The organism is Paenibacillus sp. FSL R5-0527 (assembly GCF_038008055.1).
Taxonomy (GTDB): Bacteria; Bacillota; Bacilli; order Paenibacillales; family Paenibacillaceae; genus Fontibacillus; species Fontibacillus macerans.
The window spans coordinates 115,343-230,685 of record NZ_JBBOYI010000001.1 but is presented as its reverse complement, the minus strand read 5'-3'; the positions used below and the strand labels follow the sequence as shown (position 1 = coordinate 230,685).

The window sequence follows — 115,343 nt, the reverse complement described above, 5'->3', positions numbered from 1 at the left end:
AATCCTCGCCTTTAAGAGTGTCCAGCGTTTCGATGAATTTGCTGGTGAGCGAAGCCACCTCTTGTCTTTGCGCGCTGCCGTCAGGTTTAAACGTGCCGTTGGGATAGCCGGAGATGAGGCCCAATTCAACGGCTGCTGCGACCGCATCTTTGGCGTAACCGGAAATGGAAGCTGCGTCGCTGAATTTCAGGTCCGCCGCTTTACCGGCCGCATCAACCCCAAGCGCCCGCACCAGAATAACCGCCAAATCCTGCCGCGATAAATTGTTGCCATTGCCGAAAACGCCGTTACCGTAGCCGTTTATCAAACCGGCTTTGACCGCGGCTTCGACGGCACTATAGGCATAATTGGCCGCGGGCACGTCCTGGAAGGTGGCCGACGCCGGGGGCGCCGACACATCCAGTCCCAGCGCTTTGGCGAGGATGATAGCAAAATCCTGGCGCTCAATGGTTCCTGTCGGATCGAATTTCCCGTTGCCCTTGCCGTTCAAAATCCCGGACTCCGCAAGCTTCACGATCGCATCTTTGGCATAGGAGCCGTCGATGTCCGTGAAAGTGGTTGCCGCATGGGCCGGCAGTGCGCAGGCGCTAAGCAGGGCTGCCGTGGTGATTACCTTGATATAAAGCTTTTTGCTCAAGAAAGCTCTTCCCCTCAACTTGTAATCTTTCATTTCCCCTCTGGCTGTCTGAAAGTCTAGTTAAAGTAAATATATAATAGTTCAAAAAATATGTAATCAAAATTTTGAATATATAAAAAGACCCTGCCTCCATGTTTGCTGAGGATAGGGTCTTTCTCTGCTCCTTTTATCCTAATAAATCGTAAAGCTACTATCTAGGAAGACCGATTGTTTATGGGGTTGTAACGGAGAAGGAGGAAATTCTATTTATCCATCAACCACTTTGAAAGGAAGGACTTTTTACAGATACGGATAAACTATTTTTTGATGAATTGCACTTGATTTCATTTGTTTGCAGGAATAACCTGTTTTTTTATTTGGTAACTGCTATTTATTCAATATAATTGTGAAATTGCTTTATTAATTTACAATATCCAACCAACCATCTAAAGTCAAAATTTCTGCGTTTTGAGTTATCACATTAATTCTTACTGGAAACTTACCATTGTCAGTTTCTATATACATATATTTATAAAAAGAAGGATAAATAAAGATACTAAAAAGTACAATTAAGGCAAAAATAGCTGCTAGTAAATAGATAATTCTTTTTTTCATAGGTAGCTACTCCTTCAAGGAATCTAAATTGATTTCGTAACGAAGGATATAATTTTGATTAAAGTACTCAATTTTTTTCAGAAGGACACCAGTATCTTGGTCATACCATAGCTCGGTTTTCACTGGAACATTTGTTTCTAGCTTAATGGTATTTTTTTTGTTTTTTCCATTTACATTTATTAACTCTTGACCATAACTTTCTAGGTATCCTGACGATCCATCTAAATCAGTATAAAAATGGTATTTTTCGTTACTTTGTTTCTCAAGATAAGAAAATAGCACATAATAAATTGACCCTTCTTGAAGATTAGAGTCTGGAGGCAGAACTAGTTTTCTATCTACGTTGGTATTATCTACTTGTTGTTTAAATTCGGTTATTGTTGATTCGACAATTTTGGCGCCATTAATATTGAGTACTTTCTTGATATCTTCATACCTCAAATTATCATCCAGATACTCCCTTTCGGTATAGCTTTGTAAAATCAATTTTTTAGAAAATTCATATTCTCTAATGTTTTTAATGTTCAATCCAATCCCTGGTAATTTATCTCCATCTAAAAATTTAACTTCTTTTATAATTGTTTTTTTATTGGAATCTCTTAAAGAGATTTCTAGTTCCCCAACCTTACTATTTTTTTCAAAAATTTTATATGTCACATAATGAAAAGGAAACTCTTTTTCTTCAAGATGAATATTATTTCCTGTTGGCTTACAACTAGTTAACATAAAAGTTATAAAGATAGAAATAACTATAATGATTAATTTTTTTTTCATTTTCACACAGCCTATCATAATTGTGGTTGACATAAAGAAAAGAATTTCAGCGAGGGTATTAAAAAGAATTTGTAAGGCTGACGGGTATAGTTTGTTAGCCTTACAAACTTAATTGTCTATTTAGTATAATGAGTGTGCTGAAAATACCAGATAGGTGTTTCTTGAGGTTGATAAAGCTGTCCCCAAGCTATAGCTCCGCTAAGATAAACAACGTCTGGATTTTTGATTGCTGTCCCATTCCAGGAAGCTTCAAACTCTAACTGATCTGCGTAGCCCGTTATTGAACCATTTTTCCCTCCAAATTCACCTGCTAGTTTCCCTAGAGAAAAACCTTTATAGCTTGGGTTTATTTCCCATTTTATAGTGCTGCCACTTGTTGTTTTTGTTGTTCCTTTCGGTGACCAATCTATTACCTCATATGCAGGTTCTCCAATCCAATGAGACTCTGTAAACCCAACTAAACTATATCCTGATTTTGGTTTCGCATTCGATTGAAACTCAAAAGTAATAATGTCATCACCTTTAGTTACAGACTTATACATTTTGTAAACTGCATAGGATTCTGCTCCAGTAGTTGTTCCACCTCCAGTAATTGTTTGTATAAGTTTATATTCAGAGGAGGCATAAGTTTCAGAATTAGTGAAAAAATCTGGATGCTCCGATAATGGAATCAGGCCATATCCTTGTTGTTCAGCAAATTTCTTGTTTAATTCTGGATCAAGGGACATCTTAATAACAGAGGTTGATTGAGAAGATATCTCAGAAGTCGGTTCCATGTCCCCATTTTGACTCCCCTCTGCAAATACAGTTCCTCCGTTAGAAAGCAGTAAGGTACAGGATAATAGTAATGGAAAAGTGAGTTTTAAAGATTTTAAAATGCTCATTTTTAAACCTCCTTACTTCTTTGATATAAACCGGCCGGATAGTTTTAATATAGCATAATTGTATATTTTATTCAATAATTTACCATGGATAAATTATGAATTGGAGTTAATGTTCGGTTTGTATTCAGATCCGTTGGTGGTATGCGGCAAGTGAGTACAACCGGATCATCCGTCGTTGCACCGCCAACTGGCTCCAGCTTACCGGAAATCCGGCGGAATGCGCCGGGCCACTCCGGTCGACATCGCCGCGATCACGATCGCCTTGCGGACCAGGGGGACCACCTGTTCGTTGAAAATGCTAGGAATGATGTACTGCTCATTCCGCTCCTCGTCCGTCACGGACGAGGCGATCGCCTCCGCCGCGGCCAGCTTCATCGCCTCGTTGATCCGTCTGGCCCGGCAGTCGAGCGCGCCGCGGAACAAGCCGGGGAAGACGAGCACGTTGTTGATCTGGTTCGGATAATCGCTCCGCCCCGTGGCGACCACGGCCGCGTGCTTCAGCGCTTCCTCCGGCCTGATCTCCGGCTCCGGATTGGCCAGCGCGAACACGATCGGGCGCTCGTTCATCGCCAAGATATCGGCGCCGGTTAGCAGGCCTCCGGACGAGACGCCGATGAACACGTCGGCCCCGGGCAGGACGTCTTTCAGCGAGCCGGCGCGTGCCTCCACCTGCGGCTGCTCCGCCAGCCACTGCCACATCGGGTGCTCGTATTTGCCACCGAACATGATAGCCCCGGCTCTATCCACCGGAACAAGCCGGGTGACGCCTGCGGCGAGCAGCATTTTGCAGATGGACACGCCGGCCGCACCGACACCGCTTACGACGACCCGCACCTCGGACATCCGTTTGCCGACCACCTTCAGCGCGTTGATCAGGCCGGCGGTGACGACGACCGCGGTGCCGTGCTGATCGTCGTGAAACACCGGGATATCCAGCTCCTCCGCCAGCCGCCGCTCGATTTCAAAGCAGCGCGGGGAGCTGATATCTTCGAGGTTGATGCCGCCGAAAATCTGAGCGACCGCTTTGACGGTGCGGATGATTTCCTCCGTGTCGCTCGTATCGAGGCATAGCGGAAAAGCATCCACCCCGGCCAACTGCTTGAACAGCATCGCTTTGCCTTCCATGACCGGCGCGGCGGCGTACGGGCCGATGCCGCCAAGACCAAGCACGGCGGTGCCGTCCGTGATCACGGCAACGGTGTTGCGCTTGATCGTCAACGAAAACGCCTTGGCCGGGCTTTCGTGGATCGCCTTGCACACTTTGGCGACGCCGGGAGTGTACACCTGCGACAAATCGTCGCGGTTGCGGATCGGCAGCGTCGGCTTGATGGAGATTTTGCCGCCGAGATGCATCAGGAACGTACGGTCGGACACATTGATCAGCCGGACGCCGGGCAGCCTGCGCAGCGCGCCTACGATGGCGGCTTCATCACGGTCGCCTATGTCCACGGTGATGTCGCGGATCGACGAACCTTTGGCCGAAGAGATAACGTCGATCGACGTTATGTCTCCGCCGGCCTGGCTGACCGCGGCGGCGACATCGCCGAAGCTGGCGTGCTCGTGATCCAGCTCCAGCCGGATAATGATCAGCGTAGTTGCCATAGTTAGATCCACCCCCGCCATTTTACGGCCTCGGCCATTCTTTTCAGGCCAACGATATAAGCGGCCAGCCGCATATTGACGCCCCGCAGCCTGGAGGTCCGGTACACCGTCTCGAACGCGGCGATCAGGATGTCGGCCAGCTTCGTGTTGATTTCCTCCAGCGTCCAATAGTAGCCTTGATTATTTTGCACCCATTCAAAATAGGACACGACCACGCCGCCGGCGCTGGCCAGCACATCCGGCACGATCAGGACGCCGCGCTTCGTCAGGATTTCCGTCGCCGCGTACGTCGTCGGGCCGTTGGCCGCCTCCACCAGCAGCTTGGCTTTGATGTCGGGGGCGTTCTCCTCCGTGATCTGATTTTCGATCGCCGCCGGGATCAGGATATCGCACTCCTGTACCAGCAGCTCCCGGTTCGTGATTCGGCCCGGGAACAGGTGGGACACGGTTCCGAACGAGTCGCGCCGGTCCAGCAGTTCGAGGATATCGAGTCCGTCCGGGTTGTATAAAGCTCCGCGCGCGTCGGCGATTCCGACGATCACCGCCCCGGCGTCGTGCAGGAACTTGGCCAGGTAACCGCCGGCGTTGCCGAAGCCTTGGATAATGACGCGCGAGCCTTCGACGGTCATGCCGGCTTTTTTGACCGCTTCTTGCAGCACGATCGTCACGCCGAGCGCCGTCGACGACTCCCGGCCCAGCGAGCCGCCCAGCACGACCGGTTTGCCGGTGATGAAGCCGGGCGAGTCGAACTCGCGGATGCGGCTGTATTCGTCGAGCATCCAAGCCATGACCTGCGAATTGGTATATACATCGGGCGCCGGGATATCCTTGGTCGGGCCGACGATTTGGCTTACGGCGCGGACATATCCCCGGCTTAACGCCTCCAGCTCGCGCAGGGACATGATGCGGGGGTCGCAGACGACCCCGCCTTTTCCGCCGCCGTACGGCAGGTTCACGATGCCGCATTTGATGCTCATCCACAGCGACAGGGCCTTGACCTCCTCCTCCGTGACGTCGGGATGGAACCGCACGCCCCCTTTGGTCGGACCCACCGCATCGTTATGCTGCGCGCGGTATCCGGTGAACACTTTGACCGAGCCGTCGTCCATTTTGACGGGAATCCGCACCGTCAGCATCCGCAGCGGCTCCTTGAGCAGTTCGTACATCGCCGCGGGCTCGTTCATCGTCTGCAGGGCAGTCCGGATTAATTGCTGCGTACTGGTAAACACGTTCCCGCTTTCCGCGTTAATGAGCTTCCCTTTCATGACGTCTATCCCCTTTTCATGTCCATATTTAAAGAGGTTGTTCAAAAAGTCCGCTTTTGATCACGAAGAGAATTCAAGAAGTAACTCGGCATCGAATCTTGAATTCAGCCGGACCCTCCGGTGCTCACGTACCCCAAACGTACGCTCCGCTCCTCGGCCCCTGGCTTCATCCAATCTTCTCGGTGCTGAAAACCGACCTTTTTGAACACGCACTTGAACTATATCCACATCGGCAATAGTATCGGCAACCGTATCGCTATTCATATCGGGATTCTTCGCAGCGGCGTTATTTTTTTCGCGAGGTCAGCTTGGCTTGCGTGAACAGCAGCAAATAATCGTAGCCTCCCGCTTTCGAGTCGGTGCCGGACATATTGAACCCGCCGAACGGATGGCCCCCCACCAGGGCGCCGGTGCATTTCCGGTTCACGTAAAGATTGCCGCAATGCATCGTTTCCAGCGCTTCGGAGATCCGGTTTTCATCCCGTGAGAAAAAAGCTCCCGTCAAACCGAACTCGGTGTCGTTGAACAGCCGGATCGCTTCCCGCCAGTCCTTCGCTTTGCCGATCGCCAGCACCGGCCCAAAAATCTCCTCTTGCATAATCCGGGCCTTGCCGTCGACGCCGGCAAAAACCGTCGGCTCGATATAAAACCCTTGCGCGCCGGCCACTTCAGCTTGGCGCCCCCCGGCCAGCAGTTCGCCCTCCCGCTTGCCGATCTCGATGTAGTCCAGCACCTTCCGGCAGGAGCTCTCGTCGATCACCGGGCCGATGGGGGAATTGCGCTCGGGCAGCCCGATTGTCAGCCCCAGGGTAAGCTCCACCACTTTTTCCACGACCTCGTCATACACCGCCTCCACGATCAAAGCCCGGGACCCGGCGGAACATTTTTGCCCCTGGTAGCCGAACGCCGAGGTGACGATCGCCTGGGCGGCCGCGTCCAGGTCGGCGGTTTCGTCCACCACGATCCCGTCTTTGCCGCCCATTTCCGCCACGACCCGCTTGATCCAGAGCTGCCCCGGGGCGACGCCGGCCGCCAGCTTGTTGATGTGCAGGCCCACTTCCTTCGAGCCGGTGAAGCTGATAAACCGGGTTTGGGGGTGCGCTGTCAAGTAATCGCCCACCTCCGCGCCGCTGCCCGGAATAAAGTTGAGCACCCCGGCCGGCAGGCCTGCTTCTTCCATTAACGCGGCGAACTTGGCGGCGATCACCGGTGTGTTGGAAGCGGGCTTCAGCAGGACGGTGTTGCCGGCGACGATGGCCGCCGAGGTCATGCCGGCGCAGATTGCCAGCGGGAAGTTCCAGGGCGGGATAATGACGCCGACGCCAAGCGGAATATACGTCAGCCGGTTCTCTTCGCCGGCCACCGGGGTCAGCGGCATCGTCTCGTTGATTTCGCTCAGCCGGATCATTTCCCGCGCGTAAAAATTCAGGAAATCGATCGCTTCCGCCGTGTCGGCATCGGCTTCGGCGTAGTTTTTGCCGGCCTCGAGGACCATCAGGGCGGAGTACTCGTGCTTGCGCTCCTGCATGATGGCGGCGGCTTTCAGCAGAATTTCCGCGCGCGTTTGCGCCGCTGTTTTTTTCCATGACTCAAACGTCTCCAGCGCCGTCTGCATCGCTTTTTCGGCTAGCGCCCGGTCGGCTTTGCTCACCCATCCGATGGTTTCGCCGGTTTGCCCCGGGTTGAAGGAACGGATCTTGTCTTCCGTAAAAATAAGCTCGCCGCCGATGCGCAGCGGATATTCGCGCCCCAGCTCGGACTTGACCTTGGCGATCGCCTCCTGCATGGCCCGCTTGCCGGGCTCCTGGCTGAAATCGGTAAAAGGTTCGTTGCGGAATACAGCGGGTTTTGCCGTTTTGTTCATGAGGGAAGTCTCCTTTTCAGAGGGATTATTTAAAAAGGTTCTTCAACACAAACCAGACATTGGCCGGACGCTCGGCGAGACGCCGCATGAAGTAGCCGAACCAATCCCGTCCGAAAGGAACGTAGATGCGCACTTTGTAGCCTTCGCGGGCGAGCTGCAGCTGGAGTTCCTCCCGAATCCCGTACAGCATTTGGAACTCGAATTGGTTAAGCGGAATATTCAGTTGTTTTACGAGTTGTTTGGTGAAGCCGATGATTTGCGGGTCATGTGTTGCTATAGCGGTATGGTTGCCGTTCTTGAGGTGAGTGGAAATGAGGCGTTTGAAATTTTCGTCGACGTCCGGCTTGTTCGGATAAGCCACTTCGGGCGGCTCTTTGTAAGCCCCTTTAACGAGGCGCAGGTTGGGCTTCAGTTCTTTGAGGTCTTCGAGATCCTGCACGGAGCGGTACAAATAAGCCTGGATGACGATACCGACATGGCCGAATTCCCGGCGGAGGCGTCTGTAGATGGCGATCGTTTTTTCGCACTGCGCGTAATCCTCCATGTCGATGCGGACGAACAAACCGTGGATGCGGGCGCGCTCCAGGATGTCCGTCATGTTGCGCATGCACAGCTCCTCGCCGATGCCGAGGCCAAGCGAAGTCAACTTCAGCGACAGATTGGCCCGCACTCCGGAGGCTGCGATCGCGTCGAGCGTCCTCAGGCACATCTCGGCGGACCGGCGGGCTTCCGCTTCGTTCGAAACGAATTCGCCCAGGTGATCGAGCGTCGCTTCCCGCCCGGAGCCGTTTAATCGGCGTACGGTTTCGATGGCCTGCTCAAGCGTTTCCCCGGCGACGAACCGGCTAGCCCCGAAACGGAGACCGTATCGGCGGGCCAGTTTGCTCACGGACCGGTTTTGGGCCAAGGCCAAAAACAGCGTTCTCATTAACGCATCCATGGCATCCATCCTTTTCCATATATCGTTGTACACAGAATATACAATATTTTAAATAAATGAACAATATGTGTCTGAAAAATAGACGGAATTTTATTGTGAAAATTTTAATTGTGTTCAAAAATGAACAATTTGAGCCTCCGGTTCCTGCGTCTTCTCCCCCTTACGCGTCAAGCTAATCTCGTTAAACGAGTATTGAAACGCCGCTTTTTTCATGTTAGATTTACAAATAAATTGCAACGACGTGCGAGGTAATCGAAATGTTCAATGTTGAACGGGAGCGGCTGATTCGCCGGGATTTCGTAGAACTGAAGCCGGAAGAAAAAGTTTCTGCACTACTGGCGGAGCTTCGGCAGGGCAAGATGGTCGTTACGGCGGCGGGGGACGGGGGAGTGTGCCTGTTTGCGCCCCGCGACGCCAGCTTGCTTGAGGAGGTGACGGGCCGCATCGGCGAGTATTTGGCTGCGCATGGCGCGGCTTTTGCGGCGGTTGTTGTCCAAGAGGTGGAGTTGAGCGTGAGCGGCCCGCTGCATGAGCTGATCGTCAAGCTGCCTGAAGCTGGCGGCCGGACGGCCATCGTTGTCGCGGACGAGAAGGGGCGGCCGATCGGATACTGCTCGTTTGGCGAGATGCTGCGGGCGGTGGGGGAGACCGGGCGGCAGACAGAGGCTTATTTCCGGACGCTGCTGGAAACGGTTAGCGACGCCGTGACGGTCGTGGACCGGAACGGGACGGTGGTCGGCTGGAATGCGGTGGCCGAAGAAGTGTATGGGATTGCCAAGGAGGACATTGTCGGGCGAACGATCGGGGAGCATTTCGCCCCGGAGGCGCTGGTCGTGCTGAAGATTCTGGACGAAGGCCGTCGGCTGCAGGGGGCGTATCACCGTCCGCGGCAGGACACTCACGTCCTGATCAATGCTTCGCCGATCGTAGCGGATGGCGGCGAAATCATCGGCGGGGTGGCGACCGAGCAGGACATCACGCATCTCGTCAAGCTGAACGACGAGCTGGGGGCCGCGCAATCGCGCCTGCTGACCCACAAAATGAGCGACCGGGATCCGTTTGCGCTGCTGCATGCCCGCGGCGAAAGCATGGGCAAGGTGGTGAAAATCGCCAAAAAAATCGCCGAAACCGATTCGCCCGTGCTGTTCATCGGCGAAACCGGCGCGGGCAAGGAACAGTTGGCGAAGGTGATCCACCGGGCCAGCCGCCGGAGCGAGGGGCCGTTTCTGTCGGTCAATTGCGGCGCCATTCCCGTCGGGCTGGCCGAGGCGGAGCTGTTCGGCTATCAGGGTGGCGCTTTTTCCGGCAGGCCGTCCGGTCAGGCCGGCAAGCTGGAGGCGGCCGACGGAGGTTCGCTGTTTTTGAACGAAATCGACCGCCTCTCACCGGATGTCCAGGATAAGCTGTGCCGGTTCATGAAAAGCCGTATGGTTGCACGGATCGGCGGCGGTGAGGAGACGCCCGTATCCACGCGGATTTTCGCGGCCACGGTGCAGGATCTGGAGCGGCTGGTGCAGGAAGGGAAATTCCGGGCGGACTTGTACTACGCCTTGAACGTTGTTTCGCTAAAGGTGCCGCCGCTCAGGGAACGCAAGGAGGATCTGTCCACTTTGATCCAGACGTATTTGCGCACCTTTTCGCTGCAATATCAAAAGCCGGTGCCGGTGGTGGCCCCGGAAGTGATGCTTGCCTTTTTGAATTACGACTGGCCGGGCAACCAGACCGAGCTGCGGGCGGTGATGGAGCGCTGCGTCATTTTGAGCGAAAACGACCGGATTACGCTTGAGCATCTGCCCGAGGCGCTACAGCAGCGGCAGGCTCAGTTGGAGCTTGACGGCGAGGGGGGTGGCGGGGAGGGTCTCTCCGCTTCCGGCCAGGTCATGGGGGTTCGCTCCGCCTCCGGCCGGGTTATGGGGGCTCATTCCACTTCCGGTCAGGCCGGAGGGCAAGGAATGGAGAAGTCGGGAGGATCAGGCTTTGAACCTCCGTCTAGAATGCTGAAGCCCCGGATTACGCCCGAGGAAGAAATCGAGCTGATGAAGGAGGCGCTGGAGCGCGCTGCCGGGAACAAAAGCAATGCCGCCAAGCTGCTTGGCATCTCCCGCGGAACCTTGTACAAAAAAATCAGGGACTACAATTTGGTTTAGTCTATAACTGCTGGTTAAGTCTGAAACAGTTGGTTTGTTAGAAGCAGCTGGTTTGTTAGAAATAGTTGGTTTGAAACTAGTTTTCGCTTCAGTAGTACATGGACCCAGCCGCTTGTTGGACCAATTGGCTTTTGAACTAATTAGCTTGTTGAATTAACTACTCGTGGAGATAGTTGCTTTTGGAAGTAATTGTTTGTGGAAGTAGCTGTTGGTGGAAGTAACCTCAAATATTAAGTAACTTCAAGTATAAGTAACTTCAAGTGTAAGTAACCGTATGTGAAAGCAACCGCATGAGGGCCAAATGCAAAAGTGCATCTCGTTTTCCGCGAATGCCCCCTTCAAGGATGATTCGCCTGCAAAAGTGCAGTTGTTTGGGGCCGTTCCAGAAATTTTCGATGTTTTTGGCGGAATTGAAATGCACTTTTGCATTTCGTTGGCCCATTTCGGGAGGTTTTGACAAAATCCGCATGCACTTTTGCATTTCGTGGAATTCTGCACCTCGCAGGATGTTACTACTTCGCAAGATGATGCTAATTTGCAGGATGATGGCTACTTTTCAGGATATTGCAATTTCGCAGTATGTTACTACCTCGCAGTATGTTACTACCTCGCAGGACGTTACTACTTCACAGGACATTTAACATTTCACTAGAATTCATATTTTGCTGGATATCACTCCCCTTATCAACTTCCGTCTTAACTCTTTCACCCCACTAACTACTGTTACCTCATTATTTACTGTTACCTTACCAGCTACTATTACCTCACGCTACCTCATTGCCGCCTTTCTGCAACCTCATTCCTATCTCACTCCTGCCGCATTCCTACTTCACTCTTACCTCACTGCTATCTTACTTCGACGCCAAACTTCGACACAAACCAACATCAGTAATCGCCATGGGTCGAACTCTTGCTTGGGCTCCTGCATAGCATATAGCACAATATGCTTGGAAAAGGAGCGTGACACCATGATGAGAATAGAGCTGTCGGCGATTCATTACGTGTATCTAGCCTTCATTGTGTTGATTTTGGCGCTGATGATCAAGCGGCGGGACACGACGATGATTTGCGTGGCTGGCATATTTACGCTCGGGCTGCTTGCGGCGGGAACGCTCAGCGGTTCGATTTCGGGCATCTTCAATTCGTTTATCTACGCCACTAAAGAACTGATGAGTACGATCATGATCATTTCGATCATCGTGGCGATGAGCCGGGTGCTGATGCGAACCGGTATTAACGAAACGATGGTGGCGCCGCTGACGCGTTTTTTGCGCACGCCTTCGATGGCATATTGGGGCATCGGCCTCATTATGATGGTGACTTCCTTTTTCTTCTGGCCGTCACCGGCGATCGCCTTGATCGGGGCCGTCCTGCTTCCGGTGGCACTTCGTGTCGGGCTGCCGGCACTTGGCGCGGCCGTCGCGATGAATTTGTTCGGACATGGCATCGCCCTGTCCGGCGACTATATTATCCAAGGCGCGCCGAAATTGACGGCGGATGCCGCCGGGCTCCCGGTCGGCAGCGTCATGGCGGCGAGCGTGCCGCTGGTGATCGTGATGGGCCTGGTGAGCACCGTCACGGCTTTTTGGATGATGCGCCGGGACATGCGCAGCGGAGTCTGGAGAGACGGGCTGGCAGCGGCGAAAAACGGTGCGGGCGGTGTGCTGGGGGATGAACATGCACCCGGCAAAGAGGAACCGGCCGCGCTTCACCCCAAAGCCCGCCAATGGCTCGCCATCCTGATTCCGCTGCTGTTCGCCGCCGACGTGGTGGCAATGCTCCTGCTCCACCTTCAAGGCGGCGATGCGACGGCGCTTGTGGGCGGGACGGCGGTGCTGATTTTGATCGTGGTGACACTGCTGGCTCACCAAAGCCGCGGCCTGGAGAAGGTCACGTCCTATCTGATCGACGGCCTGGTCTTCGGCTTTAAGGTGTTCGGTCCGGTCATTCCGATCGCCGCCTTTTTTTATCTAGGCGATGCCGCGTTTACGGAGCTGTTTGGCCAGGTGCTGCCCCAAACTTCGCACGGCATCGTCAACGACCTTGGCGCGGCCCTGGCCGGCGTCGTGCCGCTTAACGGCATCGTCGGCGCGATTACGCTGGCCGTCATCGGGGCGATCACCGGCCTGGACGGCTCTGGCTTCTCAGGCATTTCGCTGGCCGGCTCAATCGCGGGACTGTTCGGCACCGCCATCGGTTCGGGGACGGCGACGTTGACCGCGCTCGGCCAGGTGGCCGCCATTTGGGTCGGCGGCGGCACGCTGATACCGTGGGCGCTGATCCCGGCCGCAGCGATCTGCGGCGTCAGCCCGTTTGAGCTCGCCCGGCGCAATCTGAAGCCAGTGCTGATCGGGCTCGCCGTAACGACGGTTGTGGCGATATTTTTGGTGTAACTAATGGGCGTTTCTCCTGGTTCGCGTGGCGTGCTGCCCCACGACTGGTCGGACCGTACCGGTTGTGTCGGTTGGGAAAGACGGGAGGACGCCGGGGATGTCTATATCGATGTTAATTAAATCAAAATAAGGTCTATTCTGGTATCGGGGAGGCGTTTTTCTTATTTGTTGGTTCCTTCCGCATCAGCTTTAATATAGGAATGAAATATTTTCCTTACTACGATCTTGACTTTATGGAGTGCAAAATATTAATACGAATTTGTGGAGTGCAGAAAGTGAGGTGATAAGACTGAGTCCACGAACAGGACGGCCAAAAGTAGACAACCCTAAAAGTGTCAGCATAAAAGTTCGCTTTGATGAGGAAATGAACGAAGCACTGATTGCTTATTGTGCTGAACACAACATTTCTCGAACTGAAGCGATAAGACAAGGGTTGAAACTGCTTTTGTCCAGAGGAAAATGAAAAGGAAGCGGCGCATCTCGCAAAAGAACAACGCCACTTAAGAGGAATTTAAGGAACTGGAAGAACTGATAGAAATGCGATCTCAGGCGAATGATATGAACACAACCGCAACATTTATACATGGCTTCAAGCTGGGAGCGACGGTTCTGATTGAAGTTATGGCCGAAAGAGATGAACTTGTCCGTCGTTAAAATTAAGGATAAAATTGAACTAAAAAAGATGACCCGGAGCATAATTGGTGCTCCGGTTTTTTAATTTGATACACGGCCAGTACATGTAAGCAGGCGCAAGACAAGAAAAACCACCGGGATTAGATTGGCGCCATCTGGTGGTTTTTCTGTCCATTTGATTGAAAATCTCGCCGTGGTTGCCCATCGGTCCTTGTCTACCGCAATCCAGCATCGCGGTATTTTTCGTTTTGCGTATTTTCTAAGCACGTTATACCACAAGCAGGGGTTACAAAAAGCTTGATCAACCGCCTCTATGATTTCTGCCTCTGTCGGTTGGTTTGCCAAATATCTCGCATGCAACTTTTCCCCGTGAGCGAGTGTTTAATATAACGAGTCTAATTATAGGTTTGCCGCTTGCGGCGGCGGTTACACTTCACTGGGGAACGGTTCGAAGCTGCCGGCCTATACGCCGGTTAAGGTACATATCGATCAGGTGAAGCAGGTTTCCAGCGGCTATCGGCATACGCTCTTTCTGCATAACGACGGCACGGTATCGGCGGTAGGGGGCAATGAGCACGGCCAGCTTGGCACCGGCGCAAAATCGCAGGAGGTTGCCGTGGAGCCGGTGCAAGCCGCCGCTTTAAAAGATATCGTTTCCGTTTCCGCCGGAGACGGCTTTAGCCTTGCCCTTGATAAGGACGGCGCGGTATGGGCATGGGGGAACAACGAGCAAGGCCAACTTGGAAACGGTTTGCGGACCAGCGCCTTAAAGCCGATTAAGGTTGAGGAAATTCCACAGGCGGTGGCTGTGAGGCCGGGACTTACGTTGCCCTAGCGATTGATAGCGATGGCCAAATATGGGTATGGGGGCTGAAGCGGAATGCCGAGACAGAGGAGATTCGCAAACCGGCCAAACTCCAGGGAAGCGGGAAGTTTAAAGCTGCGGCGGTTGATTTGAAGACGGTGTCGCTTTGGATACCGATGGCGGCGTATGGACCTGGAAGAATTATTTCTGGATCGATGAAGCGGACAACACGTTAGCTCCTTCGCGAATTCCCGGATTGGCGGACGTTGTGTCGGTTACGAGAGATGCAGCGGTAAAAGCGGACGGAACAGTATGGACATGGACAAGGGACGGCGACGGGAAAATTAAAGCAACGCAAGTGAAAGGGATTTCCGGTGCGTCTCCATTACGGGAGACGTTCGGAATCATTATGTGCTTCTGACGGACGGCCATGTGATAGCTTGGGGATCCAACGAGTGGGGCCAGACGGGGCTGGGGCTCAGGGACACCGAAATCACTACCCCTCAGCTGGTGAAAAAATCGATCACGGTCATCCTGAACAGCACTGAAACGGAGCTGGCCATGCCCTCTTTGCTCATTAACGGCCGGGCCGATGTGCCGCTGCGCGGCGTTTTCGAACAGGCGTGCGTTACCCCGAAATGGGATGTTTCGACCAGATCGGTCATTGCGGAGAAGGGCGAAACGAAGATCGTTCTGAAATCGGTGTGGAATCTAAAATTTTTAATCATCCATTATCCATGATTTTTCCTGATCTTTCATGAAACTGGGGAAGATCCTTTACGTATCAATAGATAGTGTTGTTTTAAATAGAAAGGGTGAGTCGATTGGACCAAGGCATGAGCGTGAAATTATACGAGAAACTGCCGGACGGGGAGCTGCGGGAACTGGAAGAGCGCACCTGGAGCGTCAACATGGTCGCAGCGCTTGAGCATGTGAATTATCTTGTTGTCGGCAACCGCGAATATGAGGCGGTGGAAGGCCGTCTGAACGTCGACGAGGGGAAATTGGAGCTTCTGCTCATTCCGATTGCGCACGATTAAAGGATGCTTTCGTAAGGAGGGTTCGGATTTGGCGAAAGAAGAGGAAGCAGTAACGAAAAAGCAAATGCAACCGACGGAGATCATATCGCCATCGTCGCCACCGGAAGAGCCGGCCGGCTCTAGATTTTTCACACCGGACGGCAAACCGCTGCGCATATTGTCCACATCGCTGGGGATCGCTCTGCTGGCTAACGCCTTTTTGATTCCCGCTCCCGGGGTTTCGGCCACCAGCAGCGATTCGTCGGGGGACGGACCGAAGCTGGTCGAATGGTCGACGGATGAAGTGAAGCAGTATTTTGACAAAAACGTAGACTGGAGCATTCCGCTTCCGGCCGACGAAGAGCAGCAGGGTGGCGCTGAAGCCGGCGGCGGTGCGGGGACGGGCGGAACTTCCGGCTCCTCCGGCGGCACGACCGTCATTAACCATTACGGCTCGGGGTTCGGCTGGGATGATATGCTGCTGTATCATCTGCTGTTCAACAACGGTTCGTTTTATTCGTCCAGCCGCTGGTATGACAACCATCGCGGTTATTACGCGGGCACCAATACGCCGTATGCTCCGCGCACGTATTCCAGCGGAACGTTCCAAAACAAGCAGGTGGCCGGCTCCGTCGTGCGTCCGAAAACCTCGACCTCATCCACCGGGTCGATCGTCAGACGCTCCACCTCGTCGCCGGCCGGAGGGATTGGCGGCAAATCGAGCGGACTCGGCTCGTCTTCCGGCACGTCCTCCGGTTCCTCGTCGAGCAAAAGCTCGATTTCCGGCTCGAAGTCCGGCGGCGGCAAAGGGTTTTTTGGCGGATGAGCGGCGGGATACCCAACGGGGCGACTGGCGGAATGAATGGCGGAACGAACGAAGGAATGAACGAAGGAATGAACGAAGGAATGAACGAAGGAATGAATGACGGAACGTACGATGGAACGAACGGCGGCGTGTTCGAAGTGATCGGCCAGCCCCATCCGGACCGGAGCGAACGGGTGGAGCAGCTGCATGAGCTCGGATTTACATGGGCGGATATCGAAGAGGAGCAGTACTGGATCGATCAGATCGTCCTGATGCCCAAGGCTGTTTACGAAGAACTGGAGCAAGCGGCGGGCGCCATCTGGCGCATTTTGGACAAAACCGTCCGTTACGTGCATCGCCGCCGCGATTTGTATGAGCTGATCGGAATTCCGCCGATCCTGTGGAACATGCTCGATGATCTGCCGCTGCCGGAGCCGGGGCTCATCAGCCGTTACGCGCGGTTTGATTTCGCCGTGGCGAACGACGGCACCATCAAGCTGCTGGAGCTGAACGCCGATACGCCCACGGGATACGTGGAAGCCTCGATCGCCACGCCGTGGGTGCTGGAGCAGGCCGGGTACGCTTCGCCCAACATACGGATGAAAGAGCTGGTTAAGGAAGCTTGGGCGCTCGAACGCCCGGACACCGCAGCTTGTGTATGGTACGGCCGCCATCTTGAGGACTCGGGGACGATCGAAGCGTTGGGCAGACACAGCGGGCTGGAGCTTTTTTACGAGGATTGCCTGGAGCTTTGGGTGGATGAAGGCGTTCTGAAAAACAAAGACGGCCGCGTGATTGAACGGATGTTCGCCCTGTATCCCAAAGAGTGGATGGCGGTGGACGATGGGGGCGAAGCGTTGAGCTACGCGATCGAAACCGGACGGTTGACCCTGTTTAATTCGCCGCACAGCATTTTGCTGCAGTCCAAAGGCCTGCTCGCCGCGGCTTGGGGGCTGTATGAGCTGGGCCTGCTGTTCGACGCGGAGGAGCGCGAGGCAATCGCCCGCTATGTCCTGCCGACTTACAATAAACCGGTCTTTTCGGGCAGCTTCGTGTCCAAATCGATGTTTGGGCGCGAGGGCGGTTCCGTGCGCATGTTTGACGCGGAAGGGCGGCTCGAGCTGGAGGATCGGGAAGGCTTCGACAGCAGCGTGCTGTTCCCCTCGGTGTATCAAAAAAGAGCGGAGCTGGCGCGCATCGAAACGGCGGAAGGCGAACTCCATTTGCTGACCGGCCTGTTCGTCCTGAACGGAACGCCCTGCGGTTTGCTTGGCCGGGCCGGCGGGCCGATTACCGGCAACGCCAGTCATTTTATTGCGTTGGGAGTGAAATAAAATGCAGCTGCAAAATAAAGCCTGGGTCCGGCGTTTCCTGGTGGCGGCCATCGCCGTTTTGGCCGTGCTGGCGCTAAGCGCCTGCGGCGGGCAAAATAGCGTGTTATCCACGGATACCGGAGGGGCGGAAACGAGTTTAACGACGTCGCGCGTGCCGTGGGATTACCGGCTCGTCGAAGGAACGGTGGGCGATTTGGTCGGGAGCGATATGACGATATTACCCGATAACGATCTGCTGCCGAACGACAATAACTATGCGACGGGCGACAAGGTTTGGGTGCTCCAGTTTATGGATGCCGAGCTGACGACCGACGAGAACCAGAAAAACGAGGTGCGTTTGTCCTCCTGGACGACGCTGAAGTCTTACCCCGATCAGGTCACGGCCGAAAAAGACCTGGCCGAACTCAAGGTGTCCGTGACGACGGACGTTAACTTGGTCGGCGTGTACAAAACGGAATACAAGGGACAGACCCGGAATTTTGCCGTGTTGGAGCTGCCGACCGGCAACCGCATTAAGCAGCCGATCGACGACGCGCGGTATACGGCTTTGAAGCAGGCCAAGACCGCATCGGTCGTGCTGGAGGAAGTGCATGATTTTGCCGATTATGATTTGGCGTACGCGAAATTTCGGGGGTGGGCGAATTGACGGTAGTTATTAATCTTGTCGTGAGCGTGATCGTCATGATTTTACTCCAGTTGTTGGGGATGATCATTTTTAATTGGATGACGCCCTATCGCGACATGGAAGAGCTGAAAAAAGGAAATGTGGCCGTGGCTTTGGCGCTCGGCGGGAAATTCATGGGTACGGCGATTATTCTCGGGATAGCGGCCTATACGAACACCTCGATTTGGCACATGATGTTATGGTTTGCTGTGGGATACGTGTGCCTGATCGCTTCGTATTGGATTTTTGAATTGGTGACGCCCGGGTTCAAAGTCTCCGATCAGCTCAAGAAGGGCAACGTCGCCGTCGGAACGCTGCTTTGCCTGGTGTTCATCGGTATGGCTTTTGCCGTGAGCAGCCTGATTATTTAATAGGAGTTGGCTTCATTTCAGACAAAACGCCGTCAGGCGTTTTTTGTTTTTTTAGAAAAATATGTATTGCCGACCTCAAGACAAGTGTGCTACTATTGCGTTGTGACTGAAAACGTTACCGATAAGGATGCCGGAACGGTTTTCGGAATCGTTACCGAGAGCGCATTCATAATTGTTCGGAAGCGTATTCAATCCGCTGAAATTTATACAATTCTCTCAAGGGGGAACGAACATGAAGGTCGGAAAACTGTGGAGTCTTGTGCTGGCTTTGACTTTGTTCGCCGGATTGGCGGCAGGCTGCGGGGGCGGAAGCGGCCAAGCGGGCAACGGCGGAGACGGAAATTCGGGGAAAGCGGAAGAAATCTATTTCCTCAACTTTAAGCCGGAGATCGCCGCGATTTACGAGAAAATCGCCAAAGATTACGAGGCGGAAACCGGCGTGAAGGTGAAAGTGGTGACGGCCGCCGCCGGCACTTACGAAACGACACTGAAATCGGAGATCGCCAAGTCGGAAGCGCCGACGATTTTCCAAATCAACGGCCCCGTCGGCTATCAAAACTGGAAGGACTACACCCTGGATTTGAAGGATACGAAGCTGTACAGCTATCTGTCCGACCAAAGTCTGGCCGTCACGAACGATGGGGGCGTTTACGGGATTCCTTATGTCGTGGAAGGCTACGGCATTATTTACAACAATGCCATTATGCAGAAGTACTTTGCATTGCCGGACAAAGCCGTTTCGATATCGTCAATGGAGGAAGTGAACAGCTTCGATACGTTGAAAGCGGTTGTAGAAGATATGACGGCGAAGGCGGACAAGCTCGGCATCAAAGGCGTATTTTCCTCGACCTCCCTCGCTTCCGGCGAGCAGTGGAGATGGCAGACTCACCTGGCCAACTACCCATTCTTCTATGAGTTTAAAGAGGATACGGCTTTCGACAACCCGATTTTGGCGGGGATGTCCAAAACGGAAGTGGAATTCAAATACAATTCAAACTTCAAGAACCTGTTCGATCTGTACATCAACAACTCGGTGACGAAACCGACGATGCTTGGAAGCAAATCGGTCACCGATTCCATGGCCGAGTTCGCTTTGGGCCAATCCGCCATGGTGCAAAACGGCAACTGGGCCTGGGCGCAGATCAACGAAGTTGACGGCAACGTCGTGAAGGCGGAAGACATCAAGTTCCTGCCGATCTACACCGGGATGTCCGGGGAAGAAAGCCAGGGTCTGGCCGTCGGTACGGAAAACTATTTGGCGGTAAACAGCAAAGTGTCGCCCGAGAAGCAGCAGGCTTCGATCGCGTTCTTGGAATGGCTGTTCTCCAGCGATAAAGGCAAGGCGTACGTTACGAATGAGCTGGGGTTCATCGCGCCGTTCAATACGTTCAAGGACAACGAAAAACCGGCGGATCCGCTGGCGAAGGAAGTGTCCGACTGGATGAACAAAGACGGCATTACCTCAGTGCCGTGGGCGTTTGCGGCCTTCCCGAGCGAAGCGTTCAAAAACGTATTCGGCGATGCGCTGCTGCAATACGCGCAGGGCAACAAAACGTGGGATGACGTCGTCACGACCGTGAAGGACTCCTGGAAAGCCGAAAGAGCTAAATAGTAATAAGCATTGCAAGGCGGCGGCGCTTCCGGCTGGGTGCGCTGCCGCTTTAATCCGGGTAAGGAGAGAGGCCCATGCAAAAATCGATACAAAAATATTTCGCCCTTTTTGCATTACCGACCATACTGGCTTTTACCGTTATGTTTATCATTCCGTTTCTGCTTGGCATTTATTTGTCGTTCACGGAGTTTACGACCGTGACCGACGCCAAATGGGTCGGCCTTAGCAATTATGTCAAAGCTTTTTCCAATCAGGATTTTCTGAATGCGCTTTGGTTTACAGTCCGGTTTACTCTCGTGGCTGTCATTAGCGTGAACGTGTTCGCATTTCTCCTGGCGCTGCTGCTCACCCGAGGGAAGAAGGGCACCAATCTGTTCCGCACCGTTTTTTTTATGCCGAACCTGATCGGCGGCATCGTCTTGGGCTACATCTGGCAGCTCATTTTGAACGGGATTTTGTACAAGTTTGAAGTTACCTTGACCTCCAGCGCAACGTACGGGTTCTGGGGGCTTGTGATTCTGATGAATTGGCAATTAATCGGGTACATGATGATCATTTATATCGCCGGCATTCAAAACGTGTCCAAAGAAGTGATTGAAGCGGCCAAAATCGACGGATGTACCCGTTTCGGCATATTGAAAAGCGTCACTATCCCGCTGGTGATGCCATCCATCACCATCTGCTTGTTCCTGACGCTGTCGAATTCGTTTAAGCTGTTTGACCAGAACCTTGCTTTGACCGCAGGGGCACCTTCCAAGCAAACCTCGATGCTGGCGCTCGATATTTACAACACTTTCTATGGCAGCGTCGGCTGGGAAGGGGTCGGCCAGGCGAAAGCGGTCGTATTTTTCGTGCTTGTCGCATTGATCGCCCTGGTGCAATTGCTGGCTACGAGAAGCAAGGAGGTTGAAAACTGATGGCAAAAACAAAAGGAAGAGACGTGCTGCAATTTACCGTGCTGCTCGTTCTCGCCGTGCTGTTTCTATCTCCGATTCTGATCGTGCTGATGAACTCCTTTAAGGGCAAGTTTTTTATTAGCGATATTCCGTTTCAGTTTCCGAACGGCCAAACGTTCGTCAACCTGAAGAACTATACGGAGGGTGTGGCCAAAACAGGATTTTTCAACGCGTTTGGCATGTCGTTGTTCATCACCGTGTGCTCGGTGGCCGTGATCGTGCTGCTGACGGCGATGACCGCCTGGTATATCACCCGGGTGAAAACGAGATTTACGAAATTGATGTATTATATTTTTGTGTTTTCGATGATCGTTCCTTTTCAAATGGTGATGTTCACCATGACCAAAACGGCCAATATCCTGCATTTGGATAACCCCGCCGGAATTATCGTTATCTACCTCGGCTTCGGCGCCGGCTTGTCGGTGTTCCTGTTCAGCGGCTTCGTCAAATCGATCCCATTGGAAATCGAAGAGGCCGACCTGATCGACGGCTGCAATCCGGTGCAATCCTTTTTCCATATCGTTCTGCCGATTTTGAAGCCAATCGCGATCACCGTCTCGATTCTCAACGTGATGTGGATCTGGAACGACTATCTGCTGCCGATGCTGGTCATCGGGACCGAATACCGGACGATTCCGATCGCGATCCAATATTTGAAGGGCGGTTACGGCTCGATCGATATGGGGGCGATGATGGCGATGCTGGTGCTGGCGATTTTGCCGATCGTCGTATTTTACCTGCTTTGTCAAAAATACATTATCGAAGGCGTCGTTGCCGGCGCCGTGAAGGGGTAAACCGCACGGGGCAAGGGCAAGGGGGTAACGGGCGTAATAGGCTTTTGGGATTGGGGAATCTGAACCGGCCTTGCGCTACCTCTGTCCTCCCTTGTTTTCTACCAAGTATGTTGCTATATTTTGTAGAGAATAGCGGAAATTACGATGTAAGGGAAGATCGGATATGGCTTCAATGACAATTATCGATATTGCCAGAATATGCGGGGTTGGCGTAACGACGGTTTCCCGGGCAATCAACAATCATCCTGACATCAGCGAAGAGACGAAAGCGATGATTATGAAAGTGATCAAGGAGAACCACTACGTCCCGAACAACAGCGCCCGAAATCTGAAGCGTTCCGCCTCAAAAACGATAGCCGTTTTGATCAAGGGGATCACCAACCCCTTTTTTAACCGGATGATACAAGTCTTTGAAAAAGAAATTCAGCGCAAAAAATATTCGTTCATCCTGCAGCGGGTCGACGAAAATCAGGATGAAATCGAAGTGGCGATCGAATTGGAAAAAGAAAAGCGGCTGAAGGGCATCGTGTTCCTCGGCGGTTATTTCGCGCATGCCAAAGAAAAGCTGGAGCAGTTGACCGTGCCTTATGTGCTCAGTACGATCGGCATGACGTCGGAGTACGATCCGCAGGAGTATTCTTCGGTCTCCGTCGACGACTTTAAGGAAAGCTACAAGATGGTGGATTACCTGTGCAAGCTCGGCCACCGGAAGATCGCGATTATTTCCGCTCCGATGTCGGACGCCAGCATCGGCAGGCTGCGGTACGAAGGCTACAAAAAAGCGCTGGAGGACCACGGCCTGGAGCTGAACGAAAACCTGGTGCGCACGATGAAGGAGCATATCCAGAGCTATTCGATGGAAAACGGCTACGTCGTCACCAAGGAACTGCTGGAGTCGGGCGAAGACTTCACGGCGCTGTTTGCCATTTCCGACAGCCTGGCCGTCGGCGCCTGCCGGGCGATTTTTGAGAGCGGAAAATCGGTGCCGCAGGACTATTCCGTCGCCGGTTATGACGGCCTGGACATTGCCTATTATTATAATCCGTCGATCACGACGATCCAGCAGCCCGTGGAGGAAATCGCCGAAGAAACAATCAAAATCCTGTTTGATCTGATCAACAAAAAAATAACGCACGCCCACAAAATTTTCCCGGCGGAGCTGCTGATCCGCGAATCCACCATCCCTCCATCATAACGAAGCGGCGGGTATATATACTGTTAAAGATGACTTCTGTATTATTCAGGGTCATCTTTTTTTGTTTTAGATTATAAAATTTTTAACTCAACTGTCGCAGAACGAAAACAACTTAAAAGCTGGTCGAGCATGGGGTTAACAGCGCTGGAATGCAGGGCTTGTAGCCGCTAGGTAGAGGGGGGAAATCCCACGAAAGGCAAAAGTACAGGCGGTTTTTGTCGAAACTCCTCAAAACCGATGGTTCAAAGGTAAAAGTGCAGTTCATTTCCGGCCAAAAGCTGCTTTTTTATCCGATAGCCCCGAAAGAGATACACTTTTGCATTTCAATCGCTCAGGAGTGGTAATTTACGGAAAATAGAATGCACTTTTGCAGTTGATCCCATTAGGACGTCCTTCTTCCCATGAAAAACGGTAAACTCGGAAGAAAAACTCCCGCTATACGCGGTCTGGCTTCCTTGAAAGTACGTCGATAAACGTTTTTCTTATGTGCTGACGAACGGCGGTCCCAGCTATGTATCCAAAACACTAAGCATATTTATATATCAAGCTGTGTTCAAGGCGAGGGACATCGGCTAGGCGGCCGCTTCGTCGCTTGACGGCCCAGGCCAGCAGCAAAAATTCATATTGAATATTGAAGGAAATGTTTATGTTGATCGACAGCATGAAACACGGGCTTATCGTCTCTTGCCAGGCGCATTTCGACCACCCGCTCAATCGTGCGCCGATGATCGCCGCGATGGCCAAAAGCGCGGAGCTGGGGGGCGCGGCCGGAATCCGGGCAGACGGTCCGGAGCATATCGCGGAAATCAAAAAGCAGGTCGGCTTGCCGGTTATCGGGATTTATAAAGTTCATCAATATGATCACCGCTTTTTTATCACGCCGACCTTCGAGCATGCGCGGGCGATCGTGGAAGCGGGGGCGGACATTGTCGCGTTGGAAGCGAGCGTGCAGAACCAGCCGGATACCGAGGCGCTAGGGACACTGATCCGCCGCGTTAAGGAGGAGCTGCATGCGCCGGTAATGGCCGACGTGTCGACTTTCGCGGAAGGCGAACGGGCCTGGCGGCTGGGCGCCGATTTCGTCGGTACGACACTGTCCGGGTATACGGACGCAAGCGTAGGCCGTGCCCTACCGGACATCGCGCTGGTCAAGCAGCTGACGGAGGCGGGGGTGCGGGCGGTATGCGAGGGGCATGTCGGTTCGCCGGGGCAGGCGCTTGCCGCCATCGAAGCGGGAGCGTATTTCGTCGTGGTCGGCACGGCGATCACCGACCCGATCGCGATCACGCGGCAGTTTGCCGGCAAGCTGCAACCCTATCGGGCGGGAAGTGATCGGCATGCTCATCGTTAGCGTTGACGGGGGACAAACGAAAACGGCGGTCGAATTGCTGGACGAATCGGGCCGGCTGCTGGAAGAGTGGATGCTGCCGCCGGTCATCCATTACGCGAAGCCGGGCGGGCTGCGCAGCTACTCCAAAATCGCCGCCGAGGTTTGCGAGCGGCTGAATGAGCGGGCCACGGGCGTAGGCACGGGCGCGGACGCAGACGTTGGGCCGCCGGTCAGCATCTGTTTCAGCCTGAGCGGCTACCACGGGGATGTGGCGGCGATTCCGAAAGCGATTGGGAAGGCGATGAGCGGCCGCCGCTTTGAGCTGGCGAGTTTAAAAGTGGTCCCCGATTATTGGGGGAACTGGTACGCCGCCACCCGGGGCGGCCCGGGGCTCGTCATCATCTCCGGCGGCGGCACGGTCGCTTACGGGAAAAACGCAGCCGGGCGGGAACTGCGGCTGGGCGGCTGGGGCCATCAGCTGGGCGATGAGGGCAGCGGCTACTGGATCGGGCTCGCAGCGCTGAAAACGGCGCTGCGAGCGCAAGCCGGGCTGGAGCCGCCGACTGGGCTGACCCGCCCGGTTCTGCGCGCACTGAAGGGCGAAGAGGAGAGCATGCTGCTGGCCCGCTGCTATTCCGGCGAGATTACGGACCAGGACCTGGCCCTGCTGGTGCCGCTGGTCAATGAACTCGCCGAGGCGCAGGACCCGGCCGCTTTGCGCATCATGCAGGCGGCGGCGGGGCATCTGTGCGAGCTGGCCGTTGCGGCGCGCAGGCAGTTGGGCGACGTGCCCGTGTACTTGTCCGGCGGCGTGTTTAAAGCTTCCCGGCTGATGCACGAGTTGGAAGCCGCCTTGGGCGAAGCCGGGCTGGCGGGCTGCACGGAGGTCAGCTCCGTCCGCCCGGCGGAAGGTATCTTTTTGCTGGCTCTGGAAGGAGCGGAAAGACAACAAGGCCCGGAATCGAGCTGAAGGCCGAATAGGAAGCACGGGGCCGGAAAGGCACGGACATGAAGTAGTTGAAGGAGGTATGGAGGAGTTGAAGGCGCGAACGTGAAGCGTTTGAAGTAGGTCCAGAGGATGTTGAAGGTGCGGACAGGAGTGGTTGAAGTAGGTTTGGGTGGAGTTAAAGGTTTGGAAGGCGTGGCATGAAGTAGTTGAATTGATTTTGGAGGGAGTTGAAGGCTTGGCAGGCATAGATACGAAGTAGTCGAAGTGGTTTAAAGGAGGGAAATGATCAGGGCCCGGTCGGGCCTTTTTTACGTGCGTAAGGTAGCGTGAGATAGGTGAGATTAGGTAAAGGGAAGTGAGAGAGTGTGAGCTAGTGTGTGATACCGTGAGATAGTTTGAGATAGTCGTTGATAGTGTGTGATATTGGAATCCGGCCGCTGGAATGGCGCGGACACAGCCAACCGTTGGCTGGGACTTCAAAATAGCGGCACTTTATGTACTTATAATTCGGAGCCAGGCGTGTTTATCCCCATTAGCGGCATTTTATGTACTTATTTTCCCATGAACAGTCCAGAGCGCGGGATTTCCTTGCGATGGGTGAAAATAACGACACAAATTGTCTCTATTTCTCTCAAATGGATGGATATCGCCGGAATAACGACAATTACTGCTCTTATTTTTCGCTGGGGTGGCTCTCAAGGCCCACCGGATTCCCACAGGTTGCTTGGCGCATGCCTGATGCATGCCAGCCCTATGCCTGGTGTTATTGCCTGATGCATGCCAGCCCTATGCCTGGTGTTATTGCCTGATGCATGCCAGCCCTATGCCTGGTGTTATTGCCTGATGCATGCCAGCCCTATGCCTGGTGTTATTGCCTGGTGCATGCCAGCCCTATGCCTGGTGTTATGCCTGGTGCATGCCTGGTGCACGCGTGGCGTAATATTTCCCCCAGCGCGTTGTTTGGCGCAATAATTACTCAGCGCAGTTTATGCTCGGCGGAATATCACATCAATTCGTTCCGCTTCCGCAAATATGCGAACAATACGGCGCTGGCCAAGGTACACAGCAGCGCGCACACGCCGATAAAGCCGTATCCGGCCTGAAGGCCGCGCAGCAAGCCGAGCTCCGGGTCGCTGGCGTTCGCGAACAGCTTCTTAATGCCGTCGGTGATGGCGCCGATCAAATAATTGCCGATCACGCTGCCCACCCCCATCAGCGTCACGATAAAGGTGATGGCGGAGTCGCTGCCGGAGCGGTATTTCTTGGCGATCAAGGCCATCACGGTCGGGTAGATCGGGGCGATCCCGATCCCGGCGGCGGCGAACAGGAACGCTCCGGGCTCGCCGGCCCAGATGGCGGCCAGGGTGCACAGTCCGGAAAAGCCGGAGAAAAGAATCAGCGACAGCGTGAAGCCGATTTTATCCGTGACCGGTCCAAGCAGCAGGCGCGCGAACGTAAAGCATACGAAAAACGCCGACAGCATGCCTGAGGCGCTGGAGGTGTTCCAGTGGTAGGCTTTTTCCAGGAAGTTGACCAGCCAGCCGCCGACAGCCATTTCGGAAACGACGCCAAACGATAAAACGAGTACGATCAGCCAAATGGCGGGGTCCCGCATCAGCTGCGACACGGGCACGCGTTCGCCGCCGTGCTCTTCCTCCCCCGGAAACCGGCTCATAAACGCCGGAATCATCGGAATGACCGACAGCGACAACATGATCAGATACATGCCGCGCCAATCGAGCATGTGGCCGCCGATCGTTACGCTCATCAGCCCGGAGGCGATCATTGGCGCCACAATCGAACTAAGCCCGTAGAAGAAATGGGCGAGGTTCATCATCGTCCCGGTATTGCCGACGAAAATACGCGCCGCCAGCACGGCAAGCGCGATTTCCAGCATGCCGTTGCCGACGTACATGAAGAAGTAGGACCCGCTCAAGGCCGGGTAGGTGCGTGAAGCGAAGATAAGCACGCCGGAGGCGGCCATCGATCCGAAGGCCAGCAGGGTGACTGCTTTCGCTCCCCATTTGCGCGCCAGATAGGCGGTAAACGAGCAGGCCAGCAAATAGCCGAGCGAGTTGAGGGACAGCAGCGTTCCGACCTGCATTTCGTCGATGCCGAAGTCGGTTTGGATGCGCGGAATCGCGGGCCCTTTAATATTTTCGGAGAAACCAAAAATAAAAAAACCGACAAACACCGTCGCCAGCTGCAAATAATAATTCCGCTTCGCGAAACGTGGTTTGGCGCGGCCAGCTTCCGTACGGGTTGTTTCCGCGCCTTGCGCCGTGGTATCAGACTGCGCTTTCAAGTGACGCCCTCCCAATGTCGATCCGACAAGTAGTGTTATGAATGAGTTCATAAGCGAACAGAAGAATCGTAACACACTTTCGGGCGGGCAGCCATATAGCAAAACTCCCCTTCCATATAAAATTCCGGAAGAGAAGGGGAGTCCCGGTGCCGCTTAGTTTTGCAAAATTTGCTCCATGACGTCAAGCCCTTTGGATTGGCCCATGGCCAGCGGCCCGACGATTTCCGTGTCGATAACGTAAAGGTTGCCGTTTTTGACGGCTTTCAGCTGATTCCATACTGGGTTTTTGCCCAGCTCACCGAAAGACAGCTCCGCCGAACCGGTAAAATCCTCGCCGAGAAAAATATAATCCGGATCGATGGCGGCCACGCCTTCCAGGCTGATTTCGCTCCAATCCTGCATATCCGGGAATTTGGCAAAGCCCAGGCGTTCGTAATACGGCTCCATCCGCACGCCGCCGTAGTAATTGAACCCTTTGCCCCAGGTCATCATGAAAATCGCGGTTTTCCCTTTTACCCCGGACTTGTCCATATTCGCGGCCAGCGTGTCCAGCTTGGCGTCATAGCCGGCGATATATTGCTCCGCTTTTTCCTCTTCGCCCAAAACCGCGGCTACTTTCGTAATCGTGTCCTGCCAGTTTTCGGATTGATGGATCAGAATCGTGGGGGCGATTTGAGCCAGTTGGTCGTAAATTTTCAGATCGTCCTCCCAAGCGATGATCACGTCGGGGTCCAGCGCCAAAATGCTCTCCATATTGGCCGTGTCGCCCAGGTCGGCGATTTTCCCCTGCTTCGTGAAGCTGTCGTATACCGGGAAATTTTGCAGCGACTTCAGGCCAACCACGCCGGCCACCGCATCCTGCTCTCCGATAGCAAAAAGATGGTCCGCATATGGGAAATAGGTGATGGCGACCTTTTTCGGTTTTTCCTCCAGCACGGTTTCGCCCTTGTCATGGTGAATCGTAATCGGGAACTTGGTTCCTCCTGCGTCTGCGGTGGAATCGGTCCCGTTCCCGCCCCCGTTAGCCCCCGGCTGACCGGCCCCCGTATTGGCTTCGCCTGGGCTGGAGTTTTGCGCGGCTGCTGCGTCGTTTCCGTTCGGCGGGGTGGCAGCGGATGGCGTTCCGCAGGCCGCCGTGGCGACGATGAACAGGATGGCGATGATGGGCAGGACGCCCCAGCGTTTAAAGGATGCAAGCATCGGTTTTTCCCCCACTTCGTTCTACTGATAATGATTTTCATTTTCAGATCACATTATAATGAACGATCCCGGGGTTTGAAATAGACAATTGTCAAAAGACAGGTGGATTATTTCCGCTTTGGGAACGGAATTCGCTCGGGGAGCAGCCGGTATGTTTCCGGAATAACCTGCTGAAATAATGGGCGTCCCCGTAACCGACGCTCTCGGCGATCTCGCTTACGCTGCAGCGCGTGGCGACGAGCAGCTGGCGGGCCCGGCTCATGCGGTGCTGGATAAGATAATCGATGGGAAAAATACCAGCGTATTTGCGGAATGCGTAAGCGAATTTTTTGACGTCCATTTCGTATAAGCCGGCCAAGGTTTTCAGATTGAGCGGCTCCATATAATGCTCATGGATGTAGCCCAGGGCATGCTCGATCATGCTTCGGCTTCCGGCGTTCAAACGGCTGCGCGCGCAGCTTAGCATTTCATAAACCGTCCCGTAAAACAGCTCTTTGGACCTGACGGCCTGCAGAGGGCCGGGCGTCGTCATGGACGTTTGCAGCAGCCGCAGCAATTCCATGATCCGGGGCTGTTCGCCGGTGTCCAGCGAATAATGGGTCCGCGTATAAGCATCGGGGCTGCCCGCCGGCGAATCCAGCGTGTAGTGAATAAGGGCGTAGTCGAACCCGCCGGGTCCGGCCTCGACCTGCAGCGCCGCGCCCTTGGGGCCATGGACGATCAGGCCGGGCTGCAGCTCGTAAGGCGTATCGTCAAAGGTAAAGACGGCCTGTCCGCGCAGGGCGAAAACCAGGCCGGCATGCGGCGTCGGGCGGGATTTGGTATGTCCCTTGTAAATGCCGGGCTGCAATTGGGTGAAATAAATCCCTTGCAGGGAGAGCTCTCCTGCGGCAAATTGCTTCGCTAGTTCGTTCAGATCCACGACCGGCGTCACCTGCTTCCTGAAAAATAGGGGTGGCTGCAGCTCTATTTTACCGGAGGAACGGGGCTAAAGAAAGGAATGAACCTGCAAATTTATCCATAATATAAACGCTTCGTTTGGAATTCCCTTAAACCCGGAGGAGAAAACATCAATCGGGGACGGGGAGTTAATAGCCTAGAAAACACCCGTTCGCCGCCGGTATTTCAGCGGATGAACGGGTGCTTGTTTGGAGTGTGACTAGTGGTTGATATCGCATTTGTTCATAATGAACGAGATTTGATTTTCAATGCGGTTGATTTGCTCTTGCGTATGTGGATCGCCCGCGCCCGAGCCGCGCAGCTTGGCGAGCTCCTGTTTTAACGTATGAAGATCTTCTCCCGCGTGGGCGCAATCGTAATTGCTTTCGAGATTTTCCAGCATCAGCGAACCTCCTCCATTTCTCCGGGGGACTTCAGGCGGCCCTCCTATGGTTACTTCCCTATTATGGAGGATTTGGCTGAACTTATTCAGCCGATCCGATTTTGCGCAGAAAGTCGTTAATATGGTTGTGCATCTCCATGATCTCCTCTTTCGTCACCTTGGTGCCTTCGTAAAGCTTAAGCGGCACCTGCGCGGCTTGCTCTTGCAAAGCCCGCCCCCGTTCGGTCAACGCGATAATGACGTTGCGTTCATCCGCTTTATCCCGCGTTCTTGTGATCAGCTCCATATTCTCCAGCTTTTTGAGCAGCGGCGTCAGCGTTCCCGAGTCGAGAAACAGCTTTGCTCCCAGGTCTTTGACGGTAACGTTGTCCTGTTCCCATAAAGAAAGCAATGTAATATACTGCGTGTAAGTGAGTCCGAATTCGGCCAGCAGCGGGCGGTACAGCTTCATGATCTCCCGGGAGCATGTATAAAAAGCAAAACAGAGCTGATTGTCCAATTTCATCCATTCATGCGGCTGCATGAGAGTATCACCTGCCATTGAATTGTATGCAATTTTATTCGCGTAATTATAGCACCCGCGGGCGCGCAAGTCAAAAGTCCGGGAAGCACGAAAGCCCGAGCGGCAAAAGGCCGAAGCAGGGGGAACGCGAGAACGGCGGGGGTTACAGGGTAATACGGGCAAGAGAGTAATTTGACATCGCCAATTAGATTGTATACAATTTAATTATATAACATTTGTAAAAATGGAGGAGATCATGATGTCCCTATACGGAATAGAGGTTAAAACGATCAAAGGCGAGGTGCAGACGCTGGAGCCTTATCGCGGGCAGGTGCTGCTCATCGTCAATACGGCCACAAAATGCGGTTTTGCTCCGCAATTCAAAGGTCTGCAAAAGCTGCACGACACTTACAAGGATCAGGGTTTGGCCGTGCTTGGCTTTCCTTGCGGGCAATTTGCCAATCAAGAGCTGGCCACCGACGAGGAGGTTGCCCAATCCTGCGAGCTGAATTTCGGAGTTTCGTTCCCGCTCTTCGCCAAAATCGACGTCAACGGCAAAAATGCCCATCCTTTGTTCCGCCTGCTGGCGAACGAAGCGCCCGGTGTGCTCGGTTCCAAAGCGATCAAATGGAATTTCACGAAGTTTCTGGTCGACCGCAGCGGCAAGGTCGTAAAGCGGTTTGCCCCGGCGGAGGAACCGGAAAAAATCGAAAGCCATATCCGCGAGCTGCTTGGCGCTGAAGTACGGGCGTAAGCAGGAACAATAAAACCTCCACTTCCCGGGTGGAGGTTTTATTGCGTTGATCTAGGCAATCCATTGGATATTTCCAAGTTGCCCCGGGCCGCTACACCAGTTTTTTGCGCAGCGCGCCGGAGATGAGGTCGATGATCGTGATCATCACGATAATGCCGAGCATAATGATGCCTACGCGATCCCAATCCCGCGAGCTGAGGGCGAAAATAAGCGGAGTGCCGATGCCCCCGGCGCCGATCATCCCCAGAATGGTGGCGGAGCGGAGGTTAATCTCGAACCGGTACAGCGTATACGACAGAAATCCCGGCAGCACCTGGGGCAGCACGGCGAACCAAAGGATCTGCAGCCTTGTGGCGCCCGCAGCGGTTAGGGCTTCGGCCGGTCCTTGATCCATGTTTTCAATTTCGTCGGCGAACAGCTTGCCGAGCATCCCGACCGAGTGCAGCCCCAGGGCCAGCACACCGGCGAAGGAACCGGGCCCCACCGCTTTGATGAACAACAGCGCCATGACGATTTCCGGAAACGTCCGGACGAAGCTCAGCACTATTTTGCCCGGACCGGAAATCCAGCGCGTACGGCTCATGTTGGCCGCCGCCCAAAAGGCGAACGGAAGGCAAACGATGGTGGAAATCACCGTGCCCAAAATGGAGATCGCCAGTGTGTCGAGCAGTCCCCGCAGCAGGTCTTCGCCGTCCGGCAAATAGACGTAACCCCAATCCGGCGAGAACAGGCCGGCAAAAATCGACTTCGTAATCTGGCCGGCGGTTTCCTTAATGCCGTCAAAAGGAATGCCGGCAAAAGCCCAAATGTAAACGAGAACAAGCAGAACGTAGATGAGCCAGCGGTAGCGGTTTTTTTTCGGTTTGGGTATTTTTTCGCGCCATGTATTCGTTGTCATAACAATTTCTCCCGCACTTTCGCACTTAAATAGTCGATGATCAGCACGACCGCCAGCGTAAACAGGATGATCATGCACGTTTTGTCGTATTCCAGAAACCCTAGCGTCACCTCGTAATAATGCCCGATGCCCCCGGCGCCCACCAGGCCGAGCACCGCCGCCGCGCGGACGTTGATTTCAAAGGCATACAGCACGTAGGAGATGAAATGCGCCTGGATCTGCGGAACGACGCCAAAAATAATGCGCTGCGCCGGCGCGGCCCCCACGGCCGTCATCGCCTCCAGCGGCCCGCGGTCGATCGTCTCCAGCGCTTCGTACACCAGCTTGGCGATCAAGCCAAACGAGAAAACGGTCAGCGCCAGAATGCCGGCCAGCGGCCCGAGGCCGAAGATAGCCACGAAGATGGCGGCCAGCAGCAGGTCGGGAATCGTCCGCACCAGGTTCAGCACGAAGCGGACGGGCTGGCGGATCCAGGCGCTCGGGGTCAAATTGCCGGCGCACAGCAGCGCTACCGGGACGGCGAGAATAGCGCCGAAGGTAGTGCCGATCAGCGCCATGCGGATCGTCTCCAGCATCGCCGGTACGATGTTGTCGAAGTAGCTCCACTTCGGCGGGAACATTTCCCGCAGCAGGTCGAGCATGTTGGGCGCCCCTTTGATGAGTTCGCCGAACGTTGCTTCGGTTTTTGCCGCGCTGCCCCATAGCAGCAAAATAATGATCACGGCCGTCAAATAATGCTTCAGCTTGCTTGGGGCCTTCGGGCGCCGGGCAAGCGCGGCGGCTTGGGGTTGCTGGTTTGCGTTCGTATTCATCAGGCCCGCGCCCCCAACACCGCTTCGGCCGGCAGCCGGCTGGCGAGCAGCTCTTCCTTTTCGATCGGCCGGCCGTAGATCTCGGCAAACCGCTCGTCGGTTGCTTCCGAGACCGGGCCGTCGAAGACAACCCGGCCCGCTCTTAAGCCGATGATGCGGGTCGCGTATTGGCGCGCCAAGTCGATAAAATGCAGGTTGACGATCGTGGTGATGCCCAGCTCGAGATTGATGCGCTTGAGGTCGTCCATCACCTGCTTGGTCGTCAGCGGGTCGAGCGAGGCCACCGGTTCGTCGGCCAGCACGATTTTCGCTTCCTGCGCGAGCACGCGGGCGATCGCCACCCGCTGCTGCTGCCCGCCGGACAGCTCGTCGGCCCGGGCGTACGCTTTTTCCACGATGTTCACCCGATCCAGCGCCCCAAAGGCCAGTTCGATATCCTCTTTCGGAAACAACCCAAGCAGCGTGCGCAAGGTGGAGTGATAGCCGACCCGCCCGGCCAGGACGTTGCGCAGCACAGTGGAGCGTTTGACGAGGTTGAAGCTTTGAAAAATCATGCCGATATCGCGGCGGATCGTCCGCAGCTCTTTGCCCGCGGCATTCGTGATCGACTTGCCGCCGATGAGGATGTCGCCTTCGGAAATGTCGTGCAGCCGGTTGATGGAGCGGAGAAGCGTCGATTTACCGGCCCCGGACAGCCCGACCACGGCCACGAATTCGCCTTTTTCGATGCTGAGGTTGATTTGATCCAGCCCTCTGGTGCCGTTCGGATAAATTTTGGATATATTGCGAAGTTCTATCACGTGAATAACCATCCTTTAAATGAAATATCTTAAAAAACGCATAGCCAGCACGGGCCCGGAGGGGGCACCGACTGGCTTGCACTTTGGCTTGAAGACTTGATTGTTTGAGATTTAAATGTTCAAGACTTGATTGTTCGGGATTTGGGCAACCGCGGCGTCTTGAACTACTCGGTTTTTACTTTCTCGTTGTATTCGCGGACGATGTCGAACACGCTGTCGTTGGATTCGACGTAGCCTTCATGGGTGTAAATGTCGGCGATGATTTTATGGCCTTCACTGTCTTTGCCGATTTCGATGAAGGCGTCCTTCAGTTTTTGCACCCATTCGGCGCTCATATCGGAACGGACGGAAATCGTGTCGTTCGGGATCGGCTCCGTATAAGCGATGACGCGAGTATCTTCAAATACGTTCGGATAGTCTTTTTTCACGGTGTTGCGCGCATCCTGGAAGATGGCGGCGGCGTCGACGTCGCCGTTCAGCACGGCGATAACGGCTTGGTCGTGACCTTTCACCGTGATCGGTTGGACATCCGACAGCGGATCGATTCCTTTCTCCTGAAGAACAGCGGCCGGCCATACATATCCCGCGGAAGAGGTTACGTTCTGATAGGCGATCTTTTTGCCTTTGAGATCTTCCACCGATTGGATCGGCGAGTCTTTCTTGACGATAAACATCGATTTGTAGAAATCGACTAGCTCATTCGTAGGAGCGCCGGTGGCGTCGTCAACTCCGTAACGTTGCGCCTGCAAAATGACTTCCGCCGCGCCTTTTTCCTTCGCCAGCACGTAAGCGGTCGGAGGAAGGAAGCCAACGTCAACCTGCTTGGAAGCCATCGCTTCAATGATCGTGTTGTAGTCGGTCGACACGCTGACTTTTACCGGAATGCCGAGGCGGTCGGACAGCAGTTTTTCGAGCGGCTTGGCCTTGGCTTCCAGCGTGTCGGCGTTTTGCGAAGGCACGAACTGTACGGTCAGCGTTTCGGGAACGTAACCGGTGTCGGCGGGTTCCGCGGCTTTGTCCGTCTGGGCGTTTCCGCCGGCAGTTGCGGAGTTGGCCGGCTGGCTGCCGTCCGCCGAGGCGTTGCCGCTGGTGTTCGCCGGGGCGTTGCTTCCGCAGCCGCTGACGAGGGCAACCGTAAACAATAAAGGCAACATGAACTTAGCAAGCTTTTTCAAAACGTATGACCTCCACACATTCTATTTTTTGAATTCACTTGTTTAATATATAAGAGGTTTATTAACGGGCGGTCAGGGGATCGGCCGAGTTTTGTAAATTTTTGCAGAAATTTTTAACATGGCCCTAAAAAAGGCTTGCTAAAATAAGATCATGTGCAGAAGCCGGCTGGCGCCGGATCATGCGCAAAAATGGGGAATTTTGAAAAAGGATGGACGCACAAGATGAGCAAGCGTATAGAGTGGCGGCGGATAGATGCAGAAACGAGGCCGGATACCGGGGCGGACCTGCCGCGGGCCGGCAACGTGGAGGGGAGCAATGCGGAGGATAGCCAACAGGGAAGCTTGGGTGACGGTACGGTTTGCGAAACGGTCTGCGAAATTCTCGTCACAAGCGATGTGCACGGGCATATTTACCCGACCGATTACCGGACGCATGAGGAGCTTCCCTTGGGCCTGGCCAAGCTGGCGGCAATGATCCGCCGGGAACGGGAGCGGACGCCAGACCTGCTGCTGGTGGATAACGGGGATGTCATTCAAGGATCGCCGCTTTGTTCCTTCTATATAAAACAGCGTCAGGAAGAGTCGCATCCGGCGGTGCTTGTCATGAACGAGTTGGGTTATGACGCGGCGGTCCCGGGGAATCATGAATTCAATTACGGGCAGCGGGTGTTGCGCCGGGTCATGGAGGATTCGCGGTTTTCCTGGTTGTCGGCGGGGATTGTGGACGCGGGGCAAGGTGTGCCGGCCTTTGGCCGGCCTTATCTCGTCAAAACGACCGAGGCCGGCGTCAAAATCGCCGTCTTGGGCGTGACGACACATTATATCCCGCATTGGGAAAATCCGCGGCATATCGAAGACTGGAAGTTCCGGGACGCGCTGGAGACCGTAAAAACCTGGGTGCCCCGCATCCGCGAGCAGGAGCGGCCGGATCTGATGGTCGTAGCTTATCACGGCGGCTTCGAACGGGATTTGCTCACCGGGGAACCGGCCGAGCGGCTGACGGGGGAAAACCAGGGATACGCCATGTGCATGGAAGTTCCGGGGATCGATGTGCTGATTACCGGGCACCAGCACCGTTTAATCGCGGCCGAGGCCGGCGGGGTCACGGTGATTCAGCCGGGCTTGAACGGCCAGGCGCTGGGGAAAATCTCCGTTTGCCTCCAAAAAAGCACGGACGGAGCATGGGCGATTCGGGAGAAGAAGGCGGAGCTGTTGATCCCGGATGAAACGACCGAAGCCGACGGCAAGGTGCTGGATTTGGTCCGCGGACTTGAAGTGGAAACTCAAAATTGGCTGGATCAGCCGATTGGGGAAGTCAGCGGGGATATGGAAATCCGCAGCCCGCTGGCTTGCCGGCTGGCCGATCATCCTTTTATGGAATTCGTAAACAAGGTACAGATGGAGGCTGCCGGGGTGGGGGTGTCGAACGCGGCTTTGCTCAGCAATGCCTCGAAAGGTTTTCGCGGGAGCATTACGATGCGGGATGTGCTGACCAACTTCATGTATCCGAACACTCTGGCCGTGCTGCGGCTTAAGGGGAAGGATATCCGGGAGGCGCTGGAGCAGACGGCGAATTATTTCACCGTCGGGGAAGACGGGGAAATTGCCGTAAATCCGGCATATGTGGAGCCTAAGGAGCAGCATTACAACTATGATATGTGGGAGGGCATTGAATACGTGCTGGACGTGTCCCGGCCCCCCGGCCGGCGCGTGGCGCTGCTGAGTTACGGCGGCGAACCCTTGCGGGACGACGCGGAGGTCGATGTGGTGATGAACAGCTACCGCGCCGGCGGGGGAGGGGATTACGACATGTACCGGGGCAAACCGGTAGTCACAGAAATCCAGACCGACATGGCCGAACTCGTGGCGGAATATATCCGGGAGCGCGGCACCATTACGGCGGCCTGCGATCATAATTGGAAGGTCGTCGCCTCCAGCCAGTGAGCGGCTATTGCAGACGGTTGGGGCTATACGGAACAAAAAAATGGACAAATCCTCCGCGCTAAGCGCGGTTATATCCGTGGTCGTGTTTTTTTCAACCTCATAAAAACGTATATAATTGAAAGACGCAATAAAAAAACGGAAAGTTACATAAAGTCGAGGGGAAATTTCATGACCGTGCCAGCGAGTTCAATCCTGTCCGCATTACTTATGCTTTTTGTACTTTTGGCCATGTTGTCCATCGTATATAAAAGCTGGCGCAACGGGATATCGCCGATGCCCGCTTCGGCGGAGGTGCGCAGGGCTGTCGCCGCGGAACTGAACCGGCTGACTGGGGCGGCCTGCGGCAGGTACCCAAAGGGCAGCCGGATGCCGACGGATGGCCGGATGCCGGCGGGCGCCGAACCGGCTTCGCCGGATTTCGCTTATTCTATCGTGGAGGCGGGTTCCGGTTGGGGGACGCTCGCCTTGCATCTCGCCAAAAGCCGCCCGGACTGGCGGATCACCGGCATCGAAAATTCTCTGATTCCATGGATGGTTTCGCGGCTGGCTCGGCGTTTGAGCGCCTGCAGGAACACCGTTTTTCACAGGAGCGATCTGTACGATTACCGTTATGAACATGCCGATGCGGTAATCTGTTATCTTTATCCCGGGGCCATGAAGCGGCTTGATCCTCTGCTGCGCCGGCAGCTTCGTGCGGGGGCGCGGGTCGTCAGCATTTGCTTCGCCCTTCCCGGCTGGCAAGCGGAAAAGATCATCACCTGCCGGGACATGTACCGGACTAAAATTTACGTCTATCGGCAGATCAACATCCGCTGTCCGGACGCTTTGCACGATTATCCCGTTTGATCCGGAAGCATAGAGGAAGATAAGAGAGGAAGATAAATTCAGGAAAAGAAAAATAGGTTTGGGAGCAGCAGACATGTTCGAGATCGTTAGACAGGTTTGTAAGAAGGAGGTTTATGGAGAAGTGAAGCAGACCTGACGGGAGGAATGGGGCAAGACACCGGGAAAAATGAAAGGGCCGTGATTAGCCCCTACGCTCCACCCCCTGAACAAGAGGGATAATCGTGCAAAGCAGCATGCAGGGATACCAAGACACGAACGCTATCATAATTTATTTTGTCAAGCACTGATCTCGGTTTTGAGCCCAATAAAAATAAATTAATTAATTTTAATCAACTAACTTTAAAAATTCTAAAATTAGGAGTACCCTAGTAAATGGAAGTAAATGAAAGATTCATATGCTTCATAATTTGACTAGGAGATGAGTGCAAGTGAAAGCTTTGAGATGGCATGGCGTCAAGGATTTGAGACTGGAAAACATCGAGGAGCCGAAACCGGCTAAGGGTCAAGCGAAAATAAAGGTGGAATGGTGCGGCATTTGCGGCAGCGATTTGCACGAATATACGGCTGGCCCGATTTTCATCCCGCTTGAAACCCACCCGCTCAGCGGAGACAAAGCGCCGGTAGTAATGGGGCATGAATTTTCCGGACAGGTGGTGGAAGTCGGCGAAGGAGTGACCCGGGTGGCCGTCGGCGACCGCGTCGTCGTGGAGCCGATCTATGCCTGCGGAACCTGCGAGGCTTGCAAGCAAGGCAAATACAATCTTTGCGATAAAATGGGCTTTTACGGCCTGGCCGGCGGAGGCGGCGGTTTCTCCGAATATACGTCCGTGCCGGAAGGAATGCTGCATAAAATCCCAGATTCGGTTTCCTTCGAGCAAGGCGCTCTGGTCGAACCGTCCGCGGTGGCGCTGCACGCGGTGCGCTCCAGCAAATTGAAAGTCGGCGACAAGGCCGCCGTGTTCGGCACAGGGCCGATCGGCCTGCTCGTGATCGAGGCGCTTAAGGCTTCGGGGGCTGCGGAAATCTACGCGGTTGAGCTGTCGGAAGAGCGGAAACAGAAAGCCGCGGAGCTGGGAGCGATCGTCATCGATCCGAAGGAATACGATGCCGTCGAGGAAATTCACAAGCGCACACAGGGCGGAGTGGACGTAGCCTATGAGGTGACCGGGGTTCCGCCGGTGCTGACCCAGGCGATCAACTCCACCAAAATCGGCGGAGAAACGATGATCGTCAGCATTTTCGAGAAGGAAGCTTCGATTCATCCGCAAAACATCGTTATGAAAGAGCGCACCGTGACCGGCATTATCGGCTACCGCGACGTTTTTCCGGCGGTGATCAGCCTGATGGCTCAAGGTTACTTCCCGGCGGACAAGCTTGTAACCAAGCGCATCAAGCTGGATCAAGCCGTTGAAGAGGGCTTTGAAGGGCTCCTCAAAGAACGGAATCAGGTCAAAATCTTGGTGAAGGCCGAGTAAGAAGGCGTTCCGCGGGCGGGGGATTATACCCGGTAAACGGTAATTCCCCGCTCCTGGAACGGCTTGACGTCATATTCGGAGGCTTCGGTTCCGGTAATCAGCGTATGGATGGCGCTGTTCGGCGCGACCGTGTGCAGCGACAGCTTGCCGATTTTGGTGTGGTCGGTCACGACGATGATCTCCCCCGCCGCGGCGATCATGCCCTGTTTCGCCGGAACCAGCAACGCCTCGGGATGCATCAGCCCGTGCTGGGGATGCAGCGCCGGGGTTAACGTGGACGGGAGATGTGAACGTAGACGTGAACGCAAGCAGGGTGCGACGGAAGCCTAGCCGGGGGCCCCGCCGGGGCTTCCTCCTAAACGGCGGGATTCTGCCCGGAGAACCGCCGGATCAGCGCCGAGCGGGTCATCACCAGCCGCATCGGCACAAGCTTTTCCGTGTGGGGAACGATACGGCTGCGGTTGCTCGGGTGGAACACCGTCAGCAGCAGACGCAGATACGAAGTCGTCAGCGCGCGGAAGCTGCTGCTTTCCATCTGATGCGTTTCAAAGCCCAACCCGTGCGTGATGCCGCGATGCAGCAAAGTGACGCCCTGCAGCGCCTTGACTTGGCTCAGCTGCGGGTTTTTCACCATTTCCGCGCAAATCTGCCGCATGGTGCCCCGCATCAACCGGGCGATCATGAGCGCGACCCGGTTTGCTTCGTGGGACTGCAGCAGCGCGAGGATTTTCCGGTTGTCCAAATGCAGTTCCCCGATCCAGTCCCCGTCATGAATCCACGTTCCATCCTCGCACAACATACCCTTGCCGCGATACTTCGTGACGAACATTTTGCAGATGCCGTATTCCCCGGCATATTTGGAGCGGAGGCGGCTAAACGCCTCGAATACCCGCTCCCAGCCCATCCAACCCCATTGGACGGCCCGTTTGATTATCGGAACCGGACGCATTTCAACTATCTCCTTCCAAACGATTTATTAGAATTGTTCAATCGGGTGGAAATCCCGGCTGTTGAACATGAATTTTTTTGAACATGAACATGTATTATTCATTCAAGCGGCTCCCGCGAGCAACACGACAAGCAGCGCGGTCAGCGCCCCGATCAGGCCGCCGGCGAGGCAGTCCGAAGGATAATGAACGCCCAGATAAATCCGCGACATCCCGACGATAAACGCAAGCGGCAGCAGGATTTGAGCCAGGCCGGGGGCGGCGAACAGAAACGGAACGGCGACGGAAAACGCGGCCGTCGTATGCCCGGACGGAAAGGAGTAATCCTTAAGCGGGCGGATCGAGATCCGGGCTCCCCGCAGCGCCGCGTAGGGACGCGTCCGCTGAAACGTCCTTTTGACCAGGACGGCTGCCAGATGGCTGAGCGCCAGAGCGCACAAGCTCTTCCAGCCCGCTTTTTGCCAAGGTCCCGCCGCAAACAGGATCACCGCAAGGGTGACGGCAATCGTAAACGCCGCGCCGCCCAAATGGGTGATTCCCTTCAAGACCAGGTCGAGCGCGGGATGGCTGAGCTTATGATTGCACCAGAAAAACAGCCGGTTATCATATTCGCGCAGCCGCTCATAATAGCGATACCTCATGTAAAACACTCCACTCCCTTAAAAAAATAACGGACGTGTTCGTGCTGTGCCGTTTGAAAATTTCCCGCCCGCGCGGGACATTCAAACGAGCCCGCTATCCGCCGGAAATTTCCGGTTTATCACACGCTTAAACGGATGGTTTAATGCTCTTGCCCGTAGCGCTCAAGCATTTGTCCGGCCTGGTACCGGACCGGCCGGATCCAGTAGAACAGCATGATGCCGAACAACAGCAAAGCGCTGACGCCGACCGTGGCCGTTTCGCCGAAGCTTTCGGCAACCCACCCGCCTAAAATCGGCCCGATGATCACGCCAATTCCTTCGATGCCGGACAATACCCCCCAGCCGGTCGCTTTTTGCTCGGCGGGAACGAAGTAGGACTGAATGGCGTTCCAGGCGGGAAGCACGGCGGCATAAGCCGCGCCGAAGCCCAGGGCCAGCAGCATCGTGCTGATCATCTGCCGGGAATAAACGAGCAGCCCAAGGCAGGCGGCCAAAGCGCCGAAGCCGGCGACGAGCAGCCATTTGTGGCCCCATTTGTCGGCCAGGCGGCCCATGGGGATGAGAAGCAGCACCGTCATCAACCCTCCGCCGAGCAGCACGATCGAGTATGCCGAATAATCCAAAGCCAGATATTCGGAAGCGAAGCTCGGCAGCACGGGCACCAGCAGTCCGGCGGCCAGCGTCTGCAAAATCATGCCGGGTACGAGCGGTTTTATTTGCGACAGCTTTTGCTGCATTTGCCGCAACTGCTGCTTAAAAGGAACGGTTCGGATCAAATCCCTGGACCGGAATACGCCGCTCTTTACGGCCGCCAGCGCCCAGCCTCCCGCCCAAAGTCCGGCCAACAGCCAGAACGACAAGGAGTAGCTCCGGTCGATCAGAAAATTAACGGCAACCGGCCCGAGGCCGAGCGAAACGAGCCAAACCGTGTATACCGCGCCCATTTGCGAACCCCGGTGGTCCTCCCGGATTTCCGAGAGGCAGAGCAGCCAGATCGGGGACACGCCTATCCCGAGCAGCCCGGAGCCGGCAATGATCGCCCAGGGTGCGCTGATGCCGAAGGATACGAACAGCCCAAGCAGTCCGAGCAGCAAAAATGCGTTGAGGATGAGCCGCGCCGGAAACCGGTCAAGCACGTATCCTGCGACGACCTTGATCAGGGTGTCGGCCAAATAGTGGATCGACACGGCCGCGCCGACCGCCGCCAGCGTGATATGCCGGTCATTGGCATAGGCGGGCAGGAATGAAATCAGGAAAGCGCTGCGGGCCATTTCGGTCAGGAACAAAATAGCGGAGCAATGCAGAAAGGAAGGGGGCAGCTTGCTCCAAAATCCTCCTTGCGCGGAATTTTTCATCGTTTCGAACTCCTATACTATGAATTGGTTTTCCGCGGCGGGCAGTCCGCGGACCAGCCGCAGCACGTCCTTGACGATCATATCGGCGGCATGCCCGGCGGCGAGCGCGTCGCATTGCCGCATCATTTTGTCCCGGGTAGCTTCGGAGTCGAGGATTTCGCTCACCAGCGGGAGGAGCTGCCGCACGTGTTTGGCCACCGCCGCGGCGCCTTTTCGCTCCAGATAAAGGGCGTTCTCCCGCTCCTGCCCGGAGAACGGCTTGTAAACGACGATCGGCGTACGAATTTGGATCGCTTCGGATAAAGTGATGCCGCCGGCCTTCGTAATGATGCAGGAGGCGCGCCGCATGCGGTCGTGGACCGCGTCCACGAACCCGAACAGCCGCAGCCGGGGATGACCGCCGAACCGGCGCTCCAGTTTCCGCCGCAGCTTGTCGTTCCCCCCGCATACGATGTCGACCCGCACGTCCGGCAAAGACAGCAGGCTTGCCGTCAACTGCTGAATATCCGGCAAAGGCACGCAGGCGCCCATCATGACAAGAATGGATCGGGGATGCCGCTGCGCGTCCGGCGGCACCGGAAAGGGCGGCTCGTAAAACGGTTCCCGCAGCGGAATGCCGCTGACGGTAATCGTTCCCGGCCGTACTCCCCGCCGGATCATTTCTTGCTTGAGGTCATCGGTGGCCACATAAAACCGGTCCGGGCGGTTATGCAGCCAGCGGCTGTGCAGGCTGAAATCGGTCACTACGGTAAATAGCGGGATGTGAATACCGTGCTTTTGCAGCTGATGTGAAATTCCTCCGAACGGGAACGTGCTTACGATGGCGTCCGCCTTTCGTTCCTTCAGGACGGAGATCAATTTTTTCATTCCGAGCACCCCGGCCCACTTGGCCAAAGCGCTGGTCTCTTCGATATTCCGGGTGGCGTAATACGACCAGCCATAATAGTCCAGACCGTAATTGGAGAAAAAAGGGCTGTATAAATATAAATAACGGGAAATGGAATTCATGCCGGGGTGGGCTTCCCGATACAAATCGAGAATGCTTGCCGATGCGGCGCCGAGTCGGGCGAAGGCTTGCTGCAGCGTTCGCGACACTTGAATATGACCGTTCCCGTAACCGGCGGTCAGGATAACGATGCTAATGTCCTGCTTCATGGTTTATACCTGCCTTTTTTGCTAAAATCGTTCGCGTTTTTCCGTTCCTTTATTGCACTTCGCTATTCAGTATAAGGGAAGCGCGTGAGGAACCGAACTGGCCGCGCGTCGAGATTTCGCTTCCGACTTAAGTCCAGTAGCGGGCTGGACTGACCTCCGAACCGTCCGCCAAATCGCTCCGCCGAACATATTCCACTGTATTGTCCCAGTGTTTTCACGGTTTCAACAGAGCGCCCGATCTTTGTTAACAAAGGAGCGGACTTAACGGGACATTGCAGTTTTGAGTCTTTTTACACTGGTTAACAATGGAATTTATTAGGTATAATGGAAGTCGATTTTTTATCACTCTAGTCATTTGGTTGCAGACGGAAACAGGTTGGAGGTTGCGATGAAGGAATTTAGGGATCGCCTGGTTCAACTCCAGGAGGATCAGGCCAGGATGCTTAAAGAATACCAAGCGTTGGTCGAGGAATATGAATCCTATGATTACATACGCGAAAACGGCGCGCTCCGCCGGCAATACGAGGAGCTCAAGCGGCGGGCGGACGGGCTGGAGGAACGGCTGGGGCAGCTCGATCACGAGAACCGGGAGCTGCGCCGGGCGCTTTCCGAGCAGATGTTGGATGAAAAGCTCGGATTGCTGGCCTTATCGAGGAAGAAGCTGTACACCTATTTTTCGGAGAAGGTGATCGGACAAGGGAACCGGCTTGAAAGTCTGGAGAATTTCGCCAAACAAAGAATCGATCATTTGATCCATCAGGCTGACAGGCAACTGGATGCCGACCAAGAAGGAATCAAGGCCCGCTTGAAGCAATTTCACGAGGAATTGGAACAGCGCATGGCCGAGCACCGGAAGCGGCTGCTGATAGAGGAGAATCGCATTCGCCAGGAGACCTGGGCCGGGTACGAGAAGCTTGCCGCGGAAGGCGTCGATGAGGAAACGGTACAGCGCCGCAAGAAACAAAACCAGATCGAAATGAAGATCGGCTTGAACTGGATCAACAAGATCGGCATTTTGCTGATCGTTCTGGGGGTAGGCGCGGCGTTCAAATATTCCTATACGGCCTGGTTCAGCGGGTATATGAAGGGGCTGGTTTTCTTCCTGCTCGGGACGCTGATGATCGCGGGCGGGGAATGGCTGTTCCGCAAAGGGAAAAAGATTTTCGCCTTAGGATTGCTCGGCGGCGGGATTTCGGTATTGTACGGCTCGGTTTTTTACAGCTATTTTCTCCTGCACATCATCGGCATGTATGCCGGGTTTGCCGTATGCGTCCTGATTACGGCGGCGGCCGTGTTTTTGTCGCTCAGGTACAGGTCGCGGACGATTTGTTCCCTGGGACTGATCGGCGGTTATCTGCCCTTGCTATCATACATAAGCGCGTTTGGACTTGAGGGCGCCGCCGTTTATGCGGGCATGGGGTATTTGCTGCTGCTCAACGGCTTGATTCTGCTCGTTTCGTTCCGGAAACGGTGGCCTGCCGTCACCTATATCAGCTTTTTGCTTCATACGCCGTGCATGATCGCCCTGGCGGCGCTGGCGGAGCAGGCGTGGATCGCCATGCTGTACGCCGTTTGCATCTTTTTGATGTATTTGGGCATCACCCTTTGGATACCGTTCAGGCACAAGTCGAAGCTAACCTGGTGGGACTTCGCTTTGCTTGCGCTGAATACCGTCGTCAGCTGCGGGACTTTGTACGGTCTGATCGCCAAAGCGGAACTGACCGGATTCAGGGGGCTGCTGGCTCTGCTGTTCTGCCTGGTCTACACGGCATTGGGACGGTTTGCGCATAAGAAACTGCCGCAGGAACGGGCGATCCGCGTCCTGTTTTACGCCACGGCGCTGACGTTTGCGGTTCTGATGATCCCGTTCCAGCTCGATGTCCGCTGGGTCTCCATGGGCTGGCTTTTCGAGGGAATGGCCCTCGCCGTCTTCGCCGGACGCAGCCGCCTGAAGCCGCTGGAACGCGCCGGATGGGGCATTGTGCTGCTCTGTGCGGGCGCGTTCTTCTGGGTGGATTTTATCCGCTATTTGGTGGGTGTCGTTCGCCCGGGGGATTTCAATCTGCAGTACAGCTCCATCTCTTTGGGGCCGCTGTTGCTGCTGCTGTATTACGCGCTGCGTTTCCGAAACCCGGAGGAAAACGGCCGTTATCTTGGCTGGGAGCACACGTTCATCTCCTGGGTAAAATACGTCACGCTGTGCAATTTGTGGCTGTATTTGGTTTATGAAGCGGGCTTCGTCTACGATCGGCTCGTTCCGGCGTCGATGAGCCATGAAGCTTTGTACAAATGGCTGCTCATCGCGGCGGTGACGATGGTGCTGGCCTATGCGTTAACCAAGTTCATGCTGCTTTACGACCGGTTCGTCAAAATTTATACGCTGGTCTTGTATTCGATCAGCTATTTCATATGTTTCATTGTCACGGTGGCGCTGCCCGCGCTGCAGGAAGACGCGGCCCGGAACGGAGCGGCCGAGTATATTGCGCTGATCGTGCTGATCGCCTTTAATATTATCGTTTTCTTTAGCGGCAAAGACATGCTGTTTACGGCGATCCGCCGCGATTTCCGCAGCGCGGAATGGTACCCGGTCATCATGGGGGCGTACCTGTTTGCCGTCATTACCGCCTTCCTGAGCGTGCAGTTCCGGCTCGGAGACGCCGGTTTATGGTTCAGTCTGGTGTACCTGCTGCTGGCGATCGGTTACATCGTTTATGGCTTCCGCTACAGATACGTGTACATCCGGCGGATCGGCCTGGGGCTGACGCTGCTGTCCACCGGGAAAATGCTGCTGTACGACCTGTCGCTGCTGACGACGGGCAGCAAAATTCTCGCCTTTTTCGGGTTTGGCGTTGTGCTGCTGGCCATTTCCTACATCTATCAGCGGGTTTCCCTCCGGCTGGAGGGTGTGAAGGAACAAGGATCTCCGGAGGAATCGGCGGTATCGAATTCGGCGGAGTAATTGGTATAATGGTTTAAAAATCTGAAGGAGCTTGGCTATGGAATTTACCCCATCGGATAAAGTGCAGCAAATGGCCACCGGCATATTTACGGAATTGGCCCGGCGCAAACGGTCCGCTTCCCGTCAGGGCATAGAAGTTATCGACCTGAGCGTGGGCAGCCCCGATCTTCCGCCGCCGCCGCTGGTCGCGGAGAAACTTGCGGCCTCGGCGCAGCATGCGGAAAACTACGGATATGCCCTGGGGGGGACCCGGGAGTTTCATGAAGCGGTGAGTCATTTTTACCGCAGGCGGTACGGAGTGGAGCTCGATCCGGAGCAAGAGGTGCTCCAAACGATGGGTTCGCAGGACGGGCTTGCCCATTTGGCTTTGGCGGTCGTCAATCCCGGGGATTACGTATTGATTCCGGACCCGGGTTATCCGATTTACGAGGCGGGGGTGGTACTGGCCGGGGGCCAGGTGTATCCGCTGCCGCTTCGCGAGGAAAACGGGTATCTGCCGCGGTTGGATCAGGTTCCGGGTGAAATTGTGGCGCGGACGAAAATGATGATTCTCAGCTATCCCGGCAACCCGGTGCCGGCCATGGCGGACGTTTCTTTTTTCGAGGAAGCCATCCGGTTTGCGAAGCGGCATAACATTTTGATCGTCCATGATTTCGCTTATTCCGAACTGATTTTCGACGGGCGCCCCCGGCTAAGCTTTATGGCGGTTCCCGGTGCCAGGGAAGTGGGCATCGAGTTCAACTCGCTGTCCAAAACGTTTAATATGGCCGGCTGCCGGATCGGCTATGCCGTCGGTCACCCTGGAGTTTTGCGGGCGCTCGGCACGCTGAAATCGAACATCGATTACGGCGTTTTTCTTCCGGTTCAACAGGCCGCCGCGGCCGCGCTGATGGCGGACGATCGTTTGCTTGAGGCCCAGGTGAAAGAGTATGAAGCGCGCAGGGATACGCTGATTTCCGGGCTGGCGAAGGTAGGCTGGCAGGTGGCGAAGTCCCCGGCCACGATGTTTGTGTGGGCCCCAATCCCGGCGGGCTGGACTTCGCGCGAGCTGGCGTTCGCGCTGATCGAGCAGGCGGGCGTGGCGGTGGTGCCGGGCGATGCGTTTGGCCGTCAAGGGGAAGGGTACGTGCGGATCGCGCTTGTGCAGCCTTCCGGCCGGCTTGCCGAGGCGGCCGAGCGGATCGGCCGGTTTCTGCGGCGGCGGGACGGTCTTGGCAGTCAAAATCAACCATAGGGCGGAATATCCTCGAACATGTGTTAAAATAGGTGAAGGTCAACTTCTAAAATTTTAAAATATAGCGAAAGAGGATCGAGGATATTACGATGAATCAACGATATTCGATATATGGTTTGACCAAGGACCGGCTCGCCGCCTGGCTGCTGGATCATGGACATAAAAAGGGGCGGGCCGAACGGGTTTGGGATTGGCTGTACCGGCAGCGGGTCACCGATTTTCAGGCGATGGACGATGTAAACGCCGAGTGCCGGGCGGTGCTTGCCGAGCATTTTGCGGTCGAAACGCTGAAAGAACATACCCGGCAGGAATCCGTCGACGGCACGATCAAGTTTTTGTTCCAATTGCAGGACGGGAATCTGATCGAAACGGTGCTGATGCGCCATAAATTCGGCCTATCGGTATGCGTGACGACCCAGGTCGGCTGCAATATCGGCTGCAGCTTCTGCGCCAGCGGACTGCTCAAGAAAAGCCGCGACCTGACGAGCGGGGAGATCGTGGAACAGGTCATGAAGGTGCAGCTTCACCTGGACCGCAAGGGCCGGGGGGAGAAGGTCACCCATATCGTGGTCATGGGGATCGGCGAGCCGTTCGACAACTACGACAATATGGCCGATTTTCTGCGCGTCATCCAGGATCCGAAAGGGCTGGCCATCGGGCCGCGGCATATCACCGTATCGACGAGCGGGCTGGCGGACAAAATCATCGAATTCGCCGACTCCGACCTGCAGGTTAATCTGGCGGTATCCCTGCACGCGCCGAACAACGATCTGCGCACCCGGATCATGAAGATCAACCGGGCGATTCCGATCGAGAAGCTGCTGGCGGCGATCGACTACTACCTGGAGAAAACGAACCGGCGGATCACGATCGAGTACATTTTGCTGAAGGACGTGAACGACGGCAAAGAGCACGCTTTGGAGCTGGCGGAACTAATGGGCGATCGGCTCGTCAACGTCAATCTGATCCCGTACAATCCGGTGGACGAACACGCCCAGTATCAAAGAAGCGCCCAGGAATCGGTGCTGGCTTTTTACGATGTGCTGAAAAAACAAGGCGTCAGCTGCAGCATCCGGCTGGAGCACGGCACCGACATCGACGCGGCATGCGGCCAGCTGCGCAGCAAGCAGCTGAAGCTGCCGGGCTGAAGGGGCGGACGGCGTGGCGCCGGACCAATAAGGAAGGACTTGGAGCTGAGCTCCAAGTCCTTTTTTGAGTCGTTGAAGGCAGCGCAACTTGCCGAGGGAACGGCCGCTTAACCGGGCCAATTGCAAAAGTGCATTTGAAATGAGCCGAATTCCGGCCATTAGTGCGATGAGATGCAAAAGTGCAGTTGAAAATGGCCCGTAGAAACAAATTTGCTCAACATGGCGATACTGGCCTGCACTTTTGCATTTGACGGGTCATATTCGGGCCATTTCGACGAAAACCGCATGCACATTTGCATTTCATGGAATTCGGGAGCAGCTGCCGTCTGATGCCGTAACAAAAATCAGCTCTGCAACTGCCGCCAAACGCGGTCCAGGCTCCTCAAAACGGGGGATGGGGATAACGCCGAAATAACGGCGCTTTTTTCCTTTATATCATCCCTTGCGGCGGCCCGAACCCCTGGGGCGATAAATGCTTTAAATATGTCTTGCAATGACCGCTTCCAACTGGGCGGCTACCGATTGCGGACCGCGAAGGAGATCGTCTCTGGACAACCGGACCCGCACAAACCGCTCATCCAGCTCCAGCGCTTCGGCGAACAAGCCGCTTAAGCCGCGGGCGCGGCGATCGACCTGCAGTATCAGCTCGAGCGTATCGCCTTTCGGGAAAAACAGGATTTCCAACTCGTCCAGGTATCCGTAGAATCTGCCTCCGGGCGCGTATTCGAACTCCTGCACGAACGGCAGGGCCCCGCCAAGCCTCGGAGCGTAATCGTTCGTCACTTCGCGCAGGCGGAACCCGAGCAGCTCCACCGCGTCCAGCACGGTTCGCATTTTCCGGTCCGGTACGACGTGGATCAGGTCTTCGTCCTTCGGATCGACCCCCATGTCGATGTCGAGCCCGGTTTCGATCCAGATCGGTACGTTCCGCAGCGTCACCGGCATCCGGTCCGGCAGCCTGAAGCGGAACGGAATTTGCTTCCTCTCGCCGGCCTTCAGCTCGAAGCCCTGGGTCACCAGGTATTTGGCGATCGTGGCGGTTTCCCTGAGCTTGCTGTCGCCTTGCTCGCGTATGTAATGGGTCTTTAGCTTCAGATAAATGTTGTCGATGGACTGGTCGGCCTGTCCTCCCTCCAAATAGACGGTTCCGCCGATTTCCCCACCGACAGCGACCTCCAACGTATCCAGCTCCGTATTGATCCGCGCCGCCCCGATTCCCACGCTGGCCAACATTTTCTTAAAAAAGGACATGATATCAACCTTCCTTCAACATTTTTTCGTCTGCAGGATTATGTATGCAGCGGTTACGGAGGTTAATACGGTCTCTGGACGGTTGCGGTTTCACTTTTCCATACGGATTACCCGGCATTCATACGCGGCAACGGCGAACGCCCCGGCGGCGGTCTTGCGCCCGGTGACGGCATCCAGGCCTTCGCGGGGGAGGGTGACGGTTCCTCCCAAGCCGTCCATATTGATAATAACCCAAAGATCATGGCCGTCATCTCCGGTTCTGGGGACAACAAGCGTGCCGGGGGTGACGTCGCTCTGCAGGGCAACTCCCGCTTCGCCGGCATAATGCCCGATCAGCTTTTGCAGCAGCAGGTCGCCCGCTTCGCCGTACGGCAGGGAGCCGAGCATGACGATTTTGCCGCGCCCATGGCGGCGTTCGGTCGCGAAGGCGAGGCCGGGGGTCAGGCCCGCGGCGATGGTGCCGACGACGGCGGTTTCCCGGCCGGCCGGCGCAAAGACGGCGCTCCACAGGGAAAGCGGGGCGGTGACGCCGAAAGCTTCCCCAACCGAACCGGTCCCGTCCATCGGATACGTGTACACCGTTTTGACGCCGGCCCAACCCTCCAGCTCGCCCAAACCGGCCTCCGCCGGAATCGTATGCTCCGCCGTCCGTCCGCCGGTCAGCGGCCCGGCCACCCAGATGCCGCCCTCGGCAACCCATTTAAGCGCCCGCTGTAAAAATTCCGAAGACACGTACGGCAGGAAAGGGGTGAACAGCAGTTTATACCCCGTCAGCTCGCCGCCTTCGGGAACGACATCGCGATAAAGGCCCTGCGCTAAAATCCGTTTGTAAAAATCGTTCATCAACCCGCGGTAATTCAGCTTCCGGTGCGGCTCCGTCTGCAGGAAAGCTTTGGCGCGGTCGGAGTACGTGATCGCGACCTCGGCGCGCGCCGGCCGGCTCGCCAGCAACACCGGCTCCAGCTCCCGCCGCGCCGCCTCGGCTTCCAGCACGCTGCGGTAGCCGATCGTCGGCTCGCCCCAGGCGCTGACGACGGAGCCGTGCGGCTGCTCGCTGCCTGTGCGCTGCTGCCGCCACAGCCAGTAGCAGAACCCGCCCGCGCCCAGGGCGTAGGCGGCCGCCGCTTCGGCCTTGACGTACCCGATCGGGTGCGGCGAGGCGTAGCTCTCAAGCGACGCGGCGAACGACGGGCTCGTCTCCATCACCCAAAAGGCCTTTCCCGGCTTCAAGTTCCGCCACAGATCGCAGTTGAACAAATAGGCGTGGGCGTTCTCCCGGGAGGCGTACGAATCGAAGGAGGCGAAGTCGAGATTCCGGAACAGTCTTTCGTTGTCCAGATGAAACGGAATGTTGCTGTTATGGGTGATCGGCGCAGCGGAGTAACGGCGGATAATGGCCGCCTGCTCGTCGGCAAATTCGGCGATTTGTTCCATGGTGAACAGCCGGTACATCGTGCGCAGCGACGAGTTGTGCAGAAACGGCGTTGGGCCGGGCTGCGGCACCTCCTCAAAACGCCGGTACGTCTGGCTCCAGACGTTGGTTCCCCACGCTGCGTTCAGCGCTTCGATCGTGCCGTAGCGCCGCTCCAGCCAACGCTGCCACAGCTTCTTGCAGGACGAGCACAGACAGTCGGCGACATGCGCCTTGAACTCGTTGTCGAGCTGCCAGGCGATTACTCCGGGCAGCCGGCCGACGGTCTGGGCGATCCGTTCGGTAATGATCGCGGCCCGCTCGCGGAAATGGGCGTTGTTCGTGCAGACGTGCTGCCTAGCGCCATGGTTCATGACGATCCCTTGTTCGTTCACGTGCATCCGCTCCGGATGGCCGTCGCTCATCCAGATCGGCGGCGCCGGAGTCGGCGTGCACATCACCGTATCGATGCCGTTCGCATAAAGCAGCCCGATCACCTCCGCAAAAAAGCCGACATCGATGCGCCCCTCCTCCGGCTCCAGCACGGACCAGGCGAATTCGCCCATCCGCACGACATTGATGCCGGTCTCCTTCATGGCCGCGATATCCCGCATCAGCACGTCCCGGCTCCACAGCTCGGGATACAGGGCAGCGCCGTGATAAAGTTTGCCGTTGATCATCAAATCCACTCCTCTTTAGAAAAAAATCGCTTGGGCGGCGGGAACGTCGGGCGGACCTGGCGATAACCGGGAACTGGGCGGCAATACTCTTGGACGGTAATACTCTTCCTTACCCAGCGCCGCACCGCGTTTAGCAATCCGGTCTAGCGCCTTCTACCCGCATATCGCGCCGTAGTGCGTTCAGCCCCCTGTCAGCCGCCCGCTTCTCTCCCCGTCAGTCTGCGCCAGTTGCCAGGGGCGGCGCAATAGCAATCTTTTGCCGGGTTCGCACTTTTTTGAAAAAATGGGACCGTCCCCAGGCGGCAGGCGCGTTCAAGAAAGTCCAATTGCCGGAAAGGAAGGGCCGCTTCATAATGAGACTACATCGGTCGCAAACCGGCGGAGCAGCCTGCAGCCAAATGGCGGCAAAGCCGGCTTGACGATTCGGCAGAACGTCTTGGGAGGTGAACGGGGTGAAGCAAACGGCTGCGGCAAGCATCCGAATGAATCAACCGCCTTTACAAAGCAAACGGGAAACGAGATGGAGACGCCTCAGGCGCGACAAGTGGCTGTATCTGCTGCTGACGCCCGGGGTCCTGTATTTTATCATTTTCAAATATGTGCCGATGTGGGGCGTGCTGCTGGCTTTCAAAAACTATCAGCCGTTCCTCGGATTCTGGAAAAGCGAATGGGTCGGCTTCGAGCACTTCAGAGTTTTTTTTCAGAACCCCGACTTTTTTATGCTGCTGCGCAACACGCTGGTGCTGTCGCTTTACAACCTGATCTTTTTCTTCCCGGCACCGATCATTTTGGCCTTGCTCCTGAATGAAATCCGCCGGTCCTTCTTCAAACGGACGATTCAGACGATGATTTACGTTCCGCATTTTATTTCGATGGTCATTGTGGCCAGTTTGTCTTACGTGTTTTTGACGACTGAGGGCGGCATGGTTAACGAATTTTTGTATGCGTTTACAGGTGAGAAGATCGATTTCCTGTCCAGCCCGGACTGGTTCCGGCCCCTGATCATTTTGCAGACGATTTGGAAGGAGTGCGGCTGGGGGACGATCATCTTCCTCGCGGCGCTGGCCGGGGTGGACGTGGAGCAGTACGAGGCGGCCATTGTCGACGGGGCGAGCCGCTGGCGTCAGCTGTGGCATATTACGCTGCCGTCGATCCGCAGCACGATCGTCATCCTGCTGATCCTGCGCATGGGGACGATTCTCGATAACGGCTTCGAACAAATTTACCTCATGATGAACGCACTGAACCGCGAGGTGGCCGAAGTGTTCGACACGTATGTGTACACGCTGGGGATCACCCAGGGGGCGTTCAGCTACAGTACGGCCGTCGGCTTGTTTAAGTCGGTCATCGGCGTCACCCTCGTGCTCGGCACGAACTGGCTGGCCAAAAAATCCGGAGAATCGGGACTTTATTAAAAAGGAGGGACGCTTATGGCCAAACAATACAAAAGCACGGGCGAAAAGGTATTTGACGCGTTCAACTACGTCTTTCTCAGCCTCTTCGGGCTGCTGGCGATCCTGCCGTTCATCTTCGTCATCTCCGGCTCCTTCGCCACCGATGCGGAAATTACGAAACGCGCCGTGTTTCTCATTCCGCGCACGTTTTCTTTGGACGCGTACAAGTTTATTTTTTCGACGGACACGATCGTCCGCAGTATCGGGGTGTCCATCTATGTCACCTTGGTCGGCACGATCGTCAATCTGTTCTTCACGGTGACGATGGCTTATCCAATGGCCCGGCGCAACCTGATGGGCCGGAACTTGATTCTGAACCTGGTCATTTTTACGATGCTGTTCGGCGGCGGCATGATTCCCACGTACCTGGTCATCCGCGATCTCCAGCTGCTGGACACGCTGAACTCCCTTATCCTGCCCGGAGCGATCAGCGCTTTTAACCTGATTATCGTCAAAAATTTCTTCCAGGAGCTCCCCCCGGAGCTGGAGGACGCCGCCAAAATCGACGGCTGCAACGAGCTGGGCTTGCTGTGGCGCATCGTGCTCCCCTTATCCAAGCCGGTGCTGGCTACTTTTACGTTGTTTTACGCCGTCGGCCACTGGAACAACTTTTTTTCGGCGCTGCTGTACATCAACGATCCGGCGAAATGGCCGCTGCAGGTGATGCTGCGCCAGATCGTCATGCTGTCCCAAGCGGCGGGGGACATCAACTCCATGGACCCGACCTTCGTGCAGCCGCCGGAGCAATCGATCAAGATGGCCGTGATCGTCGTCGGCACGATTCCGATTCTGTGCGTGTACCCGTTCCTGCAAAAGCATTTCGCCAAAGGGGTGCTGCTCGGTTCGATCAAAGGCTGACCGGCTGCCGCCATCGCATCAACATTCCGCATCATTGAAAAACCTTTGTGTAAATTCATGGACTTTTCTTGAAAGGTCCGATGATTTTGCAATATATGCCGAACCAGGCTCATACCATTAAAAGGAGGTCAAAACGTATATGACTGTAAAATTGAGTTGGAAGCGCTGGGCCGCTTTGCCGCTGGCGGCGGCGCTGATGTTCGCGGCCGCCGGATGCGGGGGGAACGGCGGAAGCGGAGGACCGGAAGCGTCTCCGGCCGCCACCTCAGGCGGGGGAGGGAACGCCTCGTCGGAAGGGCCCTTGAGATTGTCGATCATGCTGCCGGTTTTCAAAACAAACTATCCGAAGGACGACGGTCCGGTCGTCGAAGAGATCGAAAAGCGGACCAACACGCAGATCCATTTCGAGTGGGTGCCGAACGCTTCCTACGCCGACAAGTTCAACATCACCCTCGCTTCCGGCAAGCTGCCAACCATCATTTACGTCGGGGACGTCAAGGGACCAAGCTTTGTGGGCGCGGCCAAATCCGGGGGGTTTTGGGAGTTGGGGCCTTATCTCAAGGACTATAAAAACCTGAGCGGGGCGAACCCGGTCATCATGAAAAACTCGTCCATCGAAGGCAAGAACTATGGGCTCTACCGCGGACGGGTGCTCGGGCGCAACGGAATCGCGTTCCGCAAGGATTGGCTCGATAAGGTCGGGCTGCAGACACCGCAAACGATTGACGATTTTTACAATATGCTGAAGGCCTTCAAAGAGCAAGACCCGGACGGGAATGGAAAAGACGACACGTACGGCATGGTTCTGGTCAAATGGACGGGGCAGTGGGCCAGCGGCTTCGACACCATAAAATTGTGGTTCGGCGCGCCGAACAAGTGGGGGGGAAAGGACGGCCAGCTCGTCCCCGAGCACGAATACCCCGAATATCTGGAAGCGCTGAAATTTATGAAAAAGCTGTACGACGAAAAGCTGATCAACTCCGACTTTGCCGTCATGGACAGCGCCAAATGGGTCGACCCGGTGGTCAACAATAAAGCGGGCGTCATCGTCGACGTTGTGGACGTCGGCGCGCGGATTGACGACAAAATCCACGCCGCGCTGGCCAAGGAGGGCAAAGACGAGCCGGAGAAGCATTATATCGACGTGACGGGCGGCGTCACGGGCACGGACGGCCAGCTCCGTACTTTACCGACCTCCGGGTATTCCGGCATTTTGGCGATCCCGAAATCGTCGGTTAAAACCGAAGCGGAACTGAAGCGGGTGCTCGCTTTTCTGGATCAACTGAACGAACCGGAGATGCAGACGATGCTTAACTTCGGTCTGGAAGGCGCCCACTACAACCTGGTGAATGATTACATCGAACCGATCAAGGATACGGCGAAGCTGGAATCGGAAGTTGAAGGTTTGAACCAGATGCTCGCGTTTATTCCCGAGGATCGTTCCAAACAGGTGAAGCAGACGCCGCTGCGCGTGAAGCAGGCGGAGGTGCAAAAGGCGAACGAGCAGTACATTGTTTCCAACCCGGCGGAGCCGTTCATTTCCACGGTATATTCGCAAAAGGGCCAGCAGCTCGACAACATCATCAATGACGCCCGCATCAAGTTTATCGTCGGCCAGATCGACGAGGCCGGGTTGAAGTCGGCCTTCGAGCTGTGGAAAAAGTCCGGCGGAGACGATCTCGTCAAGGAAATGAACGAGCTTTACAGCAAGGAGAACCCGTAAGCGCATCAAGCTCACCGCAAAAAGATCATCGGATGAAGGCGTGGATAGCGGCTGCCCCCAAGGTTCGTGACGAGCCTTTGCGGGCAGCTTCCCGCACTTATATTCCCAAAACATGTAACGTGCATTGCAATTTATCGTGTATGCGTTTACATTTTGGGTATATCTTATTTCGGTTGGTGAGGAAATGAAAATGGGGAAAGGGCGGTATTACCGCAAAAACCTGATCCTGATGCTGGTGGTTTCGGCCATTCCGGGAATCATCACCGGGGCGCTCGTCTACGGCATGATCGGCGGGCGGCTGGAAAACGAGCTGCTGCAGATGCATCACCGGCAAATCGAGCAGCGGGCCCGCAATATCGACGAGCAGCTGGCCAATTTGGAGCTGATGTTGTCCCATTGGGCGTTTGATCCGAAATTCGATTACAGTCTGAACGGACTAGACTTCACCATCGATTTCGAGCGGGCGCGGGACATTACGAAAACGCTGGTCGTCATGCAGGGCTCCAATACGATGATCAAGCAGGTGGAGCTGTATTTAGGAGGGAATGAGCCAATCCTGTTTGACCCCGAATACGGGGAGATCAAGTCCGCGGCGGTGACCGGCTTGTACGACAAGCTGGTCGGGACGCGGCAGAGCACCTATTGGACGGAGTGGGCCTTTGACCCGAGCCGCCCCGGCGAAAAGGAGCTGACGCTGGTGCACCACATCCCCGGCGGCAGCCAGGAGCCGTTTGGGGCGCTGCTGATTCGGATGGACACCGGGAAAGTGGCGGATATGCTGAAAACGATGACGCCTTATAACGTGGGGGAGACGTTTTTGGCCCAAACGACAGGCGGGCTGTTCGCTTCGGCTGGCGGAAGCGCGCCGGATTCGCCGTTCGTGAAGCGGCTGCGGGCCGAAATCCGCGAGCGGGGAAGCGCCGATAAAGCTTCTTTTGTCTTAGAGTGGGAGGGGAAAACCTATGCCGTCACGTACGGCGCGTTTTCCCGGATCGCCAATGAATGGGTGTATGTCTCCGCTTCACCGATTTCCAGCATCACGGCGCCGGTGATGTTTGTATCCAAGCTGATTTTTATCGTGAGCTTCAGTGCCTTGGTGTTGGCCGCGCTGCTGTCCTGGCTGGCGTCCAGGCGGATGTACTCGCCGATCCGGCGGCTGTTCAAGACGCTGCTGCCGGAGCATGCGGCGGTGGAGGGCCAGGAGGACGACGAATTTGCGCTGATCGAGCGGCAGTGGCTGAACTTGCACTGGGAGAGCCACGACCTGCAGCGGAAGCTGGCGGAGCAGCTTCCCCATGTGAAGGAGAGCTTTCTTCACCAGCTGCTGCACGGTCATTTATACGCCTATTCCGAGCAGGAGCTGCGCGGCCGGATGGAGCGTTTTAAATGGGAGGTGGAGAACCGCCGCTTTGTTTTGCTGTATGTCCAGCTGACGGGCATCACGAGCTTGGGCGGGAAATTCAAAAACGGCGACGAAGGACTCGTATCCTACGCGGCGGCGAACATCATCAGCGAGCTCGCCGCGCAGCGCTTCAGCCAGTGCGATACGATTCATTTTCACAATTTATCGACCGGGATTGTGCTGATGGTACCGAACGAAACGTCCTACATGCCAGAAGTTCAAGCTTTTAGCGAAGAGTTGATCCGGACGGTGAACCTGTTCTTGAAGATGCGCGTCACAGTGGCGGTTAGCCGGGCCGTGACCCAGGTTACGGACATTCCGTTCGCGTTTGAGGGAGTACGGCAGGCCGCCAGCTACCGGCCATTTGACGGGGAGAACCAGATCATCGAGATGGAGAAGCTGGACCGCGAAGGGGCCGAGGAGGGAGAGCCGGCCTATTCGTTTACGCTCGAGCGGGAGCTGATTCAGGCGATGCGCACCGGCCAGGAGGAAGACGCGTACCGGCTGCTGGGCGAATTCCTCGCCGCCTTGAGCGCAAGAGGCGCCAAGACGATCGACGTGCAGCAGGGGATGCTGCAACTGCTCGGCCATATCCAGCACGCCATCATGCAGTCCGGCATTCATCCGAACCGCCTGTTTAAAGGTGTCAATCTGTACGAGGCGCTTTCGCAAATCCGCGAGCCGGAGCTGATCCTGACCTGGTTCCGGGAAAAAGTGCTCGCCCCCTATCTCAAAGAGCTGTCCCTCCGTGCAAACGCGGGGGTCAAGCTGCTGATCGAGCAGGCGATGATTTATTTGCAGCAAAACTACATGAAGGACATTTCGCTCGACAGCTGCGCCGATCACATCGGCACGAACCCGTTTTTTCTGAGCAAATCGTTTAAGCAGGTGACGGGCCACAATTTCATCGATTATTTGACCGAGTTGCGGATGGAGAAAGCTAAGGAGCTGCTGCGCGACACGGGCCTAAGGATTTGCGATGTGGCCCAGCAGGTTGGGTACCAGCACAGCTATTTCAACCGGATTTTCAAGAAGCTGGAAGGGATGACGCCGACCCGGTACCGCGAGCTTAGCCAGTAAAACGGCACTAGCGTTGCATAAACTTTTGCATAAGACAAGTTGTAGCCCTGATACTTTCCGGATTTCCGCAATGGCTCAGGTTTTCGAAGCGATATTGTCGCCCGCCAGAGAATCTAACGGTTGCTAGCACTGCTATTTTACGAAAAAAGGCGCTTTCTACACTGGTGTTGCATTAGCGCCTACACAAAATCTCAGGTACACCTTGCCCGCTATTCCATTTGAGATCACGCCAAAATCTAACGGTTGTATTAGTGGCTATTTTGCCAAAAAAGACCCTTTCTAAATTTTAACGGTTGTGAGCGCTGTTATTTGCTCAAATCAGAGCCCAAATAGCCGGGTTTTAGCTAAATAAGCACTATGGCAACCGTTAGAATTTGAAAACAGGGATATTGGAGCAAATAGCGGCTGTGGCAACCGTTAGAATAGTTACGTGCAACGCTAGTCGTAAAACGGTGGAATTCCGGGGGCGCAACAAAGTCCAAAGCGAATAAAAATGTGCAATCCAGCTCATTCCGGCGGGCCGGGGACAGGGGAAGCGCGGGCAAAAATGTCTCATTGCCGGCAAACCGGCTTGTGCCTACAATCAGGGCACATACCAGAAAAGGAGATGATTGCCGTGTCTGGAGCTTTGCCTGGAGGTTTGTCTGAAGCGGGGCCGGTCCATTTGCGGTGGCTAAGCGAGCGGGGCGAACCGGAACTGCCTGTCGGTATCACCTGGGGCGTCCCCTGGAAAAAAGGCGCGCTCGCCCGGGAGGAGGTGCCGGGGCTTAGGCTGGGCTGGGTTGGCAGGTCCGACGGGTACGGCGGGCTCGGCCGATCCGCTGAGACTGCCGGGTCTGGCAGGCCAGCGGTGTTTGCCGAGTCCAACGAGTCTGTCGTGTCCGGCGGGTTTGGCGTGTCTACTGGGTCTACCGGGTCCGACGGGCACAGCCGCTCTACTGAGACTGCCGGGTCTGGCAGGCCAGCCGTGTTTGCCGAGTCCAACGAGTCTATCGTGTCCGGCTGGTTTGGCGTGTCTGCTGGGTCTACCGGGTCCGACGGGCATAGCCGCTCTACTGAGACTGCCGGGTCTGGCAGGCCAGCCGTGTTTGCCGAGTCCAACGAGTCTGTCGTGTCTAGCGGGTCTACCGTGCCTACCGAGCCCTCCAGGCTTGCCGAGTCTGCGGGGGGAGGATGTGCGGGCAGTTTGGACAACGCAGGCTGCACCACGGGCGGTACCGCGGGTAGCATGGTTGGCTTGCCGGTGCCGGGCGTTGCCCCGGGAGCTGTGCTGGTCCGGGCACATGCGGCGTGGGGGGAGCTGATCCCGGACGTGATCCCTGACGAAGAGCTTGTACCCCTGCAAAGCTGGCCCACGGCCTTCTGGCCGGACGGAAGCGTGAAATGGACCGCCCATGCGGCGGTGTTCGGAAAGGGCGGAAGTGTGAGGGACACGGCATTGGCGGCGGGAGGTTCCCCTTTGGGCGGTACCGCCGAGCGGCTGAACCCGGATGGACAGCACCCTGCCTTAGCGGCAGGCAGCGCGCTGTCTGTCGAAGAGCTGGAGGATGCAATCCGCGTAGATACGGGAGCTATCACATGCCTGATCGGCACGCGGGGCCAAAAGGTGATCGGCAGCATCATGCGGGGCGGGGCGGAGCTGTGCAGCGGAGGAACACTCGTCTGCCTCCGCGAAGCGGAAAGCGCCGCAAGCGGGGTGCGCGCCCGGCGTGAAGAGCCGTTCGCCGGCCGCATTCACCGGGCCAAGGTGGAGCAGGCCGGTCCGGTCCGCGCGGTGGTGAAGCTGGAGGGGCGGCATGCGGCGGCGTCCGGCGGGAGCAGGGAGTGGCTTCCGTTCACGCTGCGGTTGTATTTTTATGCCGGGCTGGAGTCGATCCGCTTCGTCTATACGTTCCATTATGATGGCAACCCGCATCAGGACTTCATCAAAGGGCTGGGCATTTCCTTTGCCCTGCCGATGCGCGGGCCGCTGTACAACCGGCATGTGCGTTTCGCCGGCGGACGCGGCCTGTTCAGCGAGTCGCCGAAAACGCTGCATACGCGCCGCACGAAGGGGCGTTACCGCGAGCTGTTTGCGGAGCAGACGGCGGGGCGGGCGATCGCGTTTGACCCGGAGCAGGACGCTTATTTCCTCGGCCTGCTGGACGACTCGGCGACCTGGGACGCCTTTAAGCTGGTGCAGGACTCTTCCGAGCACTACCGCATCGCCAAGAGGACCGGGGCAGGCTGCAGCTGGGTGAAGGCGGCGGACGGCCGGCGGGCCGGCGGTTTGGGATATGCCGGGAGCGAGGGTGGCGGACTTGCCGTTGGACTTAAAGACTTTTGGCAAAAGCATCCTTCCGCGATGGAGGTCTCCAGCATGGCCGGAGAGGAGGCGAACTTCACCGTCTGGTTCTGGTCGCCGGATGCGGGGGCCATGGATCTGCGGCATTACGATACGAAAACGCATGTGGAGTCTTCGTATGAGGGCGCCGAGGAGCTGCGGGCCACGCCCTACGGCATCGCCAACACGAGCGAACTGACGGTGTGGTGCACCGGGGGGACGCCGGAGCCTGAAGCGCTTGCCCGTATGACGCGCGAGGCCGGCGCGCCTTCCCGGCTTGTTTGCGGGCCGGAGTATACTTACGCGGCGGGCGCGTTCGGCATATGGAGCCTGCCCGATCGGAGCACGCCGGCCAAAGCTTATCTCGAGGACCGTCTTGACGGGATCATCGCTTTTTACCGGCGGGAGATCGAGCAGCGGAAATGGTACGGCTTTTGGGATTACGGTGATGTTATGCATAGTTATGACCCGGTCCGGCATGTGTGGAATTACGATCTCGGCGGCTGCGCCTGGCAAAATACCGAACTCGCTCCGAATATGTGGCTGTGGCTTACGTTTCTCCGCACGGGGCGGGAAGACGTGTTCAGGATGGCGGAGGCGATGACCCGGCATACGAGCGAGGTGGACGCGTACCATTTCGGCGAATACGCCGGACTCGGCTCGCGCCACAACGTCGTTCACTGGGGCTGCGGCTGCAAGGAGGCGCGGATCGCGATGGCCGGGCTGCACCGGTATTACTATTATTTGACTGCGGATGAGCGGATCGGGGACATGATGGATGAGGTGAAAGATGCCGATTACTCTACCGTAACGTTGGATCCGATGAGGGCGTATTTTCCGAAGGACGAACACCCCACGCATATCCGCGTCGGGCCGGATTGGGCGGCTTTCAGCTCGAACTGGATGACCCGCTGGGAGCGCTTTGAGGACGAAGTCTACCGCGACAAGATCATCACGGGGATAGGCTGCCTGAAAGCGGCCAACTTTCGGCTCATTTCCGGACCAACCTACGGGTACGACCCGCGGACCGGCGTGCTGACCGGCATGGGCGACGACAATTGGGGACGGCATTTGGCGATTTGCATGGGCGGCCCGCAGGTATGGTTCGAGTTGGCCGGGATGCTGGAGGACCCGGAGTGGGAGGAAATGCTGGCGGAGTTCGGCCTGTTTTACAATTTGCCGCCCGAGGAAAAGCTGGCTCGCACCGGCGGGGCGGTCGGCGGCGGCCGCCTGCGGTTTGAGCACCCGGTGCTGAGCGTCGCGATCGCCGCTTACGGGGCGTATTACCACAATGACGCGGCGACGGCGGCGTTGTGCTGGTCGATTTTGCTGGAAAATGACTTCGGGCGCGTCGATCTGAGCCGGGCGGAGGTTCCGGCGCTGCATGCGGAAGAAGTGCTGGAAGTGGACTGGATGAATACGAACGAGGCTTCGCAGTGGTCACTTAATGCGATCATTAGCTTGGAGTTGATCGATCAGTTTTTGCCGGAGCAAATCACGGATGAGTCTGCTAACGCGGCAACATAACGAACAATGAGCCAGGGGGCGGATGAAGGCATGAGGATGCCGAACATTTATTTTTGCTTTCCGGGAGGGAAGCACAAGGCGCTGACGATGAGCTACGATGACGGGCGAAGGGCGGATGAGAGGCTGGTCGGCATTTTCAATCGCCATGGAATTCGCGGGACGTTTCACCTCAATTCCGGTCTGCTCGGGGATAAAGATCGCCTGACGGCGGAGGAGGCGGTGGCGCTGTACCGGGGACATGAAGTTTCCGCGCACACGGTGTGGCATCCGACGATGGCCCGCTGCCCGATGGTGCAGATCGTCGATGAGGTGATGGAGGACCGCCGCAACCTGGAGCGGCTGTTTCGGACGACGGTGCGGGGGATGTCGTACCCGAACGGCTCTTACAGCCGGGAGATCAAGGAGCTGCTGCCGCATCTCGGGATCGAATACGCGCGGACGGTGAAGACGACCCGCGGCGGCTTCGGATTGCCGGAGGATTGGCTGGAATGGGAGGCGACCTGCCACCATAAGGATCGCTTGTTGGAGCATGCCCAAACCTTCATCGGGCTGCACAAAACGCAATATTTGTATTTGATGTATGTGTGGGGGCACAGCTACGAATTCGATAACGACAACAACTGGGAACTGATCGAGCGGTTTTGCGAGACGGCCGGCAAACGGGAGGATGTTTGGTACGCGACCAACATCGAAATCGTCGACTATATGAAGGCCTGCAAATGGCTGCGGTTTTCCGCGGGGCGGGAGTTTGTGCAAAATCCTGGGGCGTCCCCGGTTTGGCTCAGCATCGATGGCGGTATCGTCGAGGTGCCTGGCGGTGGCTTGGTGGAGCTGTGCTGAAAGTTTGTTGAGGTGCCTGGCGGTGGCTTGGTGGAGCTGCGCTGAAAGTTTGTTGAGGTACTTGGTGGTGGATAGGCGGAGCTATGCTGAAACTTTGAGGCGGGGTGTGTGGCGGGAAATTGGGCTCAACCTGGAAATCGGAACTGGCAACCGGCTGTTGGAACAACGAACCGTCGCCTGGCTGGAATAGCCAACTGCCGGCTGCTTGAACAGCCAACCGTCAGCAGCGCAGCTGAACCGTTCAAAATAGCGGCACTTAATGTACTTATTATCCGCAGCCAAGCATGTTCATCCTCATTAGCAGCATTTTTTGTTCTTATTTTCCTATGAATGGTCTGGGACACAGGCATTTCCTCAAGAATCTGGAAAATAGCGACATAAATTACCTCTATTGCACTCAAAATGGGTGATATTGCCGAAATAGGGACACTTTTTGCTCTTATATTTTTCACTGGAGTTTCTCAGACAGCCTGGATGTTATGGATTTTATCTAAATTGTTTGTCAAGTGTGGTTTTGGGTTTAAGCCGGAACTTGTGATGAGAATTTGTGGTGTAAGTTTGCGGTTTAAGTTTGGGTGTAAGTTTGCAGTGTAAGCTTGCGATGGAAGTGTGTATGGAAATGTGCATGGAAATGTGTGATTGAGATGTATGATGGAAATTTGTGCAGGAGCGGTTTTTAACGTGGAGCGGAGGTAGAGTGAGATGGGACTGGAACCTGTGAAGCAGAGAGCGATGGATGCAGGGAGAGCGGGTACGGTGGATAATGCGTCGTGTACACGCTTGGAGGCAGAAAAGCAGGGCGAGGAGAAAGCGGCCTGTCCAGAGGCTTGCCGGTTAGCCGGAATCGATATCTCGGCGGCCGGCCCGCGCTGTAAAATGCTGCTGGGCGATTTAAACGGCGACGGCCGGATGGAGCTGCTGCTCGTCCAGCCCGACAATCGCCAGGATGTGCGGTATATCCCCCACCAGGTGCAGTGCCTGACGGCGTTTAACCTGGACGGGAGGCTGCTGTGGCAGCACGGCAAACCCGATCCCGGGGCGGGCAGTCAGGGTTCGGATTATCCGGTCCAAATTTATGATTTGGATGGGGACGGCAAGTTGGAAGTGCTGTGCGTGATGAATGGGCGATTTTATATGCTGGCCGGAGAGGACGGTTCGGTGAAAAGGGTTTACGATTTGCCGGACCCCGAAGCGCATGACTGTATCGTTATCGCCAATTTGAGCGGCGGGGAGCGGGCTGCCGATATTCTTTTGAAAGACCGTTACCGGCGCATATGGGCGCTGAACCATGATTTTGAGCTGCTGTGGACGCATAAGGGGAACACGGGGCATTACCCTTGGGCTTGCGACTTGAACGGGGACGGATACGATGAGGTGATGGCGGGGTACGATTTGCTGGATCACCAAGGCCATGTGTTGTGGAGCTGCCGGGATTTGGAGGATCACGCCGACTGCATTTGGGTCGGGGACGTGAACGGCGACGGGGCTCCCGAACTGGTGATCGGCGGCAGCGTGACGGTGATGTACAGCCGGGACGGCAAAGAGCTGTGGCGGTACGATGGCTCGATCGAGTCGCAGCACATTGCGCTCGGCAAGTTCAGAAGCGACCTGCCCGGCCTGCAGGTTGCCGGATTGGACCGTATGGTCCGGGAGGACGACGGCAAAGGCTTAAAAGGCAAGGACGCCTTGTTTATGCTGGACGGCGAAGGCCGGGAATTATGGAAAGAGGAGCGGCAAACCAGCGGCTGGCTGACGATCGCCGAAACGTTAAGCGGCTGGTATCCGGGAGCGCCGGACTATATTTTGGCGTACCGCCGCGGCGGAGGCGTATTCCCGGCCCTTTATGACGGGGAACTGCGGATCGTCGCCCAATTTGGCCATGAAGGGTATGCGGTGCATGGCGATCTGCTGGGACGGGGTACGGAGCAGGTGATCATTTATGACGATGAACTGGCCGTTTTGTTTGCGAGCGAACCGCTGAAGTTAAGCGGGGCTTTTGCCGCCGGTTCTGAAAGCTTTGATTCCCCCTCGGGGGAAAGCCTTGTTCAAGGCTCACGGCCGCCTGGCCCGCTGCCGCAACCGAAACGGCTTTACAATTCCACCTTGTACCCGGGAGGAGAAGTCGATTGGAGAAAGGGGTGAGGCATTGGTGCCGCCTTATTTTCATGAGTACGATGCGATAGCGCGGGTTGCGGCGGGCCGGGTGGAGCCGGTGCTGTCCGCCGTGGCCGGCAGGTTTGTTGGAGCGAACCCGCCGCGGCCCCCGGTGTACCGTGTGCACTCGCGGCGCGGGTTCAAGCGGTTGGCGGACTGCCGTTACGATATGGATTTGGTCCGGCGATGGCCGGATTTGACGCCTGGACAATTTGTATACGTGTGGGGCATGCTGTGGTGCGAGCAGAAAGGGGAGACGCCCTTTTCCGTCAGCTGTTACAGCCCGGTCAAAGTTTATGTCAACGGCGCGCTTGCCTTTCAATCGAATTTAAATGATGACGTGTTTCCCGACCGGAAAGCCTTCTTCCGCGCAAAGACGGGGAAAGGGCGGAACGATATCGTGCTGGAATTCACGGCGGCCGGTACCGGCTGCGGCGGCGTGTTCGGCACGGGCAGCGTGAAAGGAGCGCCCTTGCATTTCTTGAATCCGACGCCGGAGGGGCGCGGTTGCGAAGGGTGGGTGTACAGCGGGCCGCAAGCGAAACGTTGGGATCGGCTGCCGGGAGCGGTTGAAGGCGAAAGGTGGGGCGGTAGCCGCAGCAGCGGGAAGCGAGAGGACGCTGAGAACGCCGAGAACGCTGGGAACACTGGGAACACTGGGAACACTGAGAACACTGAGAACGCCAAGAATCACGAAAACTGCCAGAACCTTGTTGGCATGAACCAGGGCTGTATCTATGGCGCGTGGCATCCGCAGGACCGATGGTCGCCGCAGGAGCTGGAAGCGGGCTGCTTCGCCCGCCTGTTTGGTTCGGAAGCAAAGTCCGGCGACAAAGTGTTTGCATGGTGCAAGCTGGAGACGCGAAAGTTTCCGGCGGCGAACGTGCGGATCGCCGGACATTATGAGGGCGCCGCAACCGTGTATATCGACGGCCGCCCGGTTTTCCGCGGCACGGAGGAACGGGGCCGCTTCGGGATCGTTTTGCGCGGCGTCGATTACGGTACGCATGATCTGGTGGTGGAGTCGGTTTGGGGCGGTGGCAGCTGGGGATTTGGGATCGACAAGGTGCGGGAGTTGGAGGAGGGCGAAACGGGGAATGTCTTCGGGGAAGGCGCAATCGCCACGGCCCAAGCTACCGAGCATCGGCGGGCCTCGGAGGAAACGCCGGCTTTTTCGGGCCGGAATCGCGTCCGCCTGATGAGGCCCTATCCGGTGGATGGGATGACGGAAACCTGGCTGTATGCCGGTCCTTTTTCCGGGGAAAACGCCCCGCAGGCGGCCGCGGTGACCGTTATGGATACCTTGCTGGGCCGAGGGGAAGAAGCAACGTTTTGGCGGATTGACCGGCCGGATTGCTGGATTAGGCCTTTTACGGAAAGTCCGTTGTACGGCCGATGGAATTATCCGCTTGGGGTGACGCTTTACGGTCTGCTGAAAACGGGGCGCGTCCTGAAGTCCCCGCATTTTACCCAATATGCGGCCGAGCATATTGAGGAGTGCAGCAAACTGCATGAGTACGCGCTTTGGGACCGGGACCGCTACGGTGCTCCCGGCATCAACCACCAGCTGGCGATGATCGATTCGCTGGACGATTGCGGTTCGTTTGGCGCCGCGATGCTGGAGGCGAACAAGCTGCGTCCGATCCGGGGAGCCGCCGAGGCAGCGGCACATATTGCTCGTTACATTAGTCATGTGCAGGATCGCCTGTCGGACGGGACGCTGTACCGGGCCCGGGGGACGACCGACTTTATGAAAGACACCCTTTGGTGCGACGATTTGTACATGAGCACGCCATTTTTAAGTAAGTATTACGAATTGACGGGAGAAGAAGCCTGCCTGGAGGATGCGGCCGCACAATTTTTGCGCTACAAGGAAAGGCTGTTTATGCCCGAACTCCAAATTATGCACCATGTCTACGATATGAAGTTTGGCCGGCCGAACGGGGTGGCTTGGGGAAGAGGGAACGGCTGGGTCGTTTTTTCGCTGGCGGAACTGCTGTCGGCTATGCCCGAGCGGCATGCGCTTCGCCCCGAACTTCTGGCGTTCTATCGGGAGCTTTGCCATGGATATTTGCGGCTGCAAGGTAAAAACGGGCTCTGGCATCAAGTGCTGACCGAGCCGGACTCGTATGAGGAGGCGTCCTGCACCTCGATGTTCATTTACGCGTTCGCCCGGGGCCTCCGGCGCGGCTGGCTGGAGGAGCCGGAAGCCTACCTGGAGTCGGCCCTGCGGGGCTGGCGGGGGTTGACCGAGAGCTGCATCGACAAGGACGGCAACGTCTACGGTGTATGCCGCGGGTCCGGGTATTCTTTTAACAAATACTATTACAAGGATGAATTAACGTGGCAGTTGAACGATACTCACGGAATCGGCATCGTGCTGCTGGCGGGGATTGAGGCCCTTCAACTGCTGGGTGGAAGGGAGGTTGCCGGTTTTGGCGAATGTTGATCCTCCTATGATGGAGAGCGGCTTGTTCATCCCCGAAGGTTGGCGTTTATTGTACAGCAATCCGCTGCAGTCTTCGCAGGATACGGCGGGATTTAGGATGGAAGGGGACGGGGCCGCGACTTTTCCCCTTGGACGGCTGCGCCTGGAGAGCAAGCGGAGTGCGGAGGAAGGGCAAAAAGCCAACCTGGTGTACTGGTGTCCGGAGGAGTTTTCCGCGGATATGGCGGTGTCCTGGCGGTTCCGGCCGCTCCGGGAGCCAGGGCTTGCGATTTTGTTTTTTAGCGCCAGGGGGTCGGAGGGAAGGGACCTGTTCGATCCGTTGCTGCCACCGCGCACAGGTGAATACGACCAGTACCACCATGGGGCGATGGATGCCTTCCATGTTTCTTATTTTCGCCGCATGTGGGCCGAAGAGCGCAGCTTTCATACCTGCAATTTGCGCAAAAGCTACGGCTTCCATCTGGTCGCGCAGGGCGCCGACCCGCTGCCCGGGGTTGCCGACGCCGCCGATAGCTACCGGATGCTGATCATCAAAAAAGGCCCGTCCATCACGTTTGCGATCAATGAATTGATCGTGTTTTCGTGGCTGGATGACGGGCTTTCCTACGGTCCGCTGCTGGCCGGCGGAAAAATCGGCTTCCGCCAGATGGCCCCGCTGATCGCGGAATATGCGGATTTGGCGGTGTATGGGCCTTGATTTAGGCGCTGACGCAGGCCGCGGTCATTCCGTTCCTTGCTTGCGCTCCTGCGTGTAGCTGACGGCGCCGATCACCAGCGCGAGGACCACGATCAGCGAGCCGACCCAAGGCAGCGACGTTAGGCCGATATGGCTAATGACCAGGCCGCCGATGAAGGCGCCCATCGCGTTGCCGAAGTTGCCGGCAGCGTGGCTGGAGGTGGAGGCCAGCGCCGGAGCCGCTTTGGCGAGGTTCATGATCCGCACCTGCATCCCCGGCATAACGCCGAACGAGGCCATGCCCCATAGGAAAATCGTAATGACGGCCAAAGCAGGGCTGTGAACGGTGAAGGTGAAAATGCCCAAAATGACCGCCACGGCCAAAAACAGACCAAGCAAGGACGGCATCAGCTTCCAGTCGGCGAGCTTGCCGCCGATCATGTTGCCGAGCGTGACGCCGCAGCCGAAAATAACGAGAATCCAGGTCACGTTATGCTCGGCAAAGCCGGTGATGTCCTGAAGCAGAGGTGCGATATAGGTGAAAACGGCGAACAAGCTCGTATTTCCCAGCGCCGCGATCAGCAGAAACAGCAGCAGCTTGGGGCGGAGCAGCGCGCGGATTTGCCGGCCCACGCCGCTCGGCTCCTCCTGGCGGAGGCGCGGAATGAAGCGGAGGATACCGCCGAGGGCGATCAAGCCCATCAGGGCAATGGCGCCGAAGGAAGCGCGCCAGCCGAGCTGCTGGCCGACAAACGTGCCGAGCGGAACCCCGACGATGTTCGAGATGGTCAGTCCGGCCATCATGATCGATACCGCGCCGGCGCGTTTCTCCGGCCGGACGAGGCTGGCGGCGATGACGGCGCCGACGCCGAAGAAGGTGCCGTGCGTCAAGGCGGTCAGAATCCGCGCGGCCATGAGCACCTCATAGGTGGGCGCTATGACGGAGATGCCGTTGCCTAGGATGAAGAGAAGCATCAGCAGGCAGAGCAGGCCTTTTTGCGGAATCCGCTGGGTGAGCAGCGTCAAGATCGGTGCGCCGATCGCCACGCCCATGGCGTAAGCGGTAATCAACTGCCCGGCGGTGGAGATGCTGACATCGAGGTCATTGGCCACATTCGGCAGCAGCCCCATAATGACGAATTCGGTCATGCCGATGGCAAACGAGCCGACGGTCAGGGAAAGGAGCGCGACGGGAAACGGTTCTTTTGCGGTGGTGGCTTGTTTATGTATGGCCGGAGATGTATTCATGCTGTACAACCTTTCTGAAGTACAAGTCTTCGAATGGATTCGCTTAAGTCCAGTTTCCTATTATTAGGGGTCGGCGGATGAAGATCAAGCACTTTTTTCTGTAACCGTTTTCGCGAATAAAGCCTCCAAAACCGCTTAACGGCGGTACTTGGAGGCTTTTTTACGCAGTTTGATGCACTTTCAGGAGATGTCTTCTGGATATCTATTTTCCGAAGCGATAAAATAGCAGCATATAGGCGAGGGGAGAATTGTCGATTGATGAAAATAAGATTGCCAAAGTACATACGAATCGTTATGGCCATGTTGACCGCCGTCATTATTCTGCAGGGGACAGACCCTTTGACGGGGGCTTCCTCGGCTTCCGCACAAACCGAAACTCCGAAATGCGGACAGGGCTGCAGCCGTTATGACGTCGTCCTGATCGGCAGCGAAATCGAAGGGGTTTTGCTGGCCAAGGCGGCCCATGATTCGGGATTAAGCGTGCTCATTCTGGATCCGCGCGGCAAACCGGGCGGCGAATTGATCCAGGGGCAGATGCTGGTGCTGGACGAGCCGAACGACAACCGCAAGCGCAGTTTGGTGCAGGGTGAGCTGAAGCCGCTGTATGACGGATACAAAGCCGGAAAGATCCGCAAGCTGCCCGCCTTTGAACGGTTTTACGGCCGGTTGATCCAGGGCATCCCGCTGCGCAGCGGCATCGCGATCGAAGGGGTGGACATCGTCCCCCAAGGCAAGGGGAAATCGCTCAAATCGCTGACGTACCGGGCGAGAGATGGAAAAAGGTATACGGTTGAAGCCGGTTATTTTGTGGAAAACACCGATTTCGCCGCCCTGACCAGCAAGCTTGGAAACAAGCGGATTCCCGGCATGGAGAGCATCTATGGCGGCAAGAAGCCGGATTATATGGCGGCCACCTACATGATTCCGGTCAAAAACGTCAATTGGAACAAGCTGCATCAAGCCGTGTTGGAGGATTATCCGCTTTCGAACGTCCAGGAGAAATACGGTCCCAACACTTATGTGGATTGGCATTTCGCCACGGGGTTCAGCAATCTGACGTTTAAATATAAGCCGCGCGACTCGCATCTCGTGCTCCGGGGGCTTAATGCGACGTATCAAAAAGACGGCGAGGTGATCATCAACAGCCTGCTGATATACGACGTGAACCCGGCGGACCCCAAATCGGTAACGTCGGCCGTCAGCCGGGCCAAAGCGGAAGCGCCTGATATCGTCAAATATTTGCGCAAGCATATTCCCGGTTTCGATAAAGCCGAGTTGAACGGGTATCCGGAATATTTGTACATCCGCGACTTCGACCGCTATGAAACGGAATACGTGCTGGATTACCCGGATTTGCAGTCGAGCCGGATGTTTTGGGATAATGTCAGCGTCGGCGGATATCCGATCGATTTGCAGGGCACCCGTGCCATTGCGAAGGGGATCGGTTACGGCAAACCGGACCGGTACGGGATCCCGCTGCGCTCTTTTGAATTGAAGTCTTACGACAACGTGCTGGTGGCCGGGAAAAACATCGGGGCCAAGATTAAAGCCTACGGCAGCGCCAGAGTCATTCCGACCACCGGTTTGGCCGGGGAAACGATCGGCATCATTCTCGGGCATGAATGGAAACAGAAGCATAAGCGATTGAATCAGCTGACGCCGGCCGATTTTGAGCGGATTCACGATTATTTGGCCAAAGATTACGGCATCGTCCTCACCGGGAAGTAACGGTCATTTTCACGAATATTCCTGCCGATTGGGACATATTTTTGAACAAGCAAAAAATTGACCAAGCGGGAGGCATGGCCGTGGGGATCGCGTATATTAGAATTTCCGTCATTTATTTTGTCGCCGGGGTACTGTTGGGCATGTATATGTCGATGGGGCATGCGCATGAACTGGAGAGTGTGCACGCGCATGTCAATTTGCTGGGATGGGCTTCGTTTGCGCTGGCGGGGCTGATTTATGTGCTGTTTCCGGAGGCTGGAGAGAGCTTGCTTAGCAAAATCCAATTTTGGACTTATTCGCTCGGCCTGCCGGTCATGATGATCAGCCTCGCCTTTCTGGAGCTGGGCTCGGAGCAATTTGAGCTTCTGGTGGCGATCGGCGGAATGTTGGTTGTGCTCGGCGTCGTTCTGTTCGCCGCCAATGTATTGCTGCATGTGTATCCCAAGGCGTCCGGCGGCAAGCAGTGATGCTGCTGGACTCCTTTGGAGATAGCAGGGCAGGGGACAGGACGTGACAGGACAGAACAGAACAGGACAGGACAGGACAGGACAGGACAGGACGTGACAGTTGGACCAAGCGCAAAAGTGCATGCGAATTTTGTCAAAACTTCCCGAAACTAACCGGCGAATTGCAAAAGTGCAGGCCATTTTCACCCTTTTGAGCAAATTTGTCTCTAAGTCCCATTTTCAACTGCACTTTTGCATCTCATCGCTCTAATAACCGGAATTCGGGCTCATTCCAAATGCACTTTTGCATCTCGCGGTAATGCTTCAGCTTCTTTTAAACAGAAAGGCTTGACATCGCCAAGATAATATCTTAATATTAAGACAAATAGATTTAAGATTCTTAAAAACTTATAGAAATCGTGTATCATCTAAGAAAAATGTATCTGCATGAACAACTGTTTGGAGGTGAACCGGCGTGGATAGAGTGCAAAACGAGGCTTTGCATCTGTTGGTCGTACTATCCCGGGCAAGCCAGTGGGTACATGCGCACAGCGACAAATCGATCCGCGAGTACGGGTTGACCCGCACCGAATTCGGCGTGTTGGAGCTGCTGTACCACAAGGGGCGCCAGCCGACCCAGCAGATCGGCAACAAAGTGCTGATGAGCAGCGGCAACATTACGTATACGGTCGACAAGCTGGAGAAGAAAGGGTTTGTGGCCCGCAAAACCTGCAAGGAAGACCGGCGTCTGGTGTATGCGGAAATTACCGAGCGCGGCAAGCAATTTATCGAAGAAGTGTTCCCCCGGCATACGAAACTGATTGAAGAGGTGATGGGAGGGCTGTCGCCGGAGGAAATGCAAACGGCCGCTAAACTGTTGAAAAAGCTGGGCAAGCATGCCGAAGACAGCTATAAGGAAGATGGCCTTAAATAGACGAGAATCGATCGATGGGTTTGATGGTAAGGTGAAACGATAGGTTCGTTGGATAGGATCGCTGAATTGCTGAATTGCTGGATAGGATCACCGAATTGCTGGATAGGATCACCGAATTGCTGGATAGGATCACCGAATCGCTGGATAGGATCGCTGATCATTGGATAGGTTTACTGAATGGGATTGGCTGAATAGGTTTGCCGGATTGGTTCGTTGTATAGGATTTCTGGGGCGTCTTTTGGATGACCCCGGCCTGCTGCCTTTCCAATATCTTAATATAGAGATTCTTTAAATGTATACACTTGACATTTCCAAGGTGAAGGAGGAGCAAGTATGGCTGATCATGACTTTACATCATTACTTAAATCCCGCCGTTCGGCGAATAAATTTATCCCGGGGGTGGAAATGGATAACAAGGAGTTGGACGAGATGTTCAACCTCGTTAAATACGCCCCGTCGGCGTTTAATCTGCAGCATGCCCATTACGTGGTGGTGAAAGACCCCGATCTGAAGGAGAAAGTATACGAAGCGGCGGAAAAACAATACAAAGTCCGGACCGCGTCGGCGGTGATCCTGGTGCTGGGCAAACTCGACGCCCACAAGGACGCTGCGGCGATGAACGAAGGGCTGCTTAACCTGGGAGTGCTCGGCAAGCAGGAATACGATCAGCTCGTCTCGTCCACGATCGGTTTCTATGAGAGCCGGGGCGAGCAATTTATGCGGGATGAAGCGATCCGCAGCGCCAGCCTGTCGGCCATGCAGTTTATGCTGATCGCCAAAGACAAGGGCTGGGATACGTGCCCGATGATCGGCTTTAACCCGGACGAAATGCGCAAGCTGCTGCAGGTCCCGGACAATTACGTCCCGGCCATGCTCATCGCAATCGGCAAGGAGGATACTTCCAGCTTCCGCCCGCGCGGTTACCGCAAACCGGTTGGAGAGTTTGTCAGCTACGACAAGTTTTGAAATAAGCGTACCCACAAAAAAGGAGTGATCAGTCATGATTCAACCGACGACAGGGATTCACCATATTACGGCTTTTGCTTCCGATCCACAGAAAAATGTCGATTTTTATACGGGTGTGCTCGGATTGCGTCTGGTCAAAAAAACGATCAATTTCGACGCGCCGGAAGTCTATCATCTGTATTTTGGCGATGAGGCGGGCAGTCCGGGATCGATTATGACCTTTTTCCCGACGGCGGGAGCCCGGCGCGGCCGGGTCGGAGCCGGTCAGGTGGGGGTTACCGTGTACGCCATTCCGGAGGGCGCGATGCCGTTCTGGCGGGAACGGCTGCGGAAATTCGGCATTTCCACGACCGACACGCAACGCTTCGGCGAAACATATTTGCATTTCCGCGATGGCGACGGGCTGCAAATCGAGCTGGTCGAACGGGCGCCAGGACCGCTCAGCACCTGGTCGTTCGGTGGCGTTCCGGCGGATAAAGCGATCAAAGGCTTTGGCGGCGCGGTGCTGTACAGCGCGGCTCCGGGCAAAACGGCCGGGCTGCTGGAGCATGTGATGGGCCTGAAAAAGCTGGGCGAAGACGAATTTTATGCCCGCTTTAAAGCGGAGGGAGACCTGGGCGACGTCATTGACGTGAACGTGAAGCCGATGGAATACGGCGCGGGCGGCGCCGGCACGGTGCATCACATCGCCTGGCGGGCCCGGGATTTCGCCGAGCACGAAGAGTGGAGAGAGCGGGTCGCCGAGCATGGGTACCGGCCGACGCCGATCGTCGACCGGCAGTATTTTCACGCACTATATTTCCGGGAGGAGGGCGGCATCCTGTTCGAAGTCGCCACAAACCCGCCGGGCTTCGCGAATGACGAAGATCCGGAGCATTTGGGCGAAAAGCTGATGCTGCCGGCCTGGTACGAGCCGCAACGCGAGGCGATCGAGCAGAACTTAACTCCGATCGAAGTGCGGGTGCTTGAGGAGGATCTGTGATGAAGCATATTTTCAAGCCGGGTATGGGGAGCGGCGAGCGGACGGCTCCTCCGCTGCTCCTGCTTCACGGCACCGGCGGGACGGAAACGGATCTGCTGCCGCTGGCCGAGCTGATTTCGCCCGCGTCGCCGGTGCTTAGCGTCAGAGGCAACGTGCTGGAGAACGGGATGCCGCGGTTTTTCCGGCGGCTGGCGGCCGGCGTTTTCGACGAGGAAGATCTCGTGCTCCGCACGCGGGAGCTCAACGACTTCCTGGACGAAGCATCGGAGCAATACGGGTTTGACCGCCGCGCCCTGGTCGCGGTCGGTTACTCGAACGGGGCGAACATTGCGGCCAGCCTGTTGTTCCATTATCCGCAGGCGCTCGGAGGGGCGATTTTGCACCACCCGATGGTGCCGCGCCGCGGCGTCGAGCTGCCGGACATGGCCGGGCTGCCGGTCTTTATCGGGGCGGGGCGCTACGACGCCATGTCCCCGGCGCGGGAAACCGAGGAACTGGAGCGGCTATTAAGCGGGGCTGGGGCCGACGTGCACGTGCATTGGGAACCGTACGGCCATCAGCTGACGCCAACCGAAGTGGATGCCGCTGCCGCCTGGTTCCGGCAAAACTTTTCGTAATTGATATCAATTTGATCCTCTTCCGTTTTAGGAGAGGATTTTTCTTATTTCGGGCAAGGAGGGGGTAGGGGTGCATGGTTATGATTGCGGATGCTGCCCGGAACCGCAGCAATAGCGGTAAATAAGGGTGTTATTTTCGGCGAAAAAGGGGGTTCAGGGAAAGTAGAGGAATTTTTTACCGCTAATTGTGACCGATGAGCTGACAAAGGCGCTTTTCCCATGCTTGGCAGAAGAATAGGGACAAAAAGTTCCGCTATTTCGCGAGTGAAGGGTGAAGCTTAAGAAATAGGTACACAAATTGCCGTTATTTCCGTACGCCGATAAATTTTCGTACGCCGACAAATTTCCGTGCGCCGACAAAATTTCCATGCGCTGGGCGAGCCTCAGTGTCATAGCGGGCCCCTCCATCGGAGGAGCCGTGATTTAGGCCGGATACAGCCTTACATCACCTTTATGGGTTGGCTTTACTTTTACCGAATACGGGTCTTCACGCTCCAAAGATACAAAGGCCCGGCGCCTGTGTAAAGGCCGAGCCTTTGCTAATTTTAGAGATTTGCCGCTATTTTACATCCACCTGGAATTCCAGCTCGCTGAGGTATTTCTTTTCGTAGAATTTGCCGGAAAATTTGTCTTGGTTCAGCACATAAGGCTTGATCGCAATCGATTTCGGCGTCTCTTTAAACGGCGTGAAATTGTAGTCGAGCACATATTGCCCGTCAATAAAGTTCATATGGTTACCCGGAAGTTCCTCCAGCAGGTTGTTGTTCTCATCGCGGATATCGAATCCAAACCGATATTTGCCGGCGAACAGATCTTCAGCCGGAAGTTTGTACTCTTCCCCGAGGCTGGCTAGCTCCCCGCTGCCGGTCATGGTCAAACGCGTCGTGATCGGCGTCAATTCCAGCTTGTCCAGAGCAAAGCGGAATCCGTCATACGATTTAACCATTTCCGGCTTCAAAACGACGTTTTCGGTGTTTTTCTTCACCGGGAACGTCAACAAATAAGGCTGATCAGAACCGGTTAAGGTCGCTTCAAGCTTCAATTCGAAGGAATCGCCCAGCGGTTCAGGCCGTCTCACCAGATCCGGATCAGCATTAGGCAGGGTGATAGGAGGGGTGTCGTTAAATTCCAGAATGGCCGTATCCCGGGTATCTCCGTCCGTCAAAGTATAACCTCCCGGATAGTACCGCTCGCCGTTAATGTACATACTGATGTCTTTAAGGACGCCTTTGCCGCTGCTGTCCGTGTCACCGTTGTCCATGCGCTCGCCAAGCAGTTTGGCGTCCGCTTGACCGTCTCTTTTTAGGGCAATGGAGATGCGGGTTCCATCATAAACATATCCGGTGCTTTCCAGGGTCATATCGTTGTGGCTGTCTTTAGCTTGAACGGGCTGATACAATCCGTTGGCCACGCTTGCCTGCAGCCCGGTGTCCCCGTACTGCTGAAAGATGTTGCCGATGAGCGGAACCTGGCTCAGCGCGCTGGCCATGACCGGGGATACGAACCCGCTGCCGATGATCCCAAAACCTAAAGCCGCGGCTATCCCCGAGACCGCCACCGTTCTTTTCATCCGGTTGCTTTTACTGCGGCTGCGACGATGCAACTCTGTATTTGTACGGTTCATTTGTTCAACAATCCTTTCACCCAAGTTTAGTTCCGGAACTTCCGTATTTTGAATCATATATTCCAGGTTGTCAGTAACCTGCTTTGCTGGATCGGATATTGGCTTCAATTTTTGGGCCTCCCTTATTCCGTTTGTATTGGACCAGTTTGTTGCGGATGCGCTCATATTGTTTCCGTAATGTGGCCGGCTTGCAGTCCATAATTTGCCCGAGTTCCTCGAAAGTGTACTGCTCCACCGCTTTTAACAGCACTAGATTCCGTTCGCTGGGGGTCAGCGGATCCAGCAATTCCATGACGGCGGATTCCTGTTCGGAGTAGGTGAATAATTTGGCTTCGTTCTGGTATCTGTCCGCAATTCGTTGGTGCCGTTTTTTCTTTTTCAGCACATCCATGCTGTGATTGTAGGCGATTCTGTACAGCCATGCCGAAAATGGGGAGTCCCCGCGGTAATCGCCTATATTTCGATAGGCCCGGATAAAAATGTCCTGAAGCGCATCCTTGGTTTCCTCGCGATCCCTAATCAGGTAATAACAATAGATATACAGCTCTTTTTCGAAGTGGCGGGTGATCTCGATAAACGCTTCCTGAGAGCCCGCTTGCGCCTGGCGGGCCCATTCGTCAATCATAGCCCTTCGCTCAGCCCGGTTTATCGAAGCCGCTGTTTTGCTATCCAATTCATCACCTCCCTGTGTTTTAACTTCGCTTATACGACTGCCGTTTCTTAACGATTTGTGACATGAAATATAAAAAAATGCAAGCTTATAACCGGAAGGCTGGCGGCCGCTGTGGGATTTTTTGGTTTCCACCTTCCGGGAGTTATGCTAAATTATTTCATGAACACGCTTACAAGCTTGGCTGACTCAGCATTGACATAAGAAACAAGAAACGTTTGAAAAGAAGAAGGAGCGATGCGGTATGCTGCAGGTACTGCTTGTGGATGATGAGCCATGGGTGCTGGAGGGGCTGCGCACAATGGTGAACTGGGAAAAGCACGGTTTCCGGGTTTGCGGGGAAGCCCTGGACGGCCCGGGGGCGCTGGCGATGATCGAAGAGCTCCGGCCGGAGCTGGTCTTCACGGACATCCGCATGCCGGCGGTCACGGGGCTCGAATTGATCGAAAGGAGCCGGCAGACGCTGAAAAGGCCGCCCGAGTTCGTCATTTTAAGCGGCTACGACGATTTTAATTACGCGCTGACGGCCATGCGCCAACGCGCCGTGGATTATTTGCTTAAACCGATCGACGAAGAGGAAATCGAGGCCCTTCTGGCCAAGCTCGGGCAAAAGATTACGGATGAGCTGGCCGCGGAGCGCAGCCTGCCCCGGAAGCGGTCGCTGTTCGTAAACAATCTGCTCAACCGATTGATTCAGGGGGAAGGCGATCCGGAACTGCAATCCGAAGCCGCGAGGTCGCTTGGCCTTCCGGGAGAGGCGGAGCTGCGCTGCGCGCTGATCGATACCGGGGCCGATGGGAGCGGCCTAAGCCAGCGGATCGGCGCCTTTTTCGCGCAGGATGCCGGCCGGTTTTTTCAGGACCGGGCCGGGCGGACAGGCGTGATCCTGCGCGCGGAGGACATGACGGATTCCCGTTTGGAGGAGACCGGGCTGGCCGTCAACCGCGAGCTTGCGGAGCGTAAGCAGCGGGTCCTGGTGACGGTCAGCGGCATCGCAAAAGGGATGGGGGCGATTCGGAAGCTATATTTGCAGGCGCTCGATCTGAACAGAGCAAAACGCAGCCAGGGGAAAACGGGGCTGTTTTTTCATAACGGCCCAGCCTCGGCGACTTGGCAAGATGCCGCCTATAAGGGCTGGTTCCGCCGTTTGCCCGAGCTGGTGGAAGCCGGCGCGCCGGAGATGATTGATTCCGCGATCGAGGAGGCGTTTGCGGCGCTAACCTGCGGTCAGGCGGACATCGAAGCGTTACAAGCGGGCGCCGCGAATCTGGAGCTCACCCTTTGCCGGCAAATGGCCGGATTCCACGGCGATCCCGACGGTTTCATGAAACGTATGCAGGCGGAATACGGAAGCCTCGGCGGCATAGCCGACTACGCAGCGTTGAAGCGGTATGTGCGCCGGCTGTGCCTGGAAGCGGCGGCTCAGATCGGCGAACTCAAGCGGCGGAGCGAGGGCAATACGATTTTTCAAGTGATCCGGTATGTGGACGGGGCGTACAGAAGCAAGCTGAAGCTGCAGACTTTGGCGCAAAAGTTCCATATGAACCCGGCCTATTTGGGCCAATTGTTCAAAAAGGAGACGGGCAAACCGTTCAACGAATATTTGAACATGAAGCGGATCGAAGAAGCCAAACGGCTGCTGAAGCGCACCACGATGAAAATTTCCGAGATCGCCCTGCAGGTCGGATATCCGAATACGGACTATTTTCTCAGCAAGTTCAAGCAGGCGACCGGGGTGCTGCCTTCGGCTTACAAGCGGGAGCCCGATCGCGAGCGGGCGGATTAATTGGGGGACGATGCGCGCATGGCAAGATTGAAATTTCGGGGAAAAGTGAACGATATTCCGCTCAACTACAAGTTTTTGCTGATTTATCTGGTTGGCGTGCTGGTGCCGATTTTGGTCATCATTTTACTGTTTATGACCCGGATGTCCGATTTCATCATGGAGCGGGAGGAGCAGAACCTGGAGATCTCCATGGAGCGGGCCCGAAAAGACATTCACGATTTTATCGACGGAGGCGTCGCCGTCAGCCATGCGCTGAATACGGACAAAGCGCTGTACGAAATGCTCGACCGGGAATACTCCGGCCAGCTCGATTTTTACGCTACGTTCGACGAGCAGCTGCGCAACCGGGTGACCAGCTACATTCCGGTCAACAACCAGATTTTGCGGATCGGGATTTATACCGCCAATCCGACCATCGTTCCCGGCGGCAATTACCATATCATCGACGAGCAGGTGAAAAACAGCGACTGGTACCGCCTTTGGCAGATCTCCGGCGATAAGGTCTCCGTCGCAGCGTACCGGGCGGCCCAGGCCAGCAATTGGGCGAACACCGAGCCATATTTGAGCGTCATCGAACGCATGGATTCCTATGATTCCTACGACGAATACGATAAGCTGTTGCGGATCGACATTGACCTCAGTAAAATTTATGACGTCATCAAGCGGGAGCAGGATTATCTGGACTTGTATCTGGTCAACGGGGAGGACGAAGTCATCATGTCCGCGGCCAGCGGCTACCAAAACGGGGACGCAAACGGTTACGCCAAGTTTGCATGGACGGAGGAGACGCGGGAAAAAGGCGTCAAAACCGTGGCCATCGGAAGCGCGCGCTATGTCAAAGGCTGGCGGCTGATCGGCATTCCGCAGGGAGTCCGGGTCACGAACGCGATGCTCGACATGCGGATTTTTGTCGGGATACTGGCTGCTGCTGCGGCCTTTTTTACGGCAGTGTTTATTTACGTCATGCTCCGGTCCTATCATTACCGGGTTAAGCGGCTGGCGCGGCATATGCAGAAGGTCAGCAACGAGAAGTTCGATCTCATCCGGATCGATGAGGGGCGCGACGAAATCGGCGGGCTGATCCGCCATTTCAACCGCATGACGGCGAGGATCAATACACTGATCAACGATGTCTACAAGCTGGAAATCCAAAAGAAAAGCCTGGAGATGGAACGGGTGCGCGCGGAGCTGAATTTTTTGCAAAGTCAAATGAACCCGCATTTTCTGTTCAACACGCTCAACGCGATCCTGGTCGTCTGCACGAAAAACAATTATTCGGACGTAACGGACATCATCAAGAGCTTGTCCAAGCTGCTGCGGCGGCTGCTCAGCTGGAAGGAAGACCTGGTGACGCTGCAGGAAGAAATGATGTTTATCGACATGTATCTGAAAATCGAGAAATTCCGCTTTCGGGATAAATTCGAATACCGGTTCGACCTTGCGGAGGAGGCGCTGCACTACAAGATTCCGAAAATGAGCATTCAGCCGCTTGTCGAAAATGCCTGCAAGCACGGGATTCAAGCCGTGCAAGGGCTCGGATTGGTTCAGATCAAGGCGTACGTGGGCGACGGCAGGCTCCGCATCGTCATTTCCGACAACGGCAAGGGCATCGAGCCCGGGCAGCTGCGGGAAATGCTGGTGGCCGTGCGCAGCGAGAACGCCTCCGGGAGCAGCATCGGCATCCGCAACGTTTACCGCCGGTTCGAGCTTTATTATCGCGATCAGGTTCGTTTTGACATCAGCAGCAAACTCCACCAGGGAACGGAGGTCTCCTTCGCAATCCCGATCAAGCTGTTGGAGCATCAAGAAGAATTGGACAGGGAGGCGTGAACATGGCTTTTAAAGTGCTGTTGATCGACGACGAGCCGGGCGCGATCGAAGGGATGCAGCTGTGGATCGACTGGCGCGGGCTTGGTTTCGACGTTTGCGGAACCTGCGCCAATGGCGCGGAGGGGCTTGAAATGATCGAAAAGCTGCAGCCGGATCTCGTCGTGACGGACGTGCGGATGCCGGTGCTTGACGGGCTCGGGATGATCGAGGCGTGGCAGCGGGGCGGCTCCCGCCCGGTGCGCTTCGCCATCGTCAGCGGGTACAGCGACTTTCAATACGCGCAAAGGGCGATGCGGTTCGGGGTTAATCATTATTTTTTGAAACCGATTGATGAAGCGGCGGCCGCCAAGGAACTGGCGGTGATTTACGGGGAGCTTTTGCAGGAACGCGAGCTGCAGCGCATCAGCCGGATCGCGTCCCTGGAGGAGACGGTATCCCGGATCAAGAAGCTGCTTACCGAACCGCCCGGGTTGCCGCCCGAGCCGGAGCCCGATGCCGAGGGGGCTGCAGAGCAGCTTGCCTCGGCCGGGGGGCTTGAAGCTCTCTCTTCCCTTCGGGAGGCCTGGAATTTCTGCCTGATCCGCACTGTGCCGGGCAGACGCGCGGAGCTGCGGGAAATCGCGGCTTCGCTGGCCGCCGGGGAGGAAGCGATGGTGTTGGTGGACCTGGAAACGGGCGATTTCGGTCTGGTATTCGGCTACGCTCCCGGCCCGGACGGAGAAGACGGCTTTGCCCGGATGCGGGAGCTAGCGCAGCGGTATGCCGGGTTGCCCGCGCTCCTGGCGCTGGGAGCCGGCGCGCCGTCCCTTGACGGGCTCCATGCCTGCTTCCGCAGCGCCCTTGGGGCGATGCCGCATAATTTTTACGCCCAGGCTTACCCCGCGATCGCCCGGTACCTGCAGGTACACCTTCGTTCATTTGACTCCCGCTACGATCAGGCGGAGTGGATTGACCGCGTGCTGGAAGCCGTTCAGCTGCTTGATAAAGCCGGTTTGCGGAAAGCCGGGCAAGAGGCGGCCGTCCGTTTTCGCGAGCGGTACACCGCCCCGGACATCGTGATGAAGCTGGCGATCCACCTTTTTTACAACATTGCCGAACAGCTGCGGGAAGCCTTGGGCGACAAGGCTGATCCCCTCATCGGCCGCTGCGGGCCGCCCCGCGCCCAGGAGGCGCTGACGGTGGAGGAGCTCCTGACGGCGCTGGTCTCTTTTGGCACGGAAAGCATCGATTTGCTGCTCGAGGAAACGACCCGGAGCTCCCAGGGCATCGTTCAGGACATCAACCGCTACATCGGCGAGCATTACCGGGAAGGGCTGACGATCAAAAAGCTGGCCGAAGTTTTTTATCTCCATCCGGTATACCTGGGGCAGCTGCTGATGAAGAAAAACGGGGTTCATTTCAACGAGATGATTCATAATCTCCGCATTGAGGAGGCGGCGCGGCTGCTTCGGGAAAACAAACTGAACAACAGCGAGGTGGCGGAACGGGTCGGTTATGCCAACTACGGGCAGTTTCTCAAGCAGTTCGAGAAGCGGCTGGGCCTGTCTCCGAATGAATACAGAGGCAGGAACTAAAATTTTGAAGGGTAATGCTTTAATTGTGATATAGTTTCGGCCGTGGCAGCGCTTTTACAATAAAGATGGGTTTCTTGTAAGGGCTTCCAAACCTTGACAAGCAACTAAAACTTTACGGAGGTGCTTTACATGGGGGGCAAGTCAAAGTCGGTTCTCCGGCTCGGCATCCTGCTGCTGCTGTCGCTTAGCATTATTCTGTCGGGGTGCGGCGGAGGCAACCGGACAGAGGGTACCGGAAGCCATGCCGATAATGGGTCCGGAAATGCCGGGGACAAGGCGGAACCGTTTGAGATCACCGCTTTTATTGGCGAAGCGGGGCAACAGCCGACGCCGGACAACAAGATCTACAAGAAAATCAAAGACGAGCTGGGAGCGACGTTCAAATTCGAGTTCCTGGCGGGCGATATCAATCAGAAGCTGGGCGTGATGATCGCCGGCTCCGATTACCCGGATATCATGACCGGGAACACCAAGCTGACCGCGGCGGGCGCCTACATTCCGCTGGAAGATCTGATCGAAGAGCATGCGCCCAATCTGAAGAAGCATTACGAGAAGTACTGGAACATGATGAAGGACCCGAACGACGGCCATATCTACATTTTGCCGAACTACGGAGCTTTCAACGGCGAAGTCAGCAGCACCTATTACTCGGGGCCGGCCTTCTGGATCCAAAAAGCGGTGCTCAAGGAATTCGGCTATCCGCAGGTGAAAACGCTGGACGAATACTTCGATTTGATCGCCAAATACAAGGAGAAATATCCGACGATCGACGGCAGCCCGACGATCGGCTTTGAAATATTGAACTACGACTGGAAAAACTGGGGGCTGTTCAACGCGCCGCAGCATCTGATCGGGCACCCGAACGACGGCGGCGTCGTGGTGAACGACGGCAAAGCCGAGATTTTCGCCGACAAGGATTATGCGAAACGGTATTATCAAAAGTTGAACGAAGTCAACCAGCTCGGGCTGATCGACAAAGAGACGTTCACGCAAAACTTTGACCAGTATTTGGCCAAAATATCCAGCGGCACCGTGCTTGGGATGTTCGACCAACACTGGAACTTCCAGACTGCGGAGAATGCCCTGATCACGCAGCAGAAGCTGGAAAGAACCTATGTCGGGCTCCCGCTCGTTTACGATACGAGCACCAGGGATTATTACCGGGACCGTCCGCCGCTCAACCTAAACAACGGTTTCGGCATCAGTGTTAATGCGAAGGAACCGGTCAAGATCATCAAGCTGCTCGACCGTTTGATTCAGGAGGATTGGCAAAAGGTGCTCTCCTGGGGCATCGAAGGCGAGGATTATATCGTCAATGAGGAAGGCCGGTTTGTGAGAACGCAGGAACAGCGCGATAAAACGACCGACGCCACTTGGAAGCTGGCCAACAAAGCGGACACGTTGTTTGGCTTCATGCCGAAAATGGAAGGTTACTACAGCGACGGCAATGCGACCGACGCCGCCGCGCAACCGGAAGAATACCAGGCCGGCCTGAAAGACTACGATAAGGAGTTTCTCGCGGCTTACGGTTATGAGAGCTACGTCGACTTCTTCAGCGATCCGCCGGAAAATCCGATTTATTACCCGGCTTGGTCCGTGGATCTGGTGGAAGGCTCGGAAGCGAAAATCGTCAGTACGAAGCTGAACGACCTGTCGACCAAGCACTTGCCGCAAGCGATTCTGGCGAAACCGGGAGAGTTCGACAAGGCCTGGGACGCTTATACATCCGAAATCCACAAGCTGAACGTAAAAGCTTACGAGGACCGGATCAATGAAGTGCTGAAGTGGAGAATCGATACCTGGACCGTGAAATAAAGCAGGGAGAACAACTTTATGAATGAGACCTTAATGGAACGAAGCACCGTCCGGAAAACAAAAAAGGGCAAGCAGCGCATCACGTGGAACCTCATCAAAAGCCAGCGGCAGCTGATTTACATGTCGGTGCCGCTGCTCGCTTACATTGTTTTGTTCGCGTACGTGCCGGTGTGGGGCTGGACGATGGCGTTTCAGGACTACAAGCCGGCGCTGGATTTCAGCGAACAGAAATGGGTTGGCTTCAAGCATTTCAAATTCCTGTTCGAGGACGACAATTTTTTGCGCATGCTGCGAAACACGTTGGGCATGAGCATCATCAACCTGGTTCTCGGATTTGTTACCGCGATCATTCTGGCGCTGCTGTTGAATGAAATCAAGAAGGTGTTCTGGAAAAGAACCGTGCAAACCATTTCCTACCTTCCGCACTTTTTGTCCTGGATTATCGTGACGGGGATCGTGGCCACTTCTTTGGCTTCCGACGGGATTGTCAACGATTTGCTGATCAAGCTGCATCTGATCGATGAACCGATTCTCTGGCTCAGCGAAGGGAAATACTTCTGGGGCGTCGTCGGGGCGTCCCATGTTTGGAAGGAGGTCGGCTGGAACACGATCATTTACCTGGCGGCCATGGCCTCGATCGACCCGGCGCTGTATGAAGCCGCGGATATGGACGGAGCCAGCCGTTACCGGAAAATGCTCCACGTGACGCTGCCGGGAATCAAGCCGACGATCGTCATCCTGCTGATTATGTCCATCGGGCATATTTTGGAGGCCGGGTTTGAAGTTCAGTATTTGCTCGGCAACGGGCTGGTCGTCGACTGGGCGGAAACGATCGACATCTTCGTGCTGAAATACGGGATTGCCCAAGGCAACTACTCGTTAGCTACAGCCGGCGGCATCTTTAAAACGATCGTAAGCGTCATCATGCTGCTCATCGCGAATTGGACCGCGAAGCGGCTCGGGGAAGAGAGGCTGTTATAGCATGGCAAACCAAACGGCAAGTCCGCAGCGGGTTCCCGCTGCGGCCGTGAACCGGCGTCTGGGGACAGGCCGCGTTGAGCCCGTTCTGTTTCATACCTTCAATACGCTGTTCATGATTTTTCTCGTTGTCGTCACGCTGTATCCGTTCCTGAATACGATCGCCGTGTCGCTGAACGCGGGCAACGATACGATCCGGGGCGGGATCTACCTGTGGCCGAGGCAATTTACGCTGCAAAATTATAAGGCCGTCTTCGTGTCGGGGACGATTTACGACGCCTTTTGGATTTCGGTGGCGCGTACGGTGCTGTCCACCCTGCTGAACATTTTCCTGACGACGATGCTGGCCTATACGTTAAGCCGGCGGGAATACGTGTTCCGCAAACCGATTACGTTTATTTTCGTATTGACGATGTATTTCAACGCCGGTTTGATTCCTGGCTACTTTCTGATGAAGGATCTGCACCTGATCAACACGTTTTGGGTGTACGTCGTTCCTTCGATGGTCAGCGCGTTTAACCTGATCGTTATCCGCACCTACATCGGCACGATTCCGGAAAGCCTGATCGAGTCGGCCAGAATCGACGGGGCCGGGGAGTTCAAGATCTTCTGGCGGATCATTTTCCCGCTGTGCAAGCCCGTACTGGCCACGATTGCCCTGTTTGTCGCCGTCGGCGCCTGGAACTCGTGGTTTGACGCGTTTCTGTACACCTCCTCGCGGCAGGAACTGAGCACTCTGCAATACGAGCTGATGAAGCTGCTGTCTTCGAGCATGAACGCGAACAGCAATCCGGCCGTGGCCGCAGGGGCGGGAATGACCAAGGAGTCGGCGGCCTCCATGGTAACGCCGCTGTCGATCCGGGCTGCAGTGACGATCGTGGCTTCCGTGCCGATCCTGCTGGTGTACCCGTTTATGCAAAAATATTTCGTCGTGGGGCTGAACGTGGGGAGCGTCAAGGAGTAGGGGATAAGCATGCGCGTTTGCATGGGCCGCTTGCATGGGTTGTTTGCGAGTGCAGGCTGCTGGTTGGGCAGTTTGCGAGTGCAGGCAGTTTGCAAGTGCAGGCCGTTGCGTTTGCAGGCCGTTCCGTGGCTGTTGCGTGAGCTGTTTGCATGTGCAGGTGAATGCTTGAGCTGCTTGCATATGCAGACTGTTGCATGTGCGGGGCGTTGCGTGGGCTGTTTGCACCCACCGTTTGTATCTGCGGGATGGCCGGGCAGGGAACTAATTTTCCTTGGTAATCTAACGGTTGCAGCAGCCGCTATTTTGCGAAAAATGCCCTTTTCTGAATTTTAACGGTTGTGAGCGTCGTTATTTGCCTGAAACTGGCCCCCAATAACCGGATTTTAGTCAAATAAGCGCTATAGCATCCGTTACAATTTGAAATCGCCGTTGCTGGGGCAAATAGCGGTTGTGGCATCCGTTAGAATAGTTTTGCGGAAAAAAGCATCTATCTCCACAGTCGAAAAAAGACGTAAATCGTAGGGAGGGAAAGGAAACGATGCGGGAACATGTAGAGCCGGCGCTTAAGGAGCTGTTCGCGGCTGATTTCAAGATCGGGGCTGCCGTAAATCCGCTTACGATCGGTACGCAGGAGCTGCTTCTGGCCCGTCACTTTAACAGCATTACCGCGGAGAACGAGATGAAGTTCGCCAGCCTGCATCCGGAAGAAGGGACCTATACGTTTGAGGAGGCCGACCGGCTGGCGGAGTTCGCCCGCAAGCACGGGATGGCGATGCGCGGGCACACGCTCGTTTGGCATAACCAAACGGGCGATTGGCTGTTCCAAGACAGCGGGGGAGGCCCCGTAAGCAAAGCGGTGCTGCTGGAGCGGATGCGCGAGCATATTCATACGGTCGTGGGCCGGTACAAAAACGACATTTACGCCTGGGACGTGGTCAATGAGGCGGTTGCCGACGAGGGCGGGGACTTGCTGCGCGCCTCAAAGTGGACGGAAATTGCCGGAGCGGACTTGGATTTCATCGTCAAAGCTTTTGCGTATGCCCATGAAGCGGATCCGGACGCCGTGCTGTTTTATAACGACTACAACGAATCTCACCCGCAAAAGCGCGATAAAATTTATGCGCTGGCGAAATCGCTGCTGGAACGGGGCGCGCCGATCCACGGGATCGGGCTGCAGGCTCACTGGAATCTGTTCGATCCGTCCCTGGACGAGATCCGGGCAGCGATCGAGAAGTACGCGTCGCTCGGGCTGCAGCTGCAGCTCACGGAGCTGGACATGTCCGTCTTCCGTTTCGACGACAGACGGAGTGATTTGACCGCGCCCGAACCGGGGATGCTGGAGCGCCAGGCCGAACGGTACGAAGCCGTTTTCCGGCTGCTGAAGGAGTATCGCGGCGTCATCAGCGGAGTCACCTTCTGGGGAGCGGCGGACGATTATACGTGGCTGGACGATTTTCCGGTCCGAGGGCGGAAAAACTGGCCGTTCCTGTTCGATGAGCGGCACCGCCCGAAACCGGCGTTCGACCGCGTGGCGGGGGTAGCGTTAGGATAAGCCGCATAGTTTGCACAACCGAACATATCCGCGGGGCGTATTGAAAACGCGGCTGCTTCAGAAAGACGATTCACTCGCAAGCATTTTACACGCAAGCATTTTACTCGCAAGCATTTCACGCACAAGCATTCCATTCACAAGCACTTCATTCCCCTAGGCTTCATTCCGCTGGGGGATGGAGTGCTTTTTTGCGCTAACGGACCTGAGAAACCCTATTTGTCCCAAAATGGAGGAGCAAAAATTGTAACGGACTCAGTTGGCTTATTCCCTTCAAATCAGCTCAAATTGCCTCATCCGGGGGCAAATAGCACCTGCTGAGTCCGTTTCAGCGGGAAATACCCGGGAAATGACACTGGCGTTGCATTAACTTTTGCTAAATATTTCCACATAAAGCTACCCTGAGAAATTTAACGGTTGTAGCAGCGGCTATTTTCCCAAAAAAGACCTTTTCTAAATCCTAACGGTTGTAAGCGTCGTTATTTGCCTGAATCTAAGCAAAAATAGCCGGATTTCATGAAATAAGCGCTATGGCAACCGTTACAATTTGAAATCAACGTTTTTTGGAACAAATAACGCTTGTGGCAACCGTTAGAACATTGGTGTAGCTAGAAAATGTATCTTGTCAGATTTAATGCAACGCCAGTGGGAAATGAGCGAATAACGTCATTACGGTCCGTTACGGTTCCGCATTCAGGTTCCTAAGTGTCAGATAGCGAGCTTAAAGTGGTGGACAAAGGGTGCAAAACACAGATACGATGGACGGTTGAAACCCGGGGCCATGCCGTTGAACGTCTCCGCTGTCGCTGGATGTCCGCAACCGCTGGGGTACCCGCTCCGCTCGATATGTCCGCAGCCGCTGGGGTACCTGCTGCCGCTCGATATGTCCGCAGCCGCTGGAGTATCCGCTGCCGCTCGATATGTCCGCAGCCGCTGGGGTACCCGCTGCCGCTCGATATGTCCGCAGCCGCTGGGGTACCCGCTGCCGCTCGATATGTCCGCTGTCGCCGGACGTACCCGCCAGCCTCTGGACATACCCGCTTCCGCGCCACAGCCTGATATTTTGGTGAAAAATAATGGGCGGGTCAATTACGCCCGCTGCCCGGTGGAGCGACTGTCCCGATTTAGGGTGAGCAAGGGGGAGGAGTCGAAGAAAGAAGGCGAGTAATTCCCCGGGGGAAGGAGTCGCCAGCGTCAGCGCCGGGAGGCTCGATCCCGAGGAAATGGAAAAAAAGCCTTAAGCCGGGGGATTCAGGCTTTGCGGGAGATTTGCTCGCGTTCGGCGGCGGCCGTTTGCGTCAGCCGCATCGCCTCCTGCCAGAGGCAGTAGGCGTCCCAGGCTGCGCCGCTGTCGAGCAGCGCTTTGCAGGTGTAGACGCCCTCCTCGACGGAACTGACCCGCTCGGCCAACTCCAGGCGCACGGCTCCGTTCAGCAGCACTTGGTTGACGAAAGCGGGATGGGCTTCGCCGCGCAGCACGGCTTCCGTGACGCGCAACTGCTGCTGCGCCGACCATGGCGTGTTCGTCTCCGGGAGCGGCGTATCCAGCCCGTACGTTTCCGGGTCGATCACGCGCAGCTTGGCTGATCCCTGGTCCACAACGTATGTTCGGGTCGGCCGGTCGATAAACAGGTCTTCCGATCCTTGCGTCCCCTGGACGATAAGCGCCTGGCGGTAGTCGAGCTCCTGAATGAGCTGGGCTATCCGGTCAAATACGGTGTTGTGGTATACACCATAAACCAGACAAGGAGATTGGCTGAAATCGAGCAGTTTTTCGATCGTATTGAGGATCGACCGCAGCCCAAGTTCTTCACGGATCGGCCGCAAACGGGCCAGCGGCGGGCACCAGACTTCCGCAGGAACAAACCGGACCCCGGCCGCCGTGACAGCGCCGCCTGGTCGGACTCCGGCTACCTCAGCCGCACCGGCAGGTCGGACTCCGGCCGCCTCGGCCGCACCTCCTGAGCGGGCAGCGCCGGCTGGTTGGGCCGCAGCGGGCGGTTCCATCTTTTCGGCATGAATGCCCATTTCACCCAGCAAGTCCGGCAGCGTGACGCCCCATTTAGGGGGCAGCGATTTGGTCCCGTGCAGCGTCACCGGCAGCTCGCATGCGGCCAGCAGGAAGGACGTAGCGAAAGTGGCCATAAAGGAATTGGTTCTCCCGTCGTAAGGGCCGGCGCAGTCAAGGCCGCCCGGTACCTCTGACCTGTGCGCATGGCGGCGAAACACGGTCACGAACGCTTTTAGCTCATCCACACTTTCCAGTTTGATACGCTGCGCCATAAAAAACGCGCCGATTTGCGCGGGAGACGCGTCGCCGTTCACGATTAGCTCTGCGGCGGCCAGCGCCTCCTCATAGTTTAAATCTCGGGCGCCTCTTTTTCCCCGGCCCACTTCCTTCAGAATATCCGTCATCAACATCAGCAGCCCCTCCTTTTCTAGAGAATTCCGTTTAAAAACCAGTTTTTCGGCACCGAAACCTATGCTGCCAAGGTGCGTTTCTTTAAAAATAACGGAACTCTATGGTCTTATTTTCAGGACTAAGCCTGTTCATCATCATTAGCGGAATTGAATGGTCTTATTTCACGATCAATGATCCCCCAAGCGTCACTTTCCCTCGCTCCAAGAAAATAACGACATAAAATTCCTCTATTTCCTTAAAAATGGGTAATCTCGCTGAATTAGCGCCGCTCTTTTCCCTTATATGATTGGCCCGAGTAAGACCGGCTCAAAATTTTAATTGCTGGTGCGCCCTAACGACCGAAGTCGCCACATCGACCATCCGTTTTCGTTCATTCATCGCCCGCTTGCGCAGCATGTCGTAGGCTTCGGCTTCGGACACCTTGTTCACGTCGCATAAAATGCCTTTGGCCATGTCGATCCATTTGCGTTCTTCCAGGCGCGAGACCAGTTGAGCGCGTTCATCCATCCACGCCTGGCGCTCAAAAAAATGCTTGGCGCCGATTTGCAACGCCCAGTGCAGCTCCCGCGCGGACATCGAGGGAGTCAGGATGCCGTCGATCGGAACGTCGGTTTCGCAAGCTTCCAGGGAAGCGGCGGCGGCTTCCGCGCTGCACCACCACAATAGCGGCAGGGGCTTCCATTTCAGCAATAACCCGCCCCAGCGCCGGACCGTATCGATCGGCATATCGAGAACGGCGGCGTCGACCTCTCTGATCCGCTTGCGGATTTGCGCTTCCTGCCTGGAGGCGAGGACGAGATAACCGCTCGTTTTCAGCTTTGCCTCGGGATCGGGGAGGGGCGGAATCACGTCCGGCGCCCCCGGCCCGGCATCGGTATAAGAAGTATCGCGTATGACCAATAAAAAGCGCATCGAGAGGCACTCCCTCCTATCCATGACGATCTTTTCAAACTTATTGAGGTAGTTCAAAAAAGGCCGCTTTTGAAGATATAAGAAAGCGTTGACTACTAAGAATCAGCTCCCTTATATCGCAAGAAAAACTATTGCTAATCGCGATCCGTTTTCTTTGAATATACGTGAATTGACGTTTTCCTTATCACGAAGTGAATTCAAGAAGTACCTCGGCATCGAATCTTGAATTCAGCCGGGCCCTAGCATATGCTTCGGCGCTGAAAACCGTCCTTTTTGAACATGTACTTATTAAGAAGGCACAAGAACGCCCGCAGCAAGCAAGGAGCAAGGCGATGGAGAGCCGTTTGCAACGGAAAGAAAACTGACATGGAAATGAGGTGTGAAAATGATACATGTATTTTCTCGTCTTTTCCCCAAAAAATCAATATAAATGTTAAAAAAGCTTACATTAAAAAATTATTTATTAAATTTTATGTAATAATTATTGACATGGACGCAAAGCTTTTATATAGTAAATGTCAATCAATCACATTTTTAAATTTTGTTCAATTCAATATTGAAACGTCGGGTACAATGGGGTATCCGAATGGAAGCGGCAATGGAGCCTGTCTTCGCAATCCGTAAGAAAAGCGTGTGTTTTTCTATGGGCGAAGCGGGCTTTTTCTGTTTTTTAGGGCGATTACGCGAAAGGGGAGAGTGGAGATGAACCACAAGAAAAAAATGGTGCTTGTCGGAAACGGGATGGCGGGGATGCGCACGATCGAGCATGTGCTGAAGCTGGCCCCGGAGGCTTATGAAATTACGGTGTTCGGCGCCGAGCCTTATCCGAACTACAATCGGATCATGCTGTCCTCGGTGCTCGCCGGGGGAGCCGATATGAAAGAAATCATCATTAACGACCTCGATTGGTACGCGGAAAACAACATCAAGCTGCATCTCGGCGACGCGGTGACCAAGCTCGATACGGCGAATAAACGGGTCGTCTCGGCGTCCGGCGTTCAGGCGGAATATGATGCGCTGATTTTGGCGACGGGCTCCGATCCGTTTATGCTTCCGCTCCCGGGTGCGCAAAAAGAAGGCGTGATCGGCTTCCGCGACATTAAAGACTGCGAGCTGATGATTGAAGCCTCCAAAAAATATAAGAAGGCAGCGGTGATCGGCGGCGGGCTGCTTGGCCTGGAAGCGGCGCGGGGGCTGCTGAATCTGGGGATGGACGTATCCGTCGTGCATATCAATCCCTTCTTAATGGAACGGCAGCTTGACGAACCGGCCGCGCGGATGCTGCAGCGCGAGCTGGAGGCGCAGGGGATGAAGTTTCTGCTGCAGAAGCAGACGGCGAGCATTTACGGCCATCGCCGGGCCGAAGGCCTGGAATTTGCCGACGGCAGCCGGCTGGAAGCCGACCTGGTCGTGATGGCCGTCGGCATCAGGCCGAACGTGGAGCTGGCCAAGTCGGCCGGACTGGAGGTGAAGCGGGGCATCATCGTTAACGATGATTTGGAAACGAGCGCCCCCGGCGTGTACGCGGTCGGCGAATGCGCCGAGCACCGCGGCATCGCTTACGGCCTGGTGGCCCCGCTGTACGAGCAGGGCAGCGTCCTGGCCAAGCGGCTGGCCGGCGTGGAGACGGCCGGCTACGAAGGGTCCGTCACCTCGACCAAGCTGAAGGTGTCGGGGGTGGACGTTTTTTCCGCCGGTTATTTTCACGATGCTCCGGGAACGCGTTCGCTGCGCATCCAGGATGAACTGGAAGGCACCTACCGCAAAATCGTCCTGCAGGACGACCGGATCGTCGGCGCGGTGCTGTTTGGGGACACGACGGACGGCGCCTCGCTGTTCGCCAAAATCAAAAGCGGGGAGTCGGTGGCCGGAAAAGAAAAGGAGCTGCTGCTCGGCTATGCGCCGGGGCAGTCTTCCGGGGCCTCCCCGAACGCCAGGCTCGCCGCGATGGCGGACGACGAGATCATTTGCGGCTGCAACGGCGTATCCAAAGGAACGATCGTCGACGCGGTGAAAAACGGCTGCACCAGCGTCGGCGAGATCAAAGCCTGCACCAAGGCGTCAGGCTCCTGCGGCGGCTGCAAGCCGCTCGTCGAAGGGCTGCTGCACTTATACGCCGAAGGCGATATCGGCGAGCCGGCCAAGGAAGGCATCTGCGGCTGCACCTCGCTCAGCCGCGACGAAATCGTCGAGAGCATCAAAACGATGGGCCTGAAGAGCGTCAAAGAAGTCATGAACGTGCTGGAATGGAAAGAGCCGGAAGGCTGCTCCAAATGCCGGCCGGCGCTGAATTACTATTTAGGGATGCTCTGGCCTGCGGAATACGTCGATGAAAAAGAATCCCGGTTCGTCAACGAACGTTACCACGCGAATATTCAAAAGGACGGAACGTTTTCCGTCGTGCCCCGGATTTACGGCGGCGTGACTTCCCCGGCCGATCTTAAGCGGATCGCGGCGGTGGCCGAGAAATACAACGTACCGATGGTGAAATTTACCGGCGGGCAGCGTCTCGACCTGCTTGGCGTCAAGAAGGAGGATCTGCCGAAGATCTGGGCGGAGCTCGATATGCCGTCCGGCTATGCCTACGGAAAGGCGCTGCGCACGGTGAAAACCTGCGTCGGCTCGACCTTCTGCCGCTTCGGCACGCAGGACTCGATCGCGATGGGGATCCGCATGGAAAAAGCGTTCGAACGCCTGAACACGCCGGGCAAGGTGAAGCTGGCCGTATCCGGATGCCCCCGCAACTGCGCGGAAGCGACGATCAAGGACCTTGGCGTCGTCGCCATCGACGGCGGCTGGGAGCTTTATATCGGCGGCAACGGCGGCGTGAAGGTGCGGGCGGCGGAACTGCTCTGCAAGGTGAAAACGGAGGAGGAAGTAATGGAGTGGACGGCGGCCTTCCTGCAATATTACCGCGAGCAGGCGAGCTGGAACGAACGCACCGCCCAGTGGGTGGAGCGCGTCGGGCTGGACGCGATTAAAGCGGTGCTGGAGAACGACGGGGAGCGCAAGGCGCTCGCTGCGCGCATCGAGGAGACGCTCAGCGGCACGACCGATCCGTGGAAGGAAATCTTAAACAACGAAGAGCTGCGCAAGAACTTCGAACCGCTGCAAAGCGCACAGCTGCAGAACTAACTGATAAGGGGGAAACCACCATGCTGACAAAAATACAGGTTGCCCGACTGGACGAGATCGATCGGCTGGGGTCGCGGACGGTAACGATCGGAGATAGAGAAGTGGCGATTTTCCGGCTCAGCGACGGCACGGTGCGGGCGCTCGAAAACCGCTGTCCGCACAAGGCGGGACGGCTGTCGGAAGGGATGGTGTGCGGCGCGGCCGTACATTGTCCCCTGCATGACTGGAAGATCGATTTGATCAGCGGGCAAGTGCGTGAACCGGATCATGGCCAAGTGACCGTATATGAAACCGAAATCGATGAAAAAGACGGAGCTATCTATATTTCGCTGTAGAAGGAGAGACGCACCATGGACTACGTAAAACCCGGTGAAGTGCTGAATGCGATGATTGAAACGGGAGAAAACAAAGCCCGCCTCAGCATTCTGCAGATGCTGGCCAAAGGATTTTTGGGCGGGGCGATTCTCGCCTTCGCCACGACGCTGGCTTTTACGGCCACACAGCAAACGTTGCTTGGCATTGTCGGGGCGCTGATTTTTCCCGTCGGCTTTGTCATCATTGTACTGCTTGGACTTGAGCTGGTGACCGGCAGCTTTGCTTTGATCCCTTTAGCCGTCCTGGAGCGGCGGGTCCCGCTCTCCCGGATGCTGGCCAATTTCGGCTGGGTGATCCTCGGGCATCTGATCGGCTGCGCGGTGTATGCGATCCTTTACGGACTGACGATTACGAAAATGGGCACGGATTTCAGCCACCCGCTGATCCAGACGATCATCCAGACGAGCGAAGCCAAAACGATCGCCTACAAGCATATGGGCGGCAGCGGGCTTGCCCTCGTCACCATTAAAGCGGTGCTGTGCAACTGGATGGTCACCCTGGGGGTGGTGATGGGGATGACTTCACGTTCGACGGCGGGAAAAATCGCGGCGATGTGGCTGCCGATTCTGATTTTTTTCGCGCAGGGGTTTGAGCATGCCGTTGTGAACATGTTTGTCATTCCGGCGGGGATGATGCTGGGCGCGAACGTCAGCTTTGCCGACTGGTGGGTGTGGAACCAGATTCCCGTGCTGATCGGCAACTTCCTGGGCGGCGTCGTGTTTACGGGACTGCTGCTTTACGTGTCGCAGAAAGGAAGCAGCTTGGCTGCGCAAGACAAGGCGCGGGCGGCTACGACGGGCCCGGAGCTGCGGCGTATTACGGGATCATAAATTTCTGATTGGATATATCCAATAGAATTGGAAATACAGTGGCAAATACAGCAGCCAGATTGGATATTTTCCAATAGATTGGGCTCAGGCAGAGGCAAACGGGCGATTTGAGCGAATTCTACTGGATTTTTTTCAATGAGAGCTCAAAATGGCATCCGATTTCCTTCAATCTATTGGATATTTCCAATGAGCCTAACGAATATGCTGCGGCCGAATGTAAAAAATAGCCGGATGCAGGCGGTTTTCCGCACCCGGCTTGCGTGTATAGACCAGACATCTTCCTTTGGCTTAAATTGAATTTCGCCGCGGCGCTTGCTTTGCCATTACGGCATTGTTGCGCCGATATTCTTACCGCTGGGCGTTCCCGACCCGATCAGGTCGCTGCCGGCGGCCAGCTTCAAAAAGTTCCCGAGACTGAAGGAACCATCGGCGTTTCTGGTGACGGACGGGGTCAGGGAGACGAAATCCGCATCGCTGGCCACCAGGCCTTTGGCGTTGGTGCTTTTTTTGTTTTTCCACCAGACGTTGCTGCTGTCGACATCGGTTCCGCTCGTTTTGTCGCTGGCTCCCCCGGAGTACGACAGGTTGTTCGTGAACACGTGCGTGCCTTTGTCGAAGGCGAAATTGCTTTGTCCGTTGCTCCAGGAGGTATTGTTCGTGAGTGCGATGGAACCCGGGTTGCTGTTGTAGGTGAAGCCGTGTTTTTTGTTCTGGAAGGCGACGCTGTTTTGCACGATATGGTTGACGGCGATTTTATCCCCGCCCAGCTTAAAGCCGTTGCCGTCGCTGTCCGATGTCGAGTTGCCGTCCGAGGTTTGGCCGTTTTTGTAGGCGATGCTGTTCTTGATCGTAACCGTTCCGATCGCTCCCGTTTCGGACTTGGTGTACAGATCCCAGCCGTCGTCGGTATTCCAGGCGGCGATGCAGCTATCGAAAACATTGCCCGGGCCGATCGTCAGCTTGGCGGCAAAGCCGTCCGCGTCTTCGCCATTGTCGGGGTCGAAATTGTCATGGGAGTAAACCCGGATAATCTGGTTATAGCTTGGCCAATCGGCGATATCCGACAGGGAGGAGGAATAACGGCTGATCTGCAGCCCGGAGTCGCGGTTGTGGTGGGTTTCTACATTTTCGATGATGTTGTAATTTCCCCCGATGAAGATCCCGTTATCTCCCGCTCCCCGCACTTCCAGCCCCTTGACATGCCAGTAATGCCCGAAAATTTGCAGTCCGCGTTGGTCGGAGGCGAAGGCTTGCGCATAGAAATCCAGCACCGGTTTTTCGCTCCCGTACGCGGCGATCGTTTTGTATTGGCCTGCGCTGCCGCTGTTGTTCCGTTCGATGGTTACCGGAGCGGAAAAGTTGTAGGTGCCTCCGCGCAAATATATGGTGCCGCCGGGCGAAACTTTGGTGATGGCCGCGGCCAGCGTGGTCGGACTATCGATCGTCCCCGAATTGCCGCTTGAGCCGTTAGGGGAGACATAAATGACATTCGCCGCCGCTGTCACGGACTCTTCGCTCCCGTCAGCAGTGAAGTCCCCGGTTGCCGGTGCAGCGGACTCTTCGATCCCGGCAGCGCCGGATTCGTCGTTCACCGCCAGCGAGGCTGGTAAACCCCAAGTCAGCGATCCGCCCAAGGCAAGACAAAATGTAAGCGCAACCACTATTCCGCGTGAACCTAATTTCGATTTTTTCATACAAACAGCTCCTTCATGGGAATTTTGCAAACCATAAACAAACAGGTTAATACTTACGCAAAAACCAAGGTTGGAAAAATAACGGCACAAACAGCGGCACATTTTGGAAGTGAAATCCGTTCATGGCATACCCCCCGTCGCAAAAAAAATTTCAGGGCGTCATACCTCAAACCTGGGAGAAAAAGAGTGGAATTGTTTCTAAAGTGGCGTCCTCAAATTAACTATATAGTAAATAAATGTAATGTATCAATGAGTCTTTTCGACTATTTTCCACAAATTTCTTTATTTATTTAGTAACAGGAAGTTAAGACTCGTAATCAAACATCTAAACTTTTCAAGGTAAAAGCTTTAATTTGGGTAATTCCAGATATTGCTAAACAATTATAATATGGAAATGTAAGCGATTGCATATCCAAATTTGAAGGGAGGGACTGGTCCCGATCATCAGATCAAATACCACGTGTCGTCCAGGTGAAGATTTCTAGTAAAAAAAATCAAGGAGGAATCATGATGCTTAAATCAAGGTTCATGATGGGGCTTGCCGCTTTTGTGCTGCTGGGCTCCGTGCTATCAACCGCGTTCAGCGGGGAAGCGCAGGCCGGATTGGCGAGCGGAAGCAAGTTTTTGGGCAATATTGTAGCAAACAGTGTCCCCTCCAACTTTTCAACCTACTGGAATCAGATTACACCGGAAAATTCGACAAAATGGGGAGCGGTTGAGGGAACAAGGAACAGCATGAACTGGAGCGCCGCTGATACGGCTTACAACTATGCCAGAAGCAACAACATGCCGTTCAAATTTCACACGTTGGTTTGGGGCAGCCAAGAACCCGGCTGGATCAGCGGTCTGTCGGCCGCAGAGCAGAGGGCGGAAGTCACGCAGTGGATTCAGGCGGCGGGGCAGCGGTATGGAGGCGCGCAATTCGTCGATGTTGTTAATGAACCGCTGCACGCCAAACCTTCCTATCGGAACGCGATTGGGGGAGACGGAGCTACGGGCTGGGATTGGGTCATTTGGTCTTTTGAACAAGCCAGACAAGCTTTTCCCAACTCTAAGCTGCTGATCAACGATTATGGGATCATCAGCGATCCGAATGCGGCGGCCAATTATGTAAAGATCATCAATTTGCTGAAAGCGAGAGGCCTGGTCGACGGGATCGGCATCCAAGGCCATTATTTTAATATGGACACGGTGTCGGTCAGTACGATGAATTCGGTGTTGAACACGCTGGCCGCTACCGGATTGCCGATTTATGTATCGGAACTGGACATGACCGGCGATGACAGTACGCAGCTGGCCCGATACCAACAAAAATTCCCGGTGCTTTGGGAGCATTCCGCGGTGCAAGGGATCACGCTGTGGGGCTATATTGAGGGCCAAACCTGGCAAGCGGGCACGCAATTGATCACCAGTTCGGGCACCGAACGGCCGGCGCTGCAATGGCTCCGGCAGTATCTTGGCGGAGGCGGGGGCAACCCCGGCGGCGGTTCCGACGGAGCTTATGCCGACTTTGAAACGGGCACCGACGGGTGGAGCGGGGGCAATATTGCCGGCGGGCCTTGGTCCACCACGGCCTGGAGCGCCAAAGGTTCGAGATCTTTGCAGGTCGACATTGCGATGTCGAACGGCAGCCAGCACTATATGTACAAGAGCGGCAGTTTCGATTTCTCGGGCCATTCGCAGCTAAGGGCTACCGTGAAGGGGGCAAGCTGGGGGAACTATGGCTCCGGACTCGGGGTCAAGCTGTACGTGAAGTACGGTGACAACTATACGTGGAAAGACAGCGGCTGGCGGACGATCAGCGCCGGCGGAACTTTGGACTTGAGCCTGGATCTGTCGGGGGTCGATAAGTCCAACATCAAAGAATACGGCGTTCAATTTATCGACGCCAGCAACTCCTCGGGCCAAACCTCGGTATATGTAGATAACGTATATTTGCAGAATTAAGCGAAAAAGGCAAGAGAGCCGCAGGTATGGTGCAGTTCTCTTGCCTTTGCGTCTTTTGCGCCTTTCAGCCACAAGCCGATATAGTCGGGTGGGGGTTACTGCGGCTCGCGGTTCTCCTAATCAACGTCCTCGCTCATTTCAAGCAGCTCACTCACCGTCACGAGCCGATACCCTTCCTGGGTCAGTTCGGAGACAAGAATCCGTACGGCCTCCACCGTTTGCGAGCGGTCATCGAAGCCGTCATGGAACAGCAGCACGCTGCCCGGCGCCAGCGCTTCCCGCGTTTTATCGACGATATTTCGCACTCCGGGCATCTCCCAGTCGGTGGCCGCGCCATTGACCGCTCCGATGGCGTGGTAGCCGAATTCGCCGGCCGCAATCGCGGCCACCTCAGCGTTGATGGCAACATAAGGCGGACGAAACACGCGCGGTTTCGAACCGGTCACCCGCACGATCAGCTCCTCCGTTTGCGCCAGTTCCCGGCGGCATTCATCGGGACTGACTTCAGGCAAAGCAGGGTGCGTATATGTATGATTTCCGATCTCGTGGCCCTGCTCATGCACGGCTTGCGCGGTGCCGAGGCTTTTTTTCATCTGTGTTCCAATCATAAAAAAGGTGGCTTTGGCCCCCGCTTCCCGGAAAATGTCGAGAACCTGCGGCGTAAATTCCGGGTTGGGGCCATCGTCAAACGTAAAGGCGACGGCTTTTTCCCGGACGGTAATCCGAGAAATTATTTCGTGACTTGGCATGTCAGGACCTCTCCTCCAGTTAAATCTGTTAGCTAGGTTACTAAATTTATTCGTGGTTTGAGGATAGAGTCCTTTTTTTGTTTACAAAAGTGACATGTCTAACACTTATTATATATCCTCAATGGGTCTTAAATTAATTAGGATAAAAAGATGTATAGCTTCCTAATTCGTCAGAGGCTTTAATTTCTGATGGAAGTATATATCTTATGCTATTGTCGTCTATATCTTCTCCAAGAATATCCTTATTTGTTCCGTAAAAGAAAGCTTGCCAAACGAATTTTGAACAATAATTATATTGTGTATTGGATAACCATATATTGAATAGATAGCCGTCAACATTATCTATGTTATTTCTTGCCCATTTGCCTGCTTTTGTGTTTTGAGAGGAAGTATAGTGGGTACGCAAAACTGTAAGTTTATTGTTAGTATTAAATCTACCAAGGAAGTTCTCAATAGAATCATCACCTCTTCCATAAGGTTCTGCTGGTGTTACATGGTAAATTCGGAAGTCATCCCCCACAATTGCTACATGTCCAACAATAATACTATCCCATGAATTTTTTGGACTGTAAATGATATCCCCAGGCATCATTTCAATGTTCGTTCCAGGGTATAAGGGGTTTCCTATATCATACGGAGCAATTTCATAGGTAGATTGAGTGACAGATGTAGAGTTTGGATCAAGAGTTGTCAATATAAATGTGTTGTTTTGGAAGGGAGTTTGGGTTGTTGAGCTATTTGCACTTGCTTGTGATGAAAAGATAGCCATTGAAAAAAACAACAGAAAAAAAGGAAGTAAAAAAATAACTTTTTTAAACATATTATACCTCCTATATGATTATTATGGTAATAATAGTAAATCGGAACATATTGTTTTGTCAAGAATAATATGGTAATTTTTATATTAAAAGGAGGTGTGTTATGAAAGTCAAAAAAATTGCACTATTGGTTGTTTGTCTGTTAGTTATCGGCATGTTTTCTGTACTTTCGGTCTTTAAAATTATACAGACTTCCCAAGTCAGACAATACTTATATTCACAGGGGTATAATAATGAAGATATTAAGTTCATCAGAACAAAAGTTGGGAAGGCACCTTTATTTAAAACAATGGTTATATTCAAAGACGAGCCAGAGGCGTCGTATTATTATAGAGTTAGGGACGGGGAAGTTTTACAATTTACTCATTCGGTCGTTGAAGGGGTATCTAATCAAAGAAAACCCGAAGGGGATTACAAACATATCGACAAGAGGTAGAACATTTATAGATCAAGGTAGTTGACTTGCAGAAAAAAACGGGCCGGCTACAAGAAAAGAAATCTCTTGAAACCAACCCTTTATTCATGCCTGACTCCCCGTCATTTTGCCTTGTTTGTTCCCTCTAAGCGCAGAGGCGAAACTCCCGCGTTCTCTTCTTCAATAGGAAACAGTTCATACAAATTGTTCATCTCTTTTGTACCTAGCTGTTCGATCGTTCCATCCGTATGGATGCGGCCGTATTGCGCTTGCCCGGCGTGCGTGGAGATATTATAAAAGATCAAATTTGTTTTTATTTCCGGGCGGGTTCCTTGCTCTTTAATGATCCCTTTAGCGTAAAAAGTCGATTCCTTGCTTTGCTTGGCGTCGAGGGCCGCCTCCCAGATTAACTGAGCCGCGTTATCGGTAATCCGATAGTAACTGATGACTTCGTTCGAGACGGTGAAGAAGCTTTTATATTCTCCCTCAGGAAAATAAATGCTCCAGGTCCCCAGGCTATCACCGGAAAAATCAAGGTCAGGCAGAGAAGATATTTTCGGCAAGTTCAAAGCCGCGAGCCGTGCCGCCGTCAAATCCCCGCTGTGCAGGCTTTTTTTCTGCTGCTCCGTGGTTTTGGCGACGTAAACCGTCTTGCTGTCCGGATTCCAGGCAACGTCGGCAGCGAATGCTTCCGCTACAAACCGCAAAGGCACCATGACCCTGTTATTTATGACCTGCGCAGGTTGAGACATGCCGATCGTTTTCGCTCCCTTTTTGGCCGTTTTTTCACCGACTTTCAGGGTAAGCGTTGCATCCGTTCCGCGCTGGGCGATCGTTAAGGTTTTGGAGGCATTGTCCCAACGGCTTATCGTTAAGCCTTCGATTTCCTCAACAACACGAATGGGTACGTATACCGAACCGTCTTTGTTCACGGGTCTTGCGGGTGTATCGGCAAGCTGTCCATTGAAGTCGAGTTGAATGTTTTCCGCGGCAAGCGCAGCCGGCACTATGCTAAAAAACAGAAGCAAACCCAACAAACAAACTTTGAACCTCATGAGACCATCCTTTCGTCGCTATAAATCACCACACCACTATACTAACCCGGCCAGGGCAATCTTGGCAAAAACACCGTGTTTTCCCGTTACACGCCCGAATAAGCCATAAATCCGCCGTCCACGGGGATCACGGTCCCGGTCACGAAGCCGGAGGTGTCGGCGTCCGCCAGCCATAGCAGCGTACCGAGCAGATCCTCGGGAACGCCAAACCGGCGCATCGGCGTGTGCGTGATGATTTTATGCGAACGTTCGGTCAGCGATCCGTCGGGGTTCGTCAGCAAATTCTTGTTTTGTTCGGTCAGGAAAAAACCCGGCGCGATCGCGTTCACGCGGATCCCCGATTCGGCCAGATGCACGGCCAGCCATTGCGTCAGGTTGTTGATCGCCGCTTTGGCCGCGCTGTAGGCCGGCACTTTGGTCATTGGGCTCACCGAGCTCATTGAGGAGATATTGATCACGACGGCGCCCGGCCGGCCGATCATTTCCTTGACAAAAACCTGCGTCGGGATCAGCGCGCCGGTGAAGTTGAGGTCGAGAACCCCGCGGACACCGGCCAGGCTAAGATCAAAAAAGGTCGTCACCTCCGGGTTCTCCAAATCCTCGGGGCGAAAAGTCTCGTTTGTCGTGTTGGCACTGGCCTGGTTGCCGCCCGCGCCGTTGATGAGTATGTCGCAAGGACCGTATTTTTCGCGTACGGCGGCTTCGGCGGCCTTGACGCTCTCCGCGTCCGTGACGTCGCAGGCGATGGCCGCGGCTTCTCCGCCGTCACGGCGGATTTGCTCGGCGACGGCCTCGCCTTTCGTCGCTGTCCGGTTCAAAATGGCGACGCGAACCCCTTGGCGGGCCAACTCATGAGCCATCGCTTGGCAGAGCACCCCGGCTCCGCCGGTAATGACCGCGGTTTTGCCCGCCAGCGAAGGGTGTGAAGGTAGTGGATTCATCGCATTTTCCTCCTTATTGCTTGGACTCTGCTGCTTGCTCGGCCTTGACATAAGCATCCCATAAACCCCACAAATACATGATGCCAAGCGCCCGGTCGTAAAGCCCGTATCCGGGGCGGCACTCTTCGCCCCAAATGTGGCGGCCGTGATCCGGCCGGGCATAGCCGTTAAAGCCGTTATCGAAGTAAGCTTTTACGATCCCGGCAATGTCTACCGTGCCATCCGCGGTGCGATGCGACGTCTCGATGAAATCGCCGTTGTCAAACACGCGCACGTTGCGGATATGGGCAAACGGAATCCGCTCCTGGAACTCATGGATCATGGCGATAATATCGTTTTCCGGATTGGCCCCAAGCGAACCGCTGCACAGCGTAATTCCGTTCGACGGGCTGTCCACAAGCGACAGGAAGCGGCGCAGATTTTGCTGATTCGTAATGATGCGCGGCAGACCGAAAATCGGCCACGGCGGATCGTCCGGGTGAATCGCCATTTTGATGCCGTTTTGTTCCGCAACCGGAAGTATGGCTTCCAGAAAATATTGCAGATGCTTCCACAGGTCCTCTTCAGTCACATTACGGTATGCTTCAAACAGCTTGGTCAAATGCGCCAGCCGTTCCGGTTCCCAGCCCGGCATCGTTAATGCGCTGTTCTCGTTGATCGTCCGCACCAGCTCAAACGGGTCGATGTTATGAATTTTCGCTTTTTCATAAAACAGCGCCGTCGATCCGTCTCCGGTGGGTTTATGCAGATCGGTGCGCAGCCAGTCGAAAATCGGCATGAAGTTGTAGCAAATGACCCTGACGCCAACCTTGGCCAATTTTTCAATGGTGCGCTTGTAATTTTCGATGTACCCGTCCCGGCTTGGCAAGCCCAGCTTAATATCTTCGTGAACGTTAACGCTTTCAACAACATCAAGATGGAGCCCGTAGCGATCGGCCTGCCTGCGGACTTCCTCGATTTTCTCCATCGGCCATTCGTCTCCGGCCGGCACGTCGTGGAGCGCCCAAACAAGGCCTTCCACGCCGGGAATCTGCTTGATCTGTTCCAGCGAAACCGTGTCATTGCCTTCGCCGAACCAGCGAAATACCATACGCATGTAATCACCGCCATTTATTTTTTAAAATAATCCGGATACCTCTCCTGCAGGACAGGCAAATTGGCTATGCTCAAATTCAGATGTTCCTTCATCAATTGGTCGGCGCTTCCGGCGTTTTGGGCCAGAATCGCCTCGTACATCGCTTTGTGCTGGTCGTATAAATGTTCCCAATGCGGATCGGTGGTCAGCCAAAGGACGCGGGTACGGTTGAGGTGGGCGTTCATCTGCTGAATGACGTTCCAGGTGCCCAGCTTGCGGCAACCTCTGAACAGGATACGGTGGAACTCTTCGTCCAGTGCGAACATCGCGTGATTGTCGTGCCGCCGGATGCTGTCCTGCTGGCGGGCCAGATTGTCCGCGAGCGCGGTTAAGCCTTCCTCCGGGAACTGCTCGCAGGCCAGCCGGATCACGGCGCGCTCCAGCTGTTCCCGCATAAACCGCGCTTCCAGCACAAGCTCCGGGTCGATCAGCGACACGCGCGTGCCGCGCTGCGGCAAAACGACCACCAGCTCCTCCTGGGCCAGCCGGACAAAGCTTTCCCGGACAGGGGTGCGGCTGACGTTGAAAGCCGCGGCCATCTCTTTTTCGGAAAGCGCCGTCCCCGGCGGCAGTTCCAGCGTGACGATCCGCTCCTTCAATTGGCCGTACACCGCGTTCCCGGCCGATCCCGGCTGCGGGAGCCACATGTCGTTCATTTCATCACCTCCTGAAAGTTTTGTGTGAGATGCCGCATGAAACAACTTCGAGCAAAACTCGCATCGTAAGCGTGGGCTTAGTTTTGCTGGGAATACTGCCATGCAACAGCTTCGAGTAAAACTGGCATCGAAAGCAAAGGCTTAGTTTTTAGCTAGTAACTACCATACTTGTATGGTAGTGTGGTAAGCACTAATTTGCAAGAACATTTTTTTAATTATTAAATTTTTTCTTTATGTGAAAATAGCTGCGTTTATTTTTGGCTCAACCTATAGACTCATCAAGTATCAGCCACCACCAGCCAACTGCTGGAATGACGAGGACCGTTGGCCCTCAAAATAGCGGTACTTTATGTGCTTATTTTCCGGAGCCTACCGTGTTCAGCACCATTAGCGGCATTTTTTGTACTTATTTTGGCTCAACCTAATAATCAGCGCTTGACGGGGAGGGCCGGTAAGCGATCGTGGCAAGAAATATCGGCAGATCAATATCCGCTGTCCGGACGCTTTGCAGGATTATCCCATTTAATCCGGAAGCAGAGAGGAGGGGAAGTTCAGGAGAAGAAAATAGGTTTGGGAGCAGCAGACATTTTCGAGATCGTTAGTTCGAGATCGTTAGACAGATTTGTGAGAAGGAGGTTTAGGTGAAGCGAAGCAGACCTGACGGGAGAATGGGGCACGACACCGGGAAAAATGAAAGGACCGTGATTAGCCCCTACCCTCTCCCCCCCTGAACAAGAGGGATAATCGTGCAAAGCAGCATGCAGGGATACTAAGACACGAACGCTATCATAATTTATTTTGTCAAGCACTAATCTCGGTTGTTCCGGGCCCACCTGTGCGCGTCTATTTTGTGCGGATTTCGAGAATGAGGTTGCGGCCGCTCTGGGAATTTGTTCAATCCTGTTTACGTTCCGGCTAATATTTGATAATATAATTTCAACATTGAAATGCGACATGCAATATCGAATACGTAATTTCGAATATGTATATCGAATACGTACACCGAATACGTACACCGAATATGTACATTGAATACGTAATAATGAAACGCGATGAAGAGAAGAGTAGATAAACGAGTTCTTTTCCAGAGAGCCCCGTTTGCTGAAAAGGGGTAAAGAGTTGTTTATTGAAGAAAGTCTCAGAGCACCGCATCGGAACCCGAACAGCGGGGGGTGGTGTGGCAGGGGCTCCTGTTACAGAGCTAGAGTATAAGCGTCGCCCGGGGCGATGCCGTACTCGAAGAGGCTGAAATGGCGACATTTCGGCGAATTTGGGGTGGTACCGCGAGCGTAAATCTCGTCCCTAAGACGGATCGTCTTGGGGGCGGGATTTTTTTGCGCATATTGCCATACACCAACGCAGCCGGGTTGAATAGTTATTTATCAATATGTGAAAAAGACATGGGGAAAGGGTTGATACCGGATGACGCAAAAGTTGAAAGTGGGTATTGTCGGGGGAACGGGCATGGTCGGCCAGCGGTTTGTGCTGCTGCTGGACCAGCATCCTTGGTTTGAGGTGACCGCCATCGCGGCCAGTGCGAGTTCGGCGGGGAAGACGTATGAGGAATCCGTGCAAGGCCGGTGGAAAATGGCGACACCGATTCCGGAAGCCGTCAAAAATATCGTCGTGCAGGACGCTTCGAAAGTGAATGAAGTGGCCGATCGGGTCGATTTCATTTTTTGCGCGGTCGATATGAAAAAGAATGAAATTCAAGCGCTCGAAGAAGCGTACGCGAAAGCGGGCACGCCCGTCATTTCCAACAATTCGGCCCACCGCTGGACGCCGGACGTTCCGATGGTCATCCCGGAAATCAACCCCGGGCATATCGCAGTGATCGAGGCGCAGCGCAAGCGGCTCGGCACCAAAACCGGATTTATCGCCGTAAAGCCGAACTGCTCTATCCAAAGCTACGTACCGGCTATCCATCCGCTGCTGGACTTCAAGCCGACCCAAGTGGTCGTCTCCACGTACCAGGCGATTTCCGGGGCCGGCAAAAACTTTACCGATTGGCCGGAAATGCTGGACAACGTCATTCCTTACATCGGCGGCGAGGAAGAAAAAAGCGAGCAGGAGCCGCTGCGCATCTGGGGCAGCATCGAGGGCGGGGAAATCGTCAAGGCCAGCGCGCCTTTGATTACGTCGCAATGCATCCGCGTTCCGGTAACGGACGGCCATCTGGCTACGGTGTTCATCTCCTTCGAGAACAAACCGTCGAAAGAAGAAATCCTCGCCCGCTGGCGGCAATTCAAAGGCCGGCCGCAGGAGCTCGAATTACCAAGCGCGCCGAAGCAGTTCATTACCTATTTTGAAGAAGAAAACCGGCCGCAAACGAAGCTGGACCGTGACATCGAACGCGGCATGGGCATTTCGGCGGGCCGTTTGCGCGAAGACTCCCTGTACGATTACAAATTCGTCGGACTGTCGCACAACACGCTCCGCGGTGCGGCGGGCGGAGCCGTACTGATCGCCGAGCTGCTGAAAGCGGAAGGCTATATTCAAGCGAAATAAAAGAGGTTAAGACTGCAATCTATAAAAGTTGAACCTAATCTGTACGCATAAGGGCAGCCGGGTGAAATGTTCTTACGATCGCTGTTGTTCCCAGATTTCTATGATTGAACTAAATTCTAATTCGGAAGAAATCCGGTCGCAAAGGCGAACGCAGCTTGTGCTTCCGAAGCAGCTTTCTTCCAGAAAGCTTTCAGCTTCTTCAGAATCATTTCACCTAGGTTCAATATTCTAAAGTGTGTACTCTTTAGAATATTGAACCCTCTTGCCCAAATTCGCACATTCTTTAGTTCAACTTATAGCTTTCGTCTTAACAAGAACAAACAAACGGCAGGCCGGACTTCAACCGAAGTTCCTGGCCTGCCGCTTTTATATTAGAGGGGGAAGTTAACACTTTATTCGGCAAAGGCGCAGGCAGCTTATTCTTACCCCTTCACCGCGCCGGCCGTGAGGCCGCTGACGATGTATTTTTGGCCGAATAAATACAGGATGAACACCGGCAGCGAAGTCAGCACAAGATTGGCGAAAATCAGGTTCCAGTCCCGGCTGTATTTGCCGTAGAAATTGTAAATCGACAAGGGCATCGTCCAGGTGGAGCTGTCGGTAAGGAAATACACCGGAATCGTGATATCGTTCCACACGGACATAAACACCATGATGGCCACCGTCGCGTTCACCGGCAGGATCAACGGCGTGACAATCCGGAAGAACACACCGAATACGCTCGCTCCTTCGAGAAAAGCGACTTCATCCAGCGCTCTCGGAATCGTTTTGATGAACCCGCTGTACAGGAAGACGCTGAACGCCGTGTTGAGCGCGGCATAAATGAGAATCACGCTCGTGATGCTGCCGTAGAAGCCCATCCACTGCACGACACGGATCGTCGTGATCACGGACATCGGGGCGATCAGCCCCATGAAGAAGTACATGTAAATCGTACCCGCGACTTTCGTCTCCCGGCGCGCCAGAATAAAGGAGGCCGCCGAGGAAGCGACGATGTTGATGATGGACGAAATCCCGGTAATCCAAACGCTGTTCAGGAACGCCCTGGACAGTCCGCCTTCCTCAAATACCCGGACATAGTTGGCGAACTGCCATTTCTCCGGCAGCTTGAGGGAAAAGCTGAGCACTTCGGCGCTCGTCTTAAACGAGCCAAAGATCAGAATGAGCAGCGGCAAAATGATCAGCAGCGAGGCCAGGATCAAGATGCCTTCCACAATATAGTTGCGTATGGCGAGTTTGCGCGTGTATCCCATTATTCTGCGACCTCCTTACGCCGCATGAAGATCAGCAGCGGAATGGCGATAATCGTCACGGCCACGAACAGCAGCGTGTTGACCGCGGTGCCGAGCCCCCAGTTGCCTTCGCCGAAGGCCCGCATAATGATCGTGCCGACGACCTGCGAAGCGTTGCCCGGGCCCCCGCCCGTCATGACGTACACTTCCGAAAACACTTTAAGTCCGCCAATCAACGTCAGCATCAGATTGATATTGATCGCCGGCAGCAGCAGCGGCAGCGTGATTTTAAAGAAGCTTTTCCAGGAGCTGGCCCCATCGATTCTGGCCGCCTCGTAATATTCCTGGGAAATCGACTGCAGGCCGGCCAAATAAATGGCCATCTGAAACCCGGCGCTTTGCCAAATCGACACGGCGGCGATCGTCCAGATGACGAGCTGCGGATTGGTCAGCCAAGCCTGGCTGAGCGAGTGCAGCCCTATTGCTTCAAACATCTGATTGATCGTGCCTTCGGTGCGCAGCATCGGCGTAAACAGGATGCTGATGACGAGAATGCTGAGGATGGAAGGCGAATAAAACAGCGCGCGCAGCAGGTTTTTCGTTTTCAAGCGCATGTTTAAAGCGACGGCGAGCAAAATGCCGATCACGTTTTTGCCGACGACGGTGACGACGGCGAAGATGACCGTATTTTTAAGCGCCAGGGTGAGCGTTTTGTCGGAGAAAATTTTGCTGAAATTTTCCCAGCCGATAAAGCGGATATCCAGCCGGTCCAGACGCCAGTCGGTAAAAGAATAGTAAAACCCTATCACCGCCGGGACCACGAAAAATACGGAGTAAATCAGGATGGCCGGTAAAATCAGATAATACGAGTATAGGTTTTTCATTGTTTTCATGTTCTCACACCCCCATCATAGCCTGGGGCAGCATAAAATCCGGAGATTTTATGCTGCCTTCTTACACCATCGTCCCTTAGAAACCGGGAACCTCTTTATCTTTCATCAGTTGGCTGAATTTTTCATCCCAGGCTTTAAGCACTTCTTCCGGCGTCAAGCCGCCCGCGAATTGGTCCTGCAGCAATCTGTACAGCTCGCTGCGGTCAACCAGCATGTAAGCGTCCGACGTCAGCACGGTTTTCTTCGGCGTAATGTAATTGTCGACGATTTCCTGCTTGTATTCCGGCAGCTCCGGCGTCGTGACGTCGCTGAGATTGGATACGTAGCCTTTGGAATCGACGATTTTTTGCGCCACTTCCTTAGAAGCCATGAAGTCCAGGAACTTCTTTGCTTCCGCCATATGCGGGGCTTTCTTCGGAATGAACAGCTGGCCGCCGAGCGGGCTTGCGCCGAGGCTGGCGTCTTGCGAAGACGGGATCGGGAACACGCCCAGCCGCATGGAAGGATCCTGCTGAGCCACTCCTTCGATCAGCCAGTCGCCCATAAACATCATCGCGACTTCCTTGTTCAGGAATTTGCCGACCGCCATATCGTAGCTGTCGCTGAGCACGTCGGCGTTGGTGTAGCCTTTTTTGTACACTTCGTACTGCTGCTGCAGGAACGTTTGGAATTCCGGAATGTCCGACCATTTCCGCTTGTTGCTGTTCAGATCGTCGAAGAACGTCGGATCGTTTTTGGCCGCGAAATCGGCAAACGCGGCGGCCGGCCAGATGTTAGCGGCCCAATTGTCCTTGTATGGCATAAATACCGGCGTAATGCCGCTCGCTTTGATCTTTTCGCACACGGCCAGGAACTCGTCGAAGTTTTTCGGAATCGACAGGCCCAGGTCTTCAAAAATCTGCTTGTTGTACACGACCCCCTGCATGCCCGTGTCCTGGCTGACATGGAAACTGTAAAGATGGCCGTTGGCAGAAAGCACGTCCTTGTTGACGATCCGGCTGGCCCAAGGCTCGTTGTCGAGAATTTCGAAGTTCCGCTCCAGGTTGAGGTCGGTCGTGGCGCTCGCCAGGTTGTACTGGATAATGTCCGGCGTTTCCTCGACGGCCAGTTTGGTCTGCAGCACCGTCGTCGTCTGCTCGGCAGGGATCAGCTGCAGGTTGACGTGAATGTTTGTTTTTTGCTCAAATTCGTCCAGCAAATCCTGTTGGATAAATGCCGAATCCTGCGAGCTTTTGGAAATGGCCAGCTCGATCGTTACTTTTTTGCCGCCGGTTCCGTTTCCGCCGTTCTCCCCGCCCGCCGCGCTGCCGGAACCGTTGCCGCCCGATCCGCAAGCCGCCAGTGAGATGGACAGCAAGCTGGCCAAGGCCAGGGCCGTTATTTTTTTCTTGCGGTTGCTGTTCATAAATGAATCCCCCCGTAAATCGTTTATTTTGAATCCGTTTACAATTTGATTATAAATTTTGCCTGAGGTAAGGTACATGTCTGTACATGACAGTTGATGTGTAAAATTCTGAACTTGAAACCGTTGTCATTTTGCGAATGGGCGTGGTACAGTTAGGACGAGTCTATGAACATCACGAGCGGCAACCTGGCATCAAGAGCGGCATCCTGGCGGATGGAGGAGGCGAACCGGCAGCCATGATCGTAAAAACCGTACCGCGCAAATATCAGTTCAGCCTGCAAACGAAGGTGTTCCTCACGTTTATCGCCTTGCTTCTGTTTGTGCTCGGCTGCTTTACCGTATACGTCAATCTGATCGTGGTCAAGCCGCTGAAGGAGAAAACGGTCGGCGAAACGCGGATGACCGCGGCCAAAGTCAGCGAACAGGTCGACGCTTACATCGACGGTCAGAACCAGCTGTCGCAGCGTATATTGTCCAGCAAGGACATTTTTACCCTTTTGGATAAAGACCCGGCGAACGATGTCGAAATGTTAAACCGCACGCGAAAGCTTAGGGATACGATGTTTCAGGCGATCGGGCCGAGCATGGCCATCAAAGACATGATCATTTACGACAGACAGGGCAACCTGCTCGTCTCTTATATCGGCACTCAGCGCAGTCCGCTTTCTCTGGAATCCTATCTGGGAAAAAGCGGTCCGGGCGGGTGGTGGAGCGGCAGCGGATTTATGTTGACCCGCGAGGGGGACACGGTATCGTTTATCCGCGCCATCAACAACCAAAACGGCAAAGTGTTCGGTTATCTTTCTATTCAAATGGATCAGCCCTATATCGAAAAAATGACCAAAGGGATCGCCGGCGGAGAGGTGTATATCCTTGATGGGCAAGGCGTGGAAATTACCCGCACCAGCCGTGATACGGATCATGCCGTACTGACTGGAGGGGTGACCGGCGACGGTGTTTACGTTGACAAATTCAACAATTACGTGGCTTATTCCCAGTCGCCCAAAACCGGCTGGACCACTTATATCGTGACGCCTAAAAAGGCGGTGCTCGGCCCCGTCAATTCGGTGCAATACATTTCGATGCTGCTGATTACCTCGCTGATAGTGGTTTCCTTCGTCTATATTTTTCTATCGACACGCAATCTGCTGCTGCCCATCCGCAAGCTGCGCAGCCAGATTTGGCGTATCAACTACAGCAACATGAATGTCAAGGTTGACAGCCGGCCGCAAAACAACGAGCTGATCCTGCTGAACGAAGCTTTCCAGGACCTCATGGAGCGGCTGCAGGAATCGATCGAACGGGAGAAACTGGCGCTGCATGAAGAGGTGAACGCGCGCAATTCCGCGCTCCAGGCCCAGATCGCCCCGCATTTTATCCATAATGTCCTTTATTTGATCAGCATTGCCGCACAAGAGGGAAAAACGGAGGTCGTGTCCGACATGTGCAAACACCTTTCGGACAGCCTGCGTTACATCGTGTCGTCGCCTTACGCCCATGTGACGCTGGCCGATGAACTGGAGCATACGAGACACTACTTGTCCCTCGTTCAGCAAAAATATGAGGACGATTTGGAATGGGAAATTGAAGCGGACGAACTGTCCCATGAAATCCAGCTGCCGCGGCTGGTTATCCAGCCTTTTGTGGAGAACTGCATCGAGCATGCGTTCACGAACAGCGATCCTCCCTGGCGGATCAAAATTACGGTGAAACAATTTAACGGGCTATGGGCCGTCGAAATCAAAGATAACGGGGACGGCTTTCCGCCGGACAAAATCGGCGAAATTTTGGATAACATTGAGCAGTCCGCTGCGGGCGTGAGCGAAATTCAGAACCACCGGTCGGCCATCGGAAACATGGGGATTGTCAATAGCGTGGGCCGGCTGAAGCTGATGTATCAGAACCGGCTGTTTTTCAATATTTTCAATCATTCGGACGGGGAAAAGGGCGCTACGGTGCAAATCATCGGATCGCTGACGAAGGATTTCTATTGAGCATAACAGGAGGGACGGGCGATGTATAACGTGATGATCGTGGAGGACAGCAAGCCAATATTGCGGAACATAAAAACGCTGCTGGAATCTATGGATTTGCCGATCCGCATCGCGGCGACGGCGACCAACGGGGAAGAGGCGCTGAAGACGCTGCGGCGGGAACCGATCCATCTGCTGCTGACCGATATCCGGATGCCGAAAATGGACGGGCTCGCGCTGATCGAGCAGGCCAAGCTGATCAGTCCGCAGCTGAAATACGTGCTGATCAGCGGGTACAGCGATTTTGAATATACCCGCAAGGCGTTGAACCTTCAGGTGTTTGACTATTTGCTGAAGCCGGTGGAGCGCGTGCAGCTGGCGGAAGTGATGGACCGGGCGATCGGGGAGTTGAACAAGCGGGCGCCCGGCGATGCGGCGATGTTAAAAGATATCGTGGCTCCCGGTTATGCTGCGGACTTGCACCTGGATGACGAGTTTCATCATTATGCGAAGGTGCTGCTGATCGTGCGCCGCCAGCCGTTTACGGCAGGGGAAGAACGTTGGGCGCGGGAGGAGGTCCAGCTTTGCTTAACGGAGATTTTCACCCCTCACCGCTGCTGGGTTTTCCCTACGCAAACGTCGAAGCAGTTTCTTGTTCTGGTGAACAGGCCGGTGCTGGACATGTACTCCTCGGTTTATGAATGCCTGGAATCGGCCCGGCGCCACCTGTACGATTGTGGCATTGACGCGATGCTCGGAGGGCAGGTGCTGTCCGCCGAGCCGGAGAAGCTGCCTGAGCTGTACCATCGGGTGTCGTCCATCCTGAATGAGCGGCAGCGGATCATGAAAGGGGGAGTGCTGGATACGGGACTTCCCGTTCCTGATACGAAGCCGGGGGAAGTCGGGATGGAGCCGCATGTGGCGTTTGGTTTCGCGGATATGATCCGCGGGCGCCGCAAGGAGCAGTTCGCGCTTAAACTGACGGAACAGCTCGCCAAATGGGGGGAGGAGAACGCCAGGCTTCTGGACCTGGAGCGGTTTGTCGGGCTGCTGGTCGATACGTTCGCTCATTTGTATGAGGAGCGGGGAGCGGCCCTCCGGCCCGATCTTGAGGTGAAGGCGAAGCAGCTGTTTAAGGCGGAGAGCTACGCCGGTTTCGGCCGCGAGCTGCTGGAGTGGGCCGGGCAGTGCTTCGAGATGCTGCAGGCGCATAGCCGAAAAAGCGGCGAGGAACTGTTTGCGCAGATGGACGAATACGTGAAAATGAATATGTATTCCCAGCTGTCGGTGGTCGACATCGCGGCGAAATTTCATGTAAGCCCTTCCTATATCAGCCGAGTGATCAAAAAATTTACCGGTGCCACATTCGTGCAGTACTATACGGGCCTGAAAATCAAAGAGGCCTGCAGGCTGATGGCCTGCAAGCCGGAAATGAAATTCAAGGAGCTGTCGGACCTGCTGTCGTTTACCGATCAACACTATTTCTCCAAAGTGTTTAAGGAGTATACGGGATACAGCCCGACGGATTATAAAGAGCAAATTTCCGCCAGCAGCTCATAGGAACGCAAACGAGCCTGATGATCGTAAACTTGCGCGGCCACGATGATTTCATCGGCATTTGTTTGCTCGAGGATCAGCTGCAGCTGATCG

Annotated in this window: 95 protein-coding genes, 2 pseudogenes and 1 other annotated feature (2 of these 98 running past the window's edge); of the genes and pseudogenes, 56 read left to right on the top strand and 41 right to left on the bottom strand. The window is 55.3% G+C overall.

Annotation, left to right across the window (positions count from 1 at the left end):
* The 8 genes from NYE69_RS00980 to NYE69_RS00945 form a co-directional block, all read right to left on the bottom strand.
* Window positions 1-637, bottom strand: the start of a protein-coding gene (locus NYE69_RS00980; RefSeq protein WP_328272213.1) for an S-layer homology domain-containing protein. It extends 1,274 nt beyond the left edge of the window; the window shows 637 of its 1,911 coding nt (coding positions 1-637); it begins with the start codon at window positions 635-637; its stop codon lies off the left edge, out of view.
* A 399-nt stretch (window positions 638-1,036) separates the two neighbouring features.
* Window positions 1,037-1,231, bottom strand: coding sequence for a hypothetical protein (locus tag NYE69_RS00975; protein WP_036618907.1), 195 nt, complete (start codon window positions 1,229-1,231; stop codon window positions 1,037-1,039).
* A 6-nt stretch (window positions 1,232-1,237) separates the two neighbouring features.
* The gene (locus tag NYE69_RS00970; protein ID WP_036618910.1) at window positions 1,238-2,005 is read right to left on the bottom strand and encodes a hypothetical protein; all 768 of its coding nucleotides are present in this window, start codon (window positions 2,003-2,005) and stop codon (window positions 1,238-1,240) included.
* A gap of 116 nt (window positions 2,006-2,121) precedes the next feature.
* Entirely contained in the window at window positions 2,122-2,889 is a 768-nt protein-coding gene (locus NYE69_RS00965) for a hypothetical protein (RefSeq protein WP_036618913.1), read from the bottom strand.
* Window positions 2,890-3,087: 198 nt separating this feature from the next.
* Window positions 3,088-4,491 carry an NAD-dependent malic enzyme gene (locus tag NYE69_RS00960; protein ID WP_340922893.1) on the bottom strand — a complete coding sequence of 468 codons (1,404 nt, stop codon included), beginning with the start codon at window positions 4,489-4,491 and terminating at the stop codon, window positions 3,088-3,090.
* 2 nt (window positions 4,492-4,493) lie between these two features.
* The gene (locus NYE69_RS00955) at window positions 4,494-5,756 is read right to left on the bottom strand and encodes a Glu/Leu/Phe/Val family dehydrogenase (protein ID WP_340922890.1); all 1,263 of its coding nucleotides are present in this window, start codon (window positions 5,754-5,756) and stop codon (window positions 4,494-4,496) included.
* A 286-nt stretch (window positions 5,757-6,042) separates the two neighbouring features.
* Complete coding sequence (gene pruA, locus NYE69_RS00950) at window positions 6,043-7,620, bottom strand: L-glutamate gamma-semialdehyde dehydrogenase (protein WP_328273418.1); 1,578 nt, start codon at window positions 7,618-7,620, stop codon at window positions 6,043-6,045.
* 25 nt (window positions 7,621-7,645) lie between these two features.
* Window positions 7,646-8,560, bottom strand: a complete 915-nt coding sequence (locus NYE69_RS00945) for a proline dehydrogenase family protein (RefSeq protein WP_155619293.1) — start codon at window positions 8,558-8,560, stop codon at window positions 7,646-7,648.
* A 257-nt stretch (window positions 8,561-8,817) separates the two neighbouring features.
* On the opposite strand from NYE69_RS00945, the gene NYE69_RS00940 reads away from it, so the two are divergent.
* From NYE69_RS00940 to NYE69_RS00865, 17 genes and pseudogenes are all read left to right on the top strand, one after another.
* Window positions 8,818-10,707 carry a sigma-54 interaction domain-containing protein gene (locus tag NYE69_RS00940; RefSeq protein ID WP_340922874.1) on the top strand — a complete coding sequence of 630 codons (1,890 nt, stop codon included), beginning with the start codon at window positions 8,818-8,820 and terminating at the stop codon, window positions 10,705-10,707.
* A gap of 971 nt (window positions 10,708-11,678) precedes the next feature.
* Window positions 11,679-13,100, top strand: coding sequence for a hypothetical protein (locus tag NYE69_RS00935; protein WP_340930232.1), 1,422 nt, complete (start codon window positions 11,679-11,681; stop codon window positions 13,098-13,100).
* A gap of 516 nt (window positions 13,101-13,616) precedes the next feature.
* Window positions 13,617-13,754, top strand: a pseudogene (locus tag NYE69_RS33565) (DUF6809 family protein); the annotation flags it as partial.
* A gap of 472 nt (window positions 13,755-14,226) precedes the next feature.
* Window positions 14,227-14,568 carry an RCC1 domain-containing protein gene (locus tag NYE69_RS00930; RefSeq protein WP_278739678.1) on the top strand — a complete coding sequence of 114 codons (342 nt, stop codon included), beginning with the start codon at window positions 14,227-14,229 and terminating at the stop codon, window positions 14,566-14,568.
* Window positions 14,569-14,704: 136 nt separating this feature from the next.
* Complete coding sequence (locus tag NYE69_RS00925; protein ID WP_278739680.1) at window positions 14,705-14,959, top strand: hypothetical protein; 255 nt, start codon at window positions 14,705-14,707, stop codon at window positions 14,957-14,959.
* A gap of 11 nt (window positions 14,960-14,970) precedes the next feature.
* Window positions 14,971-15,279, top strand: coding sequence for a stalk domain-containing protein (locus NYE69_RS00920; protein WP_278739681.1), 309 nt, complete (start codon window positions 14,971-14,973; stop codon window positions 15,277-15,279).
* A gap of 83 nt (window positions 15,280-15,362) precedes the next feature.
* Window positions 15,363-15,578 (top strand): hypothetical protein, encoded by a 216-nt coding sequence (locus NYE69_RS00915; RefSeq protein WP_278739682.1) that lies wholly within the window; start codon window positions 15,363-15,365, stop codon window positions 15,576-15,578.
* A 28-nt stretch (window positions 15,579-15,606) separates the two neighbouring features.
* The gene (locus NYE69_RS00910; RefSeq protein WP_423804262.1) at window positions 15,607-16,383 is read left to right on the top strand and encodes a hypothetical protein; all 777 of its coding nucleotides are present in this window, start codon (window positions 15,607-15,609) and stop codon (window positions 16,381-16,383) included.
* A gap of 92 nt (window positions 16,384-16,475) precedes the next feature.
* Window positions 16,476-17,696 (top strand): glutathionylspermidine synthase family protein, encoded by a 1,221-nt coding sequence (locus tag NYE69_RS00905; protein WP_340930230.1) that lies wholly within the window; start codon window positions 16,476-16,478, stop codon window positions 17,694-17,696.
* 1 nt (window position 17,697) lies between these two features.
* A complete protein-coding gene (locus NYE69_RS00900) occupies window positions 17,698-18,342 on the top strand; it encodes a signal peptide protein (RefSeq protein ID WP_340922865.1) in 645 nt (214 codons plus the stop codon).
* Window positions 18,339-18,731, top strand: a complete 393-nt coding sequence (locus tag NYE69_RS00895; protein ID WP_128630497.1) for a DUF350 domain-containing protein — start codon at window positions 18,339-18,341, stop codon at window positions 18,729-18,731. Before NYE69_RS00900 ends, NYE69_RS00895 begins: the two co-directional genes overlap by 4 nt.
* A 232-nt stretch (window positions 18,732-18,963) precedes the next feature.
* Window positions 18,964-20,343 carry an ABC transporter substrate-binding protein gene (locus tag NYE69_RS00890; RefSeq protein ID WP_340922858.1) on the top strand — a complete coding sequence of 460 codons (1,380 nt, stop codon included), beginning with the start codon at window positions 18,964-18,966 and terminating at the stop codon, window positions 20,341-20,343.
* Between the two features lie 74 nt (window positions 20,344-20,417).
* Window positions 20,418-21,260 carry a carbohydrate ABC transporter permease gene (locus NYE69_RS00885; protein WP_251596502.1) on the top strand — a complete coding sequence of 281 codons (843 nt, stop codon included), beginning with the start codon at window positions 20,418-20,420 and terminating at the stop codon, window positions 21,258-21,260.
* Window positions 21,260-22,093, top strand: coding sequence for a carbohydrate ABC transporter permease (locus tag NYE69_RS00880; protein ID WP_251596504.1), 834 nt, complete (start codon window positions 21,260-21,262; stop codon window positions 22,091-22,093). Before NYE69_RS00885 ends, NYE69_RS00880 begins: the two co-directional genes overlap by 1 nt.
* Window positions 22,094-22,256: 163 nt before the next feature.
* Window positions 22,257-23,288, top strand: a complete 1,032-nt coding sequence (locus NYE69_RS00875; protein ID WP_328270966.1) for a LacI family DNA-binding transcriptional regulator — start codon at window positions 22,257-22,259, stop codon at window positions 23,286-23,288.
* A 646-nt stretch (window positions 23,289-23,934) separates the two neighbouring features.
* The gene (locus NYE69_RS00870; protein WP_328270964.1) at window positions 23,935-24,639 is read left to right on the top strand and encodes an N-acetylmannosamine-6-phosphate 2-epimerase; all 705 of its coding nucleotides are present in this window, start codon (window positions 23,935-23,937) and stop codon (window positions 24,637-24,639) included.
* Window positions 24,626-25,588: an N-acetylglucosamine kinase gene (locus NYE69_RS00865; protein WP_340922840.1), complete on the top strand. Its 963-nt coding sequence runs from the start codon at window positions 24,626-24,628 to the stop codon at window positions 25,586-25,588. Before NYE69_RS00870 ends, NYE69_RS00865 begins: the two co-directional genes overlap by 14 nt.
* A 982-nt stretch (window positions 25,589-26,570) precedes the next feature.
* On the opposite strand, the gene NYE69_RS00860 is transcribed toward NYE69_RS00865, so the two are convergent.
* From NYE69_RS00860 to NYE69_RS00840, 5 genes are all read right to left on the bottom strand, one after another.
* The gene (locus NYE69_RS00860) at window positions 26,571-27,776 is read right to left on the bottom strand and encodes an MFS transporter (RefSeq protein ID WP_328273530.1); all 1,206 of its coding nucleotides are present in this window, start codon (window positions 27,774-27,776) and stop codon (window positions 26,571-26,573) included.
* A 249-nt stretch (window positions 27,777-28,025) separates the two neighbouring features.
* Window positions 28,026-29,072 (bottom strand): ABC transporter substrate-binding protein, encoded by a 1,047-nt coding sequence (locus NYE69_RS00855; protein WP_328273526.1) that lies wholly within the window; start codon window positions 29,070-29,072, stop codon window positions 28,026-28,028.
* A gap of 91 nt (window positions 29,073-29,163) precedes the next feature.
* Window positions 29,164-29,994 (bottom strand): AraC family transcriptional regulator, encoded by an 831-nt coding sequence (locus NYE69_RS00850; RefSeq protein WP_328273525.1) that lies wholly within the window; start codon window positions 29,992-29,994, stop codon window positions 29,164-29,166.
* Between the two features lie 237 nt (window positions 29,995-30,231).
* A complete protein-coding gene (locus NYE69_RS00845; RefSeq protein ID WP_328273524.1) occupies window positions 30,232-30,414 on the bottom strand; it encodes a DUF2524 domain-containing protein in 183 nt (60 codons plus the stop codon).
* An 82-nt stretch (window positions 30,415-30,496) separates the two neighbouring features.
* On the bottom strand, window positions 30,497-30,937 hold the full coding sequence (locus NYE69_RS00840; RefSeq protein WP_036618948.1) for a MarR family winged helix-turn-helix transcriptional regulator: 441 nt from the start codon (window positions 30,935-30,937) through the stop codon (window positions 30,497-30,499).
* A 238-nt stretch (window positions 30,938-31,175) separates the two neighbouring features.
* On the opposite strand from NYE69_RS00840, the gene NYE69_RS00835 reads away from it, so the two are divergent.
* The gene (locus NYE69_RS00835; RefSeq protein ID WP_328273529.1) at window positions 31,176-31,670 is read left to right on the top strand and encodes a glutathione peroxidase; all 495 of its coding nucleotides are present in this window, start codon (window positions 31,176-31,178) and stop codon (window positions 31,668-31,670) included.
* Window positions 31,671-31,761: 91 nt separating this feature from the next.
* Here NYE69_RS00835 and phnE (NYE69_RS00830) read toward each other — a convergent pair whose 3' ends face one another.
* From phnE (NYE69_RS00830) to NYE69_RS00815, 4 genes are all read right to left on the bottom strand, one after another.
* Window positions 31,762-32,568, bottom strand: coding sequence for a phosphonate ABC transporter, permease protein PhnE (phnE, locus tag NYE69_RS00830; protein ID WP_340922833.1), 807 nt, complete (start codon window positions 32,566-32,568; stop codon window positions 31,762-31,764).
* The gene (phnE, locus tag NYE69_RS00825; RefSeq protein ID WP_340922830.1) at window positions 32,565-33,380 is read right to left on the bottom strand and encodes a phosphonate ABC transporter, permease protein PhnE; all 816 of its coding nucleotides are present in this window, start codon (window positions 33,378-33,380) and stop codon (window positions 32,565-32,567) included. Before phnE (NYE69_RS00825) ends, phnE (NYE69_RS00830) begins: the two co-directional genes overlap by 4 nt.
* Window positions 33,380-34,180: a phosphonate ABC transporter ATP-binding protein gene (gene phnC / locus NYE69_RS00820; RefSeq protein ID WP_340922828.1), complete on the bottom strand. Its 801-nt coding sequence runs from the start codon at window positions 34,178-34,180 to the stop codon at window positions 33,380-33,382. Before phnC ends, phnE (NYE69_RS00825) begins: the two co-directional genes overlap by 1 nt.
* Window positions 34,181-34,344: 164 nt before the next feature.
* Window positions 34,345-35,355 (bottom strand): phosphate/phosphite/phosphonate ABC transporter substrate-binding protein, encoded by a 1,011-nt coding sequence (locus NYE69_RS00815; RefSeq protein WP_326044740.1) that lies wholly within the window; start codon window positions 35,353-35,355, stop codon window positions 34,345-34,347.
* A gap of 222 nt (window positions 35,356-35,577) precedes the next feature.
* Here NYE69_RS00815 and NYE69_RS00810 point away from each other — a divergent pair, with 222 nt between their 5' ends.
* The 3 genes from NYE69_RS00810 to NYE69_RS00800 all read left to right on the top strand — a co-directional run bounded on the left by NYE69_RS00810 (window position 35,578) and on the right by NYE69_RS00800 (window position 39,620).
* On the top strand, window positions 35,578-37,299 hold the full coding sequence (locus NYE69_RS00810) for a bifunctional metallophosphatase/5'-nucleotidase (protein ID WP_326044739.1): 1,722 nt from the start codon (window positions 35,578-35,580) through the stop codon (window positions 37,297-37,299).
* A gap of 168 nt (window positions 37,300-37,467) precedes the next feature.
* A complete protein-coding gene (locus NYE69_RS00805) occupies window positions 37,468-38,145 on the top strand; it encodes a class I SAM-dependent methyltransferase (RefSeq protein WP_340922823.1) in 678 nt (225 codons plus the stop codon).
* Between the two features lie 428 nt (window positions 38,146-38,573).
* Window positions 38,574-39,620, top strand: coding sequence for a 2,3-butanediol dehydrogenase (locus NYE69_RS00800; RefSeq protein ID WP_036618969.1), 1,047 nt, complete (start codon window positions 38,574-38,576; stop codon window positions 39,618-39,620).
* 23 nt (window positions 39,621-39,643) lie between these two features.
* On the opposite strand, the gene NYE69_RS00795 is transcribed toward NYE69_RS00800, so the two are convergent.
* The 5 genes from NYE69_RS00795 to NYE69_RS00775 all read right to left on the bottom strand — a co-directional run bounded on the left by NYE69_RS00795 (window position 39,644) and on the right by NYE69_RS00775 (window position 43,718).
* The gene (locus NYE69_RS00795) at window positions 39,644-39,928 is read right to left on the bottom strand and encodes a hypothetical protein (protein WP_412761736.1); all 285 of its coding nucleotides are present in this window, start codon (window positions 39,926-39,928) and stop codon (window positions 39,644-39,646) included.
* A 47-nt stretch (window positions 39,929-39,975) separates the two neighbouring features.
* Window positions 39,976-40,569 carry a YkoP family protein gene (locus NYE69_RS00790; protein WP_328272195.1) on the bottom strand — a complete coding sequence of 198 codons (594 nt, stop codon included), beginning with the start codon at window positions 40,567-40,569 and terminating at the stop codon, window positions 39,976-39,978.
* Between the two features lie 102 nt (window positions 40,570-40,671).
* Window positions 40,672-41,208 (bottom strand): phosphatase PAP2 family protein, encoded by a 537-nt coding sequence (locus NYE69_RS00785; RefSeq protein WP_340922815.1) that lies wholly within the window; start codon window positions 41,206-41,208, stop codon window positions 40,672-40,674.
* 140 nt (window positions 41,209-41,348) lie between these two features.
* Window positions 41,349-42,563 carry an MFS transporter gene (locus tag NYE69_RS00780; RefSeq protein WP_051985202.1) on the bottom strand — a complete coding sequence of 405 codons (1,215 nt, stop codon included), beginning with the start codon at window positions 42,561-42,563 and terminating at the stop codon, window positions 41,349-41,351.
* A 12-nt stretch (window positions 42,564-42,575) separates the two neighbouring features.
* Complete coding sequence (locus NYE69_RS00775) at window positions 42,576-43,718, bottom strand: MGDG synthase family glycosyltransferase (protein ID WP_036618988.1); 1,143 nt, start codon at window positions 43,716-43,718, stop codon at window positions 42,576-42,578.
* Between the two features lie 388 nt (window positions 43,719-44,106).
* On the opposite strand from NYE69_RS00775, the gene NYE69_RS00770 reads away from it, so the two are divergent.
* The 3 genes from NYE69_RS00770 to rlmN all read left to right on the top strand — a co-directional run bounded on the left by NYE69_RS00770 (window position 44,107) and on the right by rlmN (window position 49,059).
* A complete protein-coding gene (locus tag NYE69_RS00770; protein WP_155619307.1) occupies window positions 44,107-46,677 on the top strand; it encodes a DUF2339 domain-containing protein in 2,571 nt (856 codons plus the stop codon).
* Window positions 46,678-46,714: 37 nt separating this feature from the next.
* Window positions 46,715-47,911 (top strand): LL-diaminopimelate aminotransferase, encoded by a 1,197-nt coding sequence (locus tag NYE69_RS00765; protein WP_155619308.1) that lies wholly within the window; start codon window positions 46,715-46,717, stop codon window positions 47,909-47,911.
* Window positions 47,912-48,000: 89 nt separating this feature from the next.
* Window positions 48,001-49,059 carry a 23S rRNA (adenine(2503)-C(2))-methyltransferase RlmN gene (gene rlmN / locus NYE69_RS00760; RefSeq protein WP_155619309.1) on the top strand — a complete coding sequence of 353 codons (1,059 nt, stop codon included), beginning with the start codon at window positions 48,001-48,003 and terminating at the stop codon, window positions 49,057-49,059.
* A gap of 477 nt (window positions 49,060-49,536) precedes the next feature.
* On the opposite strand, the gene NYE69_RS00755 is transcribed toward rlmN, so the two are convergent.
* Both NYE69_RS00755 and NYE69_RS00750 read right to left on the bottom strand, forming a co-directional pair.
* Window positions 49,537-50,310 carry a sporulation protein gene (locus tag NYE69_RS00755; RefSeq protein WP_155619310.1) on the bottom strand — a complete coding sequence of 258 codons (774 nt, stop codon included), beginning with the start codon at window positions 50,308-50,310 and terminating at the stop codon, window positions 49,537-49,539.
* Between the two features lie 90 nt (window positions 50,311-50,400).
* Entirely contained in the window at window positions 50,401-52,401 is a 2,001-nt protein-coding gene (locus NYE69_RS00750) for a beta-galactosidase (RefSeq protein ID WP_155619311.1), read from the bottom strand.
* 482 nt (window positions 52,402-52,883) lie between these two features.
* On the opposite strand from NYE69_RS00750, the gene NYE69_RS00745 reads away from it, so the two are divergent.
* The 6 genes from NYE69_RS00745 (at window position 52,884) to NYE69_RS00720 (ending at window position 63,608) form a co-directional block, all read left to right on the top strand.
* The gene (locus NYE69_RS00745) at window positions 52,884-53,816 is read left to right on the top strand and encodes an ABC transporter permease (protein WP_155619368.1); all 933 of its coding nucleotides are present in this window, start codon (window positions 52,884-52,886) and stop codon (window positions 53,814-53,816) included.
* 15 nt (window positions 53,817-53,831) lie between these two features.
* A complete protein-coding gene (locus NYE69_RS00740) occupies window positions 53,832-54,713 on the top strand; it encodes a carbohydrate ABC transporter permease (RefSeq protein WP_036619001.1) in 882 nt (293 codons plus the stop codon).
* A gap of 139 nt (window positions 54,714-54,852) precedes the next feature.
* Window positions 54,853-56,436 (top strand): extracellular solute-binding protein, encoded by a 1,584-nt coding sequence (locus tag NYE69_RS00735; protein WP_196427454.1) that lies wholly within the window; start codon window positions 54,853-54,855, stop codon window positions 56,434-56,436.
* Window positions 56,437-56,620: 184 nt separating this feature from the next.
* Entirely contained in the window at window positions 56,621-58,918 is a 2,298-nt protein-coding gene (locus NYE69_RS00730) for a helix-turn-helix domain-containing protein (RefSeq protein WP_155619312.1), read from the top strand.
* Between the two features lie 616 nt (window positions 58,919-59,534).
* Window positions 59,535-62,768: an exo-rhamnogalacturonan lyase family protein gene (locus NYE69_RS00725; protein ID WP_330164863.1), complete on the top strand. Its 3,234-nt coding sequence runs from the start codon at window positions 59,535-59,537 to the stop codon at window positions 62,766-62,768.
* 36 nt (window positions 62,769-62,804) lie between these two features.
* The gene (locus tag NYE69_RS00720) at window positions 62,805-63,608 is read left to right on the top strand and encodes a polysaccharide deacetylase family protein (RefSeq protein WP_155619370.1); all 804 of its coding nucleotides are present in this window, start codon (window positions 62,805-62,807) and stop codon (window positions 63,606-63,608) included.
* 125 nt (window positions 63,609-63,733) lie between these two features.
* On the opposite strand, the gene NYE69_RS00715 is transcribed toward NYE69_RS00720, so the two are convergent.
* Window positions 63,734-64,060: a hypothetical protein gene (locus tag NYE69_RS00715; protein ID WP_155619313.1), complete on the bottom strand. Its 327-nt coding sequence runs from the start codon at window positions 64,058-64,060 to the stop codon at window positions 63,734-63,736.
* Window positions 64,061-64,484: 424 nt separating this feature from the next.
* Here NYE69_RS00715 and NYE69_RS00710 point away from each other — a divergent pair, with 424 nt between their 5' ends.
* Genes NYE69_RS00710 through NYE69_RS00700 form a run of 3 tightly spaced genes read left to right on the top strand, consistent with a single transcriptional unit; the run spans window position 64,485 to window position 68,908 of the window.
* Window positions 64,485-65,750, top strand: coding sequence for an FG-GAP-like repeat-containing protein (locus NYE69_RS00710; protein WP_340930224.1), 1,266 nt, complete (start codon window positions 64,485-64,487; stop codon window positions 65,748-65,750).
* A 7-nt stretch (window positions 65,751-65,757) separates the two neighbouring features.
* A complete protein-coding gene (locus NYE69_RS00705) occupies window positions 65,758-68,211 on the top strand; it encodes a glycoside hydrolase family 88/105 protein (RefSeq protein WP_340922792.1) in 2,454 nt (817 codons plus the stop codon).
* Between the two features lie 10 nt (window positions 68,212-68,221).
* Window positions 68,222-68,908, top strand: coding sequence for a DUF1961 family protein (locus NYE69_RS00700; protein ID WP_328273733.1), 687 nt, complete (start codon window positions 68,222-68,224; stop codon window positions 68,906-68,908).
* Between the two features lie 24 nt (window positions 68,909-68,932).
* Here the strand turns inward: NYE69_RS00700 and NYE69_RS00695 are convergent, their stop codons facing one another.
* Window positions 68,933-70,135 carry an MFS transporter gene (locus NYE69_RS00695; RefSeq protein ID WP_340922789.1) on the bottom strand — a complete coding sequence of 401 codons (1,203 nt, stop codon included), beginning with the start codon at window positions 70,133-70,135 and terminating at the stop codon, window positions 68,933-68,935.
* A gap of 258 nt (window positions 70,136-70,393) precedes the next feature.
* On the opposite strand from NYE69_RS00695, the gene NYE69_RS00690 reads away from it, so the two are divergent.
* The 6 genes from NYE69_RS00690 (at window position 70,394) to NYE69_RS00665 (ending at window position 75,808) form a co-directional block, all read left to right on the top strand.
* Window positions 70,394-71,863, top strand: coding sequence for an FAD-dependent oxidoreductase (locus NYE69_RS00690; protein ID WP_328272864.1), 1,470 nt, complete (start codon window positions 70,394-70,396; stop codon window positions 71,861-71,863).
* 80 nt (window positions 71,864-71,943) lie between these two features.
* A complete protein-coding gene (locus NYE69_RS00685; protein ID WP_328272866.1) occupies window positions 71,944-72,330 on the top strand; it encodes a cytochrome-c oxidase in 387 nt (128 codons plus the stop codon).
* Between the two features lie 454 nt (window positions 72,331-72,784).
* Window positions 72,785-73,243 (top strand): MarR family winged helix-turn-helix transcriptional regulator, encoded by a 459-nt coding sequence (locus NYE69_RS00680; RefSeq protein WP_340922782.1) that lies wholly within the window; start codon window positions 72,785-72,787, stop codon window positions 73,241-73,243.
* A 333-nt stretch (window positions 73,244-73,576) separates the two neighbouring features.
* A complete protein-coding gene (locus NYE69_RS00675; protein ID WP_340922779.1) occupies window positions 73,577-74,209 on the top strand; it encodes a nitroreductase family protein in 633 nt (210 codons plus the stop codon).
* Window positions 74,210-74,243: 34 nt separating this feature from the next.
* Window positions 74,244-75,191: a ring-cleaving dioxygenase gene (locus NYE69_RS00670; RefSeq protein WP_340922776.1), complete on the top strand. Its 948-nt coding sequence runs from the start codon at window positions 74,244-74,246 to the stop codon at window positions 75,189-75,191.
* Window positions 75,191-75,808, top strand: a complete 618-nt coding sequence (locus NYE69_RS00665; protein WP_340922773.1) for an alpha/beta hydrolase — start codon at window positions 75,191-75,193, stop codon at window positions 75,806-75,808. Before NYE69_RS00670 ends, NYE69_RS00665 begins: the two co-directional genes overlap by 1 nt.
* A gap of 559 nt (window positions 75,809-76,367) precedes the next feature.
* On the opposite strand, the gene NYE69_RS00660 is transcribed toward NYE69_RS00665, so the two are convergent.
* Together NYE69_RS00660 and NYE69_RS00655 are read right to left on the bottom strand one after the other, a co-directional pair.
* On the bottom strand, window positions 76,368-77,432 hold the full coding sequence (locus NYE69_RS00660) for a DUF4179 domain-containing protein (protein ID WP_340922770.1): 1,065 nt from the start codon (window positions 77,430-77,432) through the stop codon (window positions 76,368-76,370).
* Window positions 77,433-77,502: 70 nt separating this feature from the next.
* Window positions 77,503-78,105: an RNA polymerase sigma factor gene (locus NYE69_RS00655; RefSeq protein WP_340922767.1), complete on the bottom strand. Its 603-nt coding sequence runs from the start codon at window positions 78,103-78,105 to the stop codon at window positions 77,503-77,505.
* Window positions 78,106-78,346: 241 nt separating this feature from the next.
* Between NYE69_RS00655 and NYE69_RS00650 the strand changes: the two genes are divergently transcribed.
* The 8 genes from NYE69_RS00650 (at window position 78,347) to NYE69_RS00615 (ending at window position 89,766) form a co-directional block, all read left to right on the top strand.
* Window positions 78,347-79,888: a response regulator gene (locus tag NYE69_RS00650; protein WP_340922764.1), complete on the top strand. Its 1,542-nt coding sequence runs from the start codon at window positions 78,347-78,349 to the stop codon at window positions 79,886-79,888.
* 18 nt (window positions 79,889-79,906) lie between these two features.
* Window positions 79,907-81,718: a sensor histidine kinase gene (locus tag NYE69_RS00645; RefSeq protein ID WP_340922760.1), complete on the top strand. Its 1,812-nt coding sequence runs from the start codon at window positions 79,907-79,909 to the stop codon at window positions 81,716-81,718.
* 2 nt (window positions 81,719-81,720) lie between these two features.
* Window positions 81,721-83,292, top strand: coding sequence for a response regulator (locus tag NYE69_RS00640; protein WP_340922757.1), 1,572 nt, complete (start codon window positions 81,721-81,723; stop codon window positions 83,290-83,292).
* A 129-nt stretch (window positions 83,293-83,421) separates the two neighbouring features.
* Entirely contained in the window at window positions 83,422-85,107 is a 1,686-nt protein-coding gene (locus tag NYE69_RS00635; protein WP_340922755.1) for an extracellular solute-binding protein, read from the top strand.
* Between the two features lie 18 nt (window positions 85,108-85,125).
* The gene (locus NYE69_RS00630) at window positions 85,126-86,088 is read left to right on the top strand and encodes an ABC transporter permease (RefSeq protein ID WP_340922752.1); all 963 of its coding nucleotides are present in this window, start codon (window positions 85,126-85,128) and stop codon (window positions 86,086-86,088) included.
* Window position 86,089: 1 nt separating this feature from the next.
* Window positions 86,090-87,049, top strand: coding sequence for a carbohydrate ABC transporter permease (locus NYE69_RS00625; RefSeq protein ID WP_340922748.1), 960 nt, complete (start codon window positions 86,090-86,092; stop codon window positions 87,047-87,049).
* Window positions 87,050-87,587: 538 nt separating this feature from the next.
* Window positions 87,588-88,601, top strand: a complete 1,014-nt coding sequence (locus tag NYE69_RS00620; RefSeq protein ID WP_340922744.1) for an endo-1,4-beta-xylanase — start codon at window positions 87,588-87,590, stop codon at window positions 88,599-88,601.
* Window positions 88,602-89,385: 784 nt separating this feature from the next.
* Complete coding sequence (locus tag NYE69_RS00615) at window positions 89,386-89,766, top strand: hypothetical protein (protein WP_340922741.1); 381 nt, start codon at window positions 89,386-89,388, stop codon at window positions 89,764-89,766.
* An 83-nt stretch (window positions 89,767-89,849) separates the two neighbouring features.
* Here the strand turns inward: NYE69_RS00615 and NYE69_RS00610 are convergent, their stop codons facing one another.
* Together NYE69_RS00610 and NYE69_RS00605 are read right to left on the bottom strand one after the other, a co-directional pair.
* Window positions 89,850-91,019 carry an anthranilate phosphoribosyltransferase gene (locus NYE69_RS00610; RefSeq protein WP_340922739.1) on the bottom strand — a complete coding sequence of 390 codons (1,170 nt, stop codon included), beginning with the start codon at window positions 91,017-91,019 and terminating at the stop codon, window positions 89,850-89,852.
* Between the two features lie 307 nt (window positions 91,020-91,326).
* Window positions 91,327-91,932, bottom strand: a complete 606-nt coding sequence (locus NYE69_RS00605; protein WP_340922736.1) for an ANTAR domain-containing response regulator — start codon at window positions 91,930-91,932, stop codon at window positions 91,327-91,329.
* 702 nt (window positions 91,933-92,634) lie between these two features.
* Here NYE69_RS00605 and nirB point away from each other — a divergent pair.
* Genes nirB through NYE69_RS00590 form a run of 3 tightly spaced genes read left to right on the top strand, consistent with a single transcriptional unit; the run spans window position 92,635 to window position 96,272 of the window.
* Window positions 92,635-95,067: a nitrite reductase large subunit NirB gene (gene nirB / locus NYE69_RS00600; RefSeq protein WP_340922733.1), complete on the top strand. Its 2,433-nt coding sequence runs from the start codon at window positions 92,635-92,637 to the stop codon at window positions 95,065-95,067.
* A 20-nt stretch (window positions 95,068-95,087) separates the two neighbouring features.
* Entirely contained in the window at window positions 95,088-95,402 is a 315-nt protein-coding gene (gene nirD / locus NYE69_RS00595; RefSeq protein WP_340922729.1) for a nitrite reductase small subunit NirD, read from the top strand.
* Window positions 95,403-95,417: 15 nt separating this feature from the next.
* Window positions 95,418-96,272, top strand: coding sequence for a formate/nitrite transporter family protein (locus tag NYE69_RS00590; RefSeq protein ID WP_340922726.1), 855 nt, complete (start codon window positions 95,418-95,420; stop codon window positions 96,270-96,272).
* A 323-nt stretch (window positions 96,273-96,595) separates the two neighbouring features.
* Here the strand turns inward: NYE69_RS00590 and NYE69_RS00585 are convergent, their stop codons facing one another.
* A complete protein-coding gene (locus tag NYE69_RS00585) occupies window positions 96,596-97,966 on the bottom strand; it encodes a right-handed parallel beta-helix repeat-containing protein (RefSeq protein ID WP_340922722.1) in 1,371 nt (456 codons plus the stop codon).
* 531 nt (window positions 97,967-98,497) lie between these two features.
* Between NYE69_RS00585 and NYE69_RS00580 the strand changes: the two are divergent.
* Window positions 98,498-99,424, top strand: a pseudogene (locus NYE69_RS00580) (endo-1,4-beta-xylanase); the annotation flags it as partial.
* Window positions 99,401-99,913 carry a hypothetical protein gene (locus NYE69_RS00575; RefSeq protein ID WP_340930222.1) on the top strand — a complete coding sequence of 171 codons (513 nt, stop codon included), beginning with the start codon at window positions 99,401-99,403 and terminating at the stop codon, window positions 99,911-99,913. The pseudogene NYE69_RS00580 and the gene NYE69_RS00575, both read left to right, overlap by 24 nt.
* A 116-nt stretch (window positions 99,914-100,029) precedes the next feature.
* On the opposite strand, the gene NYE69_RS00570 is transcribed toward NYE69_RS00575, so the two are convergent.
* Complete coding sequence (locus NYE69_RS00570) at window positions 100,030-100,662, bottom strand: polysaccharide deacetylase family protein (RefSeq protein WP_340922719.1); 633 nt, start codon at window positions 100,660-100,662, stop codon at window positions 100,030-100,032.
* A 133-nt stretch (window positions 100,663-100,795) separates the two neighbouring features.
* On the bottom strand, window positions 100,796-101,482 hold the full coding sequence (locus tag NYE69_RS00565) for a hypothetical protein (RefSeq protein ID WP_340922716.1): 687 nt from the start codon (window positions 101,480-101,482) through the stop codon (window positions 100,796-100,798).
* Window positions 101,483-101,583: 101 nt separating this feature from the next.
* On the opposite strand from NYE69_RS00565, the gene NYE69_RS00560 reads away from it, so the two are divergent.
* On the top strand, window positions 101,584-101,916 hold the full coding sequence (locus tag NYE69_RS00560; RefSeq protein WP_340922714.1) for a DUF3139 domain-containing protein: 333 nt from the start codon (window positions 101,584-101,586) through the stop codon (window positions 101,914-101,916).
* Window positions 101,917-102,017: 101 nt separating this feature from the next.
* Here NYE69_RS00560 and NYE69_RS00555 read toward each other — a convergent pair whose 3' ends face one another.
* The 4 genes from NYE69_RS00555 to NYE69_RS00540 all read right to left on the bottom strand — a co-directional run bounded on the left by NYE69_RS00555 (window position 102,018) and on the right by NYE69_RS00540 (window position 105,682).
* Entirely contained in the window at window positions 102,018-102,950 is a 933-nt protein-coding gene (locus NYE69_RS00555; protein WP_213509684.1) for a copper amine oxidase N-terminal domain-containing protein, read from the bottom strand.
* 86 nt (window positions 102,951-103,036) lie between these two features.
* A complete protein-coding gene (locus tag NYE69_RS00550) occupies window positions 103,037-103,891 on the bottom strand; it encodes an SDR family oxidoreductase (RefSeq protein WP_036619056.1) in 855 nt (284 codons plus the stop codon).
* A gap of 13 nt (window positions 103,892-103,904) precedes the next feature.
* A complete protein-coding gene (gene uxuA, locus NYE69_RS00545; protein ID WP_326044723.1) occupies window positions 103,905-104,987 on the bottom strand; it encodes a mannonate dehydratase in 1,083 nt (360 codons plus the stop codon).
* A gap of 14 nt (window positions 104,988-105,001) precedes the next feature.
* Window positions 105,002-105,682 (bottom strand): GntR family transcriptional regulator, encoded by a 681-nt coding sequence (locus NYE69_RS00540; protein WP_036619058.1) that lies wholly within the window; start codon window positions 105,680-105,682, stop codon window positions 105,002-105,004.
* A 1,043-nt stretch (window positions 105,683-106,725) separates the two neighbouring features.
* Window positions 106,726-106,989 (top strand) — a binding site (T-box leader).
* A gap of 115 nt (window positions 106,990-107,104) precedes the next feature.
* Here NYE69_RS00540 and asd point away from each other — a divergent pair.
* Window positions 107,105-108,190, top strand: coding sequence for an aspartate-semialdehyde dehydrogenase (gene asd, locus NYE69_RS00535; RefSeq protein WP_340922702.1), 1,086 nt, complete (start codon window positions 107,105-107,107; stop codon window positions 108,188-108,190).
* Between the two features lie 422 nt (window positions 108,191-108,612).
* Here asd and NYE69_RS00530 read toward each other — a convergent pair whose 3' ends face one another.
* From NYE69_RS00530 to NYE69_RS00520, 3 genes are all read right to left on the bottom strand, one after another.
* Window positions 108,613-109,443 (bottom strand): carbohydrate ABC transporter permease, encoded by an 831-nt coding sequence (locus NYE69_RS00530; RefSeq protein WP_240752175.1) that lies wholly within the window; start codon window positions 109,441-109,443, stop codon window positions 108,613-108,615.
* Window positions 109,443-110,315, bottom strand: coding sequence for a carbohydrate ABC transporter permease (locus NYE69_RS00525; RefSeq protein ID WP_340922697.1), 873 nt, complete (start codon window positions 110,313-110,315; stop codon window positions 109,443-109,445). The genes NYE69_RS00530 and NYE69_RS00525 overlap by 1 nt, the downstream gene beginning before the upstream one ends.
* A 76-nt stretch (window positions 110,316-110,391) precedes the next feature.
* On the bottom strand, window positions 110,392-111,720 hold the full coding sequence (locus tag NYE69_RS00520) for an ABC transporter substrate-binding protein (protein ID WP_340922695.1): 1,329 nt from the start codon (window positions 111,718-111,720) through the stop codon (window positions 110,392-110,394).
* 236 nt (window positions 111,721-111,956) lie between these two features.
* Here NYE69_RS00520 and NYE69_RS00515 point away from each other — a divergent pair, with 236 nt between their 5' ends.
* Both NYE69_RS00515 and NYE69_RS00510 read left to right on the top strand, forming a co-directional pair.
* The gene (locus NYE69_RS00515; protein ID WP_340922692.1) at window positions 111,957-113,714 is read left to right on the top strand and encodes a sensor histidine kinase; all 1,758 of its coding nucleotides are present in this window, start codon (window positions 111,957-111,959) and stop codon (window positions 113,712-113,714) included.
* Window positions 113,715-113,735: 21 nt separating this feature from the next.
* Window positions 113,736-115,253 carry a response regulator gene (locus tag NYE69_RS00510; protein WP_278738841.1) on the top strand — a complete coding sequence of 506 codons (1,518 nt, stop codon included), beginning with the start codon at window positions 113,736-113,738 and terminating at the stop codon, window positions 115,251-115,253.
* On the opposite strand, the gene NYE69_RS00505 is transcribed toward NYE69_RS00510, so the two are convergent.
* Window positions 115,220-115,343 carry the final stretch of an LLM class flavin-dependent oxidoreductase gene (locus tag NYE69_RS00505; protein WP_278738843.1) on the bottom strand. 899 nt of this gene lie beyond the right edge of the window, so only the last 124 of its 1,023 coding nucleotides appear in the window; the start codon falls outside the window, past its right edge — the gene reads right to left on this strand; its stop codon occupies window positions 115,220-115,222. The two genes, NYE69_RS00510 and NYE69_RS00505, sit on opposite strands and share 34 nt — an antisense overlap.

What these genes read in the sequence shown, in the direction of transcription:
- NYE69_RS00975 (WP_036618907.1), bottom strand. Translation starts at nt 1,231, where the DNA reads ATGAAAAAAAGAATTATCTATTTACTAGCAGCTATTTTTGCCTTAATT.
- NYE69_RS00970 (WP_036618910.1), bottom strand. Translation starts at nt 2,005, where the DNA reads ATGAAAAAAAAATTAATCATTATAGTTATTTCTATCTTTATAACTTTT.
- NYE69_RS00965 (WP_036618913.1), bottom strand. Translation starts at nt 2,889, where the DNA reads ATGAGCATTTTAAAATCTTTAAAACTCACTTTTCCATTACTATTATCC.
- NYE69_RS00960 (WP_340922893.1), bottom strand. Translation starts at nt 4,491, where the DNA reads ATGGCAACTACGCTGATCATTATCCGGCTGGAGCTGGATCACGAGCAC.
- NYE69_RS00955 (WP_340922890.1), bottom strand. Translation starts at nt 5,756, where the DNA reads ATGAAAGGGAAGCTCATTAACGCGGAAAGCGGGAACGTGTTTACCAGT.
- pruA (WP_328273418.1), bottom strand. Translation starts at nt 7,620, where the DNA reads ATGAACAAAACGGCAAAACCCGCTGTATTCCGCAACGAACCTTTTACC.
- NYE69_RS00945 (WP_155619293.1), bottom strand. Translation starts at nt 8,560, where the DNA reads ATGGATGCGTTAATGAGAACGCTGTTTTTGGCCTTGGCCCAAAACCGG.
- NYE69_RS00940 (WP_340922874.1), top strand. Translation starts at nt 8,818, where the DNA reads ATGTTCAATGTTGAACGGGAGCGGCTGATTCGCCGGGATTTCGTAGAA.
- NYE69_RS00935 (WP_340930232.1), top strand. Translation starts at nt 11,679, where the DNA reads ATGAGAATAGAGCTGTCGGCGATTCATTACGTGTATCTAGCCTTCATT.
- NYE69_RS00905 (WP_340930230.1), top strand. Translation starts at nt 16,476, where the DNA reads ATGAATGACGGAACGTACGATGGAACGAACGGCGGCGTGTTCGAAGTG.
- NYE69_RS00900 (WP_340922865.1), top strand. Translation starts at nt 17,698, where the DNA reads ATGCAGCTGCAAAATAAAGCCTGGGTCCGGCGTTTCCTGGTGGCGGCC.
- NYE69_RS00890 (WP_340922858.1), top strand. Translation starts at nt 18,964, where the DNA reads ATGAAGGTCGGAAAACTGTGGAGTCTTGTGCTGGCTTTGACTTTGTTC.
- NYE69_RS00885 (WP_251596502.1), top strand. Translation starts at nt 20,418, where the DNA reads ATGCAAAAATCGATACAAAAATATTTCGCCCTTTTTGCATTACCGACC.
- NYE69_RS00880 (WP_251596504.1), top strand. Translation starts at nt 21,260, where the DNA reads ATGGCAAAAACAAAAGGAAGAGACGTGCTGCAATTTACCGTGCTGCTC.
- NYE69_RS00875 (WP_328270966.1), top strand. Translation starts at nt 22,257, where the DNA reads ATGGCTTCAATGACAATTATCGATATTGCCAGAATATGCGGGGTTGGC.
- NYE69_RS00870 (WP_328270964.1), top strand. Translation starts at nt 23,935, where the DNA reads ATGTTGATCGACAGCATGAAACACGGGCTTATCGTCTCTTGCCAGGCG.
- NYE69_RS00865 (WP_340922840.1), top strand. Translation starts at nt 24,626, where the DNA reads ATGCTCATCGTTAGCGTTGACGGGGGACAAACGAAAACGGCGGTCGAA.
- NYE69_RS00855 (WP_328273526.1), bottom strand. Translation starts at nt 29,072, where the DNA reads ATGCTTGCATCCTTTAAACGCTGGGGCGTCCTGCCCATCATCGCCATC.
- NYE69_RS00845 (WP_328273524.1), bottom strand. Translation starts at nt 30,414, where the DNA reads ATGCTGGAAAATCTCGAAAGCAATTACGATTGCGCCCACGCGGGAGAA.
- NYE69_RS00840 (WP_036618948.1), bottom strand. Translation starts at nt 30,937, where the DNA reads ATGCAGCCGCATGAATGGATGAAATTGGACAATCAGCTCTGTTTTGCT.
- NYE69_RS00835 (WP_328273529.1), top strand. Translation starts at nt 31,176, where the DNA reads ATGTCCCTATACGGAATAGAGGTTAAAACGATCAAAGGCGAGGTGCAG.
- phnE (WP_340922833.1), bottom strand. Translation starts at nt 32,568, where the DNA reads ATGACAACGAATACATGGCGCGAAAAAATACCCAAACCGAAAAAAAAC.
- phnE (WP_340922830.1), bottom strand. Translation starts at nt 33,380, where the DNA reads ATGAATACGAACGCAAACCAGCAACCCCAAGCCGCCGCGCTTGCCCGG.
- NYE69_RS00810 (WP_326044739.1), top strand. Translation starts at nt 35,578, where the DNA reads ATGAGCAAGCGTATAGAGTGGCGGCGGATAGATGCAGAAACGAGGCCG.
- NYE69_RS00805 (WP_340922823.1), top strand. Translation starts at nt 37,468, where the DNA reads ATGACCGTGCCAGCGAGTTCAATCCTGTCCGCATTACTTATGCTTTTT.
- NYE69_RS00790 (WP_328272195.1), bottom strand. Translation starts at nt 40,569, where the DNA reads ATGCGTCCGGTTCCGATAATCAAACGGGCCGTCCAATGGGGTTGGATG.
- NYE69_RS00785 (WP_340922815.1), bottom strand. Translation starts at nt 41,208, where the DNA reads ATGAGGTATCGCTATTATGAGCGGCTGCGCGAATATGATAACCGGCTG.
- NYE69_RS00780 (WP_051985202.1), bottom strand. Translation starts at nt 42,563, where the DNA reads ATGAAAAATTCCGCGCAAGGAGGATTTTGGAGCAAGCTGCCCCCTTCC.
- NYE69_RS00775 (WP_036618988.1), bottom strand. Translation starts at nt 43,718, where the DNA reads ATGAAGCAGGACATTAGCATCGTTATCCTGACCGCCGGTTACGGGAAC.
- NYE69_RS00770 (WP_155619307.1), top strand. Translation starts at nt 44,107, where the DNA reads ATGAAGGAATTTAGGGATCGCCTGGTTCAACTCCAGGAGGATCAGGCC.
- NYE69_RS00765 (WP_155619308.1), top strand. Translation starts at nt 46,715, where the DNA reads ATGGAATTTACCCCATCGGATAAAGTGCAGCAAATGGCCACCGGCATA.
- rlmN (WP_155619309.1), top strand. Translation starts at nt 48,001, where the DNA reads ATGAATCAACGATATTCGATATATGGTTTGACCAAGGACCGGCTCGCC.
- NYE69_RS00755 (WP_155619310.1), bottom strand. Translation starts at nt 50,310, where the DNA reads ATGTCCTTTTTTAAGAAAATGTTGGCCAGCGTGGGAATCGGGGCGGCG.
- NYE69_RS00750 (WP_155619311.1), bottom strand. Translation starts at nt 52,401, where the DNA reads ATGATCAACGGCAAACTTTATCACGGCGCTGCCCTGTATCCCGAGCTG.
- NYE69_RS00745 (WP_155619368.1), top strand. Translation starts at nt 52,884, where the DNA reads ATGAATCAACCGCCTTTACAAAGCAAACGGGAAACGAGATGGAGACGC.
- NYE69_RS00740 (WP_036619001.1), top strand. Translation starts at nt 53,832, where the DNA reads ATGGCCAAACAATACAAAAGCACGGGCGAAAAGGTATTTGACGCGTTC.
- NYE69_RS00735 (WP_196427454.1), top strand. Translation starts at nt 54,853, where the DNA reads ATGACTGTAAAATTGAGTTGGAAGCGCTGGGCCGCTTTGCCGCTGGCG.
- NYE69_RS00730 (WP_155619312.1), top strand. Translation starts at nt 56,621, where the DNA reads ATGAAAATGGGGAAAGGGCGGTATTACCGCAAAAACCTGATCCTGATG.
- NYE69_RS00720 (WP_155619370.1), top strand. Translation starts at nt 62,805, where the DNA reads ATGCCGAACATTTATTTTTGCTTTCCGGGAGGGAAGCACAAGGCGCTG.
- NYE69_RS00710 (WP_340930224.1), top strand. Translation starts at nt 64,485, where the DNA reads ATGCTGCTGGGCGATTTAAACGGCGACGGCCGGATGGAGCTGCTGCTC.
- NYE69_RS00700 (WP_328273733.1), top strand. Translation starts at nt 68,222, where the DNA reads ATGGAGAGCGGCTTGTTCATCCCCGAAGGTTGGCGTTTATTGTACAGC.
- NYE69_RS00695 (WP_340922789.1), bottom strand. Translation starts at nt 70,135, where the DNA reads ATGAATACATCTCCGGCCATACATAAACAAGCCACCACCGCAAAAGAA.
- NYE69_RS00690 (WP_328272864.1), top strand. Translation starts at nt 70,394, where the DNA reads ATGAAAATAAGATTGCCAAAGTACATACGAATCGTTATGGCCATGTTG.
- NYE69_RS00675 (WP_340922779.1), top strand. Translation starts at nt 73,577, where the DNA reads ATGGCTGATCATGACTTTACATCATTACTTAAATCCCGCCGTTCGGCG.
- NYE69_RS00670 (WP_340922776.1), top strand. Translation starts at nt 74,244, where the DNA reads ATGATTCAACCGACGACAGGGATTCACCATATTACGGCTTTTGCTTCC.
- NYE69_RS00665 (WP_340922773.1), top strand. Translation starts at nt 75,191, where the DNA reads ATGAAGCATATTTTCAAGCCGGGTATGGGGAGCGGCGAGCGGACGGCT.
- NYE69_RS00660 (WP_340922770.1), bottom strand. Translation starts at nt 77,432, where the DNA reads ATGAACCGTACAAATACAGAGTTGCATCGTCGCAGCCGCAGTAAAAGC.
- NYE69_RS00650 (WP_340922764.1), top strand. Translation starts at nt 78,347, where the DNA reads ATGCTGCAGGTACTGCTTGTGGATGATGAGCCATGGGTGCTGGAGGGG.
- NYE69_RS00645 (WP_340922760.1), top strand. Translation starts at nt 79,907, where the DNA reads ATGGCAAGATTGAAATTTCGGGGAAAAGTGAACGATATTCCGCTCAAC.
- NYE69_RS00640 (WP_340922757.1), top strand. Translation starts at nt 81,721, where the DNA reads ATGGCTTTTAAAGTGCTGTTGATCGACGACGAGCCGGGCGCGATCGAA.
- NYE69_RS00635 (WP_340922755.1), top strand. Translation starts at nt 83,422, where the DNA reads ATGGGGGGCAAGTCAAAGTCGGTTCTCCGGCTCGGCATCCTGCTGCTG.
- NYE69_RS00630 (WP_340922752.1), top strand. Translation starts at nt 85,126, where the DNA reads ATGAATGAGACCTTAATGGAACGAAGCACCGTCCGGAAAACAAAAAAG.
- NYE69_RS00625 (WP_340922748.1), top strand. Translation starts at nt 86,090, where the DNA reads ATGGCAAACCAAACGGCAAGTCCGCAGCGGGTTCCCGCTGCGGCCGTG.
- NYE69_RS00620 (WP_340922744.1), top strand. Translation starts at nt 87,588, where the DNA reads ATGCGGGAACATGTAGAGCCGGCGCTTAAGGAGCTGTTCGCGGCTGAT.
- NYE69_RS00610 (WP_340922739.1), bottom strand. Translation starts at nt 91,019, where the DNA reads ATGTTGATGACGGATATTCTGAAGGAAGTGGGCCGGGGAAAAAGAGGC.
- NYE69_RS00605 (WP_340922736.1), bottom strand. Translation starts at nt 91,932, where the DNA reads ATGCGCTTTTTATTGGTCATACGCGATACTTCTTATACCGATGCCGGG.
- nirB (WP_340922733.1), top strand. Translation starts at nt 92,635, where the DNA reads ATGAACCACAAGAAAAAAATGGTGCTTGTCGGAAACGGGATGGCGGGG.
- nirD (WP_340922729.1), top strand. Translation starts at nt 95,088, where the DNA reads ATGCTGACAAAAATACAGGTTGCCCGACTGGACGAGATCGATCGGCTG.
- NYE69_RS00590 (WP_340922726.1), top strand. Translation starts at nt 95,418, where the DNA reads ATGGACTACGTAAAACCCGGTGAAGTGCTGAATGCGATGATTGAAACG.
- NYE69_RS00585 (WP_340922722.1), bottom strand. Translation starts at nt 97,966, where the DNA reads ATGAAAAAATCGAAATTAGGTTCACGCGGAATAGTGGTTGCGCTTACA.
- NYE69_RS00570 (WP_340922719.1), bottom strand. Translation starts at nt 100,662, where the DNA reads ATGCCAAGTCACGAAATAATTTCTCGGATTACCGTCCGGGAAAAAGCC.
- NYE69_RS00565 (WP_340922716.1), bottom strand. Translation starts at nt 101,482, where the DNA reads ATGTTTAAAAAAGTTATTTTTTTACTTCCTTTTTTTCTGTTGTTTTTT.
- NYE69_RS00560 (WP_340922714.1), top strand. Translation starts at nt 101,584, where the DNA reads ATGAAAGTCAAAAAAATTGCACTATTGGTTGTTTGTCTGTTAGTTATC.
- NYE69_RS00555 (WP_213509684.1), bottom strand. Translation starts at nt 102,950, where the DNA reads ATGAGGTTCAAAGTTTGTTTGTTGGGTTTGCTTCTGTTTTTTAGCATA.
- NYE69_RS00550 (WP_036619056.1), bottom strand. Translation starts at nt 103,891, where the DNA reads ATGAATCCACTACCTTCACACCCTTCGCTGGCGGGCAAAACCGCGGTC.
- uxuA (WP_326044723.1), bottom strand. Translation starts at nt 104,987, where the DNA reads ATGCGTATGGTATTTCGCTGGTTCGGCGAAGGCAATGACACGGTTTCG.
- NYE69_RS00540 (WP_036619058.1), bottom strand. Translation starts at nt 105,682, where the DNA reads ATGAACGACATGTGGCTCCCGCAGCCGGGATCGGCCGGGAACGCGGTG.
- asd (WP_340922702.1), top strand. Translation starts at nt 107,105, where the DNA reads ATGACGCAAAAGTTGAAAGTGGGTATTGTCGGGGGAACGGGCATGGTC.
- NYE69_RS00530 (WP_240752175.1), bottom strand. Translation starts at nt 109,443, where the DNA reads ATGGGATACACGCGCAAACTCGCCATACGCAACTATATTGTGGAAGGC.
- NYE69_RS00525 (WP_340922697.1), bottom strand. Translation starts at nt 110,315, where the DNA reads ATGAAAACAATGAAAAACCTATACTCGTATTATCTGATTTTACCGGCC.
- NYE69_RS00520 (WP_340922695.1), bottom strand. Translation starts at nt 111,720, where the DNA reads ATGAACAGCAACCGCAAGAAAAAAATAACGGCCCTGGCCTTGGCCAGC.
- NYE69_RS00515 (WP_340922692.1), top strand. Translation starts at nt 111,957, where the DNA reads ATGATCGTAAAAACCGTACCGCGCAAATATCAGTTCAGCCTGCAAACG.
- NYE69_RS00510 (WP_278738841.1), top strand. Translation starts at nt 113,736, where the DNA reads ATGTATAACGTGATGATCGTGGAGGACAGCAAGCCAATATTGCGGAAC.